Annotated in this window: 94 protein-coding genes, 4 tRNA genes and 2 pseudogenes; 36 read left to right on the forward strand and 64 right to left on the reverse strand. The window is 67.3% G+C overall.

Annotation, left to right across the window (positions count from 1 at the left end):
• Window positions 1-16 precede the first annotated feature (16 nt).
• From lpxD to D3272_RS08995, 10 genes are all read right to left on the reverse strand, one after another.
• On the reverse strand, window positions 17-1066 hold the full coding sequence (gene lpxD, locus D3272_RS08950; protein ID WP_129218810.1) for a UDP-3-O-(3-hydroxymyristoyl)glucosamine N-acyltransferase: 1050 nt from the start codon (window positions 1064-1066) through the stop codon (window positions 17-19).
• 205 nt (window positions 1067-1271) lie between these two features.
• Complete coding sequence (bamA, locus tag D3272_RS08955; protein WP_129218811.1) at window positions 1272-3743, reverse strand: outer membrane protein assembly factor BamA; 2472 nt, start codon at window positions 3741-3743, stop codon at window positions 1272-1274.
• Between the two features lie 303 nt (window positions 3744-4046).
• Entirely contained in the window at window positions 4047-5180 is a 1134-nt protein-coding gene (gene rseP, locus D3272_RS08960; protein WP_245496456.1) for an RIP metalloprotease RseP, read from the reverse strand.
• Between the two features lie 93 nt (window positions 5181-5273).
• The gene (gene dxr / locus D3272_RS08965) at window positions 5274-6491 is read right to left on the reverse strand and encodes a 1-deoxy-D-xylulose-5-phosphate reductoisomerase (protein WP_129218918.1); all 1218 of its coding nucleotides are present in this window, start codon (window positions 6489-6491) and stop codon (window positions 5274-5276) included.
• Between the two features lie 11 nt (window positions 6492-6502).
• On the reverse strand, window positions 6503-7357 hold the full coding sequence (locus tag D3272_RS08970; protein WP_207210174.1) for a phosphatidate cytidylyltransferase: 855 nt from the start codon (window positions 7355-7357) through the stop codon (window positions 6503-6505).
• 5 nt (window positions 7358-7362) lie between these two features.
• On the reverse strand, window positions 7363-8199 hold the full coding sequence (locus D3272_RS08975) for an isoprenyl transferase (protein WP_129218813.1): 837 nt from the start codon (window positions 8197-8199) through the stop codon (window positions 7363-7365).
• 52 nt (window positions 8200-8251) lie between these two features.
• The gene (gene frr, locus D3272_RS08980) at window positions 8252-8812 is read right to left on the reverse strand and encodes a ribosome recycling factor (protein ID WP_129218814.1); all 561 of its coding nucleotides are present in this window, start codon (window positions 8810-8812) and stop codon (window positions 8252-8254) included.
• A gap of 316 nt (window positions 8813-9128) precedes the next feature.
• A complete protein-coding gene (gene pyrH / locus D3272_RS08985; RefSeq protein ID WP_129218815.1) occupies window positions 9129-9857 on the reverse strand; it encodes a UMP kinase in 729 nt (242 codons plus the stop codon).
• Window positions 9858-9964: 107 nt separating this feature from the next.
• A complete protein-coding gene (gene tsf, locus D3272_RS08990) occupies window positions 9965-10888 on the reverse strand; it encodes a translation elongation factor Ts (protein ID WP_129218816.1) in 924 nt (307 codons plus the stop codon).
• 229 nt (window positions 10889-11117) lie between these two features.
• Window positions 11118-12143 (reverse strand): 30S ribosomal protein S2, encoded by a 1026-nt coding sequence (locus tag D3272_RS08995; RefSeq protein WP_129218817.1) that lies wholly within the window; start codon window positions 12141-12143, stop codon window positions 11118-11120.
• A gap of 379 nt (window positions 12144-12522) precedes the next feature.
• On the opposite strand from D3272_RS08995, the gene D3272_RS09000 reads away from it, so the two are divergent.
• From D3272_RS09000 to der, 5 genes are all read left to right on the forward strand, one after another.
• Window positions 12523-13956, forward strand: coding sequence for a replicative DNA helicase (locus D3272_RS09000; RefSeq protein WP_428977977.1), 1434 nt, complete (start codon window positions 12523-12525; stop codon window positions 13954-13956).
• Window positions 13953-15116, forward strand: coding sequence for an alanine racemase (gene alr / locus D3272_RS09005; RefSeq protein ID WP_129218819.1), 1164 nt, complete (start codon window positions 13953-13955; stop codon window positions 15114-15116). The genes D3272_RS09000 and alr overlap by 4 nt, the downstream gene beginning before the upstream one ends.
• 109 nt (window positions 15117-15225) lie before the next feature.
• A complete protein-coding gene (gene radA / locus D3272_RS09010) occupies window positions 15226-16704 on the forward strand; it encodes a DNA repair protein RadA (RefSeq protein WP_129218820.1) in 1479 nt (492 codons plus the stop codon).
• A gap of 128 nt (window positions 16705-16832) precedes the next feature.
• Window positions 16833-17576, forward strand: a complete 744-nt coding sequence (locus D3272_RS09015) for a tetratricopeptide repeat protein (RefSeq protein ID WP_129218821.1) — start codon at window positions 16833-16835, stop codon at window positions 17574-17576.
• Window positions 17573-18964, forward strand: coding sequence for a ribosome biogenesis GTPase Der (der, locus tag D3272_RS09020; protein WP_129218822.1), 1392 nt, complete (start codon window positions 17573-17575; stop codon window positions 18962-18964). The genes D3272_RS09015 and der overlap by 4 nt, the downstream gene beginning before the upstream one ends.
• A gap of 9 nt (window positions 18965-18973) precedes the next feature.
• On the opposite strand, the gene D3272_RS09025 is transcribed toward der, so the two are convergent.
• On the reverse strand, window positions 18974-19534 hold the full coding sequence (locus tag D3272_RS09025; RefSeq protein ID WP_129218823.1) for a nucleotidyltransferase family protein: 561 nt from the start codon (window positions 19532-19534) through the stop codon (window positions 18974-18976).
• Between the two features lie 81 nt (window positions 19535-19615).
• On the opposite strand from D3272_RS09025, the gene aroA reads away from it, so the two are divergent.
• From aroA to D3272_RS09090, 13 genes are all read left to right on the forward strand, one after another.
• Entirely contained in the window at window positions 19616-20884 is a 1269-nt protein-coding gene (aroA, locus tag D3272_RS09030) for a 3-phosphoshikimate 1-carboxyvinyltransferase (protein ID WP_129218824.1), read from the forward strand.
• Between the two features lie 297 nt (window positions 20885-21181).
• Window positions 21182-22417 (forward strand): tyrosine-type recombinase/integrase, encoded by a 1236-nt coding sequence (locus tag D3272_RS09035; RefSeq protein ID WP_245496457.1) that lies wholly within the window; start codon window positions 21182-21184, stop codon window positions 22415-22417.
• A gap of 263 nt (window positions 22418-22680) precedes the next feature.
• Window positions 22681-22926: a helix-turn-helix transcriptional regulator gene (locus D3272_RS09040; protein ID WP_129218825.1), complete on the forward strand. Its 246-nt coding sequence runs from the start codon at window positions 22681-22683 to the stop codon at window positions 22924-22926.
• A 215-nt stretch (window positions 22927-23141) separates the two neighbouring features.
• Window positions 23142-23543 (forward strand): hypothetical protein, encoded by a 402-nt coding sequence (locus D3272_RS09045; RefSeq protein WP_129218826.1) that lies wholly within the window; start codon window positions 23142-23144, stop codon window positions 23541-23543.
• On the forward strand, window positions 23540-25756 hold the full coding sequence (locus D3272_RS09050) for a phage/plasmid primase, P4 family (RefSeq protein WP_129218827.1): 2217 nt from the start codon (window positions 23540-23542) through the stop codon (window positions 25754-25756). The genes D3272_RS09045 and D3272_RS09050 overlap by 4 nt, the downstream gene beginning before the upstream one ends.
• A 364-nt stretch (window positions 25757-26120) precedes the next feature.
• Complete coding sequence (locus D3272_RS09055) at window positions 26121-26564, forward strand: transcription termination/antitermination NusG family protein (protein ID WP_281010706.1); 444 nt, start codon at window positions 26121-26123, stop codon at window positions 26562-26564.
• 235 nt (window positions 26565-26799) lie between these two features.
• Window positions 26800-27111: a hypothetical protein gene (locus tag D3272_RS09060; RefSeq protein ID WP_129218829.1), complete on the forward strand. Its 312-nt coding sequence runs from the start codon at window positions 26800-26802 to the stop codon at window positions 27109-27111.
• Between the two features lie 361 nt (window positions 27112-27472).
• On the forward strand, window positions 27473-27988 hold the full coding sequence (locus D3272_RS09065; RefSeq protein ID WP_129218830.1) for a hypothetical protein: 516 nt from the start codon (window positions 27473-27475) through the stop codon (window positions 27986-27988).
• Between the two features lie 32 nt (window positions 27989-28020).
• Complete coding sequence (locus tag D3272_RS09070; protein ID WP_129218831.1) at window positions 28021-28911, forward strand: hypothetical protein; 891 nt, start codon at window positions 28021-28023, stop codon at window positions 28909-28911.
• Window positions 28908-29957: a head maturation protease, ClpP-related gene (locus D3272_RS09075; RefSeq protein ID WP_129218832.1), complete on the forward strand. Its 1050-nt coding sequence runs from the start codon at window positions 28908-28910 to the stop codon at window positions 29955-29957. Before D3272_RS09070 ends, D3272_RS09075 begins: the two co-directional genes overlap by 4 nt.
• On the forward strand, window positions 29954-30412 hold the full coding sequence (locus D3272_RS09080; protein WP_129218833.1) for a hypothetical protein: 459 nt from the start codon (window positions 29954-29956) through the stop codon (window positions 30410-30412). Before D3272_RS09075 ends, D3272_RS09080 begins: the two co-directional genes overlap by 4 nt.
• Window positions 30412-30711: a hypothetical protein gene (locus D3272_RS09085; RefSeq protein ID WP_129218834.1), complete on the forward strand. Its 300-nt coding sequence runs from the start codon at window positions 30412-30414 to the stop codon at window positions 30709-30711. Before D3272_RS09080 ends, D3272_RS09085 begins: the two co-directional genes overlap by 1 nt.
• 2 nt (window positions 30712-30713) lie before the next feature.
• Entirely contained in the window at window positions 30714-31031 is a 318-nt protein-coding gene (locus D3272_RS09090) for a hypothetical protein (protein ID WP_129218835.1), read from the forward strand.
• Here the strand turns inward: D3272_RS09090 and D3272_RS09095 are convergent.
• Complete coding sequence (locus tag D3272_RS09095) at window positions 31028-31276, reverse strand: hypothetical protein (RefSeq protein ID WP_129218836.1); 249 nt, start codon at window positions 31274-31276, stop codon at window positions 31028-31030. The two genes, D3272_RS09090 and D3272_RS09095, sit on opposite strands and share 4 nt — an antisense overlap.
• 131 nt (window positions 31277-31407) lie before the next feature.
• On the reverse strand, window positions 31408-32409 hold the full coding sequence (locus D3272_RS09100) for a flagellin N-terminal helical domain-containing protein (RefSeq protein ID WP_129218837.1): 1002 nt from the start codon (window positions 32407-32409) through the stop codon (window positions 31408-31410).
• Window positions 32410-32499: 90 nt separating this feature from the next.
• On the opposite strand from D3272_RS09100, the gene D3272_RS09105 reads away from it, so the two are divergent.
• From D3272_RS09105 to D3272_RS27245, 3 genes are all read left to right on the forward strand, one after another.
• Window positions 32500-32718, forward strand: coding sequence for a hypothetical protein (locus D3272_RS09105; protein ID WP_129218838.1), 219 nt, complete (start codon window positions 32500-32502; stop codon window positions 32716-32718).
• A 145-nt stretch (window positions 32719-32863) separates the two neighbouring features.
• Window positions 32864-33343, forward strand: a complete 480-nt coding sequence (locus D3272_RS09110) for a hypothetical protein (RefSeq protein ID WP_129218839.1) — start codon at window positions 32864-32866, stop codon at window positions 33341-33343.
• Between the two features lie 97 nt (window positions 33344-33440).
• Window positions 33441-33578: a hypothetical protein gene (locus D3272_RS27245; protein ID WP_165361286.1), complete on the forward strand. Its 138-nt coding sequence runs from the start codon at window positions 33441-33443 to the stop codon at window positions 33576-33578.
• A gap of 1 nt (window position 33579) precedes the next feature.
• Here D3272_RS27245 and D3272_RS09115 read toward each other — a convergent pair whose 3' ends face one another.
• A complete protein-coding gene (locus D3272_RS09115) occupies window positions 33580-33924 on the reverse strand; it encodes a hypothetical protein (protein ID WP_129218840.1) in 345 nt (114 codons plus the stop codon).
• On the reverse strand, window positions 33917-34201 hold the full coding sequence (locus D3272_RS09120) for a hypothetical protein (RefSeq protein ID WP_129218841.1): 285 nt from the start codon (window positions 34199-34201) through the stop codon (window positions 33917-33919). Before D3272_RS09120 ends, D3272_RS09115 begins: the two co-directional genes overlap by 8 nt.
• Window positions 34202-34314: 113 nt before the next feature.
• On the opposite strand from D3272_RS09120, the gene D3272_RS09125 reads away from it, so the two are divergent.
• Window positions 34315-34536: a hypothetical protein gene (locus D3272_RS09125; RefSeq protein WP_129218842.1), complete on the forward strand. Its 222-nt coding sequence runs from the start codon at window positions 34315-34317 to the stop codon at window positions 34534-34536.
• Between the two features lie 110 nt (window positions 34537-34646).
• On the opposite strand, the gene D3272_RS09130 is transcribed toward D3272_RS09125, so the two are convergent.
• Window positions 34647-34892, reverse strand: a complete 246-nt coding sequence (locus D3272_RS09130; RefSeq protein WP_129218843.1) for a RodZ family helix-turn-helix domain-containing protein — start codon at window positions 34890-34892, stop codon at window positions 34647-34649.
• Window positions 34885-35154, reverse strand: a complete 270-nt coding sequence (locus D3272_RS09135; RefSeq protein ID WP_129218844.1) for a hypothetical protein — start codon at window positions 35152-35154, stop codon at window positions 34885-34887. Before D3272_RS09135 ends, D3272_RS09130 begins: the two co-directional genes overlap by 8 nt.
• Before the next feature lie 602 nt (window positions 35155-35756).
• Here D3272_RS09135 and D3272_RS09140 point away from each other — a divergent pair.
• From D3272_RS09140 to D3272_RS09155, 4 genes are read left to right on the forward strand one after another with little or no spacing between them, the layout of a single operon-like run.
• Window positions 35757-36179 carry a hypothetical protein gene (locus D3272_RS09140; protein WP_129218845.1) on the forward strand — a complete coding sequence of 141 codons (423 nt, stop codon included), beginning with the start codon at window positions 35757-35759 and terminating at the stop codon, window positions 36177-36179.
• On the forward strand, window positions 36172-36531 hold the full coding sequence (locus D3272_RS09145) for a hypothetical protein (protein ID WP_129218846.1): 360 nt from the start codon (window positions 36172-36174) through the stop codon (window positions 36529-36531). The genes D3272_RS09140 and D3272_RS09145 overlap by 8 nt, the downstream gene beginning before the upstream one ends.
• Window positions 36524-36787, forward strand: a complete 264-nt coding sequence (locus D3272_RS09150) for a hypothetical protein (RefSeq protein ID WP_129218847.1) — start codon at window positions 36524-36526, stop codon at window positions 36785-36787. Before D3272_RS09145 ends, D3272_RS09150 begins: the two co-directional genes overlap by 8 nt.
• Complete coding sequence (locus D3272_RS09155) at window positions 36784-37026, forward strand: hypothetical protein (protein ID WP_129218848.1); 243 nt, start codon at window positions 36784-36786, stop codon at window positions 37024-37026. The genes D3272_RS09150 and D3272_RS09155 overlap by 4 nt, the downstream gene beginning before the upstream one ends.
• 299 nt (window positions 37027-37325) lie before the next feature.
• On the opposite strand, the gene D3272_RS09160 is transcribed toward D3272_RS09155, so the two are convergent.
• Window positions 37326-38210, reverse strand: a complete 885-nt coding sequence (locus tag D3272_RS09160) for a DUF4238 domain-containing protein (RefSeq protein WP_245496466.1) — start codon at window positions 38208-38210, stop codon at window positions 37326-37328.
• A gap of 204 nt (window positions 38211-38414) precedes the next feature.
• Window positions 38415-38490: transfer RNA gene (locus D3272_RS09165), tRNA-Lys, on the reverse strand.
• Window positions 38491-38652: 162 nt separating this feature from the next.
• On the opposite strand from D3272_RS09165, the gene D3272_RS09170 reads away from it, so the two are divergent.
• Window positions 38653-39072, forward strand: a complete 420-nt coding sequence (locus D3272_RS09170) for a DUF4864 domain-containing protein (protein WP_129218850.1) — start codon at window positions 38653-38655, stop codon at window positions 39070-39072.
• 12 nt (window positions 39073-39084) lie between these two features.
• On the opposite strand, the gene D3272_RS09175 is transcribed toward D3272_RS09170, so the two are convergent.
• From D3272_RS09175 to D3272_RS09300, 26 genes are all read right to left on the reverse strand, one after another.
• The gene (locus D3272_RS09175; RefSeq protein ID WP_129218851.1) at window positions 39085-39315 is read right to left on the reverse strand and encodes a DUF1467 family protein; all 231 of its coding nucleotides are present in this window, start codon (window positions 39313-39315) and stop codon (window positions 39085-39087) included.
• Between the two features lie 44 nt (window positions 39316-39359).
• The gene (locus tag D3272_RS09180; protein WP_129218852.1) at window positions 39360-41027 is read right to left on the reverse strand and encodes a ribonuclease J; all 1668 of its coding nucleotides are present in this window, start codon (window positions 41025-41027) and stop codon (window positions 39360-39362) included.
• Window positions 41028-41045: 18 nt separating this feature from the next.
• Window positions 41046-41834 carry a biotin--[acetyl-CoA-carboxylase] ligase gene (locus D3272_RS09185; RefSeq protein ID WP_129218853.1) on the reverse strand — a complete coding sequence of 263 codons (789 nt, stop codon included), beginning with the start codon at window positions 41832-41834 and terminating at the stop codon, window positions 41046-41048.
• Between the two features lie 98 nt (window positions 41835-41932).
• Window positions 41933-43366 (reverse strand): NADH-quinone oxidoreductase subunit NuoN, encoded by a 1434-nt coding sequence (gene nuoN, locus D3272_RS09190; protein WP_129218854.1) that lies wholly within the window; start codon window positions 43364-43366, stop codon window positions 41933-41935.
• A 15-nt stretch (window positions 43367-43381) separates the two neighbouring features.
• Window positions 43382-44899: an NADH-quinone oxidoreductase subunit M gene (locus D3272_RS09195; RefSeq protein WP_129218855.1), complete on the reverse strand. Its 1518-nt coding sequence runs from the start codon at window positions 44897-44899 to the stop codon at window positions 43382-43384.
• Entirely contained in the window at window positions 44899-47019 is a 2121-nt protein-coding gene (gene nuoL, locus D3272_RS09200) for an NADH-quinone oxidoreductase subunit L (protein WP_129218920.1), read from the reverse strand. Before nuoL ends, D3272_RS09195 begins: the two co-directional genes overlap by 1 nt.
• A gap of 11 nt (window positions 47020-47030) precedes the next feature.
• Complete coding sequence (gene nuoK / locus D3272_RS09205) at window positions 47031-47339, reverse strand: NADH-quinone oxidoreductase subunit NuoK (RefSeq protein ID WP_129218856.1); 309 nt, start codon at window positions 47337-47339, stop codon at window positions 47031-47033.
• 143 nt (window positions 47340-47482) lie between these two features.
• Window positions 47483-48091 carry an NADH-quinone oxidoreductase subunit J gene (locus D3272_RS09210; RefSeq protein WP_129218857.1) on the reverse strand — a complete coding sequence of 203 codons (609 nt, stop codon included), beginning with the start codon at window positions 48089-48091 and terminating at the stop codon, window positions 47483-47485.
• Window positions 48092-48167: 76 nt separating this feature from the next.
• Window positions 48168-48656 (reverse strand): NADH-quinone oxidoreductase subunit NuoI, encoded by a 489-nt coding sequence (gene nuoI / locus D3272_RS09215; RefSeq protein ID WP_129218858.1) that lies wholly within the window; start codon window positions 48654-48656, stop codon window positions 48168-48170.
• 91 nt (window positions 48657-48747) lie between these two features.
• Entirely contained in the window at window positions 48748-49770 is a 1023-nt protein-coding gene (gene nuoH / locus D3272_RS09220) for an NADH-quinone oxidoreductase subunit NuoH (protein ID WP_129218859.1), read from the reverse strand.
• Window positions 49771-49774: 4 nt separating this feature from the next.
• Window positions 49775-51835: an NADH-quinone oxidoreductase subunit NuoG gene (gene nuoG, locus D3272_RS09225; protein ID WP_129218860.1), complete on the reverse strand. Its 2061-nt coding sequence runs from the start codon at window positions 51833-51835 to the stop codon at window positions 49775-49777.
• Between the two features lie 187 nt (window positions 51836-52022).
• Window positions 52023-53324, reverse strand: a complete 1302-nt coding sequence (gene nuoF, locus D3272_RS09230) for an NADH-quinone oxidoreductase subunit NuoF (protein WP_129218861.1) — start codon at window positions 53322-53324, stop codon at window positions 52023-52025.
• Between the two features lie 11 nt (window positions 53325-53335).
• Window positions 53336-54424 (reverse strand): NADH-quinone oxidoreductase subunit NuoE, encoded by a 1089-nt coding sequence (gene nuoE, locus D3272_RS09235; RefSeq protein ID WP_129218862.1) that lies wholly within the window; start codon window positions 54422-54424, stop codon window positions 53336-53338.
• A 10-nt stretch (window positions 54425-54434) separates the two neighbouring features.
• A complete protein-coding gene (locus tag D3272_RS09240) occupies window positions 54435-54668 on the reverse strand; it encodes a hypothetical protein (protein WP_129218863.1) in 234 nt (77 codons plus the stop codon).
• Window positions 54668-55858 carry an NADH-quinone oxidoreductase subunit D gene (locus D3272_RS09245; protein ID WP_129218864.1) on the reverse strand — a complete coding sequence of 397 codons (1191 nt, stop codon included), beginning with the start codon at window positions 55856-55858 and terminating at the stop codon, window positions 54668-54670. The genes D3272_RS09240 and D3272_RS09245 overlap by 1 nt, the downstream gene beginning before the upstream one ends.
• Before the next feature lie 4 nt (window positions 55859-55862).
• Window positions 55863-56501 carry an NADH-quinone oxidoreductase subunit C gene (locus D3272_RS09250; protein WP_129218865.1) on the reverse strand — a complete coding sequence of 213 codons (639 nt, stop codon included), beginning with the start codon at window positions 56499-56501 and terminating at the stop codon, window positions 55863-55865.
• A gap of 76 nt (window positions 56502-56577) precedes the next feature.
• Window positions 56578-57201 carry a NuoB/complex I 20 kDa subunit family protein gene (locus tag D3272_RS09255; RefSeq protein ID WP_207210175.1) on the reverse strand — a complete coding sequence of 208 codons (624 nt, stop codon included), beginning with the start codon at window positions 57199-57201 and terminating at the stop codon, window positions 56578-56580.
• Window positions 57192-57557 carry an NADH-quinone oxidoreductase subunit A gene (locus D3272_RS09260; RefSeq protein WP_129218867.1) on the reverse strand — a complete coding sequence of 122 codons (366 nt, stop codon included), beginning with the start codon at window positions 57555-57557 and terminating at the stop codon, window positions 57192-57194. Before D3272_RS09260 ends, D3272_RS09255 begins: the two co-directional genes overlap by 10 nt.
• A gap of 217 nt (window positions 57558-57774) precedes the next feature.
• A tRNA-Asp gene (locus D3272_RS09265) sits at window positions 57775-57851 on the reverse strand.
• Window positions 57852-57968: 117 nt separating this feature from the next.
• A complete protein-coding gene (locus tag D3272_RS09270; protein WP_129218868.1) occupies window positions 57969-58619 on the reverse strand; it encodes a COG3904 family protein in 651 nt (216 codons plus the stop codon).
• Window positions 58620-58723: 104 nt separating this feature from the next.
• Window positions 58724-58799 (reverse strand) — tRNA-Val (locus D3272_RS09275).
• Window positions 58800-59012: 213 nt separating this feature from the next.
• Window positions 59013-61439: an endopeptidase La gene (gene lon, locus D3272_RS09280; RefSeq protein ID WP_129218869.1), complete on the reverse strand. Its 2427-nt coding sequence runs from the start codon at window positions 61437-61439 to the stop codon at window positions 59013-59015.
• 416 nt (window positions 61440-61855) lie between these two features.
• Window positions 61856-63133: an ATP-dependent Clp protease ATP-binding subunit ClpX gene (gene clpX, locus D3272_RS09285; protein WP_129218870.1), complete on the reverse strand. Its 1278-nt coding sequence runs from the start codon at window positions 63131-63133 to the stop codon at window positions 61856-61858.
• Between the two features lie 264 nt (window positions 63134-63397).
• Window positions 63398-64030, reverse strand: a complete 633-nt coding sequence (locus tag D3272_RS09290; protein ID WP_129218871.1) for an ATP-dependent Clp protease proteolytic subunit — start codon at window positions 64028-64030, stop codon at window positions 63398-63400.
• Between the two features lie 137 nt (window positions 64031-64167).
• Window positions 64168-65589 carry a trigger factor gene (gene tig / locus D3272_RS09295; RefSeq protein WP_129218872.1) on the reverse strand — a complete coding sequence of 474 codons (1422 nt, stop codon included), beginning with the start codon at window positions 65587-65589 and terminating at the stop codon, window positions 64168-64170.
• Window positions 65590-65854: 265 nt separating this feature from the next.
• Complete coding sequence (locus tag D3272_RS09300) at window positions 65855-66256, reverse strand: site-specific integrase (protein ID WP_129218873.1); 402 nt, start codon at window positions 66254-66256, stop codon at window positions 65855-65857.
• Window positions 66257-66596: 340 nt separating this feature from the next.
• Between D3272_RS09300 and D3272_RS09305 the strand changes: the two genes are divergently transcribed.
• Window positions 66597-66681, forward strand: a tRNA-Leu gene (locus tag D3272_RS09305).
• A gap of 993 nt (window positions 66682-67674) precedes the next feature.
• Complete coding sequence (locus D3272_RS09310) at window positions 67675-68979, forward strand: hypothetical protein (RefSeq protein ID WP_129218874.1); 1305 nt, start codon at window positions 67675-67677, stop codon at window positions 68977-68979.
• Between the two features lie 374 nt (window positions 68980-69353).
• Here D3272_RS09310 and D3272_RS27250 read toward each other — a convergent pair whose 3' ends face one another.
• On the reverse strand, window positions 69354-69509 hold the full coding sequence (locus D3272_RS27250) for a hypothetical protein (RefSeq protein ID WP_165361287.1): 156 nt from the start codon (window positions 69507-69509) through the stop codon (window positions 69354-69356).
• 197 nt (window positions 69510-69706) lie between these two features.
• Here D3272_RS27250 and D3272_RS09315 point away from each other — a divergent pair, with 197 nt between their 5' ends.
• Window positions 69707-70999, forward strand: coding sequence for a multicopper oxidase family protein (locus tag D3272_RS09315; protein ID WP_129218875.1), 1293 nt, complete (start codon window positions 69707-69709; stop codon window positions 70997-70999).
• Here the strand turns inward: D3272_RS09315 and D3272_RS09320 are convergent.
• A complete protein-coding gene (locus tag D3272_RS09320) occupies window positions 70974-72515 on the reverse strand; it encodes an NAD(P)H-hydrate dehydratase (RefSeq protein ID WP_129218876.1) in 1542 nt (513 codons plus the stop codon). The two genes, D3272_RS09315 and D3272_RS09320, sit on opposite strands and share 26 nt — an antisense overlap.
• Window positions 72516-72771: 256 nt before the next feature.
• Between D3272_RS09320 and D3272_RS09325 the strand changes: the two genes are divergently transcribed.
• Window positions 72772-73110 (forward strand): P-II family nitrogen regulator, encoded by a 339-nt coding sequence (locus tag D3272_RS09325; protein WP_129218877.1) that lies wholly within the window; start codon window positions 72772-72774, stop codon window positions 73108-73110.
• Window positions 73111-73275: 165 nt separating this feature from the next.
• Window positions 73276-74685: a type I glutamate--ammonia ligase gene (glnA, locus tag D3272_RS09330; protein ID WP_129218878.1), complete on the forward strand. Its 1410-nt coding sequence runs from the start codon at window positions 73276-73278 to the stop codon at window positions 74683-74685.
• 136 nt (window positions 74686-74821) lie between these two features.
• On the opposite strand, the gene D3272_RS09335 is transcribed toward glnA, so the two are convergent.
• The 8 genes from D3272_RS09335 to D3272_RS09370 all read right to left on the reverse strand — a co-directional run bounded on the left by D3272_RS09335 (window position 74822) and on the right by D3272_RS09370 (window position 82159).
• The gene (locus D3272_RS09335) at window positions 74822-76483 is read right to left on the reverse strand and encodes a carboxylesterase/lipase family protein (RefSeq protein ID WP_207210176.1); all 1662 of its coding nucleotides are present in this window, start codon (window positions 76481-76483) and stop codon (window positions 74822-74824) included.
• Window positions 76480-77013 (reverse strand): DedA family protein, encoded by a 534-nt coding sequence (locus tag D3272_RS09340; RefSeq protein ID WP_129218922.1) that lies wholly within the window; start codon window positions 77011-77013, stop codon window positions 76480-76482. The genes D3272_RS09335 and D3272_RS09340 overlap by 4 nt, the downstream gene beginning before the upstream one ends.
• Before the next feature lie 13 nt (window positions 77014-77026).
• A complete protein-coding gene (glpX, locus tag D3272_RS09345) occupies window positions 77027-77992 on the reverse strand; it encodes a class II fructose-bisphosphatase (RefSeq protein ID WP_129218879.1) in 966 nt (321 codons plus the stop codon).
• Window positions 77993-78039: 47 nt separating this feature from the next.
• Window positions 78040-79344 carry a homoserine dehydrogenase gene (locus tag D3272_RS09350; protein ID WP_129218880.1) on the reverse strand — a complete coding sequence of 435 codons (1305 nt, stop codon included), beginning with the start codon at window positions 79342-79344 and terminating at the stop codon, window positions 78040-78042.
• 183 nt (window positions 79345-79527) lie between these two features.
• Entirely contained in the window at window positions 79528-79683 is a 156-nt protein-coding gene (locus D3272_RS09355) for a DUF3309 domain-containing protein (protein WP_207210177.1), read from the reverse strand.
• A gap of 170 nt (window positions 79684-79853) precedes the next feature.
• On the reverse strand, window positions 79854-80357 hold the full coding sequence (locus D3272_RS09360; RefSeq protein WP_129218881.1) for a YciE/YciF ferroxidase family protein: 504 nt from the start codon (window positions 80355-80357) through the stop codon (window positions 79854-79856).
• An 81-nt stretch (window positions 80358-80438) separates the two neighbouring features.
• Window positions 80439-81749, reverse strand: coding sequence for an MFS transporter (locus D3272_RS09365; protein ID WP_129218882.1), 1311 nt, complete (start codon window positions 81747-81749; stop codon window positions 80439-80441).
• Window positions 81750-81847: 98 nt separating this feature from the next.
• Window positions 81848-82159: a Dabb family protein gene (locus tag D3272_RS09370; protein ID WP_129218883.1), complete on the reverse strand. Its 312-nt coding sequence runs from the start codon at window positions 82157-82159 to the stop codon at window positions 81848-81850.
• A 353-nt stretch (window positions 82160-82512) separates the two neighbouring features.
• On the opposite strand from D3272_RS09370, the gene D3272_RS09375 reads away from it, so the two are divergent.
• Window positions 82513-83721, forward strand: coding sequence for a tyrosine-type recombinase/integrase (locus D3272_RS09375; protein ID WP_129218884.1), 1209 nt, complete (start codon window positions 82513-82515; stop codon window positions 83719-83721).
• 502 nt (window positions 83722-84223) lie between these two features.
• Here the strand turns inward: D3272_RS09375 and D3272_RS09385 are convergent.
• Window positions 84224-85422: pseudogene (locus D3272_RS09385) on the reverse strand (IS256 family transposase).
• A 392-nt stretch (window positions 85423-85814) separates the two neighbouring features.
• Between D3272_RS09385 and D3272_RS09390 the strand changes: the two are divergent.
• On the forward strand, window positions 85815-86381 hold the full coding sequence (locus tag D3272_RS09390; RefSeq protein WP_129218886.1) for a T4SS efffector SepA family protein: 567 nt from the start codon (window positions 85815-85817) through the stop codon (window positions 86379-86381).
• 730 nt (window positions 86382-87111) lie between these two features.
• Complete coding sequence (locus D3272_RS28375) at window positions 87112-87264, forward strand: transposase (protein WP_129218887.1); 153 nt, start codon at window positions 87112-87114, stop codon at window positions 87262-87264.
• 175 nt (window positions 87265-87439) lie between these two features.
• On the opposite strand, the gene D3272_RS09400 is transcribed toward D3272_RS28375, so the two are convergent.
• The 4 genes from D3272_RS09400 to D3272_RS09415 are packed head-to-tail and all read right to left on the reverse strand — an operon-like array spanning window position 87440 to window position 94629.
• Window positions 87440-88657: a GIY-YIG nuclease family protein gene (locus tag D3272_RS09400; protein ID WP_129218888.1), complete on the reverse strand. Its 1218-nt coding sequence runs from the start codon at window positions 88655-88657 to the stop codon at window positions 87440-87442.
• Window positions 88650-90710, reverse strand: coding sequence for a DEAD/DEAH box helicase (locus tag D3272_RS09405; protein WP_129218889.1), 2061 nt, complete (start codon window positions 90708-90710; stop codon window positions 88650-88652). The genes D3272_RS09400 and D3272_RS09405 overlap by 8 nt, the downstream gene beginning before the upstream one ends.
• Window positions 90707-91864 carry a GIY-YIG nuclease family protein gene (locus tag D3272_RS09410; protein ID WP_129218890.1) on the reverse strand — a complete coding sequence of 386 codons (1158 nt, stop codon included), beginning with the start codon at window positions 91862-91864 and terminating at the stop codon, window positions 90707-90709. Before D3272_RS09410 ends, D3272_RS09405 begins: the two co-directional genes overlap by 4 nt.
• Window positions 91864-94629 (reverse strand): class I SAM-dependent DNA methyltransferase, encoded by a 2766-nt coding sequence (locus tag D3272_RS09415; RefSeq protein WP_129218924.1) that lies wholly within the window; start codon window positions 94627-94629, stop codon window positions 91864-91866. The genes D3272_RS09410 and D3272_RS09415 overlap by 1 nt, the downstream gene beginning before the upstream one ends.
• Before the next feature lie 546 nt (window positions 94630-95175).
• On the opposite strand from D3272_RS09415, the gene D3272_RS09420 reads away from it, so the two are divergent.
• Window positions 95176-95721, forward strand: coding sequence for a recombinase family protein (locus D3272_RS09420; protein WP_129218891.1), 546 nt, complete (start codon window positions 95176-95178; stop codon window positions 95719-95721).
• Between the two features lie 140 nt (window positions 95722-95861).
• Here D3272_RS09420 and D3272_RS28185 read toward each other — a convergent pair.
• The 4 genes and pseudogenes from D3272_RS28185 to D3272_RS09435 all read right to left on the reverse strand — a co-directional run.
• Window positions 95862-95987: pseudogene (locus tag D3272_RS28185) on the reverse strand (nickel/cobalt efflux protein RcnA); the annotation flags it as partial.
• Window positions 95988-96406: 419 nt separating this feature from the next.
• Window positions 96407-96985, reverse strand: coding sequence for a L,D-transpeptidase (locus D3272_RS09425; RefSeq protein ID WP_129218892.1), 579 nt, complete (start codon window positions 96983-96985; stop codon window positions 96407-96409).
• A 252-nt stretch (window positions 96986-97237) separates the two neighbouring features.
• Window positions 97238-102010 carry a hypothetical protein gene (locus D3272_RS09430; protein ID WP_129218893.1) on the reverse strand — a complete coding sequence of 1591 codons (4773 nt, stop codon included), beginning with the start codon at window positions 102008-102010 and terminating at the stop codon, window positions 97238-97240.
• Window positions 102007-108822, reverse strand: coding sequence for a hypothetical protein (locus D3272_RS09435; protein ID WP_129218894.1), 6816 nt, complete (start codon window positions 108820-108822; stop codon window positions 102007-102009). Before D3272_RS09435 ends, D3272_RS09430 begins: the two co-directional genes overlap by 4 nt.
• Window positions 108823-109494 lie beyond the last annotated feature (672 nt).

Consider the following 109494-nt stretch of genomic DNA (forward strand, 5'->3'; position numbering starts at 1 on the left):
GTCGACGCGCTGACGGTCAGTCCGCCGCGCTCGGGACGCGCTTGGCGAGGCGCTTCAGCGTCGCGTGGAGCCGGAACTGCTCGCGGGCGGACTGGGCCGGGATGCCGAACCAGCGTTCACCGGCCGGGATGTCGTTCATCACGCCCGATTTGGCGCCGATCTGGGCGCCGGTGCCGATGGTGAGATGGCCCGCCAAGCCCGCCTGCCCGGCGGTGACGACGTAGTCGCCGAGCACGGTGGAGCCCGAGATGCCCGTCTGCGAGACGATCACGCAGTGTCGGCCGATGGACACGTTGTGGCCGATCTGCACGAGGTTGTCGATCTTGGTCCCCTCGCCCACCACGGTGTCGCGGTTCGAGCCGCGGTCGATGGCGGTGTTGGCGCCGACCTCGACGTCGTCCTGCAGCACGACGCGCCCGATCTGCGGCACCTTGAGGTGGCCGCCCGGTCCCATGGCGAAGCCGAACCCGTCCTGGCCGATGCGCACGCCCGAATGCAGGATCACACGGTCGCCCACCAGGGCGTGCACGACCGTCGCATTGGCGCCGACCGAACAATTGCGGCCGATCCGCACGTCGGGACCGATCACGGCATGGGGACCCACGACGGTCCCGGCCCCGATCTCGGCCCGCGGCCCGATGACGGCGCCGGGATCGACCGTCACGCCGGGCTCCAGCCGCGCCTCGGGGTGGACGGTCGAAGACGGCGACACCCCGACGGTGCCGAAGAGCGAACCCGGCCGCATGGCGTCGGGATAGAGCCGGGCGGCCACGATCGCGACGGCGCGATAGGGCTCCTTGGCGACGAGCCCGACGGTGCCGGGCGGCACGGCCCCGGCGTAGCGCGCCGGGACGATGCAGGCGGCCGCGCGCGTGCCGGCCAGGGCCGGGGCGTAGCGGGGATTGTCCAGGAAGGTGAGGTCGCCAGGTCCGGCGAGGTCGAGCGGCGCGACCCGGCCGAAGCGCAGAGCGAGGTCGGCCCCCTCGGGCGCGATGACGCCGGTCCAGCCGACGACATCGGCGAGCGACGGCTCGAGCGCGGGACGGAAGAACACTGGAGAGCTCATCAAACCCCGCCGATCGGTCGCAGGGCGGTCCGGCAGACCGCCCGCCCCTGCGGGCCGGCGGCTTCCGGCGCGGCGCGCCGGCGCGGCTGCCGGCCGCGAGGGGCGAGGCTTGCCACTCCCGCCACGGCGGCGCAACCCCGTGCGCTGCCCCCCGAAACGCGAACTGCGGGCCCGAGGGCCCGCAGTCCGTGTCGATCCGGCTGGATCAGAAGGAGGTGCCGCCGGAGAAGCGGAACGCCTGGGTCACGTCGTATTTGTCCTTCGACAACGCGTAGGCGTAGTCGAAGCGGATCGGGCCGAGCGGCGAAGCCCACAGGATCGAGGCACCGACCGACGAGCGGATCGCCGCCGAGTCGCGCACCTGGACGCAGGTCCCCTGGGTGTAGGTCGGGGCCTGCAGGCTGGCCACGCAGGCGCCGCCGCCCGGCGTGAAGTTGGTCTTGCCCTGGTAGCCGAAGAGCGTGCCGGCGTCGGAGAACAGGGCGCCGCGCAGGCCGAGGTCACGCGGCAGGTAGGGGATGGCGAACTGCACCTCGGCCGAGGCACCGAAGTAGGTGGAGCCGCCGAGGGGATTGTACTTGTAGGCGGCGAGGTTCGAGATGTCGCGCGGGCCGATGCCGCTCGGGGCGAAGCCGCGCACCAGCGTCGGGCCGAGCTGGAACTCGTCGGCGATGCGGAGCTGGCTTTCGCTGCCGAAGCCGGTGATCTGGCCGCCCTGCAGGTGGACGATGCCGACGATGTCCTCGAAGATCCCGTGATAGTAGCGCAGGTCGCCGCTGGTGCGGACGAACTGGGAGTCGCCGCCGAGCCCGGCCACGTCGTTGCGCAGCTCGATGAACAGGCCCGAGGTCGGGTCCTTGCGGTTGTCGAGCGTGTTGTAGTCGAGCGTGAAGCCGGCCAGCGACGTCAGCGTCGAGCCCTGGGCCTGCTTGATGGCCAGCGAGGCTTCGCCGTTGGTCAGGCAGTTGTCGACCAAGGTCGGCGGGGTGCCGCCGAGGACGCCGACGCCGGGCGTCACGCCGTTCACCGGGAACTGACAGTCGTTATAGGGGTAGCTGGTCGTGTCCGGGATGTTGATGCGGGTGTTGTAGATCGAATAGTGCGGCGAGATGGAGAACTCGTCGGTGATCGGCACGCCGAGGCGCAGGGTGCCGCCCGTCACGAAGGTCCGGTAGTCGGTGTACTGGGTGTTGTCGCTCTGCTTGGCGAAGAGGTCGAAACCGGCCGCGATGCGGGTGTCGAGGATGTAGGGCTCGGTGAAGGAGAAGTCGATGCCGCGGGCGTTCTGCCCCTCCTGGATGGCGACCTTCACGAACTGGCCGCGGCCGAGGAAGTTCGACTCCGACACCGACAGTTCGGCGATGAAGCCGTCCGAGGTCGAATAGCCGCCGGACACGCCGAACGAACCCGTCGGCTGGTCCTCGACGTCCACGTCGACGATGACGCGGTCGGGCGAGGAGCCGGGCTGGTTGGTGATCTTGACCTTCTTGAAGAAGCCCAGCGAGTTCAGGCGACGTTCGGCCTTGTCGATCAGCACCTTGTTGTAGGGGTCGCCTTCGCCGATGTCGAACTCGCGACGGATCACGTATTCGCGCGTGCGGGTGTTCCCGTGGACGTTGATCCGCTCGATGTAGACGCGCGGACCCTCGTCGATCGTGAAGGCGATCGACACCGTGTGGGCCTGGTTGTTGCGGTCGCCGCGGGGCTTGACCTCGGCGAAGGCGAAGCCGCGGCGGGCCACCTCGCGGGTGAGCGCCTCGACGGACTTCTGCACGGCGTCGCCGTCGTAGGTGTCGCCGGACGAGAGCTTCAGGAAGGGCAGCAGCGAATCGCTGGTCACGCCGGGAATCTGGGTGTCGACCCGCACCGAGCTGACGGTGTACTGGGCGCCTTCCTCGATCTTGATGAGGACGTTGTAGCCGCCCTCGTCGGCGTCGAACTTCACGTCCGTGCCGACGATGCGGAAGTCGGCATAGCCGTTCTTGAGGTAGAAGCGGCGGATGAGGTCCTCGTCGGAGGAGATCTTCTCGGGGTCGTAGACGTCGGTGGTCTTCAGGAACGAGATGAGGTTCATCTCGGTCGTCGTCATGATGCCGCGCAGCTTGCGCGAGGAATAGGCGTGGTTGCCGGCGAACTCGATGGCCTTGACGCCAGTCTTGGAGCCCTCGTCGATGGTGAAGACGACGTCGACGCGACCGTTCGGCAGGTCGACGGTGCGGCTGGTCACCTTGGCGTTGCCGTTGCCGGAGCGGCGGTAGATCTCCTGGATGCGCTGCACGTCCGCCGCCACGAAGGCCTGCGAATAGGGACCGCGCGTCTTGGAGGTGACCTCCGTCTCGAGCTGCTCGCTCTTGACCTTCTTGTTGCCCTCGAAGGCGACCCGGTTGATGACGCCGTTCTCGGCGACGTGGACGACGATGCGCCCCCCGTCACGGCTCACGCGGACGTCCGAGAACAGGCCCGTGGCGTAGAGCGAGCGCACGGCGTCGTTGACCTTGCCCTCGTCGGTGCCCTGGAAATAGGTGCGGATCGTGTCGGCGTCGACGCGATGATTGCCTTCGACGACGATGGCGGAGGCGGGAACGGCGGCCACCGCCAGGGCGTTGGGGCCCAGCACGCAGGCCACGAGGCACAGGGCGAAGGCCAACCTGGTCAGACAGCCTCGAAGAAAACGCATCGGCAATCGATCCCTGTACAGCCATGGACGGCGGAGCCGCCGTGGTCGACTCACCCCGGGGGGTGCGCTTTTTTCACTACCCGAGTCTGCGAGCAGGCTCCAGCGTCCCCTTTTCCGGGAATTTCGCTTCTACAAGGTTTACGAACCCCGGCCTACAGCGCGACCGGAGCCGTGCGCCCGATTATCGTATGACGTTGCAGGCGGGTCACGTCCCCGATCGCAGGCCGACGCGAAGCGAGCGCCACCGGGGCGCTCGCTAAGTTCGGCCGAGGGATCGAGGGAAACTGTCGCGTCCCCGCGCCGTCAACCCCGGGCGTAGTGGGCCAGGTCGTTGTAGGTCGCGAAGATCATCAGCATGGACACCAGCGCCAGGCCGATTTTGAAGCCGAACTCCTGGGCGCCGAGGCTCATGGGGCGGCCCCGCAGGGCTTCGAAGGCGAAATACAGCAGGTGGCCGCCGTCGAGCAACGGCACCGGCACGAGGTTGATGAGGCCGATCGAGATGGACAGGATGGCGATGAGGTTGAACAGCGGGCCGATGCCGATCTTGGCCACCTGCCCGGCCACGCCCGCCACGCCGATGGGGCCGGACAGCTGGTCGGGCTTCTCGCGGCCGAGCACGAGGCCGCTCACGTAGGCGGCGGTGCGGTCGATGACGAACCAGGTGTCGTGGGCGGCCTCGGCGGCGGCATCCCCGAGGCCGAGGCGCTCCGTCCGTACGTCGTGGGGATCGGTGGAGGCGGCGACGCCGAGCACGCCGATGCTGGCGGTTCCGAGCGCACCCTTGACGTCGCGGCGCTCGGGCGTCGCCGTCAGCGACACGTCGTGGCCGTCCCGCTCGACGCCGAAGGCCAGCGCGACGCCGCTCGACGCGCTGACGATCTTCTGCATGTCGACGAAGCTGCGGATGGGCTGGCCGTCGATGGACGTGACGACGTCGCCCGGGGCGAAGCCGGCGCGGGCGGCGGCGCTGTCGGCCTGGACCGTGGCGACCCGCGGCAACAGGATGGAGCGGCCTTCGACGTAGAAGATGCCCGTCATGATGACGATGGCGAGGATGAAGTTGGCGATGGGACCGGCCGCCACGATGGCGGCGCGCTCGTGCACCGGCTGGGCCGCGAAGGTGACGGCGCGCTCGGCCGGCGACATGGTCGACACGGCCTCGCTGGTGCCCACGCTGGCGGCGTTGGGATCGCCATGGAACTTGACGTAGCCGCCGAGCGGGATGGCGGCGAGGCGCCAGCGCGTGCCGTAGCGGTCGACCCGCGCGAAGAGTTCCGGGCCGAAGCCGATTGAGAAGGCGTCGACCTTCACGCCGCACCAGCGACCGACCAGGAAATGGCCGAGCTCATGGAAGAACACCACTACCGTCATGACGAAGACGAACGGCACGAGGGTGGACAGGAGCGACATGATGGGGCCGAACAGCAGCGACATGGGGAACTCCGTGCATCCCGGGCCGCCAGCGCCCCGCGAGGCGCCGGCCGACCGGAATGGTTACCAGAGCGTTACTGTCTCACTTCGAGCTCATCAATGTAAGAGAGCCGCGGCCCTTTCTCTCGCGACATGGTCAACGGCCAGGGCCTCGTCGATGCCGGCCGGAGTCGCGGCTTCGCCGAAGGCGTTAGCGGCCTCGCAGACGCGCTCGACGATGCGGACGATGTCGGAGAAGCCGATGCGGCGCGCCACGAAGGCATCCACCGCCACCTCGTTGGCGGCGTTGAACACGGTCGGCAGCCCGCCCCCGGCCTGCAGCGCCGCCATGGCGACCCGCAGCCCGGGAAAGCGGGCGAGGTCGGGCTTCTCGAAGGTCAGCGAGCCGACGGCGGCGAGGTCGAGCTTGCGCGCCCCGCTCTCGATCCGCCGCGGGTAGGTCAGGCAATGGGCGATCGGCACCCGCATGTCCGGGAGGGCGAGGCCCGCCGTGACGGAGCCGTCGGCGAAGGACACGAGGCCGTGCACCACCGATTGGGGATGCACCACCACGTCGAGCCTGTCGGCCGGGACGCCGAAGAGGTGGTGGGCCTCGATCAGTTCCAGGCCCTTGTTGATGAGGCCGGCGGAATCGATCGTCACCTTGGGACCCATGGCCCAGTTGGGGTGGGCGAGGGCCTCGTCGAGCGTGGCGGCGGCGATCCGCTCGGCCGACCAGTCCCGGAACGGCCCGCCCGAGGCCGTCAGCGTCATGCGCTCGATCGTGTCCCAATCGGCGTCGCCCAGCGCCTGGAAGATGGCGTTGTGTTCGCTGTCGAGCGGCAGCAGCGTGGCGCCGTGCCGCCGGGCGGCCGCCATCACGGCGGCGCCGGCGCAGACCAGCGTCTCCTTGTTGGCGAGGGCGATCGTATGGCCGGCCTCGATGGCGGCGAAGGTCGGCCGCATGCCGGCCGTGCCGGCGATGGCGCCGATGACGAGGTCGCAGGGGCGGCGCGCCGCCTCCACGACGGCGTCGGGCCCCGCCGCGCAGGCGATACCGGTGCCGGCCAGCGCGCTTCTGAGCGCCGGGAGGCCGGCCGGGTCGGCGAGCGCGGCGAAGCCGGCGCGCAGCGTGATCGCCGTCCTGGCCAGGGCTTCGCCATCGCGCCCCCCCGCCACGGCCGCCACCGTGAAGGCGTCGGGGTGGAGCTTGAGGATCTCGGCCGTCGACCGGCCGATCGACCCCGTCGCGCCCAGGATCACCAGCGTCTTGGGGCCGGCATCGCCCGGCCCCGTGCCGAAGGATCGGTCTTGCGGCGCGTCGCGGCCCGACATCATGCGTGTTCTCACCATTTGAGCAGCCCTGCCCCGGCCCCGTCGGGACCGAAGCGCCACAGACCGACGGCCGCCGCGAAGACGGCTGCCGCGATGAACCCGTCGAGGCGGTCCATGACGCCGCCGTGTCCGGGAATGAGGGAGCCGGCGTCCTTCACGCCGAATCGACGCTTCAGGGTCGATTCGAACAGGTCGCCGGCCTGGGCGAGCGCCCCGCCGACGAAGCCCGCCGCCAGCAGCCACGCCAGGCCGCCGGTGCGCGGAGCCACGAGCAGGCCCAGCAGGCCCCCGCACGCGACCCCGACGAGGAAACCCGACCAGGTCTTGGACGGCGACAGGCGGGGAGCCAGCTTGGGGCCGCCGATGGCGCGCCCCCCGAAGAACGCCATCGTGTCGGTGCCCCAGACCACGGCGAAGAGCCAGGCCACGGCGGCGAAGCCGTCCTCCTGCGAATGGCGGAGCAGCGGCAGGGCCAGGGCGAGAACGCCGGCATAGAGCGGCCCGCCGGCGGCGATGCCGCGCCGTCCGGGCTCGGCCAGCAGCGCCGTGACGCCGGCGCCGAGCGCCAGCGCGACGAGGGCGTGGCCCGGCTCCGCCCGGCCAGCCAGCAGGGCCGCCGCCGCCAGGGCCGCGCCGCCCAGCAGCACCAGCGGGTTGCGGCGCGACAGGCCCGCCAGCCCGTGCCATTCCCACAGGACGGCGACGGCGGCGAGCCACCAGAAGAGATCGAACAGCGGACCGCCCAGGACGGCCGTGGCCAGCGCCGCCGCCCCCATGACGACGGCCGACAGAACGCGCGGCAGGAGTTCCGCCCGTCCGCCGGGCCGCGCCGGGGCCGGCACCGACCGGTCGCTCCCGGGCTGCATCGGGGTCATTGGGCGGATTTGACCTTCCGCTCCAGCTCGGCCGGCCGGATCCCGCCGAAGCGCCGCTCGCGCGACATGTAGGCTTCCAGCGCCGTCTGCAACGCGTCGCGGTCGAAATCCGGCCAGTGGCAGGGCAGGAACACGAATTCCGCGTAGGCGGCCTGCCACATCAGGAAGTTCGACAGGCGCTGCTCGCCCGACGTGCGGATGATGAGGTCCGGGTCAGGGATGCCGGCCGTGTCGAGATGCGCCGTCACGGTTTCGGGACCGATGGAGGCGGGATCGATCGTGCCGGCCCTCACGCCCTCGGCGATGCGGCGCATGGCGGAGGCGATCTCCTGGCGGCTGCCGTAGTTGAACGCCACTACCAGCACGAGGCCGGCATTGGCACGGGTCAGCTCTTCCGCGTCGGCCAGCAGGGTCCGGATGTCGGCCGTCAGCCGGTCGCGCTCGCCGATGATGCGCACGCGGACGCCGTTGCGGTGCAGGTCGGCGAGGTCCTTGCGGATGAAGCGCTTCAGCAGCCCCATGAGGTCCGACACCTCCTCGACGGGGCGCGTCCAGTTCTCGGAGGAGAAGCTGTAGACGGTGAGGAAGCGGACGCCGAGGTCGGAGGCCGACTTCACGGTCGCCCGGAGGGCCTCGACGCCGCGGCGGTGGCCCTCGAGGCGCGGCATGCCGCGGGCCGCGGCCCAGCGGCCGTTCCCGTCCATGATGATGCCGACATGGGCCGGGACGCGGCTCGCCTCGCGGGTCGCGCCGACGTCCGAACCGAAGCCGGGCTCGCGCTCCCGGCCGGCATCGGCGCCACCTCGGCCGTCGTCACCTGGGGTGGTCTGCATCTTGGCTGTCCGCAGCATCCGGCCGGCATCCATCAGGCCCACGTCCGCAGGCCTAGACCTGCATGATCTCTTTTTCCTTGGAGTCCACCGTCCCGTCGACCTCGGAGACGTATTGGTCGGTCAGCTTCTGCACCTCGCCGGCGAGGCGCTTCTCGTCGTCCTCGGAGATGTCCTTGTCCTTGAGCAGCTTCTTCAGCCGGTCGATGCCGTCGCGGCGGACGTGGCGCACCGCCACCTTGCCTTCCTCGCCGTATTTATGCGCGTATTTGACCATCTCCTTGCGGCGCTGCTCGTTGAGCTCCGGAATGCGGATGCGCAGCAGCTGGCCCTCGACGGTGGGGGACAGGCCGAGGTTGGCGTCGCGGATGGCCTTCTCGACGGCACTCACCATGCCCTTGTCCCAGACCTGGACGGCGAGGGCGCGCGGCTCCGGCACCGTGATGCTGGCCACCTGGTTCAGCGGCATGGTCTGCCCGTAGGCATGCACCATGACGGGCTCGACCAGGGCCGCGCTGGCGCGCCCGGTCCGCAGGCCGGCCAGCTCGTGCTTGAGCGACTGGATGGCGCTCTGCATGCGGCGTTTCAGGTCGGCGACGTCGAATTCTGCGCTCACGATGACAAGTCCGTTCTCGAATCCGCCCGCCGCCCGGGCCGAAGCCCAGGGTAGCGAAGCGCCCTCCCTTAACACGTGCGCGTCTTCATTCGCACGTCCAATCGCGTCGTGGCCACGGAGAATGCGCTGGGAACGCGGCCCGGGTCGAGCCCCGGCGGCCCCGGCCGGCCGCATGCCGCCTTATGTCGCGCGCCGGGCCGGGCGCTCGGACCGGCTCAGATTTCGTGAATCCATCCGACGCGGGCCCGGTTCCCGGCTGAGAACGCCGAGGCAATGCCCCTCTCGTCCCGAGCCCCGGACCATCGTCCCCAGGCTCTCAGGGCGTCACCATGGTGAAGGTGCCGGTGCCCTCGAGGGCCGCCCGGATGGCGCCGTCGACCGCGATGGAGAACACGATGATGGGGATGCGGTTCTCGCGCGCCAGGGCGAAGGCCGCCGTGTCCATCACGGCGAGGTTCTTGTTGATGGCTTCGTCGTGGGTGAGCTGGACGAAGCGCGTGGCGGCCGGGTCGCGCTTGGGGTCGGCGGTATAGACGCCGTCGACCTGCGTGGCCTTCATCACGGCGTCGCAGGAAAGCTCGGCGGCCCGCAGCACCGCGCCGGTGTCGGTGGTGAAGAAGGGGTTGCCGGTGCCGCCCGCCAGGACGCAGATGCGGCCCTTGGCGAGGTGGTGCAGCGCCGCCTGGCGCGAATAGGGCTGGCACACGGAGGGCATGGGCACGGCGGAGAGCGCGCGGGCCGGATAGCCCTCGGCCTCGATCGCGGCCTCGATGGCGAGGGCATTCATCACCGTCGCCAGCATGCCGATCGAATCGGCGCGCGCGCGCTCGATGCCCTTGGTGGCGCCCTGGATACCGCGGAAGAAGTTGCCGCCTCCCACCACGACGGCGATCTCGACGCCGCTGTCGGACGCCGACGCGAGGTCGGCCGCGATCCGCTGCACCGTCGGGGCATTCAGCCCATGCGCGTCGGGCCCCGTCAGGGCCTCGCCCGACAGCTTGACGACGACCCGCCTGAACATCCCCGCACTCTGGCCCGCGTTCATCGGCTCATCCTTCCGTGTTGCGCTGCGGTGGCCGATTCAGGCCTCCCACATGCGAAGGGCGGCACCTGGTGCCGCCCTCCTCCTACGTCAATTATGGGCCGAGCGCCTCAGCCGTTGCCCGACATGCTGGCGACTTCGGCGGCGAAATCGGGCTCCTCCGGCTTCTCGATGCCCTCGCCGAGCGCGAAGCGGGCGAAGCCCTTCAGCGTCACGGGGGCGCCGACGGTCTTCTCGGCCTCCTTGACGGCCTGGGCGACGGTCTTGGCGCCGTCGTGGATGTAGCTCTGGTCGAGCAGGCTCACCTCCTTGTAGTAGGACTTGAGGCCGCTCTCGACGATCTTCTCGAGGATGTGAGCGGGCTTGCCGGCGTTCTTGTCGGCCAGCACGGCCTTCTCGCGCTCGACCACCGCGGGGTCGATCGACGACGCGTCGAGGCCGAGCGGGCTCGCTGCCGCCACATGCATGGCGAGCTGGCGCCCGAGCGCCTGGAGCTCCTCGGCCTTGCCGGTCGATTCCAGGGCCACGATCACGGCGATCTTGCCGAGGCCGTCGCCGGTCGAACCGTGGACGTACTGGCCCACCACGCCTTCGCCGACCTCGAGGCTGGCGACGCGGCGCAGCGTCATGTTCTCGCCGATCGTCGCGATGGCGTTGGAGATCGCCTCCTGGACGGTGCCGCCGGCCGAAGCCTTGGCGCCGAGCACACCCTCGACGGTGCCGCCCTGCTGCAGGGCGACCTTGGCGACGTCCTTGACCAGCGCCTGGAAGTCGGCGTTGCGGGCCACGAAATCGGTCTCGGAATTGACCTCGACGACGACGCCGCGCTTGCCGTCGACGAGCGCCGCCACGAGGCCCTCGGCGGCCACGCGGCCGGACTTCTTGGCAGCCTTGGTGATGCCCTTCTTGCGCAGCCAGTCCACGGCGGCTTCGACGTCGCCCGACGTCTCGTTGAGGGCGTTCTTGCAGTCCATCATGCCGGCGCCGGTCTTCTCGCGAAGATCCTTCACCATCGCGGCCGAAATCGTGGCCATGAATCACCTCAGAGTTGGATGTCGAACGGCGATCAGGGCCCCCATGGAAACGACCGCTTCATGACATCGGAGCTTCGCGCAGCGCGAAATTCCATGCGACGAAGCGGTCGTTTCCGTCCGGAAGGCGCCGGCGGGGCGCGGGATCTGCCCCGCCCGGCCGGCCTGGATCGCCGCCGGCCGCGCCCCGCTGGGGCCTCGGCCGATAGGAAGATGATGGTCCGACGCCGGATCAGGCGCCGGCGACGAGCTCGCGGGCCTGCAGCACCCAGCCCTCGCGGTCGAGCCGACCGTTCAGCTTGAGGTCGCGGTCGACGTTGGCGGCGTCTTCCGGCGTCATGGCGGCAAGCTGCCAGAAGTGGAAAATGCCGGCGTCGTTGAGCTTCTGGGCGAGCTGCGGGCTGCCGCCGTTCAGCTTGGACATGTCGTCCGGCGCGCCGCGGGGGGCGCTGAGCAGCTCGAACTGCTCGACCGGGACCTCGGCCTCGACCGGGGCCGTCGGGGCGGCTTCGAGGGCCTCCTCCTCGGCCGGCTGCTCGATCTCGCCGATGTCGATGCCGAGCGCGCCCTGGCTGCGCGAGATGCCGTCGATGGCGGCACGGGCCACGAGGTCGCAATAGAGCAGGATGGCGCGGCTGGCGTCGTCGTTGCCCGGGATCGGATAGGTGATGCCGTCCGGGTTGCAGTTGGTGTCGACGATGGCCGCCACCGGGATGCCGAGGCGGTTCGCCTCCTTGATGGCCAGCTGTTCCTTGTTGGTGTCGATGACGAAGATCAGGTCGGGCACGCCGCCCATGTCCTTGATGCCGCCCAGCGCCTTCTCGAGCTTCTCGCGCTCGCGGGACATCATGAGCCGCTCCTTCTTGGTAAGGCCCACGGCCCCGCCATCGAGCGTCTCGTCGACCTTGCGCAGCCGCTGGATCGAGGCCGAGATGGTTTTCCAGTTGGTCAGCATGCCGCCGAGCCAACGGGAGTTGATGTAATACTGGGCCGAACGGGTCGCCGCATCGGCGATGGGGTCGGCCGCCTGGCGCTTGGTGCCGACGAAGAGCACGCGCCCGCCGCCCGCCACGGTGTCGGAGATCGCCTGCAGGGCGCGGTGCATGAGCGGCACCGTCTGGGCGAGGTCGATGATGTGGATGTTGTTGCGGGCGCCGAAGATGAAGGGCGCCATCTTCGGGTTCCAGCGGTGGGACTGGTGGCCGAAGTGAGCGCCGGCTTCGAGCAGCGAGCGCATGGTGTAGTCGGGCAGGGCCATGGTAAAGGTCTTCTCCGGTTGAACCTCCGCGGACAATCGGCCGGCCACGGCGTCGATGCCGTGCCAGCCACCGGTGCAGCCCTTGGTTCAGGGCCGCCTTCAGTCCGCGTGTGGGGTGGTGCGGCTTATAGGCGTCGGCCGCCGGTGCCGCAAGTGGGCTTGCGACAGGGCTGTGACAAGGCGCCGGACCGGTGGACACCGCGCCGCGCCGCGCTGTTAACCCCCGCTTGGTTCCATTAACTGTAGGCCGGTGAGGACCGGGGCGCCCGCGCGGGGCGGCACGGTCCGAACGAGCAGAAAGGTGCGGCCCATGAGCAATGTCGAGACCGTGGCGCGGTGGGCCGCCGTGCCGGCGCCCGAGCCTGCCGACACGTTCCGCATGCCGCCCCACAACGTGGAGGCCGAGCAGGCGCTGCTCGGCGCCATCCTGGTCAACAACGAGGCCTTCGACCGCGTGTCGGACTTCCTCCTGGCCGAGCATTTCTCGCAGGAGATCCACCAGCGCGTCTTCGAGGTCACCGCCAAGCTGGTGCGCGGCGGCAAGATCGCCACGCCCATCACGTTGAAGACCTTTCTGGGCGACCACGACCTCGGCGGCATCACGGTGCCGCAGTACCTGGCCCGCCTCGCCTCGGAAGCCACCACCATCATCAACGCGGCCGACTACGGCCGCATGATCTACGACCTCGCGGTGCGGCGCGGGCTGATCAGCATCGGCGAGGAGATCGTCAACGTCGCCTTCGACGCGCCGGTGGACCATTCCCCCCGCGAGCAGATCGAGGCGGCCGAGCGGCAGCTCTACGCCATCGCCGAATCGGGCCGGGCCGAGGGCGGCTTCCAAACCTTCTCGATGGCGCTGACCACCGCCATCGACGTCGCCGCCAAGGCCTACGAGCGCGACGGCAAGCTGTCGGGCATCTCGACCGGCATGGTCGACATGGACAAGTCGCTCGGCGGCCTGCAGAAATCGGATCTCGTCGTGCTGGCCGGCCGCCCCGCCATGGGCAAGACCTCGCTGGCCACCAACATCGCCTTCAACATCGCCAAGGCCTACCGCTCGGAGACCCGCCCCGACGGCACGCTGGAAACCGTGAACGGCGGCATCGTGGGCTTCTTCTCGCTCGAAATGTCGGCCGAGCAGCTCGCCACCCGCATCATCGCCGAGCAGTCCGGCGTCGCCTCCTACAAGATCCGCCGCGGCGACGTCACCGACGACGACTTCCACCGCGTCACCGAGGCGGCGCGGCAGATGCAGCACGTGCCCTTCTACATCGACCAGACCGGCGGCATCTCCATCGCCCAGCTGACGGCGCGGGCGCGCCGCCTGAAGCGTCAGCGCGGCCTCGACCTGCTGGTCATCGACTACCTGCAGCTCCTGTCGGGGTCGAAGTCGGGCGGGCAGGCCAACCGCGTGCAGGAGCTGACCGAGATCACCACGGGCCTCAAGGCGCTCGCCAAGGAACTGGCCGTGCCGGTCATCGCGCTGTCGCAGCTGTCCCGCCAGGTCGAGAACCGGGAGGACAAGCGCCCCCAGCTGTCGGACCTGCGCGAATCGGGCTCCATCGAGCAGGACGCCGACGTCGTCATGTTCGTGTACCGCGAGGAGTATTACCTCAAGGGCAAGCAGCCGCGCGAGGGGACGGAGGAGTTCACGGCCTGGCTCGCCGACATGGAGCGGGCGCACGGCAAGGCCGAGGTCATCATCGGCAAGCAGCGCCACGGGCCGACCGGCATGGTGGAGCTGCAGTTCGACGCCGAGGTGACGCGCTTTTCGGATCTCGTGCGCTTCGACCGCCTCCCGGAGCAGATGTGAGCCCCCCCGCCGCACCCGCGGCCGAGCCGGACGCCCAGGCCGTCCTGACGGTGGACCTCGACGCGCTCGGGGCCAACTGGCGCCTGCTCGCCGCCCGCGCCGCGCCGGCCGAATGCGGCGCGGCCGTGAAGGCGGACGCCTACGGGCTCGGCATCGACGCGGCCGTTCCGGCCCTGGCCCGCGCCGGCTGCCGCACCTTCTTCGTCGCCCATGCTTCTGAGGGCATGCGGGCCCGCGCCGCGCTCGACGCCGCCGCCCTGCCCGGCCGCATCTTCGTGCTGAACGGCTTCCACCCCGAATCAGCGCCCTTCGCGGCCTATCGCCGGCACGGGCTCGACGCCGTGATCGGCTCGCCGGAGGAGCTGGCGGCCTGGCGGGACGCGCGGGCCGCGGCCGGCGGCGACGGACTGCCGGTGGCGGCGCTGCACGTCGACACCGGCATGAACCGGCTCGGCTTCCCGCTCGAGGACGCGCGCTTCCTGCCGCTCGGCGACCTCCAGGCCGCCGGCGTGACGCTGGTGATGAGCCACCTCGTCTCGGCGGAAGATCCGGCCGAGCCCGTCAATGCCCGGCAGATCGCCGCCTTCGACCACGCGCGCGAACGCGCCCTCAAGGCCTTCCCGGCCTCGCTGGCGAACTCGTCCGGCATCTTCCTGCCGCAGCGCCCCGTCCACGACCTCGTGCGCCCCGGCTACGCGCTCTACGGCGGCAACCCGACGCCGGGCCGTCCCAACCCCATGCTGCCCGTGGTGGGACTGGTGGCGCGCGTGCTGCAGCTGCGGCAGGTGCCGGCCGGCGCCAGCGCGGGCTACAACGGGCGCTGGACGGCGCCGCGCCCCTCCCGGCTCGCCACGATCGCGCTCGGCTATGCCGACGGCGTGCCGATCGGCGGCAGCGGGCTCGAGGGCCGGGGCGCGCAGGTCTTCGCCGGCGGGATCCCCTGCCCGCTCGCCGGCCGCATCTCCATGGACCTGTCGATTGCCGACGTCACCCATCTGGCCGAGGGCGCCCTCAAGGCCGGCGACACCGTGGAATGGCTCGGACCGAACGCCGACGTCGACGCCCTGGCGGCCCGCTGCGGCACCATCGGCTACGAGATCCTGGTGAACCTTGGGCGCCGCCATCGGCGCCACTATATCGGGGACGGGACGGGCGCCTGACGGGTCGACGGCCGGGCGCGGGTTCTCCGGCCTCCCGAGCCGGGCGCGAGGCGTCCGTGCCGGCATGAGGGGAATGGTGAGGCGTCGCCCCCGCGCCTCGGAGTGCCGCATGAGCAAGTCCCGCAACGCCTTCGTCTGCCAGAACTGCGGCGCCACGAGCAATCGCTGGCAGGGCAAGTGCGACGCCTGCGGGGCCTGGAACTCCATTGTGGAGGAACAGGCCGCCACCGGCATCGGCGCCGGCACGGCCCGGAAGACCGCCCCCAAGGGCCGCAACATCGCCTTCCAGAGCCTGGCCGCCACCGGCCAGGAACCGCCCCGCACCGCGATCGGCATTGCGGAGCTCGACCGCGTCACCGGCGGCGGCCTCGTGCCCGGCTCGGTGATCCTGCTCGGCGGCGAGCCCGGCATCGGCAAGTCGACGCTGCTCATCCAGGCCTGCGCCCGGCTCGCCGACGCCGGCGGCAAGGTCGCCTACATCTCGGGCGAGGAGGCCACGGCGCAGGTGCGCATGCGGGCCGAGCGCCTCGGCCTGTCGGGCGCGCCCGTCCGCCTCGCCGCCGCCACCAACGTCGAGGACATCGCCGGCACGCTCGGGTCGGACCGCTACGACCTCGTGGTGATCGATTCGATCCAGACCATGTGGACCGAGACGATCGACGCCGCGCCCGGCACCGTCAGCCAGGTGCGCGGCGCCGCCCAGGCGCTGATCCGCTACGCCAAGAACCACGACGCCTGCGTGATCCTGGTCGGCCATGTCACCAAGGACGGGCAGATCGCGGGTCCGCGCGTCGTCGAGCACATGGTCGACGCCGTCATGTCCTTCGACGGCGATGCCGGCCACCATTTCCGCATCCTGCGTGCCATGAAGAACCGCTTCGGCCCGACGGACGAGATCGGCGTGTTCGAGATGACCGGCAAAGGCCTTGCCGAGGTCGGCAACCCGTCCGCCTTCTTCCTGTCCGGCCGCGACGCCACCGCGGCCGGCACCTCGGTCTTCGCCGGCATGGAGGGCACGCGGCCGCTGCTCGTCGAGATCCAGGCCCTGGTGGCGCCGACCGCCCTCGGCACGCCGCGCCGCGCCGTCGTGGGCTGGGACCAGAACCGCCTCGCCATGGTCATCGCCGTGCTGGAAACCCATGCCGGGGTGCGGCTCGGCCAATACGACGTCTACCTCAACGTCGCCGGCGGCATGAAGATCGTCGAGCCGGCCGCCGACCTCGCCGCCGCCGCCGCCCTGGTTTCCTCCATCACCGGCAAGATCCTGCCGGTCGACGCGGTGTTCTTCGGCGAGCTCGGCCTGTCGGGCTCGGTGCGCCCGGTGGTGCATGGCGGGACGCGGATGAAGGAGGCCGCCAAGCTCGGCTTCGCCGCCGCCGTGGCGCCGCCCGGCGGCAGCGACGAGACGGCCGGCCTCCGGGTCGAGCGCACCGACCACATCGCCGACGTGGTGGCGCGCATCGCCGCCCTGCCCGGAGGCCGCAAGGCCGAGCGGCGCGTCAACGACGAGCGCCGCCCCGCCGCCCCGCCGCGGCGGCTGCCGCAGCCCGCCGACGAGGACGAGGCCATGGAGGGGGCCCCCTTCTGACGCCACGGCCTTCTCTTGCCACCCGGCGCCCGAAAGCTGCTAAGGAGACCCCTGGAAAGGACCGCGGTCGCCGCAGGTCCGAAGGGCGGGCGCGCCGCGCTCGGCCCGGCGAGGTTCAAGAACATACGATGTCCGATTTCATCCGCGAGGTCGACGAGGAATACCGTCAGGACCAGTTCCGCCACTTCCTGGCGCGCTACTGGGTGCTGCTGCTGTTGCTCGTCATCCTGGTGCTGGCCGCCGCGGGCGGCTGGCGCGGTTACCAATACTATCGCCAGCAGCAGGCCGAGGCGGCCGGCGCACGCTACTTCGACGCCGTCGACGCCGGCACGGCCGACCCCAAGGCCTCGGTGGCGGTGCTCGAAGCCCTGGGCCGCGACCTCCCCGCCGGCTACGGCCTGCTGGCCCGCCTGCGCGCCGCCGGCGAGCTCGGACGCACCGACGCGCCCGGCGCCGTGAAGGCCTTCGACGCCATCGCGGCGGATGCCCGCATCGCCGAGGAGTTCCGCGACGTCGCGGCGCTGCGGGCCGGCCTTCTGGTGGTCGACTCGGCGGAGCCGGCCGAACTGCGCCGCCGCCTCGAGCCCCTGGCCGACAGCAATTCCGCCTATCGCTCCGTCGCCCGCGAGATGCTGGCGACGGCGGCGTTGAAGCGCGGCGACGACGCCGAGGCCGGCCGCTGGCTCGACGCCATCGTGGCCGACCCCCAGGCGGCGCCCGACAGCCGCCAGCGCGCCGGCTTCTTCCTCGGCCTCGTGCGGGCCGGCAAGCCGGCGGCGTCGTCCGCAGCGCCCGGCGCCGCTCCGGCACCGGTGCCGGCCGCCGTCCCCGAACCTGCCTCCACTCCTGCCCCTGCCCCGGCCCACCCATGAGCAAGGTCGCCATCATCGGCCGGCCCAACGTCGGCAAGTCCACGCTGTTCAACCGGCTCGTCGGCAAGAAGCTCGCTCTCGTCGACGACCAGCCAGGGGTGACGCGGGACCGGCGCGAAGGCGAGGCGTCGCTCTTCGACGCCGACTTCACCCTCATCGACACGGCCGGCCTCGACGACGCCGCCGAGGACACGCTGACGGGCCGCATGCGCCAGCAGACCGAGGTCGCGGTGGCGGATGCCGACGTGATCCTCTTCGTGATCGACAGCCGCATCGGCGTCACGCCGGTGGACAGCCACTTCGCCGGCCTCGTGCGCCGCGCCGACAAGCCCATCATCGTGGTGGCCAACAAGGCCGAAGGCCGCGCCGGCGAGGCGGGCGCGCTCGAAGCCCATGCATTGGGGCTCGGCACGCCCGTCGCCATCTCGGCCGAGCACAACGAGGGCATGATCGACCTCTACGACGCCCTGGCGGCCGTGCTGCCCAAGGCGCCCGAGGCCGCGCCCGAGGAGGAAGCCGCTCCGCTGGTGCTCGGCGAGGACGAGGACGGCACCGAGTTCGACCCCACCAAGCCGCTGCGCATCGCCGTCGTGGGCCGCCCCAACGCCGGCAAGTCCACGCTGCTCAACGCCTGGCTCGGCGAGGACCGCCTGCTGACCGGGCCGGAGCCCGGCATCACCCGCGACTCGATCGGTCTCGCCCTCAGGTGGCGGGACCGCGACCTCAAGGTCTTCGACACGGCGGGCCTGCGCAAGCGCGCCCGCATCGAGGACAAGGTGGAGAAACTGGCCGCCGCCGACGCGATCCGCGCCGTGCAGTTCGCCGAAGTCGTGGTGGTGCTGCTCGACGCCACCATCCCGTTCGAGAAGCAGGACCTCACCATCGCGGCCCTGGCCGAGCGCGAGGGCCGCGCCATCGTGATCGGCGTCAACAAGTGGGACCTCATCGAGGCGCGCGGCTCCAAGCTCAGCGAGATGCATGAATCGGCGAGCCGCCTGCTGCCGCAGATGAAGGGCGTGCCGGTCGTACCGGTGTCGGGCCGCACCGGCTTCGGCCTCGACAAGCTGCTCGAAGCCTCGTTCCGGGTGGCCGAGACCTGGAACCGCCGGCTGTCGACGGCGCGGCTCAACCGCTGGCTTTCCGCCACGCTCGACGCCAACCCGCCTCCGGCGGTCAGCGGGCGCCGCATCAAGATCCGCTACATGACGCAGGCCAAGGCGCGCCCGCCGACCTTCGTGCTCTTCGGTAACCAGCTGACGGGACTGCCGCGGTCCTACCAGCGCTACCTCGTCAACGGCCTACGCGAGGCCATGGACCTGCCGGGCGTGCCCATCCGCATCGTCATGCGCCAGGGCGATAACCCCTACGACAAGAACAGGAAACGGTAGGCGGGCGCCTCAGCCCACGACGCGCAGCCAGGGCCAGCGGGCGCGATAGTCGGCGGCCTTGGCCGAGAACTGCGTCGGGCGGGGGTGGCGCGGATTGACGCGCAGCAGGCCGGCCGCGAGGTCGCCGAGCCCGTCGCGGGCGTAGAGTTCGCCCGTGCCGACAGCGACGCCGAGCGACGTGCAGGCGACGAGGAACCTGTCGATGCCATCCCGCGCCGAACGGAGCGGCGGGCAAGGCGTGCCGAACCGGGCCTCGTACCACAGGTGCACGCGTGCCTGGTTGCGGAGCTCCACCCGGATCGGCAGATCGCCCAACAAGGCCCCGACGCGGCGGATGGCGTCGTCCTCGGCCTCCCACGACGTGTCGGGATCGTAAGTGAAGACGTCCAGGTCGCGGATGTTCTCGGCCGCGGGACGCCCCGACCGGAGGTTCCACACCGTCTGAAACAGGCAGCCGGCCGTCACGTGGCATTGCGGCAGGCCGAGCGCCGGCAGCCGCTCCAGCGCAGCGGCGACCGACGGGTTCGATCGCACGAGGTTCAGGACGTCCGACGCCGTCATGGGGTGCATGGCGACGTCCTCCGGCGCAGGGCCTTGCCGATTCGCCGTCGGGCTCCGTAAGGAACCTGCACGACCCCGGAGATGCCCGCCATGACATTCGACCTCACGAGCCGCGCCGTCACGGTGGTGCCGCCCGCCGGCCCGCTGCGCGGCCGCGTCGCCCCGCCCGGCTCGAAGAGCATCACCAACCGAGCCCTGCTGCTGGCCGGCCTCGCCCGCGGCACCAGCCACCTCACCGGCGCGCTGAAGAGCGACGACACGCGATTGATGGCCGAGGCCCTGCGGGCCATGGGGGTGCGGGTCGACGAGCCGGGCGACACGGAATTCGTCGTCGCCGGCGACGGCCGGCTGCGGGCGCCGTCCGGGCCGCTGTTCCTCGGCAATGCCGGCACGGCGACGCGCTTTCTGACGGCGGCGGTGGCGAGCGTCGACGGCACCGTCGTGGTCGACGGCGACGCCCACATGCGCAAGCGGCCGATCCGGCCGCTGGTCGATGCCCTGGCCGAGCTCGGCATCGCGGTGGATGCCGCCAGCGGCTGCCCGCCCGTCACCGTGCGGGGCACGGGGCGGATCGCCGCCGGCCGGGTGTCGGTCGACGCGGGCCTGTCGAGCCAGTACGTCTCGGCGCTGCTCATGATGGCGCCCCTCGCCGAGGGCGAGATCGCCGTCGCCCTGGCGGGGGCCGACATCGGCGCGCGCGGCTACGTCGACCTGACGCTCGCCGCCATGCGGAGTTTCGGCGCCGATGTGGCCCAGCGCGACGCCGCGACCTGGACGGTGCGGCCCACCGGCTACCGTGCCGCCGACTTCCACGTCGAGCCCGACGCCTCCGCCGCCACCTACCTGTGGGCCGCCGAGGCCCTGACGGGCGGCGCCATCGACCTCGGCGTCGCACCCGGCGGCTTCACCCAGCCCGACGCCCGCGCCAAGGCCGTGATCGACGCCTTCCCGCACCTGCCCGCCGTGATCGACGGCTCGCAGATGCAGGACGCCGTGCCGACGCTGGCCGTGCTGGCGGCCTTCAACGCGACCCCGGTGCGCTTCACCGGCATCGCCAACCTGCGCGTGAAGGAATGCGACCGCGTGCGGGCCCTGTCGACCGAACTCGACCGCATCCGGCCGGGCCTCGCCCGCGAGTCCGGCGACGACCTCCTGGTGGCCTCCGACCCCGGCCTCGCCGGCCAGCGCCTGCCGACCGCCATCGCCACCTATGCGGATCACCGCATCGCCATGAGCTTCGCCCTGGCCGGACTGAAGATCTCCGGCCTCACCATCCTCGACCCCGGCTGCGTCGCCAAGACCTATCCGGGCTATTGGGACATGCTGGCGGGGCTGGGCGTGGGGCTGGAGGCCGGCTGAGCCGGCCCGCGGGCGGGCTCGAACGCCACCGCCACGCCATCGACCGCAGGCAGGTCGTCCCATCCGTGCTGGCACCGCGGCGTATCACGCCCCGTCGTATGGTGCCCGCGCAGGGTAATCGAGGGCCGACGAATCTGTAGAGAACCCTGGTGAGCGCGCAGGGACTCGAACCCTGGACATCCTGATTAAAAGTCGCCGTATCTACTTGCGCAACGTTGCGCGAGGCTGCGCAGAACCGCTGAAAACGCTTGGGATTTTGACAGGCACGCTGATTTATGGAAGCATCTTTGAGCAGCGTTGAGCAGCATCGTGCTTCCCATACGCTTCCCAATTCGGATGCTTCCCATGCGTCTCAGCCGTCAGTCGATCGCCAAACTCGCCCTGCCCGAGGGCAAGGTTGAGATCATCGTCTTCGACTCGGACCTTCCCGGCTTCGGCCTGCGGATCCGCGCCGGCGGCAAGCGCACGTGGCTGGCGCAATATCGGCTTGGGACGAAACAGCGACGGCTCTCGCTGGGCAGCACCGATGCGGTCGACCCCGACGAGGCGCGCCGGCGCGCCAAGGCCGCCCTGGCCCGCGTCAGCCTCGGCGAGGATCCGGCAGAAGTTAAGGTCGCGGCCGCGGCGGCTCGGGCCGTCACCATGCAATCTGTCCTGCCGAGCTTCTTCGCGCACGTCGAGCCGCGCCAAGCCGCGAGCCACCACGCCGACACCCGGCGGTATCTCGAAAAACACTGGCGGCCTCTGCTCGAGGTCCCGATCGCCTCCGTCACTCGGGCCCGGGTTGCCGCGCGGCTGTTGGAGATCGCACGCGAGCACGGTCCCTTCGCAGCGAACCGGGCCCGCGCCGCCATCTCGCGCTTCTTCTCATGGGCCATCGGCGAGGGCGTCGCGCACGACAATCCCGTGATCGGCACGAACAAGCCGGCCGCCGAGGTCGCGCGTGACCGTGTGCTCAGCGACGCGGAGCTGGGGCTCGTGTGGACCCACGCCGGCCCGGGCCACTACCAGGCCATCGCCCGGCTGCTCATCCTGACCGCCGCTCGCCGAGACGAGGTGGCCGGCATGGCCTGGAGCGAGTTGGAGGGCTCGGTTTGGACGATCCCGGCCGAGCGCGCAAAGAATGGCAAGCCCCTGGTCCTCGACCTTCCGCCCGCCGCGATGGCGATCCTGGGGTCCGTCGATCGGCGCGAAGGCCGTGACCTCATCTTCGGCTCGCGCGACGGACCGTTCAGCGGCTTCGGCAAGCCGAAGGTCGCGCTGGACGCCCGCATGCTGGCTGGGCTGCAGGCCGTCCATGGACCGAAGGCCGCCCTGCCCCCATGGCGCTTGCACGATCTGCGCAGGAGCGCGGCCACGCGCATGGCCGACTTGGGCGTGCAGCCCCACGTCGTCGAGGCGCTCCTGAACCACATCTCCGGTTCGAAGGCCGGCGTCGCGGGCATCTACAACAGAGCGACGTATCGCGACGAGAAGCGGGCGGCGCTGCTGTTGTGGGCCGACCACGTCATGGCGCTAGTCGGCCGCCATTGACTGGCCGCCTGTTCTTCATTGCGCGGACATGGACAGAATGTCCACTCGGCGCAGAGAAGTACTGGCAACCCGATTTGCACGCTATTGCTGCGTTTTGCACTTGACGCGCGCAGCATCGCGCCACATATTCCTCCTTGCCTCCCCACGAAACAAACCTTTCGTGATGATACGGGCCCGAACCTGCCGTAAATGCCGAACCTGCCGAGCTGGAGAGCTTAAATGTTGATCTCGCATCGCCCTGCGGGGCGGAAAGACGCACCGTCATGTCTTCTTTGCAGTCCGACGCTGGAAAAGCGTCAGTAACTCTTCCACCCTTTGTCGATCGGGATCGCGTCATCGACGTGCATCAGGTCGCACTGATGCTGAATTTCAGCGCTGCGCACGTCCAACGACTTCATCGTACAGGCAAGATACCTCGCCCGTTCAAGATCGGCGGGATCAAAAACGGGTGGCGGGTCGGCACGATTGTCGATTTCATCACCGCGGCCTCCCAGATGGAGGCGGCGTGATCGCATGATCCATAACGAAGTGAAGCCGGCCCGCGGGAACGGGACCGGCTTCGGGATTTGCGCAGCCACCACGCTTTGCAGTCCCGAAAGTACTCCCCTGCCCTTCTCCGGGCAAGTCCCGTCACGCGCTGTGCTTTGGCTTGCTCATTGCGCCCGCATCTCCATGGAGCACGCGGCAGCCCTGGCCGAAGCGAACCACTTGGGAGGCGTCTGAGATGGGACGCGCTGCCAAAGAGAAGGCCGCCCGCTACGCGCGGGCTGAGCAGGCCTATTACGCCGTCAGCGAGATCGATAGGGGTTGGTTCGCCGCGCACCCAGACCGGAACACCTACATTCGGCATGCGACACCGAGCGAGATCGAGTTTCAGCACCTCGAACTCGGCTGGCCGTTGGATCCCGGTCCGGGCTGCACCTACTACACCCTGGTACGCCAGGCCGCACCGGGCGTTCGGTTCCGCTACACCATGCGGAACGCGACCGAGGCAGGCACGGATGTCGATGAGGCCGGGGCGTATTATGCCTGGGTGCTCTTCGATCACCAGCGAGGTTCGCAACTGCGCGACCTGGAGGACAGCCTTCGGGAGAAGCTGTCAGCCGCTGGGGAGACTGTCCATTGACCGGCGCCCTTCTCCCGGTCGCCCTCGACTTGATTCGCCGCGGTTGGGCCCCGCTGCCGATCCCCTATCAGACCAAGCGACCGCGGATCGAAAAGTGGCCGGAGCTGCGGATCTCGGCCGACAAGGCGGGGCTGTATTTCGACCAGCCCACTCAGAACATCGGGGTGCTCCTCGGTCAGGCATCGGGCGGCTTGACCGACGTCGACCTCGACTGCTCCGAGGCCGCTGACCTCGCGCCGTTCTTCCTGCCGGAGACCGGGGCGACGTTCGGCCGTGCCGGTCGGCGCCGCTCCCACTATCTCTACATGACGGCGCTCTCGACCGAGACGGACGCCAAGGCCATCGAGTTTCACGATCCGACCCGGGGGCGTGAGGCAGGCTCGATGCTCGTCGAGATCCGGATCGGCGGTGGCGACAAGGGCGCTCAGACCATCATGCCAGGCTCGACCCATGTGTCAGGCGAGCCGATCACCTGGGACAAAGACGGCGGGGCCGCACGGCTCGACAGCGCGACGCTGAAGACCGCAGTAGGGCGCCTCGCGGCAGCGGCGCTGCTCGCCCGGCACTGGAACGTCGAAGGTAGGCGGCACAACGCAGCCGTGGTCCTCGGCGGCCTGCTCGCTCGTCTCGAATGGCCGGATCATGAGGCCGAGACGTTCATCGAGGCTGTTGTCGAGGAGGCCGGCGACGAGGAGGTCGACGACCGAAAGCGGGCCGTCATGGACGCAATCGCCACGCGTCGAGGAGGTGGCAAGGTCACTGGCTATCCGAAGCTCAAGAGCACTTTTGGCGAGCCGATCGCCAAGGCGGTGGTGGATTGGCTTGGCTATGACGCCCGAAAGGAGAAGAATGAGGGCGCGACGACCGACGGCCGCAACACCCCGCTACCGACGGAGGACAGCGCCGCCACGATGTTCGCGGATCAGTACCGCGGCGCCCTCCGGTTTTGCCACTCGCACGGCTCCTGGTTCCAGTGGACCGGGACGCTCTGGGCGCAGAACCGCACTGGGCTCGCCTTCCACTATGCGCGCGAGCTCGCCCGAGAACTCGGCCGCATGGACAAGGAGGCCGAGGCGACGACCGGCCGCGCAGCCTTTGCCGGTGCTGTGGAGCGCTTCGCCAGGACGGACCCGACGTTCGCCGTGCAGGCAGAGGCTTGGGATCGCAATCCGCTTCTGCTGGGCACCCCGGGCGGGACGGTGGACCTCGAGACAGGCGAGCTGCGGCCAGCCAAACCTACCGATGGCATCACGAAGAGCACGGCCGTGGCGCCCGCGCCCACTCCGGCCTGCCCAACGTGGCTCCGCTTTCTGGAGCAGGCCACCGGCGGCGATGCCGAGATGGTTCAATTCCTCCGGGCCTGGTTCGGGTACTGCCTCACTGGCCTCACGCGCGAGCACGCCCTGGTTTTCGTCCACGGCCCAGGGGGCAACGGCAAAAGCGTGTTCGTGAACGTGATAACGGGCATCTTGGGCACCTACGCCACCACGGCGGCGATGCAGACCTTCACCGCCTCGACCGGGGCGGGGCACCCGACCGACATCGCGATGTTAAAGGGCGCCCGGCTCGTGAGCGCGTCGGAGACTGAGGAAGGAGCGCAGTGGGCAGAAGCCCGAATCAAGTCGCTGACCGGCGGCGACACGGTCTCGGCGAGGTTCATGAGGCAGGACTTCTTCAGCTTCGTACCCGCCTTCAAGCTCCTCTTCGTCGGCAATCACCGGCCCGGTTTGAGGAACGTCGACGATGCGGCGCGGCGCCGGTTCAACCTGATCCCGTTCATCCACAAGCCCGATCGGCCGGATCGGCACCTCGAGGACAAGCTGAAGGCCGAATGGCCTGGCATCCTGCGCTGGGCGATCGAGGGCTGCCTTTTATGGCAGGTTGCCGGGCTGCCCCGTCCGGCCAGTCTGACAGCCGCCACCGCCGACTATTTCGACGCTCAGGACGTGTTCGGCGCCTGGCTGGCGGAGGAATGTGAGGTGGCACCCGGCGATCAACGGCGGACGGCAACCTCGGCCGAGCTGTTCCTCTCGTGGCAGCACCACGCCAAGATCGCTGGAGAGCCTGCCGGTACGAAGCGCAGCTTCGCCGAGCAGCTGATCCGGCGGGGATTGGAGCCGCACAAGGGCGCCAAGGGCGCGAGGGTCTACGTCGGCATCAGGCTGAGGGCCTCGGCCGCCTTCGATCACAACAACATCGCCTCTGTCGCCTGAACGGAGTGGCGTGGGTGGCGCAAGGTGGCACTTCCAACCTATGTGTTCCACACGCGTACGTGTGTGTAGAGAATATAGAAAAGCCGCGCCACCTTGCGCCACCCACGCCACCCATCCAATAAATATCAACCGTGTTGTGCAGGTTTGCATAGCTTTGCGCAGCATTGATAGGATACTCCAAAATTATCTGGCGTCGTAGCGCTTGCATCCGCGAGCAATTGCAACATTATCTCACCAACGGCGAAGAAACGACGCTTGCGGGACGGTCAGACTTCAGGTGAGCGCCGAGGCGCGAGAACCCTCAACTCCGACCCGACCACCTGAACCGACCAGCCCGGTCGAGTGCGAAGCTATGGGCAGCACCATGGATCTTGGAGACGATCGGCCTCGGCGATGGTTCGCGGTCCGCGTGGCCCCTCAGTCCGAGAGTGCCGTCATGGCCGCCCTGGCGGACGCCGGCCTGTCGGGCTGGGCGCCGATGTCGACACGGTGGCGCGGCTCGGCGGCGGGTCGGCAGAAGATGACGGCGCCGGCATTCCCGACCTATGTTTTCGCCGCGCTGCCGGAACCCGTCGCCAACCATTTCGGCATCGTGGTCGGGCTACGAGGCGTCAGAGGCTTCCTCGGCGGCGCCCGGCCCGAGCCGGTCTCGGCCGTCGCGGTCTCGCTCCTGCAGATGCGGGAGCGTTTCGGTCACTTTGACGAGACCCGAACTCGCCCGCCTCGCACCGTGCACGAGACCCCGGCCGACCGCCGAATCGTCGACCGTCTCGTGGCGCACCTCAATCCGAAGGCCGTCGCGGCCTGAGCTACAGCCCGATGGAGAGTACGATGTCTATGGAGCCCGACACCCGATACGTGAGGGGCTATCGTGCAATAGCCCACAGGCTTGGATGGCCCTTGGAGACGACCCGTCGCCATGGACGCGCGGGGCATCTTCCCATCATCCGCCTATCGCAACGCCGCGTGCAGGCGCGCCCTGAGGCGCTCGATGCCTACGCTGCAGAGGTCGAAGCCCGAGGTGGTGTGATCGAGGTTCCCCGATGACCGACCCCATCGTCATCACCGTCACCGACGACACGACCATGGCGTCGGTCCGCGAACAGGTGTCTTGGGCGCTTCGGGCCGCGTGTCGCATCAACATCTTCGACGCCGCGCCCTATCGCAGCCTGGTCGCGAGCGCCTATCCCGCCACTGGCGGCACGTTCTTCGTCAGACGCGGCACGCGGGCCAAGCGGTTCGACACGATCGAGGCCGCAGCCGCGGATGCTGCCCGGGCCCTCGACGTCCACTTCAGTCGTGTCGAAAAGCACGTCGCCTACCCGGCGCACCTCCAAGTCGCTGCACGACGCTGAAGCCTCTCAGAGCGTCGCGCAGCGCCCGTCTCCTTTCAGGATGCCGCGCTGTCAACACCTCTCGGAACACCCGTGCAGCGGCCGCGCAGGCGATACTGGCGACGCGAATGCAACCAGTGCGGGTCCTCCGCTGACCGGGCACTACTGCGGGGTACATGCAGCGCGATCCCTCTCTAGCTGCAGGTCTTTTTTGGAGCCTTGACCCCTCCCAGCCCTTGACCGCCGCGCCGTTCGTCAAACCGGACGCCACCTCTACAAACCGCCGCTCCGGACGCTGCCCGATGAGCCCGCTGCACACCGCCGACCACTTGACCGAAGCCTTGACCGAAGCCTTGACGGTCGGCCTTGACCCGGAGGCCGCATGACCCAGGAAACCCAGGCTGTTTTTGCCCGCCGGCTCGGCGTCTCAAAGCAGTGCGTGGCCGACTACATCGCTCGCCAGAAGATCGATGGCCCTGCCCTCATCCCCCACGGCAAGAAGGTGCTGATCGACGTCGAGAAGGCCACGGCCCAGCTTCGCAAGCGCCTCGACCCCGACCAGCGGATCAGCGGAAACGCACGCGCCAATCTTCGCCGGCCGGCCGAGCCGCTGCCTCCCGCCACGGGCGAGCAGCTGTGGGCCGTGATGCTCGAGCTGCCGGCGACCGCTGCATGGTGCGCGGCCGAGCCGGGTGGCAACCTCCAGGGCTGCTACGACGCCTTCGCCGACCTCCGCCTCAACATCGGAGGCCTACTCGGGGTGTACTTCGGCGCAGCGCCGCCCGGTGACTTCGAGCAGGTCGACTGGGCCGGCCTCGCCGAAGAGATGGGCCTGACCCTCATCGATCCCGCCGACATGGCCGCCGACTGGGACCGCCGCCGCAGCGCTCCCGACTGACCTCCCATCCATATCTCGACAGGACCAATCCAATGCTCAAATCCAAGTCCCCCATCGCCGCGGTCGAGGCTGACCTCGTCGCTCTGACGAAGCGCGGCGCCGGCCTGGAACAGCGCCGCGACGCCGCCACCACCACGCTCGCCACTGCCACAGCCGAGCGCCGCAGGCTGCTCACCGAGACCGACGACCCCACCGCGGCCGATCTCGCCAAGGCCGACCGCGCCGTGCGCGACGCCACCGACGCCCGCGACGCCGCGCTCGATGCCCTGGCGGCTGTGGACGGCAGGGTGGCCGAGGTGCGCGCCACCATCGAGCGCCTGAACGCTGACGCCGAACGGGAGCGCCAGGCTGTCGCGATCGAAGCATCCGCGAGAGAGGCCGACGCTGCCATCGCTCGGATCGTCAAAGCCGCTGGCGAGATGGAGTCGGCGCGGCGCGATCTCGCCGCCGCGATCCTGCCCGTTGCGATCGCCTGCTACGATCCCCCGTCCAACGCTGTCGATTTCGGGCCGAGCTTCCTGACGCGCGCGCTTTACTTCAACAGCCACGGTGAGGCGACGTTCGACACGCTCGATGGCGAACAGGTCGCATCCCGCGTCGCCGGGCACTTCGTGGCGGCTGCCCTTCCCGGCCTCGGCATCGTCCGGCAGGAGGACGCCAACAAGCGGCACATGGACGGGCAGCCCACCCGAGTTCTCGCTCCGGTCGATGGCAATGCGGCCCGATCCCTTCTCACCGATCCCATGCGCGCCGCCGCCGCCCGGGTGCGCGAGGGCGCCCCTGCCGCGCTGGTCCCCGGCTCCAAGCAGCCGCGGCGCCGAGCAGACCGCTGGACCACCGACGCCGAGGGCCGATCCTTCGATGCCGCCGGCGTGCCGGTCACGCCCGGCGGCTTCTATCTCGACGACGAGGTGGCCGCATGAGCTACATCCAGAAGGGCTCCGAGCTGGTCCTCATCGGCGACGTGGGAGATCTCGGCCTCGGAGAACGCTTCTTCACCGCTGCCGACGTGCGCGCCGCACTCGTCAAGGTGGGTCGGAACACCCGCGCCACCGCTCGGATCAACTCCGGCGGCGGATCTGCGACGGAGGGCGCCGCGGTCGCCGCGGCCTTCGCGGCCCACCCTGGCAAAGTGACGTGTGTCGTCGAGGGCGTCGCGGCCTCCGCCGCCAGCGTAGCGGCCTGCGGTGCCGATCGCATCGAGATGGCGCTCGGGGCCGTGTGGATGCTGCACGAAGGATCCGCGCTGACCATCGGCACCGTCGAGGACCATCAGGGCGCTCTCGATGGGCTGGAGGCGGTCAACGCCGCGATGGCCGACCTCTACGCGCGCAAGTCCGGCATCCCCGTCGAGGCCGTGCGGGACATGATGGAGCGCGAGACGTGGATGACGCCGGACGAGGCGTGCGATGCCGGCTTCGCGGAAGCCATCGTGGGCGAGACCGAACCGCGGAAACCGGCGCGCTTCGACTACGCGGCTCGCTATCAGCACGCCCCGGCCGCGCTGCTGACCCGACTTCCGAAAGCGAAGGTGCGCCGCCCGGAACCGCCGCTGATCGCCGACGACGAACCGCTCGACCCCGCTGAAATCGCCGAACTTTGCGCTGCGGCTGAGCAGCCCGCGCTTGTGGCCGAGCTGATCCGGGCGAAGGTGACGCTCCCCCAGGCTCGCGCCCGCCTCGACGTCATCGGCGATATGACCGCCATGCTGACCCTGAGCCGTGGCGTGATCCCGCCGACGCTCAAGGCCGAGATGCTGTCAGGGAAGCTGACCATCACTCAAGCACGCGAGCGCATCTTCGACGCCATGGCGGCGCGCTCGGAAGACCCCGATGCTGCTGTCGACCACCACAAGCGCAGCAACGCGGGAGCGGCCGATGGGCGAGTCCTGATGAAGCGCAGCATGGAGAAGATGGTCGCGCAGAAATACGGACCGGACGCTCTGAAAAAGAAGGACACGCAGCAATGAACGCACCCGTCATCATTCGCGACGGCCAGGCGCATCCCATCACGGCCGCTCAGTGGGCACTTGCCCGTGCTCACAAGCCGATCGGGGCGGTCGCCGGCCTTTCTGGCACCAAGCCGCCCGTCGCGGTCGTGCCTACCGCTACTCCGGCGCTGGAGCCTGCGAAGCTGGATGGCCGAGCCCTGTCTCGTGCGTCCATGCTGAAGCAGATCGGCGCCAAGTACGGCGAGGACGCCCGCAAGAGCGCCGAGGTCAGCGCCACGGCCGCCGCTCGTCGCAGCGGCCTCGATCCGAAGGCGGCCCCCAGCGCCGAGAGCGCCCCCGTCGCAAGCGAGATCATGTCGGCGGAGGCCTCGCGCGCCTATGCCCGCAAGAGCATGCTGGCGATGGTCGAGCGCAGATACGGCACGGCAGCTCGAGCCCAGGCCGAAGCCCGCATCGCGGCTCGGAGGCATTGATGGGCGAGGTCGTCTCGCTCAACCGGCCGGACGCTGTCGACCCGCGGTTCGCCGAGTGGGTCAGGACGCTGTGTTTCTTCGCCGGCGAGCCCGACCGGGCTGACGGCTATCTCGCCCGGGGCACCTCCTGCGCTCGCATCGTGGCCGAACTCCGGACCGCCATGGCTGGCCGTCGCGGTCGCGAAGGGGAGGCCGCCTATCTCGCCCAGCTACGTGGCCCGCACCGCCCGCAGCGCCACGCCCTTCCGATCCACCCTCAACCGCACGGCTTCCGCCGGCGCCCGAACCCAAGGAAATGACCGTGCGCGTTCACCCCTACGACGACCAGCCGCCCCGCCGGCCACGGCCCACGGTCGAGAAAACCGTCACGCCCCTGCGAACCATCTCCCTCGACGGGAAGAGGGAGCTGCGGCTCTCCACCGTCACGAGCAGCCGCGGCGAGTCGGTCGCGCTCCGGGTTTACGTCCGGGATCACCTCGGCGAGCTGATCTCTCCCGGTCATCCGCTCTGCATCTACCGCGACCAGATCCCCGGCGTCGTGGCCGCCCTCACCGAGGCCGCCGCGATCTTCAACACCCGGGCCGACGGTTCGACACGGGCAGTGCTCCCTCGGAGCTAGTCGAGTCGCCCGCTGTGTCTCTTGGACCCCTGGACGTACTCGTCCTCGATAGTCTGCCTAAGCTCTCGCTCGTCGTTCGGGTTCGGATCTGTCTGGTTCGCGCTCGGCGCGTTCCGCTTTTCGTCGAGAATGCGCGCGGCCATGCGCTTCACCTCGGGCAGCGTGATTTGGGACAAGCTGGTTGCTTCCATCGCGTGAGCGGCGATTTCTACCGCCGTCCACTGCGGCCTCTGGTTTACGGGCATCGCTTGATCTCCCCGGAGCGTCGCACCCCACGCGCCAGCCTACAACGAAATCGACAAGGCGTTGACCTCGCCAGCAGCAGTGAGCCAAGGACAGCCAGCGGCCTTCCCTTGACGACAGCGCAGCCTGGAATTTAAGCGGCTTGGAACAGCTTGAGGATGAGCTGGCTGTTCTGATTGGCCATGGATAGAGCCTGGATGCCGAGTTGCTGTTGCATCTGTAAAGCCTGAAGGCGGGTCGAGGCAATGTTCATGTCGACGTCGACTAGGGAACCGATGCCCGAGGTTAAAGCGTCGGAGAGGGAAGAGTTGAAGGATATCTGATTAGCTACCTGCTTCATTGTCGCACCTGTTGTGGCTTGAGACATACTCAGGGCGTCGATTACTCTGGAGACCTGCGATGACATCGTGGAGAGATCTGCTTGGCTCAGATTTGTTATGTCAAGATGTAAAAAGCCCACATCTGACGTATGAGCAGCATTGGTTAAGAATCCAAGCACAGATTGAACGAAGTCATTGGCAAAGTATCTGTCTGCTGTGTCATAATTATTCGATGTTAGGTTTGGAGAGTAATACTGATACTGACTTATATCCGCGTTGTACAATTTGATAAAAGATGTCGTACCGTCCGAATTGATTCCTGCCGCAGTTGTTATGTAGGATTGCCCACCTCCATTTGGATCAAACCCATTTTGGTCGATCGCAAGCGAGCTATTATATAATAAGACGTCTTTAAGCAAATTGACGCCATTGAAGCTGGATGAGTCTAGCGCGGACTTAATGCTTTCTTGTTGTGAAGATATATCGCTTTGAACCGAACTTAGGTCTACCCCAGCCTGTTGCGCCACAACTAGGTCGTCATGAATTTTAACAACGCTCGCTCTGATAGAGTCCATTCCGCTGTTTGCAACACTCAAAATGGATTGTGCCACGGCCAACCCCTGGTTGGTAGCAGCTAAGCTTGCGACTCGAGCTTTCATTTCTGTCGCGATGGACCAGTACGCTTCATTGTCCGAGGCATTGGCGACGGCGAGTCCGCTAGAGATCTGCGCCTGCGTCTTCGATAGCTGCGACTGCGTGTTGGTCAGAGACGACAGCGCCGACATCGCTGCCGTGTTGGTCAGAATGCTCGTCATCGTCTGCAGCCCCCGCCTATGAGATGTATGTCTCAGGTTGCGGAAACAGCGGGTTAACGACGACTGAGCGTACCCGAGAAACGTTTCTCAGTGGCGATTCGGCGCACCGCAAAGCCAGCGTCCCTGGTCGAAGCTGCGGTCATCTCCGGCGCCCTGGCGAACGTCTCGGGCATCCGCGACGGCGTCGACGGGACCTATTTGATCTCGGGGGTGACGCACTCCCTGAGCCGCCACTCGGGCTTCATCACGCACCTCGAGCTGGAGCGGCCCGCGGGCGCGGCGGGGACGGACAGCAGGGCGGGCCGCTGACGCAGGTGGGGTGAGAGACTCACAGACGTAGACAGGGACGCGCTGGCGGTTATGCGTCGGAGTGAAAGATCGCGCGTTTGCTGATAATGTTAGCGAACTGCGCTCGTTCGCATGTAGGTTAGGCACTCTGAGTGCTGGAGGATTGATGGACGAAGAGACTAAGGTGATTGCCCGCCAGGCGCACGCGAACCAGACCGTGTATTTTCGGTCTCTGCATGAGGCACGTTTGTTGGACGCTCGCGCAGTGGTTCAAACCTCCCTGCTCATCAACGGTGCCGCTGCGACAGCCATCCTGGCGTTCCTCAGCAGCATGTCGCAAGGCGCCCCCGCCCGGCACATACCGAAAGCGTTCATTTGGAGTCTTGGGCTGTTTGGAGCTGGCGTTTTCTGTGCCGCTTGTATGGCCGTAATGGCCTACATGACCAACCACCGCTACGCTGAGGCGATCGGTGCCAAAAAACCGACTTGGGAGCACCCGTTTGTAGCAGAGACGGCCGACAGCATTCGCCATGACGTACACGCCAGAGTGGCTCATGGTTTCGGTTACGCCTTTGCGGCGCTGACTCTGGCTTTCTTCCTGGCGGGCATCATCGTCGCTGCTGTGGGATTCACGAAGCTGCACTAACGACGCAACTCGTTTGAAGCTCGGGATCAGGTCGGGGCCGACAATGCAGGCGTCGTGATGCTGCGACAGGCCGGGCCAATGATGGGAAAAGTACGGGATGCTTCGGCTTGTTAAGAGCCTTTGCGACGATTATCGCTGTGTATCCAACGGCGAGCAGTATCTCGCCATGACGGAAGCGTCGCTGCGGCAGCTGGTGTCGCGGCTGCGCAAGGAGCGCGGGCAGCGAGCGAAGTGAGCTATTTTCCGATCCATTTGCCAATGAACAGCAGCGCAACAGCCCACCCGGACCCTGCAAGAATCGTAAAGACCCAAAACGCTCCTCTCGCAAATGTGACCTTGCTCTCGATCCCTGTAATTCGTTCAGAAATCTTGTCGTGCTTGCCGTTTTGTCCAGCCACGTCGTCGATCAGTCGCTCTGTCTTTACCCGGAGCGCAGTAACAGAGTCTTTTACGTCGAGCATCGTTTGCAGCGTGAAGCTGTGATCCAGCATAGGAGAAGCAGGTGCAGGGACGCTCGCTTGAACTTCAGGGATAGAAGTTCCACCGCTACCGCGAGATGATCCTCGACCCGTACTAGCCATTCACTTTCGCCTCAAGTTTATCCCTGATCCACTCCCACACGCCCGTAGGTGCTCTTCCATGATAGGATGAGGTGGTGAATACAATCCCGTTATGTACTTTTGTCGGATCGTTAGCATCATATATGTTGAGCTTGCTTCCAATCTCTAGAGCGGTGCCCTTGGCTGATACAAGCCACTGTGTTGGCGTGATCTCAAAGTGATCATTAGGGAACACGCGTTTGATCACATCCGTGACCGGAGATGGTGTTGTCGGCAACAAGATAGCAAAAACTGTCATGCCGTAATCCGCGCCGTTGAGTGCAATGTACGATACCTCCACAGGCAGCGTAAACCGATTTGGTGAGTCGAAGGTTTCTCCCCTCGACGGGGCTATTATCGGGCGGTGGTTTCATGCTGACCGATGGAATGCGCTTCCGGGCCCTCTCCCGCGATCACCCTGTCCTTCGCGGCGTGCCGGACCGCGAGTCTGAGCGCCTCGTCGAGGTGGCCCCTGATGTCGTGCAGGCCCAGCACCTCGACCTCACCGAGGGCGCGTCTCAGACGATCGGTGAGCGCGCCGATGTCGGCCGTCGTCTCGGCTCCCGTCACCCTGAGGAATGGTTGGCGGTGTGAGGATCGGCGTCGGCAGCCCATGTCAGTTCGCTCCTTCATGATAGTCGCGGTGTAGGGGATAGCTGAAAGCGGCCCGGCAGTCGCGAAGGGCGAGGCGGCTCGGGCTTACCTCAGACATCATGCCGGCCCGCGCGCATCCTCACCCCGTCGGGCCCGAACTCGACGCCAAGCGCTTCGAGCGTCTCTCGGATCGTTCTCATGTGCGTGTCGGCGATAGGCTGCTTCATGTTCGCAGCTTCCGCTCGCTTGACCGTGGTCGGTCTCAGGATACCGGTCATCGTGGCTAGTTGGCTGGGCGACAGTCCCAAGAGGCTACGGGCCTCTTTGATCTGGCGACCGGTGAGCATGTCACCCACCGACCTCTGCATCGTCCGCCAATGACCAAGATGCTCGCTCGTCGACGATCGCGCGGTTCACCGCGTCAATCTCATCCTGCAGAGCCCGGATGTCGCCCGACTTCGATGTGTTCGGACCTACCGACATTTCATAGGCGGCGCCCGGCGCGCGGACCTGGTTCTTGTTGCCGTGGACGCCCAGGGCAACGAGGCGACGGCGAGTAGCCACGAGCATGGACTTGTAGGCCTGGAGGTCTGCGATGGCTTGCTCGGCGTCGTCCATCAGTTCGGTCCTTTGGGGTCGGCGGCGGGCGGGAGATAGCCCTGAGCGCGCAGGTGGTCTGCGAGGGCCCGTCGGACGGCTTCAGGACGCGAGGGCTTGGGATCTGGCTGGCCCGCGATGTAGGCATCCAGGGCCGTTTCCATCTCGGGATACAAGCGCAAGCCTATGGGTGGCCTGATCCCGGTGGGAGGCCTACCAACCTTTTTTCGGTTATCGGATATTGACGCCATTGCCGATAACGGTTATCACAAAAACGTCGAGCCGCCAAGGTGCTGAGAACACTTGGCGGCCCTGACCACCACGAAACGTTCGGAGTTTCACGATGGCTATCCACGCCCATAGCACACCCATGCCCGCGCCACAGCGGAGCTTATTACGGGCCTTCGCCGGCTGTCTGCCAGCCCTCAGATATGCGGCCTCCCTCGTCGCACAACCCTGGCCTCTGGCGGCTCCCGAGAGCACCGCCGCCCAGCCCTGCAACGCCAATGAGTTGGCGCCGGAAGAGACCGTGGCGAGCACCGCCCTAACGGCCTTATTACCAGCGCCCCTCCCGTCCCTGACCTCGGCCTTCGCCGCCCGCCGCGCGATCTTCGGGGACTACAATGGCTGACCGCAGCACGCTCTCTCGCCGGTCCGCCCTGCGCGTGTACTTAACGGCATCCCTGGGCCTCGTGGCCGGAGTGGCATCGGCCCAGGCCGCGCCCGCGCTGTCGGCCAACGACCGCCGGCTCGTCGAACTGGCGAATGCCTACGAGGCCTTGGACCGGCGCTGCAACGAGCACACGGCCGCCCACCATCACGACCACACGCCCGCGACGGATGACGAGTTCGACGTCCTGACGAGCGGCTTCGGCCCGCTGGAAGAGGAGTGCGCCGCCACCCCGGCCGACTCTCTCGTCGGCATCATCGCCAAGGCGCGGCTGTGTCGCTCGCCGACCGCTCGGGGGTGTGCCGACAACGAGCACGCCTTCAGCATCGCCGACGACATCTGCCGCCTCCAGGCCATGGGAGGGCTGCATGTCTGACCGCCGCACCTTCCTCCGCGGCCTCGCCAGCCTGCCGTTGATCGGCGGCGGTGTGACCCTGATCGGCAACCCGACGGCGGCGGCCGTGCCGGCCTCCCGCGACCTCCTGCAGAGCTACAAGAGCTGGCTCTTCATGGAGCACCGCATGGTGTCCTACGAGCTGGTGGGCTATCGGTCCGACCGCCGCAAGGACATGGAACTCTGTCACTGGCCGAACTCGGCTGGCGGCCTCTGGCACTTCCAATGGCAGGGCCGCGGCCCAGCCGGATGGATCGACGCGCCTCAGCCCTCGACCCGTGCGGCCGTGATCCTGTCGGCGGCCGGCGTGCCGATCGGAGGGCACCATGGTTGACCGCACTGACCTCGAAAGCGCGATCTGCTTCGCCGAGGGCGCGGCCGCGGCTTACGAGGTGATCCACTCGCATCTCATGGGCAGCACCGCAGACGGATGGAAGACGCTGGGCATAGCGCCTCGGCCTGGCCTGCGCGTCACGACCCTGAGCCACTGCGAACAGCAGGCCATGGACCACGCGGGCCAGGCTATGTGCGAGGCCGTCCGCGAGGTGTCCCGGGTGTTCTACGCCGCGCTCGAGGAGCGGCGCCTGTGAAGGCTCCGGCGCGCAGACTCGTCGCCAAATTGGCGACGATATCCAGGACGCTCGTTCATGTCGCCGCTTGCCTTTGGTGGACGCCGCTGATCGTGGTCACGGTCGGGCGCCTCCTGCTGGGCTTGGCGTGGTTCCGTCTGCGCCTGCTGTGGGTGCAGGGCCTCCGGGTGACCGGGCATCCCGAGGCGGCCTTGCGGGCGCTGAAACGCCTTGAGGCTGACTCGACCGGCCGACGATGAGGAGGGGTTCGCAAAATCTGCGAACCCCAGACAGCGTCAAGCGGTTTCGACCGTTTCACAACCCGGCCGAAACGGGAATGCCCGCTTCGGCCGGGTTGTCGGCCGGGACGCAACAAAGAGACTCGTCGCAAAATTTGCGACGAGTTGGCGGAGCGTTTCACGGCTAACAACCCGGCCGAACGAGCCGCGGCGCTCCCGGTACGTCCGTGGAAGCGCCGCGTCCGGATCGCGCGATACCGAGCGGCCTGGCCGCCGGCTCGGGATGAGAATGGCGACGAGCGGCGTGGGCTTGCTGGCCATCACCATCGGATCGGTGGCAATGGTGCAGGCTCTCCTCGCCTGTCGATTTCCGCCATGATCCAAGACCGGAAGTCGGCGGCGGGCGTCTTGGCGAAAACCCGCTGAGCGCTTCTCTGAATCGTCTCACGATTCGCCTTCAGCAAAGCTACCTCGGACGACTGGCGACGGCTGATGGTGCGCGACTTCACGTTGGCTGAGGCGTACCAGATCACGCTCGGCGAAAGCGGAAATACGAGCACAGCGTGCGGGTTGTCGATGGGAATGCCGCACGGCCATGGCTGACGAGGGGCGGTCAGAAGTGGCCGATCCCCCATCAAGACGCGGCTACCTTCGAAGCGCCGCGTCCACCACGCCATCGTGGCGATTGTGTCGACGTTGTCTTCCCGCATCGAGAGATCCATCGCCGCGCGCACCGGAGCGTCCAAAGCATGCTCGGCAACTCGCTCCAAAAACCGCGCCGTCACATAAGGGCGGACCCATTCCGGCCCGTCCTTGTCGTGTTTGTGCACCTCGACGGCGCGACGGAAGGCTTCGGGACCGAGATGCAGGAGCGTCTCCGGCATCCTCACGGGCAGCGAGTTGATGAACTTGGCCCATGCACGTCGATTCGCTGGCGTGAGCGCTGGAACCCCGGCATCGAGCATGGTGGTCAGTGCTCGCGCAGCTGGCGTATCGATCTTCGTGAAGCTCGTCTCCGCATCGTATCGCTTGTCATCGGCTACGGTACGGAGCGCGTTCAGTTCCTCACGCGAACAGGCTTCCGGAATGGTGACGCGGTTTGCAACGGAGCGCCGGGCCTTCGCATGCCACGAATACCCGGCCAGCAAGCCGTCGGTCGCCCAGTGCTTCAGAATGTATCTGGGAACGTAGTGGTGAGCTGCCATCTTCACGATGGTATCAGCTGCCCGCAGGAGAGCTATCGCGCGCTTTGAAGCCTATGCGCGACTCAGCGGAAACCGCTCCCGTCGCTTGGCAAAGGTCAGCCGCGAGCAAACGAGCGGCACGCTGCCGCTTCCCATATGCTTCCCAACCGGAGTTTCTGGGAAGCACCCTGCCCCGTAAAGCCGTGCTAAGCAACTGATTTCCCTTGGTGAGCGCGCAGGGACTCGAACCCTGGACATCCTGATTAAAAGTCAGGCGCTCTACCGACTGAGCTACGCGCTCCCATCACGGGAGGCTCACCGGTACGGCCTGCGGAAGCCGCGGTCAAGGCGGCGGATCCTCGCAGGCCGCGAGGTTCGCGACGGAATTGGGGCGGTGAGCGCTCGGTCCCCTGGCTTTCGCCGGGCCGTGACCCAGGTGTCTAGGCACGACCGGAGAGCCGCCATGCCACGCCTGTCACCCGCCCTGAGCCTCATCGCCGCCCTCGCGCTGGCCGGACCCGTCAGGGCCGGCGAAACGTCGGCGGATCCCGACGTCCAGGCGGTCATCACGGCGCAGATCGAGGCGTTCAACGCCGGCGATGCGGTCCGGGCCGAGAGCTTCGCGTCGCCCAAGATCAAGACGCTGTTCCCGGATGCGTCGAGCTTCTTCGGCATGGTCCGGCAGGGCTACGCGCCGCTGATCCACCCGCGCTCCACCCATTTCGAGCCGACCGTCACGTCCGACCAGGGTACGGTGCAGCATGTCACGGTGGTGGACACCGCCGGGGTGGTGTGGACGGCCGTCTATACGCTCGAGAAGGCCGATGGCCACTGGGCCATCTCGGGCTGCGTGCTGTTGAAGTCGCCGGAAACCACCGCCTGACGCCGACGCCCGTCAGGCATAGGCGAACAGCGCCAGGATGACGAGGAAGACGACGGCAGACAGGCCCGTCGTCCAGAGGGCCTTGACGGCCAGTCGCGGCAGCAGCGGCGCGCCCGGGTCCGACCCCGGGACGACCTCGCGGGCCTCGCCCTGGGAGCGGACCCCGAAGGGGAGGACCGCGAAGAGGACGATCCACCATGTCGTGAAGTAGATGGCGACCGCCATCGGGACGGGGATCGGCATCTAGCGATGCCGTCCCGTCCGCGCCGTGGCGGGCGCGCCGCGCATCACGCCTCGACGATCAGCACGTGCACCAGGGGCTTCTTGCCCCAGGCGTGGCCGACGGCGCCGCGCACGGCCCGTTCGATGGCGTTGGCGGCCGCGTCAGGGTCGCGGCGCTTGCCGCGGCCGAGGTTGTCGAGCGTGTTGAAGATGGCCTCGTCCACCGCGACGTCCATGGGCTTGCCGTCCCGCGTGTGGCTGGGCAGGCCGCTCATCAGCACGTCGGGATCGCCGGACACGTCGCCGCGCTGCGTGAAGCAGACCGCGATCGAGATGATGCCGGCGAAGGCCAGCTTGGTGCGGGCCGCGATGGAGGCGTCGTTGGCCGGCACCACCACGTGGCCGTCCTTGGCGAGCTGCCCGTGCGGCACCTGGTCGATGACGCCCGGGTCTCCAGGCGCCAGCACCACCATGTCGCCGTTGCGCGCCTTGACGACCTTGGGCACGCCGAGCGCGGTGGCGAAGGCCGCGTGTTCGGCGAGGTGGAGCGGCTCGCCATGGGCCGGCACGGCGATCTGCGGCCGGACCCAGCCGTAGAACTTGGCCACCTCGGCGCGGCGCGGATGGCCCGACACGTGGACCATGTGGGTGCGGTCGGTGATGACCTCGACGCCCTGGGCGACGAGGCCGTTGATGATCTTGCCGACCTCCCGCTCGTTGCCCGGGATGGTGCGGGAGGAGAAGATCACCCGGTCGCCCGGCGCGAGCCGCACGTCGCCGTAGTCGTCCTGCGACATGCGGGCCAGAGCGGCGCGAGGCTCGCCCTGGCTGCCGGTGGCGAGCAGCACGGTGCGGTTGCGATCGAGTGCGGAATAGCGCTCGGTCGAGAAGAAGGGCGGCACACCGTCGAGGTAGCCGCATTCGCGCGCCACCCCGATGGTGCGCTCCATGGCACGGCCGCCGATGATGACGCTGCGCCCGGTCGCCGCCGCGGCATCCGCCACGGCCTTGAGGCGGCTGACGTTGGAGGCGAAGGTCGTGACGACGACGCGGCCCGGCGCGTTGCCGATGAGCGTCTCGAGGTTCTCCGCCACCTCCTTCTCGGACGGGCTCTCGCCGTCGCGCAGGATGTTGGTGGAGTCGCAGATCAGGGCCAGCACGCCCTCGTCGCCGATGGCGGTGAGGCGGTCGGCATCGGTCGGCGGCCCCATCGTGGGTGTCGGGTCGATCTTCCAGTCGCCCGAATGCACCACGGTGCCGAGCGGCGTCCGGATCGCCAGCGCGCAGGATTCGGGGATCGAATGCGCGACGGGCACGAATTCGATGTCGAAGGGCCCGAGCTTGATGCGGCCGCCGATCTGGACCGTTTCGACCTCGAGCTTCGACAGGTTCATGTCGTTGGCGTGCTTGGCGTTGAGCAGCCCGGCGGCGAAGCGCGTCGCGAAGACGCGGCAGCGCAGGTTGGGCCAAAGGTCCGCCACCGCCCCGATGTGGTCCTCGTGGGCGTGGGTGATGACGAGGCCCAGCAGGTCCTTCTTGATCTTCTCGACGAAGGTCAAGTCCGGCAGGAGCAGGTCGACGCCCGGCAGGTCAGGTCCCGCGAAGGACAGCCCCAGGTCCACCATGATGTATTTGCGCCGCTGAGGCGGGCCGAAGCCGTAGAGAGCGGCATTCATGCCGATCTCGCCCAAGCCACCGAGCGCGCAGAAGACGAGTTCTTCGCCGCCGTCCATCGTTCACCTTCGTTCCCATTACGATGCGGCGGCCGTGTCCCGGTCCGCCAGAAAGACATCGCCCGCTTCCACGGTCACACAACCCGAACCAGTCTCGAGAATCAGCCTGCCGTCGTCGTCGACGGATCGAAATGTCCCCACGTGCCTGGCGCCCTGCCGCACCACCGCGAGCGAGACGCCCGGCGGCAATGCGTGGTCGAGCCACGCCCGGCGCAGGCCGGCGAAATTGCGGCCCCGGTCCCAAAGGTCCAGGGCGTCGACGATCGTGGCCGACAGCGCCGCGAAAAGCGCGTCGCGCGTGCCGGCCGCACCGGCGATGAGGCCGAGATGCGTCGCGGGATAGCTTAGGTCCGTCGGGTGCGAGGCGCAATTGACACCGAAGCCGAGCACGGCGGAAAAGGCCGCGGCCCCGCCGCCCTGAGGCACGCTGCCGCCCTCGACCAGAATGCCGGCGAGCTTGGCGCCGTCGCAGAGGATGTCGTTGGGCCACTTGATCGCGATACCGTGGCCGGCCCCGGCCAAGCGTTCCAGCGCTGTCGCCAGCGCCACGCCGGCGACGAAGCCGAGTTGCGGGGCGAGGCGAGGCTGGCAGGGCTCGACGAGCAGCAGCGTCGCATAATGGTTGCCGGGCGGCGATGCCCAGGCCCGCCCGACCCGGCCGCGGCCGGCCGTCTGACGGTCGGCCACGACCCAGAGGCGTCCCGGGTCGCCGGCGCGGCCCAGCGCCAGCGCCTCTTCATTGGTGGAGCCGAGGCTCGCGTGGTGATGGAGCCTGTAGCCCAGCGACCGCGCGACCGGGTGCAGCACGGGTTCAGCGCCGGCCGTGGCCCCGCCGAAGCCGGGCTTCGACGGAGGAGCGGACGTGGATGCCGGAACCGATGGGGACGGCGGGGCTCATGGCGACGCTAGAACAGCGAATGGGCGGCGGCCGCCGCGGCTTCGACGACAGGCGCCGGATAGACCACGATGAGCAGCATCACCAGGCCGGCGACGGCGAGGACGGCCCGGACGGCGGTGTCGGGACGATCGAAGGATTCCGCCGGAGCGTCGAAATACATCATCTTGACGATGCGCAGGTAGTAGAAGGCCGCCACCACGCTGGCCAGCACGCCGATCACCGCCAGGAAGTAGAGGTTCGCCTGGATGGCGGCCTGGAACACGTAGAACTTGGCGAAGAAGCCCGCGAGCGGCGGCACGCCGGCCAGCGAGAACATGATCATGGCGAGGAAGAACGCCATGGCGGGGTTGGTCTGGCTGAGGCCGGCGAGGTCGGCGACGGTCTCGACCGCCTTGCCCTTGCGCTGCATCGACAGGATGGCGGCGAAGGTGCCGAGCGTCATGACGAGGTAGGCCGACATGTAGATCAACACGCCGTAGACGCCCTGCTCGGTGCCGGCCGCGAGGCCGGTCAGGGCGAATCCCATGTTGCCGATGGCGCTGTAGGCCATGAGCCGCTTGAAGTTGGTCTGCCCGATGGCGGCGAAGGAGCCCAGCACCATGGAACAGATGGAGATGAAGATGATGATCTGCTGCCACTCGATGGCGATGCCCGGGAAGGCCGTGATCATCACCCGCACCGCGACGGCGACGGCCGCCATCTTGGGCGCGGTGGCGAAGAAGGCCGTGACCGGGGTCGGCGCGCCCTCGTAGACGTCCGGCGTCCACATGTGGAACGGCACGGTCGACATCTTGAAGGCGAGGCCGGCCGACAGGAACACCAGCCCGAAGACGACGCCGATGGACTGGTGCCCCACCAGCGCGGTGGCGATGCCGTGGAACGACACGGTACCGGCGAAGCCGTAGATCAGCGAGGCGCCGTAGAGCAGCATGCCGGACGACAGGGCGCCGAGCACGAAATACTTCAGGCCCGCCTCGGACGCGCGCACGTCGTCGCGGTGGAAGGCCGCGATGACGTAGAGGGCGAGGCTCATCAGCTCGAAGCCGAGGTAGAGCGTGATGAGGTTGCCGGCCGAGATCAGCACCAGCATGCCCATGGTCGACAGCAGGATGAGGATCGGGAACTCGAACTTGTGGATGCCTTCCCGGCGCAGGAAGGGGATCGCCATGATCAGCGTGGCGAAGGACCCGATGAGGGCCAGCGCCTGCATGAAGCGCCCGAAATTGTCCTGGACGACGGCGCCGTCATAGCCCTGCAGCGTGTCGCCCTTGTGGGCGTAGCAGACGGCCAGCAGCGCGAAGCCGATCACCGCGATGGCGAGACCCGTGACGAGTTCCGCGGATTTCTCGCCGCGGAAGGCACCGACCATGAGCAGGGCCAGAGCCCCCAGCCCCAGGATCAGGGCGGGAAGGACCAGCGAGACGGAATAATCGACCGGCATTCTCTCTCGATCCTGTCAGGGCATGACGGCTGCGGAGGCAGCCTTGACGGGCGCGGGCGCCGCGGCCGTGATGGTCTTCATCAGGCCGTCCACCGTCGCCTGCGAGGCGTCGAGGATCGGCTGCGGGTGCACGCCGTAATACAGCGTCAGCAGCACCAGCGGCGCCAGGATGGCGACCTCGCGCGCCGACAGGTCGAGGATGGAGCGCAGCGACGCCTTCTCGAGCTTCCCGAACACGACCCGGCGGTAGAGGTAGAGCGCGTATGCCGCCGACAGGATGGTGCCGAATGTGGCGAACAGCGCCACCCAGGTGTTGACCTGGAAGGCCGCCAGCATGGTGAGGAACTCGCCGACGAAGCCGGACGTGCCCGGCAGGCCAATGTTGGCCATGGTGAAGAACAGCATGATGACGGCGTACTTCGGCATGCGTTCGACGAGGCCGCCATAGGCGGCGATCTCGCGCGTGTGCAGCCGGTCGTAGACCACGCCGACGCAGAGGAACAGAGCCCCCGACACCAGCCCGTGCGAGATCATCAGGAAGATCGCGCCCTGGATGCCCTGAACCGTCAGCGTGAACAGCCCCATGGTGACGAAGCCCATGTGGGCGATCGACGAATAGGCGATGAGCTTCTTCATGTCCTCCTGCACCAGCGCCACCAGCGACGTGTAGATGATGGCGATGACGGAGAGGGCGAAGACCAGCGGGGCAAAATAGTGCGACGCTTCGGGGAACATCGGGATGGAGAAGCGGATGAAACCGTAGCCCCCGAGCTTGAGCAGGATGCCGGCCAGCACGACCGAGCCCGCCGTCGGCGCCTCGACGTGGGCGTCCGGCAACCAGGTGTGAACCGGCCACATCGGCATCTTCACGGCGAAGGAGGCGAAGAAGGCCAGCCATAGCCAATATTGCAGCGATACCGGGAACTTGGTGTGCAGCAGCACCGTGATGTCGGTGGTGCCGGCGATGCCGTACATCTTCATGATGGCCAGCAGCATGAGCAGCGAGCCGAGCAGCGTGTAGAGGAAGAACTTCATCGACGCGTAGATGCGGCGCTGGCCGCCCCAGATGCCGATGATGAGGAACATCGGGATGAGGCTGCCCTCGAAGAACAGGTAGAACAGCACGATGTCGAGGGCGGAGAAGATGCCGATCAGGGCGGCCTCGAGCACGAGGAAGCAGATCAGGAACTCCTTCACCCGCACGTGGATGGCCTGCCACGCCGAGGCAATGCAGAAGGGCATCAGGAACGTCGTGAGCAGGATGAAGGGCATCGACGCCCCATCGACGCCGAGCTTGTAGCCCAGGCCGCCGCCGAGCCAGGCCCGGCTCTCGAGCAGCTGGAAGGCCGACGTGCCGGTGTCGAAGCGGCTCCAAGCCACCAGCGACAACACGAAGGTGACGGCGCTGGCGATCAGCGCCGCCCAGCGCGCGTTGTTCAGCGTCGCCTCGTCGTCGCCCCGCAGCGCCAGGATGAACAGGACGCCGATCAGCGGTATGGCGATGAGGCCCGACAGGATCCCGAAGCCGAACATCAGCGCACACCCACGATCATGAAGTACGAGATGATGAGGGCGATGCCGATCATCATGACGAGAGCGTACTGGTAGAGGAAGCCGGACTGGAACCTCACCACCCAGCTCGTCGCCCCGAGCGTGGTCTGGGCGATGCCGTCCGGGCCGAAGCGGTCGATGATCCCCTGGTCGCCGCCGCGCCAGAACAGGCGGCCGAGCCAGAAGGCCGGGCGGACGAAGATCAGGTCGTAGAGCTCGTCGAAGTACCACTTGTTGAGCAGGAACTGGTAGAGCGGCTTGTTGGCACTCGCCCAGCGCTCGGCCGTGCCGGGACGCATGAGGTAGACGTAGTAGGCCACGGCCAGGCCGATCACGAACATCAGGGTCGGCAGCAGGGACACGAACAGCGGCACGTGTTCCATGTCCTCGAAGACATGGTTGCTCGCGCCATAGACCAGCGCCTCGCCCCAGAAGGACTCGCGGCCCTCGCCGATGAACAGGTGGTGGAACAGAAGGCCTGCGAAGAGCGCGCCGAAGGCCAGGACGTAGAGCGGGTAGAGCATGATCGGGGGCGATTCATGCGGCTCGCCACCGTGGCCATGCCCATGGCCGTGGTCGTCGTGCGCGCCATGCGCGGCAGCGGAATCGTCGTGGTGGTGGCCGGTGCGGGCCGCGGCGCCGGCCGGGTGGGTGTCGTGGGCGACCGTCGCTTCCTCGTGCCCATGCGCCGAGGCGTGGTGCGTGTCGGTCGGCTCCTTGTGGGCGTTGTGGTCGGTCGTCTCGGGCGCCACCGTGGCGCGCGACGTCCCGTAGAAGGTGAGGAACACCAGCCGCCAGGAATAGAAGGAGGTGAGACCGGCCGCGATCGTCGTCATCAGCCAGCCGAAGGCGGCACCGCTGCGCTGCGACGCGTAGGCGGCCTCGATGATGGCGTCCTTGGAATAATAGCCGGCCGTGAAGGGGAAGCCGGTGAGGGCCAGCGTGCCGATCATCATCATCCAGAAGGTGATGGGGATCTTGCCGCGCAGCCCGCCCATGTTGCGCATGTCCTGCTCGCCGCTGACCGCGTGGATGACGGAGCCGGCGCCCAGGAACAGCAGGGCCTTGAAAAAGGCGTGGGTGAAGAGATGGAACACGCCGATGGCGTAGCCGCCGCAGCCCAGCGCCACGAACATGTAGCCGAGCTGCGAGCAGGTCGAATAGGCGATGACGCGTTTGATGTCGTTCTGCACGAGGCCGATCGTGGCGGCGAAGAAGCAGGTGGTGGCGCCGATGACGATGACGAAGGTCTGGGCGGCCGGCGATATCTCGAAGAGCGGCGACAGGCGCGCCACCATGAAGACGCCGGCCGTCACCATCGTGGCGGCGTGGATCAGCGCCGAGACGGGCGTCGGGCCCTCCATGGCGTCGGGCAGCCAGGTGTGGAGCAGGAACTGGGCGGACTTGCCCATGGCGCCCATGAACAACAGCAGGCAGGCCAGCGTCACGGCATCGGCGTCGATGCCGAAGGCGTGGACGGTCTTGCCGGCGAGGCCGGGAGCCGCCGCGAAGATGGTCTCGAAGGCGACCGAATGCGTCAGCAGGAAGACGAGGAAGATGCCGAGCGAGAAGCCGAAGTCGCCGACGCGGTTGACCACGAAGGCCTTGATGGCGGCGGCGTTGGCGGTCGGCCGCTGGTACCAGAAGCCGATCAGCAGGTAGGAGGCGAGGCCGACGCCTTCCCAGCCGAAGAACATCTGAACGAGGTTGTCCGACGTCACCAGCATCAGCATGGCGAAGGTGAACAGCGACAGGTAGGCGAAGAAGCGCGACCGGTGCGGGTCGTCGTGCATGTAGCCGAACGAGTAGCTGTGCACGATCGTCGACACGGTGGTGACGACAACCAGCATGACGGCGGTGAGCGTGTCGATGCGGAACGCCCAGTTCACCTGCAGGTCGCCGACCGTGAACCAGTTGGCGACCGGCACCAGCGCGTCGTGGTGGCCCAGGCCGACCCGGAAGAAGGCGATCCAGGCCAGCGCGCAGGAGATGCTGAGCAGCGTGGTGGTGACGTATTCCGAGTTGCGATGGCCGATCTGGCGGCCGAAGAGCCCGGCGACCGCGGCCCCGAGCAGCGGAAGGAAGACGATGAGGTCGTACATCATCGGGATGCTCAGCCTCTCATCGTGTTGATGTCTTCGACCGAGATGGTGCCCTTGTTCCGGTAGAACACCACCAGGATGGCGAGGCCGATCGCCGATTCGGCCGCCGCCACTGTCAGCACCAGCAGGCCGAAGACCTGACCGGTGAGGTCGCCCAGGAAGGCCGAGAAGGCCACGAGGTTCAGGTTCACCGCCAGCAGGATCAACTCGACCGACATCAGGATGACGATGATGTTCTTGCGGTTGAGAATGATGCCCGCCACCCCGAGGGTGAACAGGATCGCCGCCACGATGAGGTAATGAGTCAGGCCGACAGCCATGGAAGTCTCCCGGCATGCGGCCCCGGACGGCCGCCATGCCACGCGATCACTCGATCAGGTCGGCGGAATCACCATCCCGCCGCGTCTTAACACGAAGCCGGCGTCGCGCCACCCGCGGGGCGACGCGACACCGGCCGAAAACTCTAGAGCCCGGCGCGCGACGGCACCTTGCGGAGCTGGACCGCCACCTTGCGGTCCCGCAGGTTCTGGGCGTCGATGCTCTGACGCTTCACCCCGCGGCGCGAGCGCAACGTCAGCACGATGGAGCCGATCATCGCGGTCAGCAGGATGAAGCCCGCCGCCTGGAAGAAGTAGACGTATTGCGTGTAGAGGATGCGCCCCAGCGCGGCCGTGTTGGTGACGTTCGGCGCGAGCGGGGCGGCCCGCATCGTCACGGTGGCGGGCTGCAGCGTCCAGCCGCCCAGCACGAAGACGAGTTCGATCAGCACGATGGCGCCGATGGTGGCGCCGAGCGGCAGGTACTGCAGGAAGCCCTGGCGCAGCACGGTGAAATCGACGTCGAGCATCATCACGACGAACAGGAACAGCACCGCGACGGCGCCGACGTACACCACGACGAGGATCATGGCCAGGAACTCGGCCCCGAGCAGCATGAAAAGCCCGGCCGCGTTGACGAAGGCCAGGATCAGGAACAGCACGGAATGGACGGGGTTGCGCGCCGCGATGACCATGAAGGCCGAGGCGATCGCCACGATGGAGAAGACGTAGAAAAGAAAGACGGTCGCGACCATGCTGCTCAAATCTCCCCGCCGGGTCCTTCCGCCGCCGGCCGGGGGCCGGGGCTGGCGAAGGGCCGGGCGTACTCGCTCACCGGTAGGGCGCGTCCGCCTTGAGGTTGCGCTGGATCTCGCGCTCCCAGCGGTCGCCGTTGGCGAGCAGCTTGGCCTTGTCATAGAGGAGTTCCTCGCGGGTCTCCACCGCGAACTCCATGTTGGGCCCTTCCACGATGGCGTCGACCGGGCAGGCCTCCTGGCACAGGCCGCAGTAGATGCACTTCACCATGTCGATGTCGTAGCGCGTGGTGCGCCGCGTGCCGTCATTGCGGCGCGGACCGGCCTCGATGGTGATGGCCTGGGCCGGGCAGATGGCCTCGCAGAGCTTGCAGGCGATGCAGCGCTCTTCCCCGTTGGGATAGCGGCGCAGCACGTGCTCGCCCCGGAAGCGGGGGCTCTGCGGGTTCTTCTCGTGCGGGTAGTTGAGGGTGGGCTTCGGCTTGAAGAAATAGCGCATCGACAGGCCGAAGGCCCCGATGAACTCCGACAGGAACAGTTGCTTGGCGGCGAGGTCGAGCCTCATGGGGCACCTTTGGCAGCAGCGAAGACGGGGGCGGCGGGGATGGATCGACGGCGCAGGCGCCGGCGGAACGGATCCGCCGGCCCCGGGACCGCTAGTGGAACTGGCCGCCCATGCCGGTGATCTCGAGGAATGCCGCCACCAGCACGACGTAGACCAGCGAGATCGGCAGGAACACCTTCCAGCCGAGCCGCATCAGCTGGTCGTAGCGGTAGCGCGGCACGAAGGCCTTCACCATGGCGATGAGGAAGAACATGAAGCTGGTCTTCAGCAGGAACCAGATCACGCCCGGCACCCAGGTGAAGGGGGCGAAGGGGATCGGCGACAGCCAGCCACCGAGGAACATGATCGACATGATGGCGCACATGGACACGATGGCCACGTACTCGCCGAGCATGAAGAGCACGTAGGGCGTCGCCGAATATTCGGTCATGAAGCCCGCCACCAACTCCGATTCGGCCTCGACGAGGTCGAAGGGCGAACGGTTCGTCTCCGCCAGGGCCGAGATGAAGAAGATGACGAACATCGGCAGCAACGGCAGCCAGTACCACCCGAGGATGCCGAGCGACGAGTTCTGGGCCATGACGATGTCGGTGAGGTTCAGCGAACCCGCGCAGAGCAGCACCGTGACCAGCACGAAGCCGATCGACACCTCGTAGGACACCATCTGGGCGGCCGAGCGCAGCGCCGACAGGAAGGGGTACTTCGAGTTCGACGCCCAGCCCGCCATGATGACGCCGTAGACGCCCAGCGACGAGACGGCGAAGAGGTAGAGCACGCCGACGTTGAGGTCGGCGATGGCCCAGCCCCAGTTCACCGGGATGACGGCGAAGGCCGAGATGGCCAGCGTGCCGGTGACCACCGGCGCCAGGAGGAAGACGCCCTTGTTGGCGCCCGCCGGGATGATGGGCTCCTTGAGGGCGAACTTCGCGAAATCCGCGAAGCTCTGCAGCAGGCCCCAGGGACCCACCACGTTGGGGCCGCGGCGCAGCTGCACGGCCGCCCAGATCTTGCGGTCCGCGTAGAGGATGTAAGCCACGTAGATCAGCACGAGGGCGGCGAAGACGACGCTCTCGAGCAGCTTGAGCCAGAGGGAAACGGCGGAACCGTCAGTCATGGGGCTACTCCGCCGCCTGCTGCATGTGGCCCTGGGCCAGAACCGAACATTCCGCCATCACGGCCGAGCAGCGCGCGATGGGGTTGGTGAGGTAGAAGTCCTGGACCGGGGAGCGGAACGCCGCCCGATCCACCTCGCCGCCGAGCGCCGCCAAGGTCCCCAGTATGTCGCCCTCGGCCGGCACCACGCGCTCGACCTTGGCGAAATGCGGCACCGCGGCCTGCAGGGCGGCTTTGAGGGCGCGGTAGTTGTCGAAGGGCAGGCGGGCGCCGAGCTGCTCGGACAGGGCGCGCAGGATGGCCCAGTCTTCCCGCGCCTCGCCGGGCGGGAACACGGCCCGGTCCGACTGCTGCACGCGACCCTCGGTGTTGACGTAGAGCCCGGCCTTCTCGGTATAGGCGGCGCCCGGCAGGATCACGTCGGCGCGGTGGGCGCCGCGGTCGCCGTGCGAGCCCTGGTAGATCACGAAGGCGCCGGGCGCGACCGTGACCTCGTCGGCGCCGAGCAGGAACAGCACGTCGAGCGCGCCCGGCTCCGCCATAGCGAGGGCGTCGAGCCCGCCCTCGCCCGGCACCAGGCCGAGGTCGAGGCCGGCGACGCGCGAGGCCGCGGTATGCAGCACCGAGAAGCCGTTCCAGCCCTCGGAGACGGCACCGAAGCTCTTCGCGACCTTGGCGGCCAGGGCGAGCACGGCGGCGCCGTCGGGGCGCGCCAGCGCGCCCTGCCCCACGATCACCATAGGCCGCTCGCCGAGTTGCTCGGCCTTGCCGGCCAGCTCCTGCAGGGTGTCGGTGCCGGCACCGAGGTAGTCGTAGTCATAAGTCAAGTCGACGCGCTCGCCGATCAGCTGGATGGGGAAGCCCCCCATGCGCCAGCGCTTGCGGATGCGGGCGTTGAGCACGGGGCTTTCGCGCCGCGGGTTGGATCCGATGATGAGCAGCGAGGTCGCGCGCTCGATGCCCGGCACCGTGGGGTTGAACAGGTAGGATCCGCGCCCGTGCCGGGGGTGCAGCGCCGTGCCGTCCTGACGGCAGTCGACGTTGGGAGAGCCGAGCCGGTCGGCCAGGCCCTTGAAGGCGAACATGTCCTCGGCGCTGACGAGGTCGCCGGCGATGAAGCCCAGGCGCTTCGGGTCCGCCGCCTTCACCTTGGCGGCGATGGCCGCGAAGGCTTCGGCCCAGGTGACCGGGGCGAGCCGTCCCGCCTTGCGCAGGTAGGGCCGGTCGAGCCGCTGCGCCTTCAGCCCGTCGACGATGTGGCGGGTCTTGTCGGAGATCCACTCCTCGTTCACGTCGTCGTTGATGCGGGGCAGGATGCGCAGCACCTCGCGGCCGCGAGAATCGACGCGGATGTTCGACCCCAGGGCGTCCATGACGTCGATGACCTGGGTCTTCGCCATCTCCCAGGGCCGGGCCTTGAAGGCGGCCGGCTTCTGCAGGAGGGCGCCGACCGGGCAGAGATCGGCGACGTTGCCCTGCAGCTCGGACCCCATGGCGGATTCGAGGTAGGTGGTGATCTCCATGTCCTCGCCGCGGCCGATAGCGCCCATGTCGCCCGTGCCCGCCACCTCGGAAGTGAAGCGGACGCAGCGCGTGCAGTGGATGCAGCGGTTCATCGACGTCCGCACGATCGGCCCGATGTACTTGTCCTCGACGGCGCGCTTGTTCTCGTGGAAGCGCGACCCCGAGACGCCGAAGGCCATGGCCTGGTCCTGCAAATCGCACTCGCCGCCCTGGTCGCAGATCGGGCAGTCCAGCGGGTGGTTGATCAGCAGGAATTCCATGATGCCGTGGCGGGCCTTCTTCACCACGGCCGACTTGGTCGACACCTGCGGCGCCTCGCCATTGGGACCGGGGCGGCAGTCGCGCACGCCCCAGGCGCAGGAGGCCACGGGCTTGGGCGCGCCCTTCAGCTCGACGAGGCACATGCGGCAGTTGCCGGCGATCGACAGCCGCTCGTGGAAGCAGAAGCGCGGGATTTCGGCGCCGGCAGCCTCGCAGGCCTGCAGCAGCGTGTAATCCGCCGGGACGTCCACTTCGCGTCCGTCGACGACGATCTTGGTCATCTCAGTTCCTTCAAGGCCGCGCCTTCGCGAGAATCATCGAGCCGCGAGCGGGTGATACCCCATTCCGCGGTGCGGCGGTACCCATCGCCGCCTCCGTCATATCCGGGCCGCCGGTCGCCCGGCAGCCCTCGTCGAACATCTGGCGCCGGTCGCGCCGGGCCTCAATGCGTCACAAAGCCGGCCCGCCCTACTCCGCCGCGATGCGGATCGGCTCGGGATGCGGGTTGGCCATATAGGTGTCGATCCGCCGCTCGATCTCCGGGCGGAAGTGCCGGATCAGGCCTTGCACGGGCCATGCCGCGGCATCGCCCAGCGCGCAGATGGAATGGCCTTCGAGCTGCGTCGTGACCTCGAGCAGGGCGTCGATCTCGCGCTTTTGGGCGCGGCCTTCCGCCATGCGGCTCACGACCCGCCAAAGCCAGCCCGTGCCCTCGCGGCACGGCGTGCACTGGCCGCAGCTCTCGTGCTTGTAGAAGTAGCTGATGCGGGCGATGGCCCGGATGATGTCGGTGGACTTGTCCATGACGATCACGGCCGCGGTGCCGAGGCCCGATTTCAGGTCGCGCAGCGCGTCGAAATCCATCGGGCAGTCCATGATCTGCTCGGCCGGCACCACCGGCACCGAGGAGCCGCCGGGGATGACGCCGAGCAGGTTGTCCCAACCGCCGCGGATGCCGCCGCAATGGCGGTCGATCAGCTCGCGGAAAGGCACCGACATGGCCTCCTCGACGTTGCACGGCGTGTTGACGTGGCCCGACACGCAGAACAGCTTCGTCCCGGTGTTGTTCTTGCGGCCGATGCCGGCGAACCAGGCGCCGCCACGCCGCAGGATGGTCGGCGCCACGGCGATCGACTCGACGTTGTTCACCGTCGTGGGGAAACCGTAGAGGCCCATGTTGGCGGGGAAGGGCGGCTTCAGCCGCGGCATGCCCTTCTTGCCTTCGAGGGACTCGAGCAGCGCCGTCTCTTCGCCGCAGATGTAGGCGCCGGCGCCGCGGTGGACGTAGATGTCGAACGGATAGCCGTGGATGTTGTCGGGCCCCACGAGCTTCGCCTCGTAGGCCTCGTCGATGGCGGCATCGAGCCGGTCGGCTTCCAGCACGTATTCGCCGCGGATGTAGATGTAGCAGGCGTTGGCGTGCATGGAGAACGAGGCGATCAGACAGCCCTCGATCAGCATGTGCGGATCGTTGCGCATGATCTCCCGGTCCTTGCAGGTCCCGGGCTCGGATTCGTCGGCGTTCACCACGAGATAGGCCGGCCGATTCGGGTCCGGCTTCGGCATGAAGGACCACTTGAGGCCCGTCGGGAAACCGGCGCCGCCGCGGCCGCGCAGGCCCGACGCCTTCATCTCGTTGATGATCCAGTCCTTGCCCTTTTCCAGCATGCCCTTGGTGCCGTCCCAGGTGCCGCGCTTGCGCGCACCTTCGAGGCGCCAGTCGCCGATGCCGTAGAGGTTGAGGAAGATGCGGTCCTTGTCGTCGAGCATGGCGCGTCTCCTCAGGGCTTGTCGGCGGAAGCGGCGGGGCCGGCGGCGGGCGAGCCCGGTCCGGTCTGGCCACGGTCGGCATCGGCGGGCGGAGCCGGCGGGCTTTCCTGCCGGTCGGCGGCGGATTCGGGATGGGGCTTGTGCACGGCGGCGGATTCGGCCTGGTTCACGCCGACCGGGTCGTCGGTCCGCGTGCCGGTGCCGGCGACGGAGCCTTCCGGCCGGGCGTTGGCGACATCGCGCTGGCCGCCGAGGCCCCCCTGCCCGGTATCGGCCTCGGCGGGAGGCGCCTCGCCCCCCGTGCGCTGCCGCCCGGTGTCGTTGCTGCCGATGTCGGCCGCGGCCTCGCGCCCGGACGCTTCGGCATGCCGCTCCGGCATGTCGCGTCCGACCCGCGCCGCCAAGGCGTCGTCGAGCGCCGGGTCGCGATCGGCCGCGGTGCGGACGTCCTCGTTGTCCGGCACCGGCGTGGTGCCGAAGCCGTGCTGGTTGCCCTGGGCGCCATACCAGGTGGTGAGCGAGGTGAGCCCGCCGGCGGGCTCGGAGGTGCGGCGACCGGTCTGCGAGCCGCGCTGCACGGGGCGCCCGGCGGCGAGGTCGTCGAGCAGCTTGTCGAAGTTCTCGGCCGTCAGGTCCTCGTAGTATTCGTCGTTGATCTGCACCATGGGGGCATTGCAGCAGGCCCCCAGGCACTCGACTTCGAGCCAGGAGAAGTTGCCGTCGGCCGACACGGCGTTCATCGGCCCGACCCGCGCCTCCAGCACGGCCTTGATGGCATCGGCGCCGCGCAGCACGCAGGGCGTGGTGCCGCAGAACTGGATGAAGTGCTTCCCCACCGGGGCGAGGTTGTACATCGTGTAGAAGGTCGCCACCTCGAGCACCCGGATGTAGGGCATGCCCAGGATCTCGGCGATCTTCTCGATGGCGGGCTTCGGCACCCAGCCCTCGTGCTGCTGCTGCGCGCGGCGGAGCAGCGCCATCACGGCCGAGGCCTGGCGGCCTTCCGGGTATTTCCTGATCTGCTTGTCCACCCAGACCCGGTTCTCGGGCGTGAAGTCGAAGCTGTCGGGCTGGATGTCAGCGAGGCGCCGAACGGTCATGACGGTCCCGTCAATTCATTTTTTCGCAGGTCTGCCGGGGTGCGCTGTGGCACAGGTAGGCCGAGGTGCCCCGCTGCAGGATGATGTAGGCGCCCCCGCCCGTGTCGGCGAAGGCGGTCTTGATGTCGTAGCCGTCCTTGAGCAGCTGCGCGACCGAGGCGGCGGCCTGGTCGGCGGCCCTGGCGGCCGGCGCGGCTGCGATGCCCGCCAACAGCACCAGGAGCGCGATCGGGCCGTGCCGCATCAGCGGTCGACCTCGCCGAAGACGATGTCGAGCGAGCCCAGGATGGCGGAGACGTCGGCCAGCATGTGCTCGCGGCACATGAAGTCCATCGCCTGGAGGTGGGCGTAGCCGGGCGCCCGGATCTTGCAACGGTAGGGCTTGTCGGAGCCGTCGCTCACGAGATAGACGCCGAACTCGCCCTTGGGCGCCTCGACGGCGGTGTAGACCTCGCCGGCCGGGACGTGGAAGCCTTCGGTGTAGAGCTTGAAGTGATGGATGAGCGCTTCCATGGAACGCTTCATCTCGGCGCGGGGCGGCGGCGCCACCTTGCCCTGGCGCGTCGTGATGGGGCCCTGCCCCTCCGGTGCCAGCAGCTTCGTCACGCATTGCTGCATGATGTGGGTGGACTGCCGCATCTCCTCCATGCGGATGACCTGCCGGTCGTAGTTGTCGCAGTTGCGCCCGACCGGGATGTCGAAGTCCATCTCCTCGTAGCACTCGTAGGGCTGCGACTTGCGCAGGTCCCAGGCCGCGCCCGATCCCCGCACCATCACGCCCGAGAAGCCCCAGGCCCAGCATTCGTCGAGCGTCACGACGCCGATGTCGACGTTGCGCTGCTTGAAGATGCGGTTGTCGATGAACAGCGCCTCGAGGTCGTCGACGACCTTGAGGAAGGGCTCGCACCAGGCGCCGATGTCTTCGACGAGCTGCGTCGGCAGGTCCTCGTGCACGCCGCCCGGCCGGATGTAGTTGGCGTGCAGCCGAGCCCCGGACGCGCGCTCGTAGAAGCCCATCAGCTTCTCCCGCTCCTCGAAGCCCCAGAGCGGCGGCGTCAGGGCGCCGACGTCGAGCGCCTGCGTGGTGACGTTGAGCAGGTGCGACAGGATGCGGCCGATCTCGAGGTAGAGCACCCGGATCAGCTGGGCCCGTCGCGGCACCTCGAGGCCCAGCAGCTTCTCGATGGCGAGGCAGAAGCCGTGTTCCTGGTTCATCGGCGACACATAGTCGAGCCGATCGAAATAGGGGATGTTCTGGACGTAGGTGCGGGCCTCCATCAGCTTCTCGGTGCCGCGGTGCAGCAGGCCGATATGCGGGTCCACGCGCTCGACGATCTCGCCGTCGAGTTCGAGGACGAGGCGCAGCACGCCATGCGCGGCGGGGTGCTGCGGGCCGAAGTTGATCGAGAAGTTGCGGATCGACTGGTCGTTCATGGGGTCACGCCTTGTCGCCGACGGGGGCTCGGGTGGCCTTCTCGTCGCCCGGCAGGGACGCGACGTCCATCGCCTCCCAGGGCGACAGGAAGTCCCAGTCGCGGAAGTCCTGGGTGAGGCGCACCGGCTGGTTCACGACGCGCTTCTCGGCATCGTTCCACCACACCTCCACGAAGCCCGTCATGGGGAAGTCCTTGCGCAGCGGATGCCCCTCGAAGCCGTAATCCGTCAGGATGCGGCGCAGGTCGGGGTGGCCGGTGAAGAGGATGCCGAAGAGGTCGTAGGCTTCGCGCTCGTACCAGTTGGCGGAGGGGAACACGGCCGTCAGCGAGGGGACGGCGGTCGCCTCGTCGGTCATCACCTTCAAGCGGATGCGCCGGTTGTGCTGCGGAGACAGCAGGTGAAGCACCACGTCGAAGCGCTTGTCGCGCTGAGGATAATCGACGCCGCACAGGTCGATGAAGCAGACGAAGCGGCAGCGCGGATCGTCGCGCAGGAAGGTCGCCACCTCCACGATGGCGGAAGCCTCCGCCATGAGGGTCAGTTCGTCATGCGCCACCTGCACCCGAACCGCCCCGTCCGGGAAGGACGAGGCGATGGCCTCGCCGAGTTCGGCGTCGCTGGGTGTCCTGGCTTCGGTCATGAGGGTCCAACCTGGAGGGTGGTCGCGAGAATGGCCCCGCGCCGCCCGGTCGGGCGGCGCGGCAGCGGGCGCCGTGTCAGCGCTCGATCGTGCCGGTGCGGCGGATCTTCCGCTGCAGCATCAGGAAGCCGTAGAGCAGCGCTTCCGCCGTGGGGGGACACCCGGGCACGTAGATGTCGACCGGGATGATGCGGTCGCAGCCGCGCACCACCGAGTATGAATAGTGATAGTAGCCGCCGCCGTTGGCGCAGGAGCCCATCGAGATGACGTAGCGCGGCTCCGGCATCTGGTCGTAGACCTTGCGCAGGGCCGGAGCCATCTTGTTGGTCAGCGTGCCGGCGACGATCATGACGTCGGACTGGCGGGGGCTGGCGCGCGGGGCGAATCCGAACCGCTCGGAATCGTAGCGCGGCATGGAGAACTGCATCATCTCGACCGCGCAGCAGGCGAGGCCGAAGGTCATCCACATCAGCGAGCCCGTGCGGGCCCAGTTGATGATGTCGTCCGTCGTCGTCAGGATGAAGCCCTTGTCGGCCAGCTGGTTGCTCAGGCCGGACAGGTAGGGATCTTCGGACTGGATGGCCCGGCCGGTCCGGGGGTCGATGAGCGGCTGGCCGCCCTGCGGCGGCACCGGCGACACCAGCGTGCCGCCGGGGGCCCGGGCTTCGCCGGCCGGGGTCTTGTCGAGGATCAATCCCATTCGAGGGCGCCCTTGTTCCATTCGTACATAAAGCCGATCGTCAGCACGGCCAGGAAGCCCATCATGGACCAGAAGCCGAAGAGCCCGACGTCGTGGAAGGCCACGGCCCAGGGGAACAGGAACGCGACCTCGAGGTCGAAGATGATGAACAACAGCGCCACCAGGTAGAAGCGCACGTCGAACTTCATGCGGGCGTCGTCGAAGGCGTTGAAGCCGCACTCGTAGGCCGAGAGCTTCTCCGGATCCGGTGCCTGGAACGCTACGATGAACGGGACGACGAGCAGCGCCCCGGCGATCACCGCCGACACCGCGATGAAGATCACCAGCGGCAGGTATTGGTCGAGAAGCCCCGGCATCGCACCTCCAGGGGTCCCGCAGCGAGACCCTCACGACAAAGACCGCAGGCCCCGTCCGGCCCCGATCAGCTTGGAGGAGAACTAATGTACCGCACTGCACTCCGCAAGGCGAAACCCGCCGCAGGCCGCTTGGCCACAGAGTCGATGCGCCACAGTTGGAAGCCAACTGCGCGACACAGTGTCAGATCAAAGGAAGTAAAGGAGACCGGCATTGAAGTGGCGAGAGAGACGGGACTCGAACCCGCGACCTCCGGCGTGACAGGCCGGCGCTCTAACCAACTGAGCTACTCCCCCGCGAACCGCACCGCAACTCGTTGCAGCGGCGTCGCTCGGTGTTTGTTGTTTACGGGCGGGCACCCCGGGTGTCAAGCGCCCTGCCCGGCGGGAATGGATTTTCCGGGAGCCTCCCCGTCACCGGAGCCGGGGCGTGCCGACCCGCCAGCGCGCGATCTCCTGCGGGGTGAGGATGTGGATCGACTCGGGCTCGATCTGTTCGGCCTCGGCGATGGCGGCCGGGTTGACCCCCATGAGCTTGGTGTAGGTGCTCAGCGCCGTCACGAGTTCACCCGTCCCGTAGCTGCGCGTCGTCGATTCGCCACCGCCGAACAGGTCGAAGTTGTGGCTGTAGATGGCCATGCGGTGGATGCCGAGGTGGCTGCCCGGCGGGATGATGCGCCTCTTGCCGCCGAAGAAGGCGTAGACGCAGGCCGACATGCAATAGCCCGACACGACGTGGAGCTCGTCGGATGCGTCGGCAGTCCTGGCCCGGGCGACGAGAACGCTGGCGCCGAACTGGCGCAGCAGCATGCCGAGCTTCATCGCCCCGACCACCGTGCCGCCGGGCGAGTTCAGCAGCACCAGCGGGCGGAAATCCGGGTCGCCGGAATGCTGCTCGACGAAGGCCTTGAAGGCGTCGGCCGTGTCGTTGGTGATCTCGCCCTGCGCGCTGATGACGTCGGCCCGCACCTCGGCATCGCGGCAATGGCGACGGCCGCAGGGCGCCGGGCCCGAGATGGTGAGCAGTTCGAAGCCCATGGGTTCGGCGGCGTCGGCGGCCGCCACCGGCAGCAGCGTGACGGACGCCGACGCGACGACGGCGGCCGAAAGCAGACCTCGGCCCCAGGCGGCACCGATGCGTCGCAGGACATGGCGGGAACGCGGGGCGATGGTGGGCGGTGACGGGCTCGAACCGCCGACATTCTCGGTGTAAACGAGACGCTCTACCGACTGAGCTAACCGCCCCAAAAACCCGGTTGACGCGATGTCATAACGCATTCGCCGCAGCCTTCCAAGTCGACTTCGGCTCCCTCGCGGGGCGCCGGACATGGGCCCTATCGAACACCGCCCGCCGGCCTTGCACAAGGCACGCCATGCCGCAGCGGACCCCGACTCGCCGACAGGGCCGCACCCCTCGCGGAGCACGGCCCTGTCGCTGGTCTCAAAGTCGAGTCGTCCTCAGTGCGCGAAGACCCCCGCGGCGTCGTCGTCGCCCACGGCCGTCGGCTTGCGCACGGCCTTGAGGTCCTCCTCCCACTGGATCGGCGTCGGCTGACGCACGAGCGCATGGATCAGCACCTCGTCGAGGCGCGACACCGGAACGATCTCCAGGGCGTTCTTCACGCTGTTGGGGATTTCGGCCAGGTCCTTGGCGTTCTCCTCGGGGATCAGCACCTTCTTGATACCGCCGCGCAGGGCGGCCAGCAGCTTCTCCTTGAGGCCGCCGATCGGCAGCACCCGTCCCCGCAGCGTGATCTCGCCCGTCATGGCGATGTCGCGGCGGATCGGGATGCCGGTGATCACCGACACGATGGACGTCGCCATGGCGACGCCGGCCGAGGGGCCGTCCTTCGGGGTCGCGCCTTCCGGAACATGGACGTGGAAGTCGCGCCGGTCGAAGAAGGGCGGCTCGACGCCGAAGTCGACCGAGCGGGAGCGCACATAGGAGGCGGCCGCCGAGATCGACTCCTTCATGACGTCGCGCAGGTTGCCCGTCACCGTCATCTTGCCCTTGCCCGGCATGGCGACGGATTCGATCGTCAGCAACTCGCCGCCGACTTCCGTCCAGGCGAGGCCCGTGACGACGCCCACCTGGTCCTCGGTTTCGGCCTCGCCGTAGCGGAACTTGGCCACGCCGAGATAGTCGGCGAGGTTGTCGTCCGTGACCTTCACGGACGTGGAGCCGCCCATCATGATCTCCTTCACGGCCTTGCGGGCCAGGTTGGAGATCTCGCGCTCGAGGTTGCGGACGCCCGCCTCCCGCGTGTAGCGGCGGATGACGGTCAGCAGCGCCTCGTCGGTGATGGACCACTCGTCCTTGGACAGGCCGTGCTTGGACACCGCCACCGGGATGAGGTGGGTGCGGGCGATCTCGGCCTTCTCCTCCTCGGTGTAGCCGGCGATGCGGATGATCTCCATGCGGTCCATGAGCGGGCCGGGGATGTTCAGCGTGTTGGCGGTGGTGACGAACATCACGTTCGACAGGTCGTAGTCGACCTCGAGGTAATGGTCGTTGAAGCTCGCGTTCTGCTCGGGGTCGAGCACTTCGAGCAGCGCCGAGGACGGATCGCCGCGGAAGTCCTGCCCCATCTTGTCGATCTCATCGAGCAGGAACAGCGGGTTCGAGGTCTTGGCCTTGCGCATCGACTGGATGATCTTGCCGGGCATCGAGCCGATGTAGGTGCGCCGATGGCCGCGGATCTCCGCCTCGTCGCGCACGCCGCCGAGCGAGATGCGGACGAACTCGCGCCCCGTCGCCTTCGCGATCGAGCGGCCGAGCGAGGTCTTGCCGACGCCCGGGGGGCCGACGAGGCACAGGATCGGGCCGGTGAGCTTGTTGGCGCGGCTCTGCACCGCCAGGTACTCGATGATGCGCTCCTTGACCTTGTCGAGCCCGTAATGGTCCGAGTTCAAGGTGGATTCGGCGAGCGGCAGGTCGCGCTTGATCTTCGAGCGCTTGTTCCACGGGATGGACAGCAGCCAGTCGAGGTAGTTGCGCACCACGGTGGCCTCGGCCGACATGGGCGACATCTGCTTCAGCTTCTTCAGCTCGGCCTGCGCCTTGTCGCGCGCCTCCTTGGACAGCTTGGTGTCCTTGATGCGGGCTTCGAGTTCGCTGAGGTCGTCCTTGCCGTCCTCGTCGCCGAGTTCCTTCTGGATGGCCTTCATCTGCTCGTTGAGGTAGTACTCGCGCTGCGTCTTCTCCATCTGGCGCTTGACGCGCGTGCGGATGCGCTTCTCGACCTGCAGGACCGAGATCTCGCTTTCCATCAGGCCGAGGCACTTCTCCAGCCGGGTCGCCACCGAGGTGGTCTCGAGGATCCCCTGCTTGTCGGAGATCTTGACGGCGAGGTGCGACGCCACCGTGTCGGCGAGCTTCGGGTAATCGGAGATCTGGCCGACCGCGGCGACGACCTCGGGCGAGATCTTCTTGTTCAGCTTGACGTAGTTCTCGAACTCGCTGATCACCGAGCGGGCGAGCGCCTCGACCTCCACCTTGTCGAGCGGGTCGTCGGCCAGGGCCTCGGCATCGGCCTCGTAGAACTCGTCGGTGCGGACGTATTTGCCCACCTTGGCGCGGCGCGAGCCCTCGACCAGCACCTTCACGGTGCCGTCGGGCAGCTTCAGCAGCTGCAGCACCGAGGCCAGCGTGCCGGTGGTGAAGATGGCGTCGGTGGCGGGGTCGTCGTCGGTCGGGTTCACCTGGGTGGCGAGCAGGATGAACTTGTCGGCCTTCATGACCTCCTCGAGCGCCCGGATGGACTTCTCGCGACCCACGAAGAGCGGGACGATCATGTGGGGGAAGACCACGATATCGCGCAGCGGCAGCACCGGATAGGTGTCGATGGACCCGGGCGTAGCGGGGACGCGTTTCTGGCTGGTCATGCTGCATCCTATCGGGAGTGAGACGCTCGTCGGCGCTTCTCCTGAAGCCGCCGGCGCTTGTTCGCCGCCTCCCCGCCGGGTCCGGTGTCCACACCCGCCCGACGCGTCGACGGCGCGCCACGGGGCCAGGAAACCCGCACCCCGGAGCATGAGGCGACCGGATCAGGCGGCCTGCGCCGCCCCGTCGCCGATGCCCTTCTGCGAAGATGGCGGTCACGCAACCGTCATTCAAGATCGAATCCGCCCACCCCGCCCGGCACGGCCCGCCCCGGGCAAAATCCGCGGCGGGCAAGCTCCGCGGCGGGGCCGCGCGGCTCCAGGCGCGGGTGAGGCAGAGTCGGATGCGACGCTACCGGACGCGCGGGGCCACGATGCGAGAGGGGCAGGGTCGTCGCCGACCCTGCCCCTCGAAGCCGTCAGGCGCTGGCCGCCCCGGTGCCGGTCTTCTCGGCCCCGCGTTCCGAGTAGATGTAGAGGGGTCTGGCGTTGCCCTCCACCACCTCGGGGCCGATCACCACCTGCTCCACGCCGTCGAGGCCCGGCAGGTCGAACATCGTGTCGAGCAGGATGCCCTCCATGATGGAGCGCAGCCCGCGGGCGCCGGTCCGGCGCTCGATCGCCTTCTTGGCGACGACGTTGAGCGCCTCGTCCTGGAACATCAGCTCCGTCGATTCCATCTCGAAGAGCCGCTGGTACTGCTTCACCAGCGCGTTCTTGGGCTCGGTGAGGATCTTCTTCAGGGCCTCCTCGTCGAGGTCCTCCAGCGTCGCGATGACGGGCAGGCGGCCGACGAACTCGGGGATGAGCCCGAACTTCAGCAGGTCCTCGGGCTCCACCTTGCGGAACACCTCGCCGGTGCGCCGGTCGTCCGGGGCCTGGACCGTGGCGCCGAAGCCGATCGACGTGCCCTTGCCGCGGCCCGAGATGATCTTCTCGAGGCCCGCGAAGGCGCCGCCGCAGATGAACAGGATGTTGGTGGTATCCACCTGCAGGAATTCCTGCTGGGGATGCTTGCGGCCACCCTGGGGCGGCACCGACGCCACCGTGCCCTCCATGATCTTCAGCAGCGCCTGCTGGACGCCCTCGCCCGACACGTCCCGGGTGATGGAAGGGTTGTCGGACTTGCGCGAGATCTTGTCGATCTCGTCGATGTAGACGATGCCGCGCTGCGCCCGCTCGACGTTGTAGTCGGAGGCCTGCAGCAACTTCAGGATGATGTTCTCGACATCCTCGCCGACGTAGCCGGCTTCGGTCAGCGTCGTGGCATCCGCCATGGTGAAGGGCACGTCGAGGATGCGGGCCAGGGTCTGGGCCAGCAGCGTCTTGCCCGAGCCGGTCGGCCCGATCAGCAGGATGTTGGACTTCGCCAGCTCGACGTCGTTGTGCTTCGCGGCATGGTTGAGCCGCTTGTAATGGTTGTGCACCGCGACCGACAGAACGCGCTTCGCCTGCGGCTGGCCGATCACGTAATCGTCCAGGACCTTGCAGATCTCGCGCGGGGTCGGGATGCCATCCCGGCGGTTCACCAGCGACGACTTGTTCTCCTCGCGGATGATGTCCATGCAGAGCTCGACGCATTCATCGCAGATGAACACCGTCGGACCCGCGATCAGCTTGCGCACCTCGTGCTGGCTCTTGCCGCAGAAGGAGCAATATAGCGTGTTCTTCGAGTCGCTGCCGCCGGCTTTGCTCATTGTCGTCTCCAGTCCGACCCGGCTCGCGCCGGGCGCGATTCGAATCACTTTTAGAAATTAGCCGCGGCCGGCTAACGAACCGTAGCGCCCCGGACCCGGACCGTGCGGCTCGCGCCGCCGCGGTCCGTGGCCCGACTCCCGATGCGACCACAGCCGGGGCGAGAGATCAACCCACGCCCGAGCCGCGGCTGCCCCGCAGGGCCGGCGACCGCCCCGTGCGAGGCCGGCCCACCGGCAGGGCCGTCGAGCCTCAGGCGCCTCGAATCACTTGCCGTCCGTCGCGGGCTCGACGCGCTGCACCTCGACACGGTCGATGATGCCGAACTCGCGCGCCTCGTCCGCCGTCATGAAATGGTCGCGGTCGAGCGTGTTTTCAATCGTGTCGTAGTCGCGGCCGGTGTGCTTGACGTAGATCTCGTTCAGCCGTCGCTTGATCTTCATGATGTCCTCGGCGTGGCGGAGGATATCGGAAGCCTGGCCCTGGAAGCCGCCCGAGGGCTGGTGCACCATGACGCGGGCGTTGGGCAGCGCGAAGCGCATGCCGGCCTCGCCGGCGCAGAGCAGCAGCGAGCCCATGGACGCCGCCTGGCCGACGCAGAGCGTCGACACCTTGGGGCGGATGAACTGCATCGTGTCGTAGATGGCGAGGCCCGCCGTCACGACGCCGCCCGGCGAGTTGATATAGAGGGAGATCTCCTTCTTGGGGTTCTCCGCCTCCAGGAACAACAGCTGGGCGATGATCACCGAGGCCATCTGGTCTTCGACCGGCCCGGTGAGGAAGATGATGCGCTCACGCAGCAGGCGAGAATAGATGTCGAAGCCCCGCTCGCCGCGGCTTGTGTTCTCGATCACCTGCGGGATGAGGTAGTTGTTGTATACCGCGATGGGATCCTGCATCGGACCGGCCCTCTTCCCTGTCAGCGGCCGCGATGGCCGCGCATCGAATATAAGTGCGGTCCGGCGGAGCGCAACTCGCGCCGGACCGTGCCGCGGAAGCGGCCCCGGCGCGGTTCTCCGCGCCGGGGCCGAGCCGCTCAGGCGCCCTCGGACTCGGCGACTGCCGGGGCCGCCTCGGCGGAGAAGCCGTCGCCCGCGGGGGCGCCGTCCTCGTCATCCTGCGGCTTGAACAGCTCCTCGCGCGACACGGTGCGCTCGTTGACCTTCGCCTGCGACACGATGTGGTCGACGACCTTCTCCTCGAACAGCGGCGCCTTGAGCTCGCTCAGCGCCTGCGGGTTCTTGGTGTAGTGCTCCCACACCTGCTTCTCCTGGCCGGGGTACTGCCGGGTCAGCTCGACCAGGGCCTTGCCGACCTCGTTGTCCTCGACCTTGATGCCGGCCTTCTCGCCGACCTCGGCCAGGACGAGGCCGAGCCGCACGCGGCGCTCGGCGATGCGGCGATATTCCGCACGGGCGGCCTCCTCGGTGGTGCCCTCGTCGGCGAAGCCCTTGCCCGAGCGCTGCTGCTCGGCCTGCACCTGCCGCCAGATGTTGTCGAACTCCTGCGTCACCAGGCCCTCGGGCAGCTCGAAGCTGTAGCGTTTGTCGAGCGCGTCGAGCAGCGAGCGCTTGATCTTGTCGCGCGAGGCCCGGGCGAAGTCGTCCTGCATGCGCGAGCGGATCGCCTCGCGCAGGGCCTCGAAGCTGTCGAAGCCGAAGGTCTTGGCGAAATCGTCGTCGAGCTTCACCTCGCCCGGAGCGCCGATCTCCCGCACCTTGACGTCGAAGGTCGCGTCCTTGCCGGCGAGGTCGGTGGAGCCGTAGTCGGCCGGGAACGTGACGGTGATGCGGCGGTCCTCGCCGGCTTTCATGCCGATCAGCTGGTCCTCGAAGCCCGGGATGAAGTTGCCCGAGCCCAGCACCAGCGGCATGTCCTCGCCCTTGCCGCCCTCGAAGGGAACGTCGTCGACGCGGCCCTCGAAATCGATCTTGACCCGGTCGCCCGAAGCCGCGACGGCGTCGTCGCCCTCCTTGGCGTCGTAGCCGCGGCCGCTTTCGGCCAGCTGGTCGATCGAGCGCTGGATCTCGTCGTCCGAGATGTCGGCGACCGTACGCTCGAGCTCGAGGTCCTCGAAGGAGCCGGTCTCGAAGGCCGGGATGGTCTCGACCGCGACGGTGAAGCTGAGGTCGCCCTCCGCCTCCATGGCGCGCTCCACCTCGGCCTGGTCGCTGGCGAGGTCGATCTTGGGCTCCAGCGCCAGGCGGAGGCCGTTATCCTCGACGATCTTGCGGTTGGCCTCGTTCACGGCGTTCTGGACGACGTCGCCCATGATGGACCGCCCATAGAGGCGCTTCAGATGCGACAGCGGCACCTTGCCGGGACGGAACCCGTTGATGCGGACCTTGTCCTTCATCCCCACGAGTTCGCTCTGGAGGCGAGACGCCAGATCGGCGGCCGGGAGAACGACCTTGTATTCCCGCCGCAACCCCTGCGCGCTGATCTCGGTAACCTGCATCGTCTTCGTCCTTCAACACTCGTCTCGGTGCCGTCAATCGGCGTAACATGGCCCCGGGCACGCCGCAGCACCGGCGCGCCGGATGCGGCGCCGAACTGCGGATGGCGACACGAGGGGATCGGGGGACCGCTGCGGGTCGCCGCGCGCTCCCGTCAGCGGCCGGCCGAGCCGGTGCGGGCGGAGGGACTCGAACCCCCACGACGTGAGTGACCGGAATCCTTGTCCGGTCCGCCGTCGTTGCTTGGCTCGTAACCCATTGACCGCGCTAGCTGTTCCAGAACCGCTCGTGCCCCGACTGTGGCATGTGGCAGGGTTCCGGGGCCGGTTCTGCCACAAGCCGCGCGCACTGGACGCAGTCCAGTGTCATCGCCGCCATGGCCGCTTCTAGCGCGGTCGGGCTCATGTGGATATAGCGTTGTGCGGTGGTGATGGAGCGGTGCCCCATGACGCACGGGATCGCCGTGGCGTCGATCCCGGTCTCGCGATTCGCTCCGTCGAGCCGGACCAGGCGGTCGTGGGAGGCCCTTCGTTCCGAAACCGTCGACGTCTTGGCCAGCGCCGAGAGCTTGCGGTTGAGGGTGGCCGGCGTGCCGCCCCGCCTGCGGAGCACCCGGACGTCGTCGTCCGGGGGGCGACGCCCACGCGCACGCAAGCCGTCCTCCCCCATGGAATGATCGGCACGGCTGTCGATGTCGTTCGTTCGGGATGATCGCTGGTGCGCCCGGAAGCGTTCCCAGGCGTGATCTCGAATCGCGTCGAAGCGGTCAGGTCCCGCCCCCTGCCGGGCCGGGATGTGGCTTCCCTGAGCCGGAGCGGCGCCCTCCTGGGATGCCTGGTCCTTGATCGGCGGAGCGCCCTTCAGGACGTGGAGCGTGGATCCCAGCTTCCAGGATGCCGCCTCCGCTTGGGTCCTGCACAGGCGCCAAGCCGATCGTCTCGTGCGAGATCGCGGCCTCGAAGCCGCTTCCCCGCTCGCTGATGGGCATGGTATGAACGGCCGTGTGCCTGCCCGCATGGCGGAATTGGTAGACGCAGCAGATTTAGGTTCTGCCGCCGAAAGGTGTGGGGGTTCGAGTCCCTCTGCGGGCACCACGCCTCGAAGCGAGCGACGGGCACCTCCCCACTCCCATGCGCGCGCGAACGCCTGAAGGGAGATGATCTCCCTCTCGCAAGCCAGACCTCCCGCAGTGCCAACACAGCGGCGAATCAGCATTCCACGTTCGGCACGTCAGCCATCATGAGGTCCGCTCGCCTGGACCAGACGCAACAAGGCTCGATCCGATCATGGTGGCCATCAGTACGATGATGGCCTCGTAGCGGATCATTGAAAACCAAACTTTGGTGCTTCAAGGACAGGGGCAAAACGAAGACGTAGCGTTCCGGACCAGACCGCTTGCACCCCTTCCCTCGACAAGAGGTCGCGCAGCGCCGACCTCTGGCGATTCCAGCAAACTCACGGGAAAGCTCTCCCATCCCGGGGAGACGGCGGGCCGACCAGGGCATGCGGGCGTGACGCGCCTGCGAGCGGCGCCGGACCAGGGTGTCGCAAAGCCCACTCTCTTCCCACAACTCCTGAGTGGCAGGAGTCTCGCCTGGGAGGCCGGAGAGACATGATCGGAGTTTGCACCAGAAAAGGTCACGGGGTGGTCGATAACCCGTGAGCCACCGGGAGGAAGGCTCCGCACGACGCGGCGCCCGCGGCGATGATTCCAGGGTCGGCAGCGGTTGACGTCCGCGGTACCGGTGCCAGCCGCTGGAACGGCATGCTCGATCCAGAGAAAGACGATGCTGGATCAGACGATTAGCCCCTGGTCGCCCTCCCGGTCCGGCGTGGCTGCCCGACATCCGTCCGCGGCTGGGCGCCGTATCGCATCCGGGCCATCCACCGCGGGCGGCCGAGCGTGATGGCAGCCCGGCACGGGGGAGCGCATCGCGCGTCGATCACCGACGACTTCTCATGGTCTTCCGGTAGAAACCGAGGGCATCGACAGCCCACTTCCGAACCGGACGACCCATGCCGCCTCAGCTGGAGCTAAGCTGCATATGCTACCCCTGCGGGCGCATCGTGGGGATTCGATGAGCGTCATGAGCTTGGCCGCGTTGCGGCCCGGGGCCAGCACCGTCAAAGCGGCAGTCCTGTCGGTGACCCCGGGCGTCTTCTTGGCCGGACTCGTCTGGAGAAGCCCTGGCCTGTTCCTGGAGCCCCGGATCTGGGCCGAGGAAGGCCACCTGTACCTCGCCCCCATGCGACACCTCTCGGTGCTCAGGGGGCTGGGGCTGGTGGTGAACGGAAATTATCAGCTCGCCACCAATGCCATCGTGGAGGTGGCCCGCGCGGTGCCCCCGAGGGACTTCGCCGTGGTGACGACGTACCTGTCCCTCCTGGTGTCCCTGGCGGCCTGCTACATGCTGGGGCGGACGCTGGTGGCCCGTGGCCTGCCGGTGCTGGTGGGGGTCGCCGCCGCGGCCATGATGTCGCTCGTGGCGGCAGGCTACGAGGTCTATCTCAACGCCACGAACGTGCAGTGGACGTGCTCCCTCGTGGCGCTCCTCATCTGCCTCTCGGAGCAGGTCCCGGCGGGAAGCGTCACGGCGGTGTTGCGGTTCGGGCTCCTGGCAGTCTGCGGCCTCACGGGCCTGCCGTCCTGCATCCTCGCTCCGGTGTTCCTGGCGGGCGCCCTGAGGCGACGCTCCGCTTACGGCTGGGTCCTGGTCGCCGTCATCGCCGCTGCGTCCTGTGTCCAACTCGGGATCGTCTTGGCGCACCGGGGCGAGATCGCGCGGCCCTTCAACCTGACCTGGATGACGACGGCGGCACTCTCGCTTCATGCCGCCTTCGGTCCCTTCCTTCCGGCGGTCTCGGTGGACGGCCTCGGGGTCTCCATGGGCGATCCCATCCACGCGTCCCAGCTCGCCATGCAGGGCGGCTTGGTGCTGGCCCTGGTGGGCCTGGTGGCGTGGGAGAGCCTGGGGCCGGGCCTCACGCTCGGGCTCATCGGGGCCGCCGTATGGGCTTCCCTGGTGAACGAGGTGGGCGCCCTCGACACGATCGCCGGTCTGATGTCCGGGGTCGGAGGTGGCCGCTACTTCTTCCTGGCGGGCTGCTGTGTGGCGATCCTGCTGGCGGCAGGGCTCGCTTCCCCGGTCAGGGCGATGCGGGCGATCGCAGGGGTGATGGTGGCCCTGATCCTGTGCAATGGGGTGCTGGAAGCTCGGGAGGCAGGCTGGACGCGGATGTTCCTGACAGGCCCCTCCCATGCTGCCCAGGTCGATGCCTGCCGGCCAGGAGCTCCCTGCACGGTGAGGGAGTGGCCCCTGCACGCGAACCTATGGGTCACGGTGGATGGTCCGCAGGGGTCTCCCTCAGGGGATCATCCATCGTCCCCTTGATCGTGACCATCAAGGTCGACGTCCTGTCCCCATGCGAGCGGGTCCCAACGGTCCGGGGCCCGACGTCCTGCAGGTCCCGCTGCGGCGGCTCCACCTCGTGCTCGTCGACGACCGGCTCGCAGCCTGCGCCTGGGCTTCGACCCGGTCGGCCACGGCCGTCGTACGGGCGTGGAGGCCAGACAATGAAACGCACCTCGTCCACGAGGAGCCGGGGGCTCGATGTTCAAGCCAGCGAGCAGGGGCCAGGAATCGGATCCTGACCCCAGGGCGTCCACCGGATCGGCGAAGCCCGCCCGTCTCGCGACCCGCCAACCCGGACGAAGCGTCTCATCGATGCCCGAGACGCTGACGGCGAAAGAGTGGGCCGGCCCGGCTCACGGCAGGGGCCGGCTGAAGGCCGCGACCGCGAAGGTCATCACGGCCAGCGGTGCGGGGCCGCCGGCGTGGACGTGCCCGGCGAGGGCGAACCCCGCCGGGATCGCCAGCGCGACGGCGCCGAGCAGGATCCGGGATCTCGTCTTGGGCCTCATGGACCGCCTCCGCGGCGCCGGCCCCCCTGGCCGGCACGTCGCGCTTCGGGCGCAAGCCGCGGGCCAGGGCGCGGCGTGTCGGACCGGGACAGTCCGCGGCGGGTTCGCCGAGGCGGCCCGAGCCGCCACGCGTGTAAGGTGCCGTCGTGCGGCGCGTCCCGGAATGGCCCGGCGCGTGCCGTGACGGGACGGTTTCCATGGATCCAGGACGTCGACGCCTCCTGGTGTCGCTCGCGCTCGCATCGCTCGGCGGCCCCCTGTCGCCCTTGTCCCCGGCGCGGGCCGCCGATGCCGAGGCCTCGCCCGCGCGCCGCCTGTTGCGGGTCGGCGATGGCGGGGCGCCGCCCGCGGCGCCGCTGCGCTACGGCGCGGGCCCGCTCCCGCCGGTGCTGCGCGCCCGGCACGGCGAAGCCCTGGCGTTGACGATCGAAAATCGACTGGCGGGGCCGACCAGCCTCGACCTGCACGGCATCCGGGCCGCCCCCCTCCTCGGCGGGGCGGGGCCGCTCGGCGGAACGGTCGCGTCCGGTGCTTCCGCGGACGTGACCGTCATGCCCCCCGACGCCGGGACCGCCTGGTTCCACCCCTGGCTGCTCGACCCAGCGGCGGATGCCGTCGCCCAGGGGCTCGCCGGCCTGCTGGTCGTCGCCGAATCCGCGCCGCCGGACGCCGATGCCGACCTCGTGGCCCTGCTGGGCGACCTGTGGGTGCCGTCCGGCAGCGCGGACGGCCTGTCGGTCGACGGCTCCGCCCTGCCCCGGCGGGACACGCTGGCGCCCGGCGCACGCGTCCGGCTCCGCCTCGTCAACGGGTCGACGCGCCGCGCCCACGTCGTCGCCGTCAGGGGCGCGTCACCGACCGTGGTGGCGCTCGACGGCCAGCCGTCGTCGGCCTTCCGGCCGCGGAACGATGCCGTGCCGCTGGTTCCGGGCGGGCGGTGCGACCTCGTGCTGGACCTGCCGCGGACGCCGGGCGCCGAGGTCACGCTCACGGCCGGGAGCGATCCGGCCGGCGCGACCCTGATGGTGCTGCGGACCGAGGGCGAGCCACGCCCGGCGCGGGGCCCGGTGCCGGCCCTGGCGCCCAACCCGGCGCTGCCCGACGCCATCGCGCTCGAACGGGCCACGCGGGCCACCTTGTCGGCGGGCCCGGCCGGGGCCGCCCCGGGCGGATGGGCGATCAACGGCGTCGGCGGCATGCCCCTGCCCCGCGCTCCCCTGTTCCGCGCTCGGCGGGGCTCGCCCGTCGTCCTCGCTCTGCGCAATCTCGGCCCGGTGCTCCTCGGCTTCCGGCTGCACGGCTTCTGCTTCCGGCTGCTGCACGAGCGCGACGACGGCTGGGAGCCGTATTGGCGCGACACCGTGCTGGTTCAGCCGGGCGCCACGCACCACGCAGCCTTCGTGGCCGACCTGCCCGGCCGCTGGCTGGTCGAATCGCCCTTCTTCGACCAGTCCGCCGGCGGCCTCAGGGCGTGGTTCGAGGTGGGTTGAGGTCGGGACGGCCCAGGAGGGCGCGCAGCACCTGCGGCAGGATGTCGGGCAGGTCCTCGGAGATCAGGCCGGGCCCGAAGATCCGGGCCGCCTCGGCGTGCATCCACACCGCCGCGGACGCCGCCTCGAAGGCCAGGGTCGACTGCGCCAGGAGGCCGCCGATCATGCCGGCCAGCACGTCGCCGGAGCCGGCCGTCGCCAGCCACGGCGCGTCCTCGCCGGACAGGGACGCCCGGCCGTCGGGCGTCGCCACGACCGTGTCGGGGCCCTTGAGCACCATCACGGCCCCGAGCCGCCGCGCCCCGGCCCGGGCCCGGGCGACCTTGTCGGGCGCCGCGAGGACGTCCGGGCAGCCCTCGAAGAGCCGGGCGAACTCCCCGTCGTGCGGCGTCACCACGACCGGGCCGGAGGCGCCGCGGATCGCCTCGGCGAGCGCCCCGGGCCGCCCCGCGAACAGGGTCAGGGCGTCGGCGTCGAGCACGGCGGCGCGCGCCTGGCCGGACGGCGCCAGAGCGGCCGCCACCACCTCCGCCGTGCCGGCGTGATGGCGGAGGCCGGGCCCCAGCACGACGGCGTTGAGGCGCGCATCGGCCAGGATGGCGCGCAGCACGACGGCGTCGGCGAAGGGCTTCAGCATGATCGACGTGAGCTGCGCGGCATGGGCGGCGAGCCCATCCTCGGGCGTCGCCAGCGTGACGAGGCCGGCCCCGGCGCGCAGGCCGGCGCGGGCGGACAGGCGCGAGGCGCCGAGCGTCGGCATGGGGCCCGACACGACGACGAGGTGGCCGCGGGAATATTTGTGCCCGGCGGCGCTCGGGCGCGGCAGGTGCCGCCACCACAGGCCCGGCAGGTTCTGCGACAGCGCCGCGCCCGTATCGTGCAGAAGGCCGGGGTCCACCCCGATGTCGACCAGCGTCACAAGGCCGCAGAACTCGCGTCCCGGCATCAGCAGGTGGCCGGGCTTCAGGCGGACGAACGTCACGGTCTCGTCGGCCCGGAGCGCGGCGCCCAGGACCGCGCCGCTGTCGCCCGAAAGGCCGGACGGCAGGTCCACCGCCAGAACGGGCCGGCCGGCGGCCGCGACCCGGCGCACCAGGGCCAGCGCCGCGCCTTCGAGCGGCCGCGACAGGCCGGCCCCGAACAGCGCGTCGACCACGAGATCGTGCCGGCGAGGCTCGACCTCGGTCGCGTCGAGCACGGGGCCGTGCCAGGACGCGGCAGCGGCCGCCGCGTCGCCCCGCAGCGCCGCCACCGGCCCGAGCGCCGCGACCGAGACGGCATGACCGCGGGCGGCCAGCAGCGCTGCCGCCACGAAGCCGTCGCCGCCGTTGTTGCCCGGCCCGCAGAGCACGAGGACGCGGCTCCCGCCCATCCGGTCCAGCATGTGGGCGGCCTGCTCCGCCACGGCGCGGCCGGCCCGGTCCATCAGCACGGTGCCGGGGGTCCCGGCCGCAGCCGACCGGCGGTCGACCTCCGCCATCTCGGCCGGGGTGATCAGCGCGTGGGGTCGGCTCATGCGGGACACCTTCGAAGGGGGTGGGCAAGCGGGCCGCGGCGCCGCCCGGCGCCACCGTCGGCCCCGCACGCGGCGGGGCCGGGCCCGCGATGCGGCGCAGGATGGGCCCGGAACCGTCACGGCCGCGACACCAATTTTCCAATCAGCCGTCGCGCGGATGGCACGGGCGATGCTAGAGTCCGGCATCGCGGCATGCGCCCGAGGCATCCCGGGCGGCCGACAAACGCTCGCGCCCCGACACAGGTTTGGACCCCGCATGAAGAAGATCGAGGCCATCATCAAGCCCTTCAAGCTGGACGAGGTGAAGGAGGCCCTGCAGGACGTGGGGCTGCAGGGCATCACCGTCACGGAAGCCAAGGGTTTCGGGCGGCAGAAGGGCCATACGGAGCTCTACCGGGGCGCCGAATACGTGGTCGACTTCCTGCCCAAGGTGAAGATCGAGATCGTGCTCGGCGACGACATGGTCGACCGCGCCGTCGACGCCATCCGCCGCTCCGCCCAGACCGGGCGCATCGGCGACGGCAAGATCTTCGTTTCCTCGATCGAGGGGGCGATCCGCATCCGCACCGGCGAAACCGGCAACGACGCCATCTGACGGCTCCGGTCCGGGCGGCGACGGCGCGTCCCGGGGGGCGCCACGGCCTGACACGGGCCGCCGCTGGGCCGCCCGCCGCGACGCGGGCCCTTGCGCCGGTGTCGCACGGACGGGTAGGCATCGCGCCGAGCGCGGCCTTCCCGCGTGCCGGCACTGGAGCATCACATGAAGACCGCACAGGATGTCTTGAAGGCCATCAGGGACCAGGACATCAAATACGTCGACTTCCGCTTCACCGACCCGCGCGGCAAGTGGCAGCACGTGACGTTCGACGTCTCGATCGTCGACGAGGAAGCCTTCGCCGAGGGCGTGATGTTCGACGGATCGTCGATCTCCGGCTGGAAGGCGATCAACGAGTCCGACATGACGCTGATGCCGGACCCCGAGACGGCCTGCATGGACCCGTTCTTCTCGGCCTCCACGCTGTCGATCGTCTGCGACGTGCTCGAGCCCGCCACCGGCGAGCCCTACGGCCGCGACCCGCGCGGCGTGGCCAAGAAGGCCGAAGCCTATCTGAAGTCGACCGGCATCGGCGACACCGTCTTCGTCGGCCCCGAGGCCGAGTTCTTCGTCTTCGACGACGTGCGCTTCAAGGCCGACCCCTACAACACCGGCTTCGTGGTCGATTCGATCGAGCTGCCGTCCAACACCGACACGGTCTACGAGGGCGGCAACCTCGGCCACCGCATCCGCACCAAGGGCGGCTATTTCCCGGTGCCGCCGCTCGACTCGGCGCAGGACATGCGCGGCGAGATGCTGGCCGCCATGGCGTCGATGGGCGTCAAGGTCGAGAAGCACCACCACGAGGTGGCCTCCGCCCAGCACGAACTCGGCATGAAGTTCGACAAGCTGACGCTGATGGCGGACGGCATGCAGATCTACAAGTACTGCATCCACCAGGTCGCCCAGAGCTACGGCAAGTCGGCCACCTTCATGCCCAAGCCCATCTTCGGCGACAACGGCTCGGGCATGCACGTGCACCAGTCGATCTGGAAGGACGGCAAGCCGCTCTTCGCCGGCGACAAATACGCCGACCTCAGCCAGGAATGCCTCTGGTACATCGGCGGCATCATCAAGCACGCCAAGTCGCTCAACGCCTTCACCAACCCGTCGACCAACTCGTACAAGCGGCTGGTGCCGGGCTACGAGGCGCCGGTGCTGCTGGCCTATTCGGCGCGCAACCGCTCGGCCTCGTGCCGCATCCCCTACACGTCGAACCCGAAGGCCAAGCGCGTCGAGGTCCGCTTCCCCGATCCCACCGCCAACCCGTACCTGTGCTTCGCCGCCCTGCTGATGGCGGGCCTCGACGGCATCACCAACAAGATCGATCCCGGTCCGGCGATGGACAAGGACCTCTACGACCTGCCCCGCACCGAGCTGGCCCAGATCCCGACGGTCTGCGGTTCGCTCCGCGAGGCGCTCGACAGCCTCAAGGCCGACCACGCCTACCTCACGGCCGGCGGGGTCTTCGCGCCGGACCTCATCGAGAGCTACATCGAGCTCAAGATGACCGAGGTGATGCGCTTCGAGATGACGCCGCACCCGGTCGAATACGACATGTACTATTCGGTCTGACACCCATGGCCGGCCCGAACCGGGCCGGCCGACGGCAGCCTGCGCGGGACCGTCGCCGACCCACGCCGGCCTCAAGGCGCGAGAGCGTTCACGGACTGCGGCGGCGCGGCGGGGCGAGTGGCTCCGCCGGCGCCCGTCACCGCCCGCCCCAGAACGCGCAGCGGTGGCGCTCCGTCATGTCGGCTGCGGCGCCGAGCCCTTCCGGCGACAGCCGCAGCACGTCGCCCTCCCCCCGGAAGCGCCGCCACGGCACGGAGCCCTCCGGCCGCCCGGTCTCGGGCTGTCCGGTCCGGGCGAAGCTGCCCCAAAGGTCCTGCATGGCGGCGGACAGGCGCGCCTGGCCCTCGTCGAAGCGCGACGGATCGGCCAGCGCCCAGGGCCGGTCAAACACATAGGCGATCTCGGCCGTGTGATAGCTGCCGGGTCCCGACGCGAAGGGCAGGGTCGGCAGCGAGAAGGGCGCGTCGGGGTCGTCGAACTCGTAGGCATAGACTGGCACGGCCCGCCCCACGAGGCGGTCGAAGTCCAGGGCCGGGCAGGCGAAATAGCCGTCGGTCAGGACCGCCGCATAGGCGGCCCGAGGCGAATCGAAGCGCGCCGCGGGATATTCGGCCAGGATGCCCGGCGCCCGAGGCCCGAACAGGCGCCGGATCTCCTCGCCGTAGCTCGCCTCGGTGAGAAGGTCGGCCCTGAGGCCGCGCAGGTAGCTGAAGAGCCGGCCCTCGTCGCGGTTGGTGCCGTCGATCACCGGCACGCGGTTGAACCGGCCTGCCGCGAAGGCGGCGCGCGGGGGCCGGGGCAGCACGTCGAGGCCGGAGGTCGGAGACCAGCTGTTCGGCCCCGTGACGCCGGGCCGCTGCGAGGCCGCCGCCGCTAGCGTCTCGGCCGGCAGCGCCCGCAGGCAGTCCATCGCGTCGGGGCCCGAGCAGCCGAGGTCTTCCGCCATGCGGGCGCCCCCGGCCTCGGCGATGCCGACCGGCAGGCTGGCCTCGGGTGTCACGCAGGCCCCGCTCTGCAGGATGGCGGCCGAGAACAGCCCCTGGGCGCCCGGGGACACCAGCTGCGAACATACGCTCCAGGCCCCGGCGGACTGGCCGAACAGCGTCACGCGGCGCGGGTCCCCGCCGAAGCGCGCGATCTCGGCCTTGATCCACCGCAGGGCGGCCTGCTGGTCGAGCAGCGCGAAGGCCCCCTCGCCCGGCGCGCCCCGCAGGCCCGGGTGGGCCAGGAAACCCAGGGCACCCAGGCGGTAGTTGAGCGTCACCACCACGGCATCGGCCCGGCGGGCGAGCCCGCCAGGGTCGTACTGGCCGGACGTCCCGAGCACGAAGGCGCCGCCGTGGATCCAGACCATCACGGGCTTGGCGGTGCCGGGCGCGGCGTCGGGCGGCGCGTAGACGTTGAGGGTGAGGCAGTCCTCCTGGCCCAGCATGGGACCGGCGCCGTGGCCGCCGACCTGGGCCGACAGCGCGAGGTTCTGCAGGCAGCTCGGGCCGAGCGCCGCGGCGGGCCGCGGCTCGCTCCAGGGCGCCGGTGGACGGGGCGCGCGCCAGCGCAGCGGGCCGACGGGCGGCGCCGCATAGGGGATGCCGAGGAATACCTGGCCGGCGCCGGCGGCGACGCCCGCGACCGGGCCGAAGCTCGTCGCCACGACCTGCGGCCGGGCATCGTCGGCCCGGACGACCTCGTCGGCCCGGCCGGGATCGAGGTCGCAGCCGCCGAGCAGCAAGGCGACCATCAGGGTGACTAGCAGGGCGGCGGGCCCGAGGCCGCGCCGCGCCCTCGCGCCGCCCGTCACGCGAACCAATCCCGCACCGCATCGATGCCGAAGGCCCCGGGCGCCAGGACCAGGAAGGCCCAGACCAGGGCCGAGGACCAGTTGGCGGCCTGGAACGGGAGGGCCGGCATGGCGGCGAGGCCGGCGATCAGCGGCACGGTGGCGCGCAGCGGGCCGAGGAACCGGCCGATGAAGACGCCGAGCGCCCCCCAGCGGTCCACGTATTGCCGCGCGCGCCGCAGCATCTCGGGATGGCGCGACAGGGGCCACAGGCCGGCGATGCGGTCCTCGAAGTGGCGGCCGAGCCAGAACGACAGCCAATCGCCCAGCGCCGCGCCGAGGGCGGATGCGGCGAAGACGGGCAGGAAGGCGAGCCCCGCCTGCCCCACGAGCCCGCCGACCGCGACCAGCACCAATGTGGCGGGCAGCAGGAAGGACACGAAGGCGAGCGACTCGCCGAACGCCAGGGCGAAGCAGATCGGCGCCGCATAGGTCTCGTGCTGGCGCACCACCGCGACGATGTCGCGGCCCCACTCGGCGATCCAGGCCATGATGCTCACGGGATCAATCGCGCCCGAACTTGGCGAAGTCCCGGTGCTCGGCGCGGATGCGCCGCACCGTCCCGCTGGAGCCGCGGTAGATCACCGTATCGGTCTCGATGACGGCGCCGCCCTGGCGCACGCCGCGCAGCAGGGCCCCGTCGGTGACGCCCGTCGCCACCACCACGACGTCGCCGGACGCCATCTCGGTCATGTCGTAGACCTTGGCGAGGTCGACGATGCCCATGGCCACGGCGCGGTCGCGCTTCTCCTGGCTGTCGAGGATGAGGCGGCCCTGCATCTGACCGCCGACGCAGCGCAGCGCACCGGCCGCCAGCACGCCTTCGGCCGCCCCGCCCGAGCCGATGTGCAGGTCCACCGCCGCCTTGCCGGTGCGCGCCGTCACGATGATGCCGGCGATGTCGCCGTCGGTGAGGAGGCGCAGCGACGCCCCCGCCCGGCGGCAGGCGGCGATCAGCGCCGCATGGCGGGGCCGGTCCAGCACCGAGACGGTGATGTCGGCGGGGCGCACGCCCTTGGCGCTCGCCAGCGCCCGGATGTTGTCCTCGGGCGAGCGGTCGAGGTCGACGACGCCGGGCGGATAGCCGGGGCCGACCGCGATCTTCTCCATGTAGACGTCGGGCGCCCGGAGCAGCGCCCCGGCCGGCGCCAGCGCCATGACGGCGATGGAGCCCGGCATGTCCTTGGCGCAGAGCGTCGTTCCCTCGAGCGGGTCGACGGCGATGTCGACGGCCGGCCCCTGCCCCGTCCCGACCTTTTCGCCGACGAAGAGCAGCGGCGCCTCGTCGCGCGCGCCCTCGCCGATGACCACGGTGCCGTCGAGCGGCAGGCGGTTCAGCTCGCCGCGCATGGCCGCCGCCGCCGCCGCATCGGCGGCCCGCTCGTCGCCCCGGCCGCGCCAGCGTGCGGCCGCGACGGCGGCCTGTTCGGTGACGCGGACGAGTTCGATGATGAGGGTGCGGTCGACCATGGTGGGCTCGGTGGTGGTCGGGCGGGACGCTCCCGGCGGCGAGAGGGTCAATTGCGTTCGATGCGGATCAGTTGGGGCTTCCCCGCGATGGTGCCGCCCGCCTCGACGGCGTCGAGCGCCTCCCGGATCGTCGTCTCGGAGGTCGCATGGGTGATGAGGATGACCGGGACGAAGCCGGGCTCGGCGCCGCGCGGCGCCGCGACGGGCTGGCGCTGCATGATGCTCTCGAAGGAAATCTCGGCCGCCGCCATGCGGGTCGCGATGGCGGCGATGGAGCCCGGCCGGTCGCGCACCGACAGGCGCACATAATAGCCGCCCTCGTGCCGCTGCATCGGGGCGCGGGGCGCGTGTTCTAGCAGGGCGGCAGGGCGCCCGAAGGGCAGCACCGTGCTGCCGCGCGCGAGGTCGGCGATGTCGCCCAGCACGGCCGAGGCGGTGGCGTCGCCGCCGGCGCCCGGGCCGACCAGCGTCAGCTCGCGCACGGCATCGGCGTTGACGGCGACCGCGTTGGTGACGCCGTGCACGGCGGCCAGGGCCGTGGTCTTGGCCACCATGGTGGGGTGGACGCGGGTCTCGATGCCGTGATCGGTGCGCTGCGCCACGCCGAGCAGCTTCACGCGGTAGCCGAGGTCGTCGGCGGCGCGCAGGTCGTCGGAGGTGATGGAGCGGATACCCTCGACGTGGATGGCGTCAAGGTCCGGGGCCGATCCGAACGCCAGGCTCGCCAGGATGGCGAGCTTGTGGGCCGTGTCGAAGCCGTCGATGTCGAAACTCGGGTCCGCCTCGGCATAGCCGAGCCGCTGCGCCTCGGCGAGGCATTCGGCGAAGCCGAGCCCTTCGGCCTCCATGCGGGTGAGGATGTAGTTGCAAGTGCCGTTGAGGATGCCGCAGACGCGGTCGATGGTGTTGCCGGACAGCGCCTCGCGCAGAACCTTGATCACCGGGATGCCGCCCGCCACGGCCGCCTCGAAGGCCAGGGCGACGCCCTGCGCCTCCGCGGCTGCGGCCAGCTCCAGCCCGTGATGGGCCAGCAGCGCCTTGTTGGCGGTGACGACCGACTTGCCGGCCGAGATGGCGGCGGCGACGGCGCTGCGCGCCACGCCCTCGTGGCCGCCGATGAGTTCCACGAAGACGTCGATGTCGGGCGACCGGGCGAGGTCGAGCGCGTCGTCGAACCAGTTCGCCTCGCCGAGCAGCGGGGCCGCCTTGGCGCGATCGCGTGCCGCCACACCCGTCACCTGCACGGGCCGCCCCGTGCGGGCCGCGATGGCGGCGGCGTCCCCGGTCAGGCGACGGAGGACGGCACCGCCGACGGTGCCGAGGCCGGCGATGCCGACGCGCAGGGGAAGCATGGGGACGGTTCCGGGATGGGCGTGTGGACGGAGCCGGCCAGCCCCGCGTGAGGGGGGCCGAGCCGGCGTGAAGTCCGAGCCTTACACGCTGCGCGGCGGGGTTGGAACTCCGCAGCGCGGGTTTCGGCGGGGCGGCGGGGACGCGGCCGCCGAAGCGGCCGCCGTCCCGGGCCGCCCCTTCCGTCACCGATAGCCGAACAGCAGGTACAGGACGATGATGATGCCGAGGATGCCGATGATCCCGATGCCGCCGTTGCCGTAGTAGCCGCCGCGATAGCCGTAGAAGCCGCCGCCGCCGAACAGCAGGACCACGATGATGATGAGGAGCAGGATGGACACGGCCGGAGCCTCCGCGACGGGGTGGGATCGGCCGACCTCGGAGGCCGGCAGACGGCTGAAAGCCGTGTCCGTCAACGTGATTGTGGACGAAATGTGCCGCCTTGAGCGCGGCTTTTTCGCACGCCGCCCCGGCGGCTGGGCTCACCGGGGCGGAGGCGACGGGTATCGGCTCAAGCGGCCTTGCGGTTCACCTCGCCGGCGGCGATGTCGGTGAGCTTCTTGTCGGTGGCCTTCTCCTCGGCGAGGCTCTGCTCGAAGAGCGCGACGGCGTCGCCGTGGCCGAGGCGCTTCCCCCAGGCCACCAGGGTGCCGTAGCGGGCGATCTCGTAATGTTCGACGGCCTGGGCGGCGGCGAGCAGGCCGGCGTCGAGCACGGCCTTGTCGTCCACCTCGCCGGCCACTTCCTCGGCTTCCGCGATGATGCCGTCGATCGCCTTGCAGGTGACCGACTCGGCCTTGAGGCCCAGCATGGAGAAGACGCGGTCGAGCCGCTGGATCTGCGTCTCGGTCTCGGCGAGATGCGTCTCGAAGCCCTGCTTCAGCGCCGGGCTCGTGGCCTTGGCGATCATCTTGGGCAGCGCCTTGGTGATGCGGTGCTCGGCGTAATAGATGTCCTTGAGCTGGTGGGTGAACAGGTCTTCCAGCGTGTGGATGTCCTTGGTGAAGATGCCCATGGCGTGCTCCCGGGGTGCGACGGCGCGGTCCGGCCGCGTCGCCGCCTCAACCCCGCGGGGACACGGCCTGTTCCTCCCCGGTCAGGTCGGCTGGTCCAGCGTCGACCCTTTGCGGGTGTCGGGCAGCCACAGGTACACGACCAGCGATACGAGGATCAGCGCGCTCGCGTACCAGAAGAACCCGTCCTCGAAGCCCCGGTCCTTGAAGTACAGCGCCACCGCATCGGTCGAGCCCCCGAAGACCGCGGCCGTGAAGGCGTAGGGCAGGCCGACGCCGAGCGCCCGGATGGCGGTGGGGAAGAGCTCCGCCTTCACGATGGCGGTGATCGACGTGTAGCCGCTGACGATGGCCCAGGCGGCGCAGATGAGCCCCAGGGCGACCAGCGGGCTGTGGGTCTGCCGGATGGCGGTGAGCAGCGGCACGGTGCCGAGCGTCCCCACGAGGCCGAAGCCCACTAGCAGCGGCTTGCGGCCGATCCTGTCCGAGAGCGCGCCATAGAGGGGCTGGAGCGCGATGGCGAAGATCAGCGAGGCCAGCGTCACCGCCGTGGTCTGGTCGTCCGACAAGCCCACCGACAGCTTGAGGTATTTCTGCATGTAGGTCGTGTAGGTGTAGAAGGCCGAGGTGCCGCCGACCGTGATGCCGACCACCAGCAGCATGTTGCGCCAGTTCTCGCGCAGCAGCGCGCCGAAGGGCCGCCGCACGCGTGCCGCCGCCACGAACTTCTCCGATTCGGGCAGGTGGGCCCGCATGCGGAACCCGTAGAGGGCCGCGAGGGCGCCGATGGCGAAGGGGATGCGCCAGCCCCAGGCCTTCAGCTGGTCGGGCGTCAGGAACAGCTTCTGGAGCACGAAGAGCAGCAGCACGGCGCAAAGCTGGCCGCCGATGAGCGTGACGTACCAAACGCCCGAGTAGAAGCCGCGCTGGTGCGGCGGCGAGATCTCGCTGAGATAGGTGACGCTGGTGCCGTATTCGCCGCCCTGGCTGAGCCCCTGGATGATGCGGGCGACCGACAGGATCACGGCGGCCCAGATGCCGATCGACCCGTAGGTGGGCGACACCGCGATCAGCGCGGAGCCGAAGCACATGGCGAGGATCGACACGGTGAGCGACGAGCGGCGGCCGTAGCGGTCGGCGAGGTAGCCGAAGATGAGGCTGCCGATCGGCCGCATCAGGAAGGCGATGGCGAAGAGCGTCGCGGCCTGGAGCTGCTGCACGGCCGGGTCGCTCTTGGGGAAGAAGGAGCCGGCGAAATACAGCGCGAAGGCCGAGTAGGCGTAGACGTCGTACCATTCGATCAGATTGCCGAAGGAGGTGGCCAGCACGGCCCAGACGGTCGCGCCCCGCGTCGCCCCTTCGGCCCGCCCGGCCCCTATCGCGGCATCCGCCATCTCGTTCGCTCCCGGTCGCGGGGCGGGCTCGCCGCCCGCGCTCCATGGCGGGAGATTTTCAGGTCGGGCGGGGAATCACAAGCCCCGCGGCCGGACGATCAGCCGAGTTCGAAATCCAGCACCGTCAGGCCGCTCAACCCGCCCTGCGCGGCCTTGACGAGGCGGGCGCCCGCCGCCTCGTGTTCGGGCAGCGCCAGGTAGGTGTCCCGTGCGGCGGCGTCGTCGAAGTCGATGGTGAAGGCGTGGGTGTGGCCCCGGCCCAGCCCTTCCTGGCTGACGTTGGGCCCACGCTGAAACGTCCTCATGCCGGGCAGCATGCGGCGCAGGTCCCCGAGCGCGTCGAAGATGGCGGCGATCTCGCCCGGCGCGATGTCGTCGCGGAACCGCACCAGCACCACATGTCGGATCATCGCGCCCTGCCCCTATGTTCGGCTTTATGACGTCGGGATAGGGCAGCGGGGCCGCGCGCTCAAGGCACGACCGCGGAAGACCTGCAATGCAAGATCGAGAGCTCGGCGGCGCGCAGCGGAACCGGATGCGGCGGCTAGTCCGGGCTCGAGGATCGCCGGGCCGAGACTGGCGCGCCCAAGGGGAATCGAACCCCTGTTTTCGCCGTGAAAGGGCATCACCGACTGTCCATTGGCGTCCAGTACAGTCCATCTAACCATTTGACAACGCTTGAGGAACGCTACATGACGTAGTTGCGTTGTCCAGCTAGGCATGCGAAGGTTGAACCCCGCACACAGGACACAAACGGGACACCATGGCCCACAGCGCCCGCGCTCCGAAGCTTGAAACCAGATCGAACCGGCTTAAGCTGCCGATAGCAAAAAAGCCGGTGTTCGTGCGGATCGCACCGAAGATCTCGCTCGGCTATCGGCGCAACGCTACGGCTGGCACATGGGTAGTGCGTGTCGCCATCGGCGAGGGCAAGGCTCGGACTGAGCGCATCGCCACGGCCGACGATCTCGACGAGAGCGACGCCAGCACCATCCTCACCTTTTGGGAGGCTCAGACCCGGGCCAAGATTGTGGCGCGTGGCGAGCAGGGAGGAGCGCCTCGCCAAGCACCGTTCACCGTCGAGCGTGCTGCCATCGCCTACCTGAGCAGCCTGGAAGCCCGGAATCAGCGTACCGCCAACGACGCCCGCCTCCGCCTGAACCGGCTCTTCCTGCCGAAGTTCGGCAGAACCGCTATCACCGATCTGACCCGCACTGCACTGGAAGGTTGGCGTGATGGCCTTGTGCGGGTTGGCGGCGATGCCGAACAGCGGCGGAGAAGCCAGGATACCGCAAATCGGGTCCTGAGCATCGTCAAGGCGCTGTTGAACCACGCCGTGGGAGACCCGGCGAATGGGCTATCGAATGACAGCGCATGGCGCCTCGTGAAGCCGTTCCAGCGGGTGGGGCGGGCGCGTGAGGTCCATTTCGAAAGCACCGACGTGCTGCAGCTGCTGAAAGCGACTGACGATAAGGCATTTCGCAACCTGCTGACCGCCGGATTCCTGACCGGGGCGCGCTACGGAGAGTTGACCGCGTGCCATGTGCGTCATTTTGACCTGGACGGCGAGTCGCTTCGTGTGCCGAGCGGCAAGACGGGCGCTCGTACCGTCATTCTCCAATCAGAGGCGGTCGCCTTCTTCGCGCATATTGCTGGTGCTCGGTCAAAAGATGAACCTTTGCTGGCCCGTGCTGACGGTGGCGCGTGGGGTGCGAGCCATCAGGTTCGCCCGATGAAGCGGGCGCTTACAGGGGCTGGACTGGACCCAAGCGGGACATTTTATGCCCTCCGCCACTCCTACATCTCGCGAGCGATTGAGGCCGGTGTCCCGCTGAATGTAGTCGCCGAGAACTGCGGGACAAGCGTGCGCATGATCGAGACGACCTACGCGAAGGTGCTCGCGGGCAAGCGGCGAGAGTTCATCGCCCAAGGCGCGCCTCGCCTGTTTGGCGACACGCCTCCATCAGTTTGATTTCGCCGTCTCCCTCTCCGCCACTTATTCTATTTACGACATTGCGCTAGCACCGTCTCCCACTTCGGCAGGGCATCGCGCCCCTATTTTCAGCTGACACTTGCGTCGGCTGAAATCGGTCGTCACTGGACCCTTCCGGACGCCCGTTCACCCGGGACCAAACTTTCCTCAACGATCCGGACCTTTCCATGGTCCGACCATCGACGCCGGCGCTCGGACTCGCCGAGAGGCCCGACTCGCATCGACCTGACGAATCTTAGGCTAGCCACAAGCTCGAAAGCTGGGTGGCAAACTCATCATCCTGCGGGCGGCCTTCGTAGGATGGGTGCATCGAGATCATTTGCGGCATGTTCTTCCCACGGCAAAGGCCTCCGGTGACGCACCTGCAAGCGCACTCGCTCCGGGTCGCGTCGAAGAGGATTTCGGCGGGCTCGGATCGTGTCTCAAGGCGTGGTGTAGCTTCCGGGGGAGCAACCTTGGTCACCCGCTCGGGCCGGGACGATCAGGCTACCAGGGTCGGCAGGCTGACGGTGTCACTATCGCCGATCGGGGCGATGCTTTCCAGCGTCATGTGTCGGGACCGCTGGACGGCCCATTCGTCGTTCTGTTCGAGCAGAATAGCTCCGACAAGCCGCTTGATGGAGGCTTCGTCGGGGAAGATGCCGACGACATCTGTCCGGCGCTTGATTTAGCCGTCGACGCGTTCGAGCGGATTGGTCGAATGTCGCTTGGTCCGATGAGCGGCCGGGAACGTCATATAGGCCAGGACATTTTCCTCCGCACTGTCCATGAGAGCGGATAGCTTGGGCATCTTGGCACGGAACTGGTCGGCGACGCGGCGCCATTGCTGTCGGGCGGCCTCGGCGTCAGCCTGCGCGAAGGCCGTGGCGATCAGGGCGGAAACGACTTGGCGGCCGCTCTTGCCGGCATGGGCCAAGGCATTGCGCATGAAGTGAACGCGGCAATGCTGGGCCGTGGCGCCGAGCACCTTGGTGGCAGCGGCCTTCAGTCCTTCATGCGCGTCCGAGATCACCAGCTTCACGCCGCGCAGCCCGCGCCGCGCCAACTTGCGGAGCAAGGCCGTCCAGAACGTCTCCGCCTCCGACTGGCCAATATCCATGCCGAGCACCTCGCGCCGCCCGTCGGTGTTGACCCCCAGCGCCATCGTCACGGCGACCGACACGATCCGACCCGCCTCCGCACCTTCACGTAGGTCGCATCAAGCCACAGATACGGCCAGTCACCTTCGATGGATCGGTCCAGGAAGGCGTTCGCGCGCTCGTCGATCTCGGTGCACAGCCGGCTGACCTGGCTCTTAGAGATGCCAGTCCCGCCCATGGCTTGAACGAGATCGTCGACCGAGCGAGTCGACACGCCTTGGCTGTAGGCCTCCTGGATCACCGCCGTGAGCGCCTTCTCGGCCATCCGCCGCGGCTCAAAGAAGCCGGGAAAGTACGAGCCCTTCCGCAGCTTCGGGATGCGCAATTCGACCGTCCCGGCCCGCGTCTGCCAGTCCCAGTCGCGATATCCGTTGCGCTGCGCCAGGCGCTCGCCGCTCTTCTCGCCAAAGGGCGCGCCCGTCAGGGCGCCCACCTCCATCTCCATGAGGCGCTCGGCCGCAAAGCCGATCATCTCGCGCAAAACATCCGCGTCGGCGCTCTTCTCAAGCAGGCCGCGCAGGCTCATCATCTCGCCGGTCATCGGTGCGTCTTTCGGTTCAGGTTGGTCTTCTCAACCCGACCCTAGCCGGCGACCGCCGATGGCTACCTCCCGCGAAGACGTCCGTCCGCTACAGCGCTGTGGATAGCGCGCGGACAAGCGTCTCCGCTACCCGGGCACCTACATCACGGCCTGGGACACGACCCAGGCTCGGCCAATCCGGCGTACTCGGCCTCACAGCCGAGCACCTCGGGAAGCCGCCACCTGCCCAAGACGCTTACACCAGCTGGAAGCCACCCGTCTGTGTCGACTCACCAAAAACCTGCACCAATCTCTCGCCCAGCGGCCATTTTGCGAGGATATGTAACATATTCCTTGAATACGCGCAGAATGACGATTACCTGTCGTTCCTATCCCGTGAAAGCGAGGAACTCGTGATGCCCGTTGTCAGGATCAGCGACGCGGCTTTTGGCGACTTGAAGCAGCTATCGAAATGGCTGGAAACAAAGACGCCGAGAGAAACAATCGACAAGATCATCGGCTATGCAATGAGTGATATGGGACTGGAGCGAGACAGCGAAGCACTTGATGAATCCAGTCTCATTAATAGTGGTGCGACGGAGTTCGACAACGCTCCCGGTTTGACCTTCACCAAACCTCTTTCCGCATCGGTGAATGGTGCTGTTGTCCAAAACCCTCGGTGGAGGAGTGTTCTTCATGTAGTCATCGCTCAGGTCAAAGCCAAAGGATTTGAAGGAGATCGCCTTATACGGGAGCTTAATATTCCGGCTCGGGCACAGCGCTACGAGAATGAAGGATTCAGGTACTATCCTGATCTCGGCATTTCAGTGCAGGGCCAGTCGGCCACTGATGTCTGGAAGGAGATCGATCGTCTTGCAAGAAAATGGCACATACCTGTCAAGATCGAGTTCTGGTGGCGCCAAAATCTAAAAGCACAATATCCGGGCCGAAGAGGGTTGCTTCGTTCAGGAACAAATTAGGCTATAAATCATTTTGTTGAAGTTTGTTAGTTCCATCAAGCGCTATCAATATAGCGCTGTTTTAGAGACATTTATTTTCATAGCCCAAATACTAATTGAGCTGCTCACATGTATCTGATCTTTAGGCGCGTACAATTTGTAAGACTACACAGATTCTCCGCTTCGACAGATTATTTTAAATTATTATTTATGTACATAATCGATCATGCAGAGGAACTGACGAGTTAAAGCGATCGTCGTGAGTGAAGCCCGTGCCATGATGGTATCGCTGCCGGAAGGATGTCGTGGGCCGCTCGCAAGTAGCTACTTACGGTATGACGCTTTGCTGAAGGCTGTCAGACGCCAATGGTGCCCAGCACGATGCTGAACGTGCCCGCGTCGGAGGCCACGCGCGCTGTCGCCACGACGGTGCGCGCGGCGGCCTCGCCCTTGGCGGATCACGTGGCGCGATAGCCATGTGTGTTAATGCGCTAGATCCGGTGATCCGGTGGGCTACAGATCGCGTTCACAGGCGTTATCCTGCGCTTTCTCCCGTCCGGGGAAGGACGCGAAGGTCAGGAATTAGTCGCGAGCGCGCCGCATGCAGTGTTGAATGTCGCGAGCCAAGTCGCAAACTAAGCGCGGCATCGAAGCGAGATCAACCGAACCCGTCCGGCGACGACCGCCTTGCGGGTAACTGTCCCGAGGCCGACCTTAGGGGCTTACGGCTAGCCTAAAGGTCATCAGGTCAATGCGGGTCGAGGTTCTGAGCGGGGTCGAGCGCCGGCGTCGTTGGTCGGACAATGAGAAGGCCCGGATCATCAAGAAGTCTCCGGTCCCGGGTGCGCGGGTGGCTGAGGTGGCCCGCCGCAACGCGGTGAATGCCAGCCCGGTGTTCGGGTAGCGTCGTCTGGCGCGCGACGGCCTTCTGCAACGGGCGTTCCGGCGCTGGTTCCGGTCGAGATCGTGGCCCCAATCCCCGCGCTGCCGGCCCTGGCGGCACCGAGCGTGCTGCGCCCGAGGCGGTCGACTGGGCTGTTCGACCACAGGTGAAACAAACCGGTCTGCCAAAAGGCAACCTAATGATTGCCAAGTCCTGCTTGCACCAGCGCTGCAATACTTGGGTCATAGCGGAATTGCGTTATTGAACCGTCCTGAATGCGCCGCACCGCCTCGTCGATGACAAACAGTGGCACAAGAAACCATTCGCGAGGCACGATAGCTTGCCCGAACCGATCTTTTATAGCGAGCTGAAGCCGGGCCGAGCTGAAGATGCGGTGAATTAGATTCTCAAGCTTAGATCTATTGATGTTGAATAGCTCGTAAGTTCTAACGACCTCGACATCTGCCATTAAATAAGTAGGGTCAAGACGTGCATTTGTGAGCCGTCGTCTAACGTCTCCGCTTGTGACTCCAATTTTGTGGAGAACATCACGTTGAGCTGCTATATCGGGCTGTTTTGAATTGCTGCGCAGGACATAAATTGTGCCGCTGTTTTGATCATCCTTTTCCGCAACGTCTGAAAACAAAGGCCCGGCATTCGGCTCCGTGATGCGCCGCCCCGCCTCGTCCTTGTACAAGGCCCGCTGAAGCGAACGTCGAAGCAGGTTGCTCTCCGTTCCGTTGGAATATATTACTCGCAAACGTGCGTCGCTTTCTCCGTTCGGGGCTCGAAAATCCTCGCCGACTTCGGCGACAAAGGCCGTCTGGCCACCGAGTATGAAAAATTGTCCTTCGGAAATATCAGCTTTTAGAAGCCCGGCATCTTTAACGAATAGGCGGGTCAATCTGATGCCCGCATCCAGTTGATGCTTCACCGTCTCAAACAGCGGTCTGAAGCGCTCGAAATCTTTGCAACGGTCTCGTTCGGCGATGTCCTCGGCTGCCCGTTTGTCAGCGGCCGAGCGAACGTGCTTTAAGTCAGTGATGTTGTCCTCGCATTCGGCATCGATACCCAGCTCCGCCAAGAGCGCATCGTCATCGAGCCCATCGACGGAGTCGCGGCCTGTCACGCCGGCCTCAGCGAGCAAGCCCTGGCGATCGAAGGATACAAGAAGCGCACGGAAATCCACTTGACCGCGCAGCCGATCGAGTCGCAGGGCATAGAGCCGCTCGAATATGTCCCGGTCCTCGCCCTGCTGAGGAGGACGGCCGTGCTGCTCGACGAAGCGCTGGATGTCCTCAAACCCTGCGATGATCCGCTCCTCGAGAGGCGTACGGCTCGCCTCGCGCTTGACCTCGACCTCGGCGCCGAGCTCGGCAAGGAGGGCGTCATCTTCGTCGGTGAAATTAGCCACGCTTCGCCTCCGCCTTCATCCGAGCAAGCACAGCCACGCCTTGGGCCATCAGCTTTTCGTAAGCGTCCGGCGAAGTTAGAGACGGGAGACGCCCGCGCTCCTGCTTGAATTTCAAGGCGCGCCTGGCGAGATCCCGTGCTTCTTCAAGGGTAAGTCTAGCCTTTCTGCCGGCGATAATAGCGTGGACCTGTTTGAGACTGTCTTCGCTCATAGTTTTCGCGAGAATTGCGTAGGCTTCACCAAAGGGATTTATCCGGTCGATCATATCGATGTCGAGCTCGCGAACGTCGGTCACGAACTTTCGTACACCGTCGACGAAAGCGGTATTCGGTGTCTCGCTGTCATCACCCGCGGCAGAGCCGCCGGCTGCGACCTCCTTCGCCTTCTGAGTAAGACTCAACGCGGCGACGGCGTGCTGGCGCACCGCCTCCTGGTCCCCTTCGTCGAGCTCTGGATACCTTTCGCGCACGATTTTGCCCATGCGAACCTGCGTCAGCTCTTCGGGCACGAGTTCGGGATCGAATAGGCCGCGCTCGACCGCCGTTTTGTCCTGCACGAATGCGGCAATGACTTCATTAAGGTCCTCATGGCAGATCCGCTGCGCTTCGCCGCTCTTCGGCGTCACGAGGCCCTTAATCTCGACCTGGAAATGGCCGCTCTCTTCGTTGAATCCGACGTTGCACCGGCCGGGGTCGTAGCCGCCCTCGCCGTAATTGAAGCCTGGCGTCGCCTCATTCGTGAGATTTTTCGGCATGAAAGTGAAGCGTGGGGCGAGGACCTGCTCCATGAGAAGACTCGCCGCAATGGCCTTTAGCGTGTCGTTCACCGCTTCCGTTACGGCCTTCTCGGAGGCATCTGGCTCAGCGATCAAGTTGGTAAACCGTGCACGCATCTTCCCCGGCGCGTCTCGGGTTGCTCGGCCGATAATCTGAACTATCTCAGTCAGGCTAGAACGGTAGCCGACAGTCAGTGCGTGCTCGCACCAGATCCAATCGAAGCCCTCCTTCGCCATGCCCAACGCAATGATAATGTCAACGTGTTCGCGGTCACTCTTATGTATCGGGTCCTTCAGAGCGGCGGAAACACGGTCACGCTTGCCCGAGTCGTCGTCTACGAGGTCGGCAATACGAAGTACCTGCCCGTCGCCCCGCTTCACGAGCTGAAAGCCGGTCGCCGGATCCGCGCCTTGCCAAACCCCGAGAGCCTCGACAATGTGCTCGACCTCTTTGATCTTATCCTTCGTGCTCTCACGCGAGTTGACACTTGGGATATGAATGATCGTCTTCTCGGCAGGGTTCAATACTCTCAAAATGTCGTCAACATATGAGGACGAGTAGAAAAAATAGCCGATGTCGAGAGTCTTTAGGTGCTCGTAGCCATTGAGCTGCTCGTAATAGGTATATGTGACAGTGTCGAACTTAGCTTCGTCCTCCGCTGAAAGCACTGCCTCGGCATCACCACGAAAGTATGATCCGGTCATAGCAACTATATGCACGCGGTTACGCGCGATCAGGCCGGCGAGATGAGAGCCAAGCTTGTTGTCGGGGTTGGCCGAGACATGGTGAAACTCATCGACAGCTATCAATCGATTGTCGAAACTCCCGATCCCAAACTTGTCGACCGCAAACCGGAATGTTGCGTGAGTGCAGACCAGTGCTCTATCGTTACTTTCGAGAAAGGCGCCGACGGCATTAACTTTACCTCCATCTGTGCCCGGCGCGTTGCAAAGGTTCCATTGCGGCGCGACATGCCAATCGGCAAAGAAGCCGTGGGCAGTAAGCTTCTCGTCGGCGAAGCTCGAACCGATGGACCGCTCAGGCACGACGACGATCGCCTGCCGAATGCCCTGATTATCTAGCTTGTCGAGCGCAATAAACATGAGGGCTCGGCTTTTTCCCGATGCGGGAGGCGATTTGATTAATAGGTACTGCTCGCCTCGCCTCTCGAAGACCTTCTCCTGCATCGGCCGCATACCGAGTGCGTTGGCCTTCGTAGTCGAGCCGTTGCGGGCATAGGACACTGAGACAGCAGGAACCGACCCGGTCATAGTCATATATTGAGACTCCGTACTGCAGCGTCCCACGCAGTGTAGATAGAGCGGGGGTGAGCCAAGAAGAACTCACCACCAAGCGATTTCTCATGGCTATGAAGGTAATTTTTGACCTGCGTTTCCGCTCGAATTGCATCTGCCGATCTTGGGAAGAGTGGCAGTCCGACACTTTGGTTGCTCCGCACAACCTTCCAGCAGTAAGAACCTGCCGGCAATGCACTGTTCAATGCAAGGCAGCGCGACGATGGGCTTGCGGATATACCGACTTTGATTATCCAACGGCCTTCGACTGGAGCCCCAAGGTATGCGGACTCGTCGCCGAACAGCCGCAAAAGATACAGACTTTTCGGACCTTCCGCCTCCTTGCAGACGTAAATGGCCTGCGAAACCGGCCCTGGCCTCGACGGGGTGAATAGCTCTGCTCCGGACGCCGCCGTAGCCGCCGTGACCGGCAGTTCGCCGAATACCGATGTCTCGACGAGTGTCAAGTCGAGCAGGCGGCGTGCTTCCGCGCAGGTGAGGCGCATGCCCTGCGAGCCGATCACCTTGGCTCGCGCAAGCGAGTAGGTCTCCGAGGCGATCGCCTCTATCGAAGGGTAGGCCTCTTCGATAACTCGCCAGGCGCGTGTTGCCTTGACGGCCAAGTTCCATTGGCCCGCGCGATCCAGGTCAGCTTGCTTTCTGAGCCACTCAGACGGGTCAATGAAGGCTCGGGCGTAATTCACGCGGTGCGAGACTTGCTGGATCCCGATGACCTTGCCCTGCTGGTTTGCCGGGGCACGCGACTTGTGCCCGTAGATGACAACCATCGCGCCCGGCCTGGTCTCACGGATAAAATGCTTTCGCTGGCCGTCGCTAGTGAAGCCCAAAAAGCCCCATGTCTCAGGCGTAAACCCGTAGAAGCTTGTCAGCCATACGTTTGGGGGATCAGCCAGCACTTGGGCTAGAGGCGACGCAGCTTCTCGCAGCGAGTGAGCCGTGATGAAGTCCTGAACCGTGCCATAACCTTGGACGACACGGCGTCCGACGGCCGGCATCATGGCCCGACCGCGCTCTGGCCATCCCTCCGCTTCGAACAGACCTAGGAAGCCGCCGAAGCGTTCCTCGGCGATGCTGTTGATTGCCTTCGCATCCCAGCCCGGCGTGCACGTCTCCATCAAAGCCCTGCCATTCCGGACTGTCCCATACTGTCAGACGCATGCGAACTTGTCATTCTCGTGTAGGTCTCGAATAACTTCTCGAGTCTTTCTGTGTCGTTGCGAAAGCGGCGGCCGATATAGATACGCTCCAAAACTTCATCGCACTGATTATGTGCTTGACGAACAAGCGGATACTCCAAATCGAGCATGTCAGGATCGTACAATTCTGCTATATTGCATGGAAAGTAATGCTCACGCGCTAAAACTAAATCCTGACCACAACGTTCAAGATCGATTTTATTCTTCTCGGTAAGTGGCTGCAACGGAAAGGCATTGTAGGTTATCTGTGATGAATAACGCACTCCCGATCCTAATCCGCCCGATATGGCCTCCGCCCAAACACGATGAAGCGTCGAAGATAAGATCGCCAGTACCCAGACTGCGTCCGTAAAGGAAACAAATGCGAGATCAGTAGTTATCACGTCTGCTTCCACAAGTACCGGCGTAACATACGTCATTCCATCAGGAGTATTTTTTGGAATGACGATCGCGCGACGATCTTGGTGCGATCGCTGCGCAAATTTATGTGGGATTCTCGCATATCCCTGCGTAGTCTTTGCTTTAGATGCCGCTCTGAAGGTACGCACTCGCTCGATCCGGTCGGCAACAGGCGGAAGCGAGTTAGCTAAGTCAATCTGCTCATCGCTGATCCACAAGCACCATCTTCTAGACCCTTGCTTCAACTCAGAGGTGCCGATGAGTGGTCGCAATATGGATCTCGCGGCTGGGTATTCAGCTGCAAGCGTAGCCATTTCGTCGCTGGTGAGAATGAGATTGCCATCATCTCTGGCCATACTCCCTGCAGAAAGTCGAGGAAGGTCCTTCGCCACCGGGCGGTCGGCTTTCCGTATGAAATCTTCTCTGCCTGGGATAAGGTAAGGCGATATCGACTCCGCCCTTCGCACCAACCCGTCCGTGTAGATGAGGCGCTGGCGTTTTGGATCTTTTGTAACCCCAATGATTACACACCAGACGCCCGCGTTGTCAGCTGCGTTATTAGACCACTTGAACTGTGTATGGCAAAAGAAGATCGACATGTTTTGCGCATAGAGCCGAGACCACAGATGCTCTACCTGCTCACCCCTGGAAATAGAATTCGTAGATACGAACGCAAAATCACACTGAGAGGCCTTTGAATACTCACATGCTTTGAGATACCAAGCCATTACATAGTCGCAGTCCTTATATGCGTCCCCGCCACCGAATATCAAAGCCATATCCGCCTTCTGCCATCGGCTCTGCTTCCGCGCGCCCTTGAATTGCGGATTCCCGCATATGTAAGTCTCCCCACCCTCGTTATTAAAATCAATCTGAGACTGATCAGGAGTGCCGAAAAGTTCGTCTGCTCGATGTTTAACCCCCGTTCCAGTCGGGGGGCAGATGCTGAGCCAGTCGAGCCGGAGCGCGTTACCGCAGGTGATCCAGTTCTCAGAATCGAGGGGCAAAAAATCGGCCAGCGCCTCCTTCTGGCCGCGATAGATCACGTTGCATTGATACTCAGCGATGATCAGGGCGAGGCGCGCGATTTCAGCCGGAAAATCGCGTAGTTCAATTCCTCTGAAATTGGTGAGTGGGATGTCACTTCGGCGGTCGGGCTCGCCGCGCAATCGGTTGACCTCAACCTCAATCGCCCGCATCTCCTTGTAGGCGATAACCAGGAAGTTACCCGAGCCGCAAGCCGGGTCAAACACTCTGATCCGGGCGAGGCGACGACGGAGATTTAGGAGTGTGCGCTGATTTCGCCCCGCTTCTTCTAACCGTGTACGCAGGTCGTTCAGGAAGAGCGGGTTTAGCACTTTTAAAATGTTCGGCACGCTCGTGTAATGCATGCCGAGCGCGCCACGCTCCTCATCGTCCGCGACGGCCTGGATCATAGAGCCGAAAATGTCCGGGTTGATTAGTTTCCAGTCGAGAGCGCCGATGTGGAGTAGGTAAGAGCGCGCAATCGGGCTGAACCGCGGCACGTCCATGTTGCCGGAGAACAGGCCACCATTGACGTAGGGGAAGGCTTCCGCCCAGCGAGGTAGGCCGGCCATCTTCTTCTGCGCTGGCTCAACGTTCATGGCCCGGAACACAGCACCGATTACTTCGTGCGTATTTGTACGGTCGCTCATCTGCGCGATGGTCGCGGTGAACAGGTCGTCGCCGTCGAAAATGTCGGTCGACTCGGCGAAGAAGCAGAAGATCAGCCGTGCCATGAAGTGGTTCATATCGGGCTGACGCTCGGCGGTGTCCCAGTCCGGATTGAGCTTGCGCAGTTCAACATAGAGACGATTGAGGCGGCTCGTGGCCCGGATGTCGAAAGCGTTTTCACGGATTTGCGTGACAACAGATATGCCGGCTAGCGGAAGAAAGAAGCCGAAGTGATCCGGAAACTCGGAGTAGCGGCAGACAAGTGTTTCGCCGTTCACAAGATCTTCCGCCTCGAACGTATCGCCATCCGTTGCAAGGATGAACTTCGCTCTGGTTCGAGCGGTAGCGGGACTGGCTTTCAGGATCGCGAGCCTGGCTGTCACGTCACCCGCAGGCGCGGTCGCGATATGGACGTTATTAGTCTGTAGAATACCGCCACAATCCGATTTGTTTGACTCGCCTTTTCGCAGGCGCTTAAGGGTAGTATCCTTATTTCCGAACGCCTGCAGAAAGGCGAACGGGAACTCAGCAGGATCGAAGGGTTGCCAGGCCAAGTTGGTGACGGCCTGCTCGATCTCAACGGCATTCATGCCCACACTCACCGGCTCTTCCGACGCTCGCCATCGAGGCCGACCGTGGCGACCTCATCTGACTGACCCTACCCTGTTTTAGGCCGTGCTGCACCCGTTTGTGAGGGAGCTCCGCTTGAGAAAAAGGCCTCGGAGTTCGTCGGCCGACCACTGCGGGAATACGCATGCGGTCAACCCGCGTCGACCTGCTGACTTTTAGGCTTATCTTAACTCTCAAAGTCGACGCTGAGACGCTCACCTCACACGGCGGCCTTCGCCGGAGGCATTCGGTGCGCGTCACCTTAATGTGGGTGTTGCGCTGGATTTGAGTCCCTCGCAACGTAGATCTGAGGCGGCGCCGCCGCAGATCGCATCCCCCGTCTCGTTCGCTGTGCGCCGGGTATTCTCAATGGTCGCAGCTGGCGGCGTCTAAGGTCGCTCGTAGTCACATTGGGGCATACCCTGGCGTGACGTCACATGCCGATCAGCGGCGAACGTCACCTCTGGGTTGACACAGCTTATTTGTGACATGCGACACCTCAGGCCTAAACCCCGAGGTGACACACGATGGCCCGCATCGGTTATGCCCGCGTCAGCACGCTCGATCAAGATCTCGAAATCCAGCTTGCCAAGCTGAAGGCTGAAGGCTGCGGCGTGGTGCGCTCAGAAAAGGTGTCGGGCGGCAGCCGCGACGGCCGTGCCGAGCTGGCCACCGTGCTCGATTTCTTGCGCCCGGGTGACGAGTTGGTCGTCACCCGCCTTGACCGGCTTGGCCGTGATACCCGCGATGTGCTCAACCTCATCCATGAATGCGAACAGCGACAGGCCTTTGTCACCGTGCTCGACCCGCACGTTTCGACCCGCGGCGAAGTGGGCCACCTCGTCATGACGGTGCTCGGCATGGTCGCGCAGATGGAACGACGGTTCATCAAGGAGCGGCAGCGCGACGGAATCGAACGGGCGAAGGGCGAGGGCGCCTACGTGGGCGGGAAGCGTCGGCTCGACCGCGAACGCATCAAGGCGCTGCACGCTGCCGGCACAGGCCCTGCCGCCATCGCAAAGATTGTCGGATGCTCGCGCATGCAGGTCTATCGCGTGCTGCAGGAGAGCTGAGCCGGCCTTGGCGCCTCGCGCCAGGGACGAACGGCAAATTTGGGTGGAGTTCGGACCGGCAGCTTTCGAGGGCACCACCGGCCAAGCGGACCTTCATCCTCCGACGAGTTCTGGCCGAAAGCCGAATGTCATGTCATACTGAGAATCGTGATAAAGCAGACGTTCGCCGCCGGACACGGTAGCAGGCCGCCGGTCAGGCCGAACAGAACGATCTGGCCCATCGTTACCGCATGCGCGCAGGCATAGGCGTCATCCTCGTCGCCAACTAGCGCGGGCTGGTCTCGCACGCCAGGCTACGGGAGTCTGCAGACCCGTCGATCGAGGCTTGTGCCCGAGCGCTCGCGGCCGAGGTTTGGGTGGAGATAAATCAGAGACCGCAAATAGGCGAGCGCTGTTATTTGGCTCAAAAGCGAGCGCTTGTGCCGCGATTGCGTACCTGGGACTCACCTGTGGCCTAAAAAGTGCGTCGCAAGAGCGCATGAGGTCTGCTGGCGCGCCGTTTCGAATACTCACGGCAATCATATCGGTCCTACTTGGCGGTCGGCGCACTTCAGACATAATTCCTGTTCTGTTTTAGAGGGCATGCCGCATCGCGATCATTCGTCAACGTGTCGAGGGCAAGAGCGAGTGCAACACAGCTTGCCTCCATTCCCTGTACACAGTCCGTCCCAGTGCCGGCATCCCATCACCAAGGGTAGCTAATCTGGATTCGGGTAGGACCGTCTACCCAATTCCAGAAGGCTTCGGCGTTGCCCGGGCCGACATGAATACAGCCCGCAGACTCGCCGTCATTTCCGGCGAGGGTGTCGGCGCCTTCGTGTATGTAAATGCCCCGCAGACCCATGATCAAAATGGCGAAGTCCATATCTACTTTATACTCATTACTATATTTCGTACGAAACTTATCACTGTCTAGTGCTCCTTTAACAGTCAGGTCCTTGGCATATTTAACTTGTGTACTGCCAAGGCACGGAACAGTTTTCCCCCCGTAGCTAAGCGTGCCCTCTCCGTTCGGTCTGAAGGAAATCGACGCACTCTTGGCCGTAAGGAGTGCCGTCTCGGACACGACGTGAGGGAGGGAAGGCCCCTCGACATCAAGCGTCAGTTCAGCACCGCCGAACTTGGCTGTGAAAGAAATCTTGTTGATGCCGTTCGGAAAAAACCGATTGGCAGGATCGCGATTGACGAGTTCGGTGAGAGCCTCGATTGAGCGAGACAATCCTTCGCGAACGTCCTCGAAATGTTTCGTGCTGATTTCCGACACCCTCACCTCCCCCAACGTGCAGCAATCACTGTTGCAACCCGCTTTATTGCCAGTGGCGCGTAAGTCCGAAGCGTACACACCAAGCCACTTGGCACGAAGATCAATTTGTCGCCGCAGGATGCGGCACGAACCATCAGTTTCGGTAAGCCAATCGGACGCTCTGCGACGGCGGTTTTACCGAACGCAATGTTGACAGAAACACCGTGGCTGTCAAAGCAAAACCGTGTTCACAAGGGACGTATCGGTTTGAAGCTACAGTGACTTTAGGTTCTCGATGAGGAGCTGAACGACGATCGGCTCGGGCAGGTAAATTATCTCTCCGTCGAGCGCCGAGGGCTGAAAGCTGGCGCCATCTCGTCCGACGCCGACACCCGCCAGCCTGGGGTGGCGGGCCTGCGAGTTCGCGTGGGCGGATGACAGGCCCACCCGCACGGCAAGCGGCTTGCCGGCATCCTCCGGCGGAATCGCGAGCGAGAGCGTCCAGCGCGACAACATCACGGGGTTTACGAAGGATTCGACGTTCTCGGGCACGCGCTGGGGCTGCACACCTAGGCTGGTCGAGGCGACGACCAGCCCGCCTATGAGCGCGGGCATCGGCCCCGACCCACGTGGATCAAGGCGCTCGAGTTCGGCGACGATCAGCGGCGCCTGCGCAAGGTGGTCCATCGGGAGGGCGCGCGTGTCCCCGATCAAGTCGGAGAGGACCTTGAAGGGCTGCCCCTGGGAGACACCGTCCATTTTGTCCAGCATCGGCGCCCGCCCGCGGTAGGCGGGTCCTGTGACCGTCACCTCGATCGTCGCGCTCTTCCGCTTGGCGGAGAAGCTCCAGGGCTGGTGCACCATAACGGCGTCGATCGGCACCGTTCTCGACAGGGTCCGGCCGGCTAGCGCGTCCTTCTGGTAGCGCGCCAGGACGAGCTTCACCGCCGCCTTGTAGGCTCCGGTCGGCTTCAGCTCGATGTCGCAATACCAGCGGCCGTATCCCGTGTGGAACCGGGGTTCGATGCAGGCGAGGGCCACCTGCGCGGTGACCCTCGGGTCCTTATCGTCCTTCCAGATCACGGTCTGGTCCGGCTTCTCGCCGCCGATCTGGTCGGCAGAGAGGTATGTCGCGTCGTCCTCGGACAGGCCGTTTTGCATCCAGAGCCTGTGGCCCGGCACGCTCGTGCCGTCCCCGCCCCAGCGACTGACCTGCGCGTCAGCCCAGTCGGGCAGCAGCGCGGCACCAGGCTGCCGGCATACGATGGCGAGCTTCTCTCCGGGTCCGGACGCAAACCAGTCGCCGTCCAGCCAACAGCGGTAATTATGGATGAGCGAGGTCTCGGACCCGTCCGCGGAGGTGCGCAGCACGCGTTGATAAAAGGTGCCCTTGTCCCTGGTCACGTAGGGTGCGGGGGGCCGCCGCGTGGCGGGCATGTCGATCCGGAAGACGCCATCGATCGCCCAATTGCCGCGCTCGATCGCGGCGCGGCAGGCGTCCCGCGAGGCGGACTGCTTCAGGTATGTCGTGTCCTCGGACGGCTCCGCTGGCTCGGGTATGGCGGGTCCCCCGGGCGTGGGGGCCATGCCCGCGGGCGGCGGAGCGGGAGCGTCGGGCGGTGCGAACCGCGACCGCGCTACCAGCCGGACCGCGAGGACGCGGTGCTGGTCGCAGTCGAAGTCGGCGCTGAGGAAGCGTGGCTTCCTGGAGGAAGACGGACCGCCGGCCGGCGACGGCGGATGGTCTTGCAGCAGCAGGTCGATCTCGTTGATCCGGCGCAGGTAGGCCTCGGCGCTCTCGCCGATGCCGATCTCAGGCAGTTCCAGGGACTCTATCGAGAAGAGTCTACGGAATTGGGTCGGCGTCTTGCGTTCGAACAGGTTGGACTGCTCGACGCGGCCGAATACCTCGGGCTTCGAGTTGCGGAACACGCGGTCCTTGGACGCGACCTCGACCCAGAACGCCTCCGCCCACACCTCGCCCGTCGACTTCCGGTCCACGTGGATGTGCCCGGTCGCGTAGATCTTGGCCGCGTCGGGGACGTCGGCGCCGTTGCCCTTGAGGACGACGGCTTCCCACGACGTCGCGTCGGTCGCGCGGAACGCGGCGAGCGAGACGGTGACCGAGGGCTTGTCCAGCGACCGCGAGACCGGGTGCTCGATGCTGATCGCGGTGACGTCGCTGAGCGACGCGACCCGCTGGTTGCGTACGAGCGCCCCGTAGAGTTCATGGCTGGACCTGCTACCCGGTTCGAGCAGCGCGCCGATCCCCAGTGCGGTCGACCAAGCGCCTTCCGTCGCCGCGGCGATGGCGGGGTTGGCCTGGAACGCCTCCGGCGTCCGGTTCGACCACAGTTCCAGCCTCAGCGAGTCCGCGGGCGCCACGTCGATGCAGATGGTCGGGCAGTTGATCGTCCGCCCCGACGGATGGGGCAGCTTCAACGGGAACGGCTGTCCGTTGCGTATCGTGCTCACGCCGTCCCTCCCCAGTGCACGAACCTCGACGCGGATGGGGACGACCGACCCCGCGTCCATGCCGCGCGGCGTGGCTGGTGGGAAGAAGGCGGGGTCCGACTTCAGCGTCGAGGCATCGATGGCCTGAGAGGGTGTCGACTTGTCGCCCTTCAGGAGCGCGCCGACCGTGCGCAGCGTCGCATCGATGAAGTAGGGGGTGAGCGGAGGGTCCGTCGGTGGTCGCGCCGTCTGCATGACAAGCGCCACCGTCGCGGGGCCGTCCTTGATCGTCGGGAAGGCGCCGGTGGCGGCGTCGTGAACCAGGTAGCGGTAAGCGCCAAACTTCGCCCGGTCGGCAGCCTTGTCCCGGTCCGGCTTCGACGCGGACAGTGGGTCGAACTGGCCTTGGATCTCGGCGAGGTCGAACCCGACCAGCGGCGACGCGAGCCAGCGGACCTTCGTGTCGTTAGACCCCGTCCTGACGATGATCCTGCCCACGTTTTCGCGGTCGGCCGGATCGACGCCTTCGCCGCCCACGAAGCCGTCGGGGACGAGCAGCGTCGGAGCCGGCGCCTTCTCGACCAAGCCGAACTGGTAGCCGGGATCGGGCGAGTTCCGGCTGGTTGCCAGCATCCTCCCCAGCTTATCGTCATCGCTGCCGAGCGCGAATTCACCGACCCGCGCGGCCGAACTCGGCACGCTGGAACCGTTCAGCTTCCTTGCTCGCAGCATAAATCGGTAGTGGCCGAATATCCGGAGGATGGGGCCCTGCCGTATGGGGTCGAAACCGTAATCGACGCCGAGGCCCTGGTGCTCGCCCGACGCCTTCTGCGCCTCCGCGATCTCGCCGGAGGGTAGGCCGAGCGGACGCCCTGTCCACGTGAAGACAACCTGCGACACGGACAGGTGCCGGTCGGCCGGCTTGCTCGGATCGCTCGACGGAGCCGTCCAGGTCCGCGCGAGCGGCGACACAAACCCGTCGTTGCGCGGGGTTCGGTAGACCTGCCTCAGGTTTTCGTCCAGCGCGTCTAGCGCGTGGTATTCCACCGTTCGCGCGCAGGTGGGGAACACGGCCCCGTTTGGGGCGACCACGTCCACGCGGTAGCCGTCGACGAGATCCTCGGCGAACAGCACCCGGTCAGTCGCGATGGAGGCTTGCCGCTTCTCCGCGGCCTCGGCCACGTTCTTCGCGCCGAGGTCGAGTAGCATGAGTCCGCGCGTCCTGAACCCGGTCGGCTCGCTCGGCACGTCCGCCGCGAGCGCGCCACGGAGATATGCCTTGCGCGTCGCCTCCTCAGAGCGCTTGCGCGAGTAGTAGGCGGCGATCCCGTCGATTGATGCGATCTGGAACCGCCGTGTCCAGCCATAGGCCTGCGGCTCGACGAACCCGTCCCGGAGAGGCAGCGCAGCGCCGATCGTCGGAGTCGTGGGAGCCGCGCCGTCGAATGTCGCCTCGGGGCACGGCTCGAAGAGCGCGGCTCCGGCCGAGCGGAGCTCGAATGCCGTGAACAGGGCAAGCGCGGAAGGGGCCAGGGCCGCCGCCCCGCCGGTCGCGACGGCTTCGACTGCGATGACCCCCTTCAGGTCGCCAGCGCCGGGAGGGAATGCCGCACGGAGCGCGCTTGTGTCGAGCGGGATATCGGCGATCTGACGGGCGAACTTGCGCAGCGCGGGATGAGCCTGCAGCGCGCCGATGACCTGGTGCGCGTATTCGAGCTTCTGATCTAGCGCGTCCGGGTCGGCGTGATCGACCTTCAGGTCCTCGTTGTTGCGCATGGCCTGCTCGAAGTCGGCGTCGTTCTGTTCTGCCGTCGTCGATCGCGCCGCGGCACGTGCCGCGCTGGCGCCGCCCGCCCTCAGCAGGACCTCCGTCGTCTGGGGATCGAGCGCCCGCGCGAAGTCGGCGTCGAGGGTAGCCCCCTTGGCCATTCCCCGGGGCAGCGGTTGGACGGCGCTCTTGGCCAGGTCCACCACCGCGGGGGCCGGGATCGGGGGCGAGCTCAGGGCCGACCACTTCAACGCGCGCGCGATGCGGACCAGCGGGTCGTTGGGATCTCGCGCGGCGCGCAGGGCAAGTCCGCTAAACTCCTGGACGAGGTTCTTGCCTCCTTGCCGGACCGCGTGGGAAGCGAACGCCGTGGCGAACTCCTCGAGCGTCCTGTCGATGGCGCCTTGGTGGAGGCGCGAGTAGTCGTATCCGTTCACCTTCGTGTCCGGCCCGGTCGGGACCGCGCTCCCGCCGCCGTTCAGGAGCGAGAGGTAGGCGTCGAGGTCGGCTGGATTCTGCCAGAGGCGGCTCCACCAACTCTGGGCATGCGGGGATATGCTGGCCGTCTGGTCGTCCTCGAAGGCCTTCCCCGCCGGGACGGTTCCGACCAGCTTGAGGGCGGATTTCGACGGGCCCGCCCAGACCTGGAAGCTCAGTCCGGGCACCTGCGTCGGCCACTGCCCGAGGTCGACGGCCGGTCCGGGTGCGGGATTGGCAGGATTTGGGACGGCTGGCGTGAGGATCACGCTTAGACGCAGCCTGAAGCGATCGGCGCTGGCGAAGCCGTCGGGGACGGAGGTGCATTCGACGGTGCAACTGGTCATAGTCCGGGCCAATCCGCAACGAAGTTGTCACGATAGCAGAGCCATTCCCTGGTTTTGTCGGGCAGCGGCGGGCATGCGCCCGCGGTGAGCAGCCTGGGCCGGGAGGGCGAGTTGAAGGAGCGCGCGCCATGGTTCTTATCGAAGGCGTATGTCGCCGTGACGCCGTAGCCGACCTTCACGAAGCCGACGCGGAAGCTGAACCGGTAGGTCGCGGCGCCGGTTACGTTGCCGACCTCGTCGTGGACGACCTTCACCTCGAAGTTCACGCTGATGCCGAAGCAGGCTATGTGCCCCTCGCCGATCGCGTGGACGAAGCCCTCAAGCCGCGTCTTGCCCCCTTCCGGCGTCGTCGCGTGCATGAGGTAGATGCCAGCCGATACGCTCGCGTGACCCTTCAGCGGCCCGAACTGGAGTGCGCGCGCGGCGCCGAACTCGAGCTGGATCTCAAAGGCGACGACTGACCCCGCCGTGGTCGTGAGCGACACGAAGCCGGCACCGTAGTAGGCCGGGGCGACAATTAGGCCGCACGGCGCCTCCCGGCTGGCCACAGCAAACTTCGCGATCGCCTCGCGGCGGTCGAAGAACAGCGAGAGCGACGCGTCGAAGCCGAAGTTGGTGATCTGGACGCCGCCCAGCTCGATCAGCTCCTTGCTGTATCGGTAGCCGACCTTGAGCCCTTCCAGGGCGCCGACCGGTTCGCAGTATATCTTGTTGCCGTCGTCATCGCCGAGCAGGCACGACAGCTTGTCGAGGAACATAAGGCCCGGACCCGGCGTGACCTTTGTAATCTTGGTGTCGAACTTCGGCACGCCGCCGGAGAAGGTGAACTTCGTTTCGCCGAACTCGATGGTGACGAGCAGCGGCGATTCGAACAGGTTGAGGGCAAACTGGTCGACGCTGCCCGTGACTGCGACCTTCCGGTCGGACGGGTCGAGCAGGTCGACCACTACGCTCGTGCAAAGTTTGAGCTTCTTGTCGCCGAGGGGCTCGAAGATCGAATCTTTCTTGAGGCCGCCCGTCCACTCGTAGGTGAGGTTCACCTTGGTGGGAATCAGCTGGCGGATCGCCTCTTCCGCCGCCTGCCGGACCGCGGCGAGGTCGAAGATGCCGCCGATCTGCCCGGTCATGATGGCGTTAAAAAAGTTGAGGATTAGATTTACCGCCTCCGCCAGTCCGAACTGGCCGGCGCGCCACCTAGCCATGAGCTTGTCGAAGTCGGGCGTCCCGCCGGCCGTGGCGAGGTTCTGCAGTACGTCGAGGTCTGCTTTGATCAGGTCGCGCGCCGCGACCAGCCGCTTATAGACCTTCTGCGTAAACTGCTTGACCAGGTCGGGTGCCCCGTCGAACACGCCGATGGCCTTGTTCGCGAGGTCGAGGGCCGTCTGGTTCAATGCGATCAGCGGATTGGCGACTCCCGCGATGAGGTCGTCGCGCACCTTAGCGACGTCGTCGACGAGTTCGGTCGTGAGGCTCGAGAAGTCGCTCGCGAGGTTTAGCAGCCGCCTTTCCGCCTCCGCGAGCCGTTGCGAGGCCTTCGCCGTCGCGATGAGGTCCGCCAGCGTCGCGTTGACCGCGTCGTCGGCCTGCTTCCGCAGATCCGCCGCGGCGGCAATCACCTCGGCTTTGAGGGTGGCGACCCGGGTGCCGACGACGGGGACCGTGTCGAGCCAAGCAAGGCGCTGACCCAGCGTGACGACCCGCGCCCAAGTCAGGTCGGCCGCCGTCAGGACTAGCCGCCTCCGCACTTCGGCGATGGCGGCGAGCGCGTCCGCCAGTTCCCCCTGCGGTAGCGCCGCGTAGTTCGTCACGAGGTTGCGCATCGCGTCCACGCAGGACTGCAGCGCTGGCGCGAGCGACTCGCGGGCCGTCGACACGCGGGAGATCAGGGTCGCGATCTGCTGAGGCTGCCCCCTGCAGATGTCGTCGAGCTTCAGGGCGGCGATGGAGCCGCGCACTGTGTCAAAGGTGGCAAACGCCGTTTCGACGCCGGTGACGGCGGTCCGGAGCCGCGCGCTGGCCTGGCGGGCCGCCGCCGCGGCCGGCGAGTTCGGAAGCCCGGGGATGTCGAGGTCGGGCCACGCCTTCCTGATGGCCGTGAAGGTCGCGGCCATGTCGATGGAGGATGGCACGAGTTCCAGCGCCAGCCGGCAGAGGTCCTCCAGATGGAACACGCCGCCCGTGGCGAAGCAGGCGGCCGTTGCGTTCTGGCGCGCCGCTGCGATCAGGATGTCCAGTTCCACCATCGCCTCGGCGATGTCCCGCAGCAGCGTTGCCACTGCGCGGGCGGCCGCCTCGATCGCGGCGCCTTCGAGCTCCGTCGCGCTGTCGACGATCGACTGGACCGACGCCAGCACCTTGCGGAGCGGGACTGTGAGCGCCATGCCGAGAACGGACTGGGTGACCTCCGGGGCGGCGGCGCCGGGCGACTGGAGGATAGCTTTCACCCTGGGCAGCAGCGTGGCGGTGGTGTCGGTCGCCAGCGGTGGGACCCCCGTCAACGCCTCGAAGAACCAGGGGGACTTGAGTGCGCCCGACTGGTCAAAGCAGGCCGACGAAATTGCTCCGGCGAGCTTGTCGACGGCGACGTCGATGAGCTTCTTGCTCGCGTCCCTCAGCGCGTCGTGGAGCTTTGTCCCGAGCAGCGATTGCAGCTCGTCGACGTAAGCGCGCAGTTCGGCCATGCCCGCCCGCAGCGGTTCCGGCGAGGGGTTCGCGATCACCGCGTCGACGGCGGCCTTGACCGAGCGCCATTGCCCGACGAGCCCGGTCGCCCAGACAATCGGATCCTTGCCCGTCTGGTCCTCCTTCAGCGCCTTGGCGAAGTCGGTCAGCTGCTTGTGCAGTTCCGGGTAGAAGCGCTTGACCGACACGTCGCACGGCGCCGGTGCGCCGGGCGCGCCAGCGAAGATCCGCTTCAGGTTTATGTCAGCTTCCTCGATCGCGCCGTCGATAAGGGCCGCGACGTTGGTGGCCGCGGTCCGCAGGGCCGCCAGCGCGGCGCCGTCCCCGAGCGCGTAGTCGTATACCTCCTTCAGCAGCGGCTGAGTGTCGATGCCGGCCGCCTCGATAACGCTCGCCAGGTCGACGACGCCGAGGAGCTTCGCGCCGTTGAAAAAGCTGGCCGGGTCGAATTGGTTGGCGGCAATAGGGGCGAAGTTCCACGGCGCCTGAGCGTCGGAGCCTATCGGCGGGTCCCCACCGGGTGCGGTCAGCGCGCTCGCGCCCCCGGACGCTCCCTTCGACTTGGCGCCGAGGACGACGTTGTCGCGCGTCACGCCCGACACGTTCGTCGGCGTCCGCAGCACGCCGCCCGAGAGCCGGCCGTTCCCACCGACGTCCATCAGGCTTTCGTCGAGGTAGCTTAGGTAGAGTTCGGCCCGGTTACTCGACTTGTCGAAGCCGTGCCGGACGTAGGTGCTATTGTAGCCGACGCGCTTGAGACCTTGCGGGGAGCCCATGATCCGATCGAGCGGCGGCACCGAGATGCTGGCCTCCTCCATGACCGGGTAGAAGGGAGGCTCGTCCGCCCCGTTCATGAAGGTGTCGAAGGTGTAGGGTGCGTCGGCGTCCGCCCGCTGGCCGCCCGGATCCTCGGGCAGCATCCTCGGTCGGGCCTTCAGCAGGATATGGTCGGTTTCGAAGCTTGTGCTACCGAGCCTGTTCTCCGAACCCGTTCCTCCGGCCGCCTGCTTCGGCGGCGCGAAGATCGTAACCGCGCCATGGTGGTCCTCGAAGCGGTCCGCCGCGTCGAGCGAGTTGTAGTAGCGGATGACCTCGCGGACGCTTCCCGGCTTGTTCGCGTCGAGGTTCGAGACGAACAGCATTGGCAGCGTGCGGTGCGTGGCCTGGTCGTCGGCAGAGAACTCGAATCCTAGCCGCCCGCCGGTCTTTAGCATCGGCCAGAATACGCGCGGCGGCTGCTCGCCGTCCTCCGGGAAGGAGCAGCCGGGCGGCTTGGTCGCCGTGGTCAGCGAAGGCAGCGTCATTCCCGGCGGCGGGTCCATCTGGCCACCGTCCAGTTCCGGCGTGCGCTCCCCGAGCAGCCGCGCGCTCGAGAGCGGGATCTCGCGTCCGCCGAACGGCTGGTAGATGCCGGGATAGGCCTTAACGACGGGCTTCGGGATCAGGTAGTAGCCCGTGATCAGGGGCATCATCGCGCCGTGTTCCCTGAGTGCCATCGGTTCGCGCGCAGTGATCTTCACCAGCGCGACGCGGAAGCCGTAAGGGAACAGGAAGCCCTTGTAGACGACCTGGGCGAGGACGTCGCTGCCCAGGCGGGTCCGGTGGAGGTAGCGCTCGACGGAGAAGGCGTTCTGGAAGAACGGGTCGGCGTCCTTCGGCCGGCTGTAGGGGGCGACCGGTTCTGCCTGCCACTCGGCGTCTAAGTCCGCGCCAAAGCCAGTGAGGCGGGCCTTGAAGTCTTTGAAAGGCGCGGGCGAGAAGACGCCCTCCTGCACGACCAGCGGTCCGTTGGACAGGCTGCCGGGCGCGGGTAGGCCGACCGGATCGATGATCTTCCAGGTGTCGTCGACGCGGCGGACCCGGCTGTTCGGGACGTCGACGCCCTGCACCGTTATCGCGCGGAGCCCAACGAGGCCGAAGGCGGAGGACTGCAGCGCGATCTCGATGCGGTCCTGTCGCGTCGTCGATGCGGGGAACGGGGGGGGGATCGGGCACGTGCCGCCAAACAGGAAGCCGGGCTCCAGACCGTTGGCCCAGATGGCGCGGACGACGGCCGACTTCGCCGTCGTCTCCTTCGGTGCGTCTTTCGCGAAGACATCCGGCATGGGGGCCACGTCCAACTCGGCCGTCCACAGCGCCGGAGGCGATTCCGACCCGGTGCTCGTGCGGAAGCGGGCGGTGGCGTCTGGCGCGAAGTAGAGGCCGGTCACGAGCTCAAGCGACGTCTCGTCGGAGAATGGTTGGACGAGCGACTTGGCCACGAGGTCGCGTGCCTGCGCGCGCACAGTGCCGGCCTGCTGCTCCGTTTCCCGTTTGATTCCGACGAGCGCTAGCTGCTCCTCGACGGGGCGCTCGTTGATCGCCCTTGGCGATACAACGAGCTTGAGGCCGTTCCAGTCGGTCAGCGCGTCCGCCTCGAGCTGGAAGGTTCGCGGGGCTTCCGGCTGGAAGACGACACGGCTGGCGCCGGCCACCTGCGTCCGCGCGATCAGCGTGGGCGGGCCGCCCGGGAACCACATCGAGTTGCCGCTCGACCCGAACGGCCGCCGGGTGAAGGGCGTAAGTGCCGTTGTGCTCCAGAGGGACTTCACCCAGGCCACCACGCCCGTCGCCAGCGGCGGCGAGAAACACTCCTCCTCGAGGTGCTGCGGGTTGAACCTTATCCCGCGCTGCGCGCCGGCCACCGCGACGAGCTGGGACGTGTCGCCGATCTCAAGGCGAAAGTTGTAGAACATAAGGCCTAGGTCAAGAGCGTCGGCGCTCCGCCGGAGACGGAGGACCGGGGAATCGACCCTGATGCCGGAGGCCCCCTGCCTGTGCAGCCATACGCTGACCGCATCGTCCTCTCCGAGATGGATCCGGTTCGGGCTGGCAGCCTGGCCGCAAACGCCGATAGTAAGGCTCGCCTCGACCCCTGTGGTGCCCTCGGCGCTCCAGATCGGCGATGAACGGTTGAGCCCTGGTTCGCCGACCTCGGGCCCGTTCGCGCTCCACTGCACCGACCGGAAGTCGGCCTCGAAGCGCGTGCTTCCGCGGCCCCGGGCGTGGAGAACGAACAGTTCGACGGGCAGGTCGATCTGTCTTTGGCCATGGAAGTCCGCATAGTAGCAGTCCTGGCGCAGCCTGATCGCCGCTGCGAAGCGCTCCGCTTCGACGTAGAAGGGCCGCGCGCCGCGCTCGACCTTCAGTCCCCGCGACCTGACAGCGCCGTTCAGGACCTGGAGGAGCTCGGTCCCGGCGACGTGGATGTCGCGGCCGTAGGCCTCGTCTCCGTAGCGGATTCGAGCTCCATCGCGCCCCGCGGACGCCCCCCGCCAGCGCAGCACCCAGCGCGTTGAGCTGGAAGACACATGGTCCAGGACGACGCTGCCAGCGCCTTGGGGAAAGAACAGCCGCAGGATGCGGCCGCCGATGCTGCCAAGTTTCCAGCCTTCCTCCGGTTCCTTGAGCTCGACGCGGTCGAGCTTCAGCCGGGAAATAGGGCGCGCGCCTTTCAGGAGCTTCTCGACCTCGAGGTCCAGGTCGGCGTCGTCACGCATGGCTTCGAACGCGAGGTTCGCAGCCCGGCCTTTTCCGGAGTCGGTTCCAGCATACGAGAACGCCGCCTCGACCTGGAAGGCGAACGGCGCCGTCAGCGTCGCCTTGAAGGCGTCGCCCGGCCGCCCGAGCCGGATGATGGCGCCTCCGTTGTTGGTGAGCCTGAACTCGATGCCCACGCCGTGCACGCTTCCGCTCCAGTCGGCGATGGAGACCGTCTGCTTGGGGCCCCCGAAGGACGAGAATGCGAGGTTGTCGCCGGTGATCGAGATTGCGAGCTGGACACCGATGTTGGTACCGGCAACGAGGCCCTTCACGACGAGGCGCTGGCCGTTCGCGTCCACCGCGATCCGCCCGCCTCGGGAGACATCGAAAAGGCGGCCGTCGATGCCCCAGAGCTTCGCGGTGCCGCGCCTTAGTGCGTAGTCGCCGCCCGACTTGACGAAGTTGGCCGGGACGGGCGCGGCGAGCGCCGGGAGCGGCAGCTCGGCGCCGACGCCCAGCGTCGCCGCGCCGGCGACGAATGTCCTTCTCGTGAGAGCCGTGCCGAGCGTCGATCGCGAATCGCCAGTGCCGAAGCTCCGCTTGCGCATACCTCCACCTCCCCGAAGGAAGGCTATCACGGAAATTTCCGTCGTAAAGCTTCGCTCGCGCGATCCGGACTGAGTTCGAAAGGGCTCAGGTCGAAACTTGACCTCTGCTTCGCGAGAGGTCAGCCCAAGCTCAAGTCGATGCGCAACCATCGTACCGAGCTGGAGGAGCTACTGAGCTTTCGCCTGAGTACCGAAGGACCTGGGCAAAAATAATTGCAAATATAGTCATCATCGAACGGCCTCTAACAATGCCGCGCATCGCACGCACGGCAGCTTTCCGCTTCGACAGGCTTGAATGCCGACTGGCGGACAAGTCCTTATCTCGGCCGCTTAGGCCGGTCACCATCCCGTCCCAACGAAGGGCAGCTTTCGGGCGCGGCCATTCCGCCGCTTAGAGGCCGGACTGGGCGTCCTGCTGCCGCCTGACCGCGCCGCGGAACGTCTGCTCTGGAGCAAGCAGAGATAAGCCCCGAGCAACGTGGTTGGGTCGGAAGCGGCCGCATGCCGCGTATCAAACCTTATCGCCACCTGCGATCTCGACGTTGCGCGCGAGACCGAAGCGCGCAGAAAAGGTCACCCCTGCTGCCAAAGCTTAAGTGTCCGTCCGATAAGGGCACGAGAGGTTGAGTGGCCTGGGCTGAGATGATTCCAGGAGGGTGCTGAAACCTGATC

Source organism: Lichenibacterium ramalinae (assembly GCF_004137085.1).
GTDB lineage: Bacteria > Pseudomonadota > Alphaproteobacteria > Rhizobiales > Beijerinckiaceae > Lichenihabitans > Lichenihabitans ramalinae.

Coding starts and splice junctions, on each gene's coding strand:
- D3272_RS09255 (WP_207210175.1), bottom strand. CDS start 57,201: ATGGGATTGATCCTCGACAAGACCCCGGCCGGCGAAGCCCGGGCCCCC.
- D3272_RS09240 (WP_129218863.1), bottom strand. CDS start 54,668: ATGCGGCACGGCCCGATCGCGCTCCTGGTGCTGTTGGCGGGCATCGCA.
- D3272_RS27245 (WP_165361286.1), top strand. CDS start 33,441: ATGCTTCGGCTTGTTAAGAGCCTTTGCGACGATTATCGCTGTGTATCC.
- D3272_RS09070 (WP_129218831.1), top strand. CDS start 28,021: ATGCTCAAATCCAAGTCCCCCATCGCCGCGGTCGAGGCTGACCTCGTC.
- nuoE (WP_129218862.1), bottom strand. CDS start 54,424: ATGACCGTTCGGCGCCTCGCTGACATCCAGCCCGACAGCTTCGACTTC.
- tsf (WP_129218816.1), bottom strand. CDS start 10,888: ATGGCCACGATTTCGGCCGCGATGGTGAAGGATCTTCGCGAGAAGACC.
- D3272_RS09125 (WP_129218842.1), top strand. CDS start 34,315: ATGCTGACCGATGGAATGCGCTTCCGGGCCCTCTCCCGCGATCACCCT.
- clpX (WP_129218870.1), bottom strand. CDS start 63,133: ATGAGCAAAGCCGGCGGCAGCGACTCGAAGAACACGCTATATTGCTCC.
- D3272_RS09430 (WP_129218893.1), bottom strand. CDS start 102,010: ATGACCAGTTGCACCGTCGAATGCACCTCCGTCCCCGACGGCTTCGCC.
- D3272_RS09110 (WP_129218839.1), top strand. CDS start 32,864: ATGGACGAAGAGACTAAGGTGATTGCCCGCCAGGCGCACGCGAACCAG.
- D3272_RS09375 (WP_129218884.1), top strand. CDS start 82,513: ATGGCCCACAGCGCCCGCGCTCCGAAGCTTGAAACCAGATCGAACCGG.
- D3272_RS09310 (WP_129218874.1), top strand. CDS start 67,675: ATGAGCTTGGCCGCGTTGCGGCCCGGGGCCAGCACCGTCAAAGCGGCA.
- D3272_RS09100 (WP_129218837.1), bottom strand. CDS start 32,409: ATGACGAGCATTCTGACCAACACGGCAGCGATGTCGGCGCTGTCGTCT.
- D3272_RS09170 (WP_129218850.1), top strand. CDS start 38,653: ATGCCACGCCTGTCACCCGCCCTGAGCCTCATCGCCGCCCTCGCGCTG.
- rseP (WP_245496456.1), bottom strand. CDS start 5,180: ATGTCGCTGCTGTTCGGCCCCATCATGTCGCTCCTGTCCACCCTCGTG.
- D3272_RS09115 (WP_129218840.1), bottom strand. CDS start 33,924: ATGGCTAGTACGGGTCGAGGATCATCTCGCGGTAGCGGTGGAACTTCT.
- D3272_RS09290 (WP_129218871.1), bottom strand. CDS start 64,030: ATGCAGGATCCCATCGCGGTATACAACAACTACCTCATCCCGCAGGTG.
- nuoL (WP_129218920.1), bottom strand. CDS start 47,019: ATGTACGACCTCATCGTCTTCCTTCCGCTGCTCGGGGCCGCGGTCGCC.
- D3272_RS09025 (WP_129218823.1), bottom strand. CDS start 19,534: ATGCACCCCATGACGGCGTCGGACGTCCTGAACCTCGTGCGATCGAAC.
- D3272_RS09160 (WP_245496466.1), bottom strand. CDS start 38,210: ATGGCAGCTCACCACTACGTTCCCAGATACATTCTGAAGCACTGGGCG.
- D3272_RS09055 (WP_281010706.1), top strand. CDS start 26,121: ATGGATCTTGGAGACGATCGGCCTCGGCGATGGTTCGCGGTCCGCGTG.
- D3272_RS09195 (WP_129218855.1), bottom strand. CDS start 44,899: ATGTTCGGCTTCGGGATCCTGTCGGGCCTCATCGCCATACCGCTGATC.
- nuoG (WP_129218860.1), bottom strand. CDS start 51,835: ATGACCAAGATCGTCGTCGACGGACGCGAAGTGGACGTCCCGGCGGAT.
- nuoN (WP_129218854.1), bottom strand. CDS start 43,366: ATGCCGGTCGATTATTCCGTCTCGCTGGTCCTTCCCGCCCTGATCCTG.
- D3272_RS09080 (WP_129218833.1), top strand. CDS start 29,954: ATGAACGCACCCGTCATCATTCGCGACGGCCAGGCGCATCCCATCACG.
- D3272_RS09410 (WP_129218890.1), bottom strand. CDS start 91,864: ATGGAGACGTGCACGCCGGGCTGGGATGCGAAGGCAATCAACAGCATC.
- der (WP_129218822.1), top strand. CDS start 17,573: ATGAGCAAGGTCGCCATCATCGGCCGGCCCAACGTCGGCAAGTCCACG.
- D3272_RS09435 (WP_129218894.1), bottom strand. CDS start 108,822: ATGCGCAAGCGGAGCTTCGGCACTGGCGATTCGCGATCGACGCTCGGC.
- D3272_RS09365 (WP_129218882.1), bottom strand. CDS start 81,749: ATGGCGGATGCCGCGATAGGGGCCGGGCGGGCCGAAGGGGCGACGCGG.
- D3272_RS28375 (WP_129218887.1), top strand. CDS start 87,112: ATGCGGGTCGAGGTTCTGAGCGGGGTCGAGCGCCGGCGTCGTTGGTCG.
- D3272_RS09360 (WP_129218881.1), bottom strand. CDS start 80,357: ATGGGCATCTTCACCAAGGACATCCACACGCTGGAAGACCTGTTCACC.
- D3272_RS09300 (WP_129218873.1), bottom strand. CDS start 66,256: ATGGGGGAGGACGGCTTGCGTGCGCGTGGGCGTCGCCCCCCGGACGAC.
- dxr (WP_129218918.1), bottom strand. CDS start 6,491: ATGTCGGGCCGCGACGCGCCGCAAGACCGATCCTTCGGCACGGGGCCG.
- bamA (WP_129218811.1), bottom strand. CDS start 3,743: ATGCGTTTTCTTCGAGGCTGTCTGACCAGGTTGGCCTTCGCCCTGTGC.
- D3272_RS09045 (WP_129218826.1), top strand. CDS start 23,142: ATGGGACGCGCTGCCAAAGAGAAGGCCGCCCGCTACGCGCGGGCTGAG.
- D3272_RS09350 (WP_129218880.1), bottom strand. CDS start 79,344: ATGCTTCCCCTGCGCGTCGGCATCGCCGGCCTCGGCACCGTCGGCGGT.
- D3272_RS09075 (WP_129218832.1), top strand. CDS start 28,908: ATGAGCTACATCCAGAAGGGCTCCGAGCTGGTCCTCATCGGCGACGTG.
- aroA (WP_129218824.1), top strand. CDS start 19,616: ATGACATTCGACCTCACGAGCCGCGCCGTCACGGTGGTGCCGCCCGCC.
- D3272_RS09250 (WP_129218865.1), bottom strand. CDS start 56,501: ATGACCGAAGCCAGGACACCCAGCGACGCCGAACTCGGCGAGGCCATC.
- D3272_RS09210 (WP_129218857.1), bottom strand. CDS start 48,091: ATGGTCGCGACCGTCTTTCTTTTCTACGTCTTCTCCATCGTGGCGATC.
- nuoI (WP_129218858.1), bottom strand. CDS start 48,656: ATGAGGCTCGACCTCGCCGCCAAGCAACTGTTCCTGTCGGAGTTCATC.
- nuoK (WP_129218856.1), bottom strand. CDS start 47,339: ATGGCTGTCGGCCTGACTCATTACCTCATCGTGGCGGCGATCCTGTTC.
- D3272_RS27250 (WP_165361287.1), bottom strand. CDS start 69,509: ATGAGGCCCAAGACGAGATCCCGGATCCTGCTCGGCGCCGTCGCGCTG.
- pyrH (WP_129218815.1), bottom strand. CDS start 9,857: ATGAACGCGGGCCAGAGTGCGGGGATGTTCAGGCGGGTCGTCGTCAAG.
- D3272_RS09415 (WP_129218924.1), bottom strand. CDS start 94,629: ATGAATGCCGTTGAGATCGAGCAGGCCGTCACCAACTTGGCCTGGCAA.
- D3272_RS08970 (WP_207210174.1), bottom strand. CDS start 7,357: ATGCAGCCCGGGAGCGACCGGTCGGTGCCGGCCCCGGCGCGGCCCGGC.
- glpX (WP_129218879.1), bottom strand. CDS start 77,992: ATGGTCGACCGCACCCTCATCATCGAACTCGTCCGCGTCACCGAACAG.
- D3272_RS08995 (WP_129218817.1), bottom strand. CDS start 12,143: ATGGCCCTGCCCGACTACACCATGCGCTCGCTGCTCGAAGCCGGCGCT.
- tig (WP_129218872.1), bottom strand. CDS start 65,589: ATGCAGGTTACCGAGATCAGCGCGCAGGGGTTGCGGCGGGAATACAAG.
- D3272_RS09015 (WP_129218821.1), top strand. CDS start 16,833: ATGTCCGATTTCATCCGCGAGGTCGACGAGGAATACCGTCAGGACCAG.
- D3272_RS09060 (WP_129218829.1), top strand. CDS start 26,800: ATGACCGACCCCATCGTCATCACCGTCACCGACGACACGACCATGGCG.
- D3272_RS09340 (WP_129218922.1), bottom strand. CDS start 77,013: ATGGCCTGGATCGCCGAGTGGGGCCGCGACATCGTCGCGGTGGTGCGC.
- nuoF (WP_129218861.1), bottom strand. CDS start 53,324: ATGCTCGACGACAAGGACCGCATCTTCCTCAACCTCTACGGCATCGGC.
- D3272_RS09085 (WP_129218834.1), top strand. CDS start 30,412: ATGGGCGAGGTCGTCTCGCTCAACCGGCCGGACGCTGTCGACCCGCGG.
- D3272_RS08975 (WP_129218813.1), bottom strand. CDS start 8,199: ATGCAGACCACCCCAGGTGACGACGGCCGAGGTGGCGCCGATGCCGGC.
- D3272_RS09245 (WP_129218864.1), bottom strand. CDS start 55,858: ATGAACGACCAGTCGATCCGCAACTTCTCGATCAACTTCGGCCCGCAG.
- lon (WP_129218869.1), bottom strand. CDS start 61,439: ATGACCAGCCAGAAACGCGTCCCCGCTACGCCCGGGTCCATCGACACC.
- D3272_RS09320 (WP_129218876.1), bottom strand. CDS start 72,515: ATGAGCCGACCCCACGCGCTGATCACCCCGGCCGAGATGGCGGAGGTC.
- nuoH (WP_129218859.1), bottom strand. CDS start 49,770: ATGACTGACGGTTCCGCCGTTTCCCTCTGGCTCAAGCTGCTCGAGAGC.
- D3272_RS09175 (WP_129218851.1), bottom strand. CDS start 39,315: ATGCCGATCCCCGTCCCGATGGCGGTCGCCATCTACTTCACGACATGG.
- D3272_RS09150 (WP_129218847.1), top strand. CDS start 36,524: ATGGTTGACCGCACTGACCTCGAAAGCGCGATCTGCTTCGCCGAGGGC.
- D3272_RS09065 (WP_129218830.1), top strand. CDS start 27,473: ATGACCCAGGAAACCCAGGCTGTTTTTGCCCGCCGGCTCGGCGTCTCA.
- D3272_RS09180 (WP_129218852.1), bottom strand. CDS start 41,027: ATGGACGGCGGCGAAGAACTCGTCTTCTGCGCGCTCGGTGGCTTGGGC.
- D3272_RS09420 (WP_129218891.1), top strand. CDS start 95,176: ATGGCCCGCATCGGTTATGCCCGCGTCAGCACGCTCGATCAAGATCTC.
- D3272_RS09040 (WP_129218825.1), top strand. CDS start 22,681: ATGTCTTCTTTGCAGTCCGACGCTGGAAAAGCGTCAGTAACTCTTCCA.
- D3272_RS09260 (WP_129218867.1), bottom strand. CDS start 57,557: ATGCCGGGGCTTCTCGACCAATACCTGCCGCTGGTGATCTTCATCGCG.
- lpxD (WP_129218810.1), bottom strand. CDS start 1,066: ATGAGCTCTCCAGTGTTCTTCCGTCCCGCGCTCGAGCCGTCGCTCGCC.
- D3272_RS09120 (WP_129218841.1), bottom strand. CDS start 34,201: ATGACAGTTTTTGCTATCTTGTTGCCGACAACACCATCTCCGGTCACG.
- D3272_RS09315 (WP_129218875.1), top strand. CDS start 69,707: ATGGATCCAGGACGTCGACGCCTCCTGGTGTCGCTCGCGCTCGCATCG.
- glnA (WP_129218878.1), top strand. CDS start 73,276: ATGAAGACCGCACAGGATGTCTTGAAGGCCATCAGGGACCAGGACATC.
- radA (WP_129218820.1), top strand. CDS start 15,226: ATGAGCAAGTCCCGCAACGCCTTCGTCTGCCAGAACTGCGGCGCCACG.
- D3272_RS09325 (WP_129218877.1), top strand. CDS start 72,772: ATGAAGAAGATCGAGGCCATCATCAAGCCCTTCAAGCTGGACGAGGTG.
- D3272_RS09370 (WP_129218883.1), bottom strand. CDS start 82,159: ATGATCCGACATGTGGTGCTGGTGCGGTTCCGCGACGACATCGCGCCG.
- D3272_RS09000 (WP_428977977.1), top strand. CDS start 12,523: ATGCCGCCCCACAACGTGGAGGCCGAGCAGGCGCTGCTCGGCGCCATC.
- D3272_RS09095 (WP_129218836.1), bottom strand. CDS start 31,276: ATGCCCGTAAACCAGAGGCCGCAGTGGACGGCGGTAGAAATCGCCGCT.
- D3272_RS09145 (WP_129218846.1), top strand. CDS start 36,172: ATGTCTGACCGCCGCACCTTCCTCCGCGGCCTCGCCAGCCTGCCGTTG.
- D3272_RS09405 (WP_129218889.1), bottom strand. CDS start 90,710: ATGACTATGACCGGGTCGGTTCCTGCTGTCTCAGTGTCCTATGCCCGC.
- D3272_RS09135 (WP_129218844.1), bottom strand. CDS start 35,154: ATGGACGACGCCGAGCAAGCCATCGCAGACCTCCAGGCCTACAAGTCC.
- D3272_RS09140 (WP_129218845.1), top strand. CDS start 35,757: ATGGCTGACCGCAGCACGCTCTCTCGCCGGTCCGCCCTGCGCGTGTAC.